This is a genomic window from Microbacterium sp. HJ5 (genome assembly GCF_054824025.1).
Map to the genome: position 1 here is coordinate 115,344 of NZ_JSYE01000004.1, position 112,669 is coordinate 228,012.

Annotated in this window: 113 protein-coding genes, 1 tRNA gene and 2 pseudogenes (2 of these 116 only partly in view); 79 read left to right on the top strand and 37 right to left on the bottom strand. The window is 71.0% G+C overall.

The features are described from left to right. A protein-coding gene (locus OB08_RS01735) for an N-acetylneuraminate synthase family protein (RefSeq protein ID WP_461471478.1) crosses the window boundary here: on the top strand, positions 1–137 show its final stretch. 736 nt of this gene lie to the left of the window's left edge; the window shows 137 of its 873 coding nt (coding positions 737–873); its start codon lies beyond the left edge, outside the window; it ends in the stop codon at positions 135–137. Further along, positions 134–1,402, top strand: a complete 1,269-nt coding sequence (locus tag OB08_RS01740) for a DUF6716 putative glycosyltransferase (RefSeq protein ID WP_461471480.1) — start codon at positions 134–136, stop codon at positions 1,400–1,402. Before OB08_RS01735 ends, OB08_RS01740 begins: the two co-directional genes overlap by 4 nt. An 18-nt stretch (positions 1,403–1,420) precedes the next feature. On the opposite strand, the gene OB08_RS01745 is transcribed toward OB08_RS01740, so the two are convergent. After that, the gene (locus tag OB08_RS01745) at positions 1,421–2,161 is read right to left on the bottom strand and encodes a hypothetical protein (RefSeq protein ID WP_461471482.1); all 741 of its coding nucleotides are present in this window, start codon (positions 2,159–2,161) and stop codon (positions 1,421–1,423) included. A gap of 41 nt (positions 2,162–2,202) precedes the next feature. Beyond that, positions 2,203–2,745, bottom strand: coding sequence for a hypothetical protein (locus OB08_RS01750; RefSeq protein ID WP_461471484.1), 543 nt, complete (start codon positions 2,743–2,745; stop codon positions 2,203–2,205). A 381-nt stretch (positions 2,746–3,126) separates the two neighbouring features. Between OB08_RS01750 and OB08_RS01755 the strand changes: the two genes are divergently transcribed. The 4 genes and pseudogenes from OB08_RS01755 to OB08_RS01770 all read left to right on the top strand — a co-directional run bounded on the left by OB08_RS01755 (position 3,127) and on the right by OB08_RS01770 (position 5,962). Beyond that, positions 3,127–3,528, top strand: coding sequence for a TraR/DksA family transcriptional regulator (locus tag OB08_RS01755; protein ID WP_461471486.1), 402 nt, complete (start codon positions 3,127–3,129; stop codon positions 3,526–3,528). 1 nt (position 3,529) lies between these two features. Then, on the top strand, positions 3,530–3,964 hold the full coding sequence (locus OB08_RS01760) for a YchJ family protein (protein ID WP_461471488.1): 435 nt from the start codon (positions 3,530–3,532) through the stop codon (positions 3,962–3,964). A gap of 52 nt (positions 3,965–4,016) precedes the next feature. Beyond that, positions 4,017–4,793 carry an isocitrate lyase/PEP mutase family protein gene (locus tag OB08_RS01765; RefSeq protein ID WP_461471490.1) on the top strand — a complete coding sequence of 259 codons (777 nt, stop codon included), beginning with the start codon at positions 4,017–4,019 and terminating at the stop codon, positions 4,791–4,793. Positions 4,794–4,867: 74 nt separating this feature from the next. Beyond that, positions 4,868–5,962, top strand: a pseudogene (locus OB08_RS01770) (NAD(P)-binding domain-containing protein). A 33-nt stretch (positions 5,963–5,995) separates the two neighbouring features. Here OB08_RS01770 and OB08_RS01775 read toward each other — a convergent pair. After that, a complete protein-coding gene (locus OB08_RS01775) occupies positions 5,996–7,021 on the bottom strand; it encodes a serine hydrolase domain-containing protein (RefSeq protein WP_461471492.1) in 1,026 nt (341 codons plus the stop codon). 101 nt (positions 7,022–7,122) lie between these two features. Between OB08_RS01775 and OB08_RS01780 the strand changes: the two genes are divergently transcribed. Beyond that, positions 7,123–8,598 carry an APC family permease gene (locus OB08_RS01780; protein WP_461471494.1) on the top strand — a complete coding sequence of 492 codons (1,476 nt, stop codon included), beginning with the start codon at positions 7,123–7,125 and terminating at the stop codon, positions 8,596–8,598. Positions 8,599–8,727: 129 nt separating this feature from the next. Further along, positions 8,728–9,372 (top strand): SDR family oxidoreductase, encoded by a 645-nt coding sequence (locus OB08_RS01785; RefSeq protein WP_461471496.1) that lies wholly within the window; start codon positions 8,728–8,730, stop codon positions 9,370–9,372. 27 nt (positions 9,373–9,399) lie between these two features. Here the strand turns inward: OB08_RS01785 and OB08_RS01790 are convergent, their stop codons facing one another. Further along, the gene (locus OB08_RS01790; RefSeq protein WP_461471498.1) at positions 9,400–9,693 is read right to left on the bottom strand and encodes a DUF503 domain-containing protein; all 294 of its coding nucleotides are present in this window, start codon (positions 9,691–9,693) and stop codon (positions 9,400–9,402) included. A 72-nt stretch (positions 9,694–9,765) separates the two neighbouring features. Here OB08_RS01790 and OB08_RS01795 point away from each other — a divergent pair, with 72 nt between their 5' ends. Further along, positions 9,766–11,031 carry an HNH endonuclease signature motif containing protein gene (locus tag OB08_RS01795; RefSeq protein WP_461471500.1) on the top strand — a complete coding sequence of 422 codons (1,266 nt, stop codon included), beginning with the start codon at positions 9,766–9,768 and terminating at the stop codon, positions 11,029–11,031. A gap of 32 nt (positions 11,032–11,063) precedes the next feature. Here OB08_RS01795 and OB08_RS01800 read toward each other — a convergent pair whose 3' ends face one another. Continuing rightward, positions 11,064–11,273, bottom strand: a complete 210-nt coding sequence (locus OB08_RS01800) for a DUF1653 domain-containing protein (RefSeq protein WP_461471502.1) — start codon at positions 11,271–11,273, stop codon at positions 11,064–11,066. 56 nt (positions 11,274–11,329) lie between these two features. Between OB08_RS01800 and OB08_RS01805 the strand changes: the two genes are divergently transcribed. From OB08_RS01805 to OB08_RS01850, 10 genes are all read left to right on the top strand, one after another. Continuing rightward, positions 11,330–12,379, top strand: coding sequence for a zinc-dependent alcohol dehydrogenase family protein (locus OB08_RS01805; RefSeq protein WP_461471504.1), 1,050 nt, complete (start codon positions 11,330–11,332; stop codon positions 12,377–12,379). Positions 12,380–12,509: 130 nt separating this feature from the next. After that, on the top strand, positions 12,510–13,250 hold the full coding sequence (locus OB08_RS01810; RefSeq protein ID WP_461471505.1) for an SDR family oxidoreductase: 741 nt from the start codon (positions 12,510–12,512) through the stop codon (positions 13,248–13,250). 52 nt (positions 13,251–13,302) lie between these two features. Continuing rightward, a complete protein-coding gene (locus OB08_RS01815; protein ID WP_461471507.1) occupies positions 13,303–13,887 on the top strand; it encodes a TetR/AcrR family transcriptional regulator in 585 nt (194 codons plus the stop codon). A 130-nt stretch (positions 13,888–14,017) separates the two neighbouring features. After that, positions 14,018–14,185: a hypothetical protein gene (locus tag OB08_RS01820; protein WP_191766297.1), complete on the top strand. Its 168-nt coding sequence runs from the start codon at positions 14,018–14,020 to the stop codon at positions 14,183–14,185. Then, entirely contained in the window at positions 14,182–14,991 is an 810-nt protein-coding gene (locus OB08_RS01825) for a PH domain-containing protein (protein ID WP_461471510.1), read from the top strand. Before OB08_RS01820 ends, OB08_RS01825 begins: the two co-directional genes overlap by 4 nt. 252 nt (positions 14,992–15,243) lie before the next feature. Beyond that, entirely contained in the window at positions 15,244–16,692 is a 1,449-nt protein-coding gene (rpsA, locus tag OB08_RS01830; protein ID WP_461471512.1) for a 30S ribosomal protein S1, read from the top strand. Between the two features lie 149 nt (positions 16,693–16,841). After that, a complete protein-coding gene (locus OB08_RS01835; RefSeq protein WP_461471758.1) occupies positions 16,842–17,372 on the top strand; it encodes a GIY-YIG nuclease family protein in 531 nt (176 codons plus the stop codon). Between the two features lie 91 nt (positions 17,373–17,463). Then, entirely contained in the window at positions 17,464–18,183 is a 720-nt protein-coding gene (locus tag OB08_RS01840) for a hypothetical protein (RefSeq protein ID WP_461471514.1), read from the top strand. A gap of 53 nt (positions 18,184–18,236) precedes the next feature. Further along, on the top strand, positions 18,237–19,931 hold the full coding sequence (locus tag OB08_RS01845) for a sensor histidine kinase (protein ID WP_461471516.1): 1,695 nt from the start codon (positions 18,237–18,239) through the stop codon (positions 19,929–19,931). Continuing rightward, on the top strand, positions 19,928–21,094 hold the full coding sequence (locus OB08_RS01850; protein ID WP_461471518.1) for a hypothetical protein: 1,167 nt from the start codon (positions 19,928–19,930) through the stop codon (positions 21,092–21,094). Before OB08_RS01845 ends, OB08_RS01850 begins: the two co-directional genes overlap by 4 nt. A 56-nt stretch (positions 21,095–21,150) precedes the next feature. On the opposite strand, the gene OB08_RS01855 is transcribed toward OB08_RS01850, so the two are convergent. Next, entirely contained in the window at positions 21,151–21,897 is a 747-nt protein-coding gene (locus OB08_RS01855) for a response regulator transcription factor (protein WP_461471520.1), read from the bottom strand. 569 nt (positions 21,898–22,466) lie between these two features. Here OB08_RS01855 and coaE point away from each other — a divergent pair. The 3 genes from coaE to uvrB all read left to right on the top strand — a co-directional run bounded on the left by coaE (position 22,467) and on the right by uvrB (position 25,953). Further along, on the top strand, positions 22,467–23,114 hold the full coding sequence (gene coaE / locus OB08_RS01860) for a dephospho-CoA kinase (RefSeq protein ID WP_461471522.1): 648 nt from the start codon (positions 22,467–22,469) through the stop codon (positions 23,112–23,114). 22 nt (positions 23,115–23,136) lie between these two features. Continuing rightward, a complete protein-coding gene (locus OB08_RS01865) occupies positions 23,137–23,778 on the top strand; it encodes a hypothetical protein (RefSeq protein ID WP_461471524.1) in 642 nt (213 codons plus the stop codon). 93 nt (positions 23,779–23,871) lie between these two features. Continuing rightward, positions 23,872–25,953, top strand: a complete 2,082-nt coding sequence (gene uvrB, locus OB08_RS01870; RefSeq protein ID WP_461471526.1) for an excinuclease ABC subunit UvrB — start codon at positions 23,872–23,874, stop codon at positions 25,951–25,953. A 48-nt stretch (positions 25,954–26,001) separates the two neighbouring features. Here uvrB and OB08_RS01875 read toward each other — a convergent pair whose 3' ends face one another. Next, positions 26,002–26,253 carry a hypothetical protein gene (locus OB08_RS01875; protein WP_461471528.1) on the bottom strand — a complete coding sequence of 84 codons (252 nt, stop codon included), beginning with the start codon at positions 26,251–26,253 and terminating at the stop codon, positions 26,002–26,004. A gap of 41 nt (positions 26,254–26,294) precedes the next feature. On the opposite strand from OB08_RS01875, the gene OB08_RS01880 reads away from it, so the two are divergent. The 6 genes from OB08_RS01880 (at position 26,295) to whiA (ending at position 35,786) form a co-directional block, all read left to right on the top strand. Then, complete coding sequence (locus tag OB08_RS01880) at positions 26,295–26,759, top strand: MarR family winged helix-turn-helix transcriptional regulator (protein ID WP_461471530.1); 465 nt, start codon at positions 26,295–26,297, stop codon at positions 26,757–26,759. 128 nt (positions 26,760–26,887) lie between these two features. After that, on the top strand, positions 26,888–28,888 hold the full coding sequence (locus OB08_RS01885; protein WP_461471532.1) for a bifunctional metallophosphatase/5'-nucleotidase: 2,001 nt from the start codon (positions 26,888–26,890) through the stop codon (positions 28,886–28,888). A gap of 130 nt (positions 28,889–29,018) precedes the next feature. Further along, complete coding sequence (gene uvrA / locus OB08_RS01890) at positions 29,019–31,919, top strand: excinuclease ABC subunit UvrA (protein WP_461471534.1); 2,901 nt, start codon at positions 29,019–29,021, stop codon at positions 31,917–31,919. 4 nt (positions 31,920–31,923) lie between these two features. Continuing rightward, complete coding sequence (gene uvrC / locus OB08_RS01895) at positions 31,924–33,831, top strand: excinuclease ABC subunit UvrC (RefSeq protein WP_461471536.1); 1,908 nt, start codon at positions 31,924–31,926, stop codon at positions 33,829–33,831. A 25-nt stretch (positions 33,832–33,856) separates the two neighbouring features. Next, entirely contained in the window at positions 33,857–34,738 is an 882-nt protein-coding gene (gene rapZ / locus OB08_RS01900; RefSeq protein ID WP_461471538.1) for an RNase adapter RapZ, read from the top strand. Between the two features lie 70 nt (positions 34,739–34,808). Then, the gene (gene whiA / locus OB08_RS01905) at positions 34,809–35,786 is read left to right on the top strand and encodes a DNA-binding protein WhiA (protein ID WP_461471540.1); all 978 of its coding nucleotides are present in this window, start codon (positions 34,809–34,811) and stop codon (positions 35,784–35,786) included. Between the two features lie 6 nt (positions 35,787–35,792). Here whiA and OB08_RS01910 read toward each other — a convergent pair whose 3' ends face one another. Together OB08_RS01910 and OB08_RS01915 are read right to left on the bottom strand one after the other, a co-directional pair. After that, positions 35,793–36,080 carry a PhzF family phenazine biosynthesis protein gene (locus OB08_RS01910; RefSeq protein ID WP_461471542.1) on the bottom strand — a complete coding sequence of 96 codons (288 nt, stop codon included), beginning with the start codon at positions 36,078–36,080 and terminating at the stop codon, positions 35,793–35,795. A 19-nt stretch (positions 36,081–36,099) separates the two neighbouring features. Further along, positions 36,100–36,630: pseudogene (locus OB08_RS01915) on the bottom strand (PhzF family phenazine biosynthesis protein); the annotation flags it as partial. 171 nt (positions 36,631–36,801) lie between these two features. Between OB08_RS01915 and OB08_RS01920 the strand changes: the two are divergent. The 6 genes from OB08_RS01920 (at position 36,802) to OB08_RS01945 (ending at position 41,243) form a co-directional block, all read left to right on the top strand. Then, positions 36,802–37,428: a superoxide dismutase gene (locus OB08_RS01920; protein WP_461471760.1), complete on the top strand. Its 627-nt coding sequence runs from the start codon at positions 36,802–36,804 to the stop codon at positions 37,426–37,428. Positions 37,429–37,532: 104 nt separating this feature from the next. Further along, the gene (gene gap / locus OB08_RS01925) at positions 37,533–38,543 is read left to right on the top strand and encodes a type I glyceraldehyde-3-phosphate dehydrogenase (protein WP_461471544.1); all 1,011 of its coding nucleotides are present in this window, start codon (positions 37,533–37,535) and stop codon (positions 38,541–38,543) included. 9 nt (positions 38,544–38,552) lie between these two features. Then, complete coding sequence (locus OB08_RS01930) at positions 38,553–39,767, top strand: phosphoglycerate kinase (RefSeq protein WP_461471546.1); 1,215 nt, start codon at positions 38,553–38,555, stop codon at positions 39,765–39,767. Further along, positions 39,758–40,579 (top strand): triose-phosphate isomerase, encoded by an 822-nt coding sequence (gene tpiA, locus OB08_RS01935; RefSeq protein WP_461471548.1) that lies wholly within the window; start codon positions 39,758–39,760, stop codon positions 40,577–40,579. Before OB08_RS01930 ends, tpiA begins: the two co-directional genes overlap by 10 nt. A 59-nt stretch (positions 40,580–40,638) precedes the next feature. Next, on the top strand, positions 40,639–40,887 hold the full coding sequence (gene secG, locus OB08_RS01940; protein WP_055964254.1) for a preprotein translocase subunit SecG: 249 nt from the start codon (positions 40,639–40,641) through the stop codon (positions 40,885–40,887). Then, positions 40,887–41,243: an RNA polymerase-binding protein RbpA gene (locus tag OB08_RS01945; protein ID WP_461471551.1), complete on the top strand. Its 357-nt coding sequence runs from the start codon at positions 40,887–40,889 to the stop codon at positions 41,241–41,243. The genes secG and OB08_RS01945 overlap by 1 nt, the downstream gene beginning before the upstream one ends. Before the next feature lie 72 nt (positions 41,244–41,315). Here the strand turns inward: OB08_RS01945 and pgl are convergent, their stop codons facing one another. From pgl to tkt, 6 genes are read right to left on the bottom strand one after another with little or no spacing between them, the layout of a single operon-like run. Beyond that, the gene (gene pgl, locus OB08_RS01950; RefSeq protein WP_461471553.1) at positions 41,316–42,095 is read right to left on the bottom strand and encodes a 6-phosphogluconolactonase; all 780 of its coding nucleotides are present in this window, start codon (positions 42,093–42,095) and stop codon (positions 41,316–41,318) included. A 24-nt stretch (positions 42,096–42,119) separates the two neighbouring features. After that, positions 42,120–43,079, bottom strand: coding sequence for a glucose-6-phosphate dehydrogenase assembly protein OpcA (locus tag OB08_RS01955; protein ID WP_461471555.1), 960 nt, complete (start codon positions 43,077–43,079; stop codon positions 42,120–42,122). After that, positions 43,076–44,671: a glucose-6-phosphate dehydrogenase gene (zwf, locus tag OB08_RS01960; RefSeq protein WP_461471557.1), complete on the bottom strand. Its 1,596-nt coding sequence runs from the start codon at positions 44,669–44,671 to the stop codon at positions 43,076–43,078. The genes OB08_RS01955 and zwf overlap by 4 nt, the downstream gene beginning before the upstream one ends. A gap of 15 nt (positions 44,672–44,686) precedes the next feature. Next, on the bottom strand, positions 44,687–46,309 hold the full coding sequence (locus OB08_RS01965) for a glucose-6-phosphate isomerase (RefSeq protein WP_461471559.1): 1,623 nt from the start codon (positions 46,307–46,309) through the stop codon (positions 44,687–44,689). Beyond that, positions 46,306–47,427, bottom strand: a complete 1,122-nt coding sequence (gene tal / locus OB08_RS01970) for a transaldolase (RefSeq protein WP_461471561.1) — start codon at positions 47,425–47,427, stop codon at positions 46,306–46,308. Before tal ends, OB08_RS01965 begins: the two co-directional genes overlap by 4 nt. Next, a complete protein-coding gene (gene tkt / locus OB08_RS01975) occupies positions 47,424–49,520 on the bottom strand; it encodes a transketolase (protein WP_461471563.1) in 2,097 nt (698 codons plus the stop codon). The genes tal and tkt overlap by 4 nt, the downstream gene beginning before the upstream one ends. A gap of 316 nt (positions 49,521–49,836) precedes the next feature. Between tkt and OB08_RS01980 the strand changes: the two genes are divergently transcribed. Continuing rightward, on the top strand, positions 49,837–50,778 hold the full coding sequence (locus tag OB08_RS01980) for a heme o synthase (RefSeq protein ID WP_461471565.1): 942 nt from the start codon (positions 49,837–49,839) through the stop codon (positions 50,776–50,778). A gap of 67 nt (positions 50,779–50,845) precedes the next feature. Here OB08_RS01980 and OB08_RS01985 read toward each other — a convergent pair whose 3' ends face one another. After that, positions 50,846–51,274, bottom strand: coding sequence for a dinucleotide-utilizing enzyme (locus tag OB08_RS01985; RefSeq protein ID WP_461471567.1), 429 nt, complete (start codon positions 51,272–51,274; stop codon positions 50,846–50,848). Positions 51,275–51,361: 87 nt separating this feature from the next. Further along, positions 51,362–52,354, bottom strand: a complete 993-nt coding sequence (locus OB08_RS01990; protein WP_461471569.1) for a COX15/CtaA family protein — start codon at positions 52,352–52,354, stop codon at positions 51,362–51,364. A 257-nt stretch (positions 52,355–52,611) separates the two neighbouring features. Between OB08_RS01990 and sufB the strand changes: the two genes are divergently transcribed. The 12 genes from sufB (at position 52,612) to OB08_RS02050 (ending at position 64,222) form a co-directional block, all read left to right on the top strand. Then, positions 52,612–54,030 (top strand): Fe-S cluster assembly protein SufB, encoded by a 1,419-nt coding sequence (gene sufB, locus OB08_RS01995; protein ID WP_375991675.1) that lies wholly within the window; start codon positions 52,612–52,614, stop codon positions 54,028–54,030. After that, on the top strand, positions 54,030–55,220 hold the full coding sequence (gene sufD, locus OB08_RS02000) for a Fe-S cluster assembly protein SufD (protein WP_461471572.1): 1,191 nt from the start codon (positions 54,030–54,032) through the stop codon (positions 55,218–55,220). The genes sufB and sufD overlap by 1 nt, the downstream gene beginning before the upstream one ends. Beyond that, a complete protein-coding gene (locus OB08_RS02005; protein WP_461471574.1) occupies positions 55,217–55,546 on the top strand; it encodes a non-heme iron oxygenase ferredoxin subunit in 330 nt (109 codons plus the stop codon). Before sufD ends, OB08_RS02005 begins: the two co-directional genes overlap by 4 nt. 46 nt (positions 55,547–55,592) lie before the next feature. Continuing rightward, complete coding sequence (sufC, locus tag OB08_RS02010) at positions 55,593–56,387, top strand: Fe-S cluster assembly ATPase SufC (RefSeq protein WP_461471576.1); 795 nt, start codon at positions 55,593–55,595, stop codon at positions 56,385–56,387. Between the two features lie 9 nt (positions 56,388–56,396). Continuing rightward, complete coding sequence (locus OB08_RS02015; RefSeq protein WP_127475313.1) at positions 56,397–56,726, top strand: metal-sulfur cluster assembly factor; 330 nt, start codon at positions 56,397–56,399, stop codon at positions 56,724–56,726. A gap of 72 nt (positions 56,727–56,798) precedes the next feature. Continuing rightward, positions 56,799–57,953, top strand: a complete 1,155-nt coding sequence (locus tag OB08_RS02020) for a MalY/PatB family protein (RefSeq protein WP_461471578.1) — start codon at positions 56,799–56,801, stop codon at positions 57,951–57,953. After that, a complete protein-coding gene (locus OB08_RS02025; protein ID WP_461471580.1) occupies positions 57,953–59,332 on the top strand; it encodes an MFS transporter in 1,380 nt (459 codons plus the stop codon). The genes OB08_RS02020 and OB08_RS02025 overlap by 1 nt, the downstream gene beginning before the upstream one ends. Positions 59,333–59,376: 44 nt before the next feature. Further along, a complete protein-coding gene (locus OB08_RS02030; RefSeq protein ID WP_461471582.1) occupies positions 59,377–60,321 on the top strand; it encodes a siderophore-interacting protein in 945 nt (314 codons plus the stop codon). Beyond that, on the top strand, positions 60,318–61,328 hold the full coding sequence (locus OB08_RS02035; RefSeq protein WP_461471584.1) for a FecCD family ABC transporter permease: 1,011 nt from the start codon (positions 60,318–60,320) through the stop codon (positions 61,326–61,328). Before OB08_RS02030 ends, OB08_RS02035 begins: the two co-directional genes overlap by 4 nt. After that, the gene (locus OB08_RS02040; protein ID WP_461471586.1) at positions 61,325–62,344 is read left to right on the top strand and encodes a FecCD family ABC transporter permease; all 1,020 of its coding nucleotides are present in this window, start codon (positions 61,325–61,327) and stop codon (positions 62,342–62,344) included. Before OB08_RS02035 ends, OB08_RS02040 begins: the two co-directional genes overlap by 4 nt. Then, complete coding sequence (locus tag OB08_RS02045; protein ID WP_461471588.1) at positions 62,341–63,162, top strand: ABC transporter ATP-binding protein; 822 nt, start codon at positions 62,341–62,343, stop codon at positions 63,160–63,162. The genes OB08_RS02040 and OB08_RS02045 overlap by 4 nt, the downstream gene beginning before the upstream one ends. A 19-nt stretch (positions 63,163–63,181) precedes the next feature. Beyond that, positions 63,182–64,222: an ABC transporter substrate-binding protein gene (locus OB08_RS02050; protein WP_461471590.1), complete on the top strand. Its 1,041-nt coding sequence runs from the start codon at positions 63,182–63,184 to the stop codon at positions 64,220–64,222. A gap of 84 nt (positions 64,223–64,306) precedes the next feature. Here OB08_RS02050 and OB08_RS02055 read toward each other — a convergent pair whose 3' ends face one another. Beyond that, a complete protein-coding gene (locus OB08_RS02055) occupies positions 64,307–64,942 on the bottom strand; it encodes a biotin transporter BioY (RefSeq protein WP_461471592.1) in 636 nt (211 codons plus the stop codon). Positions 64,943–65,133: 191 nt separating this feature from the next. Here OB08_RS02055 and OB08_RS02060 point away from each other — a divergent pair, with 191 nt between their 5' ends. After that, positions 65,134–66,732: an ABC-F family ATP-binding cassette domain-containing protein gene (locus tag OB08_RS02060; protein ID WP_461471594.1), complete on the top strand. Its 1,599-nt coding sequence runs from the start codon at positions 65,134–65,136 to the stop codon at positions 66,730–66,732. Between the two features lie 27 nt (positions 66,733–66,759). Here the strand turns inward: OB08_RS02060 and OB08_RS02065 are convergent, their stop codons facing one another. From OB08_RS02065 to OB08_RS02080, 4 genes are all read right to left on the bottom strand, one after another. Further along, positions 66,760–67,638, bottom strand: a complete 879-nt coding sequence (locus OB08_RS02065) for an SURF1 family cytochrome oxidase biogenesis protein (RefSeq protein WP_461471596.1) — start codon at positions 67,636–67,638, stop codon at positions 66,760–66,762. Next, complete coding sequence (locus OB08_RS02070; RefSeq protein WP_461471598.1) at positions 67,635–67,865, bottom strand: hypothetical protein; 231 nt, start codon at positions 67,863–67,865, stop codon at positions 67,635–67,637. The genes OB08_RS02065 and OB08_RS02070 overlap by 4 nt, the downstream gene beginning before the upstream one ends. After that, on the bottom strand, positions 67,862–68,245 hold the full coding sequence (locus tag OB08_RS02075; RefSeq protein ID WP_461471600.1) for a DUF3099 domain-containing protein: 384 nt from the start codon (positions 68,243–68,245) through the stop codon (positions 67,862–67,864). Before OB08_RS02075 ends, OB08_RS02070 begins: the two co-directional genes overlap by 4 nt. Positions 68,246–68,327: 82 nt before the next feature. After that, positions 68,328–68,852 carry a DUF4190 domain-containing protein gene (locus OB08_RS02080; RefSeq protein ID WP_461471602.1) on the bottom strand — a complete coding sequence of 175 codons (525 nt, stop codon included), beginning with the start codon at positions 68,850–68,852 and terminating at the stop codon, positions 68,328–68,330. A 113-nt stretch (positions 68,853–68,965) separates the two neighbouring features. Here OB08_RS02080 and fabG point away from each other — a divergent pair, with 113 nt between their 5' ends. Then, positions 68,966–69,676: a 3-oxoacyl-ACP reductase FabG gene (fabG, locus tag OB08_RS02085; RefSeq protein WP_461471604.1), complete on the top strand. Its 711-nt coding sequence runs from the start codon at positions 68,966–68,968 to the stop codon at positions 69,674–69,676. 31 nt (positions 69,677–69,707) lie between these two features. Here fabG and OB08_RS02090 read toward each other — a convergent pair whose 3' ends face one another. Genes OB08_RS02090 through OB08_RS02100 form a run of 3 tightly spaced genes read right to left on the bottom strand, consistent with a single transcriptional unit; the run spans position 69,708 to position 72,370 of the window. Further along, positions 69,708–70,400 (bottom strand): alpha/beta fold hydrolase, encoded by a 693-nt coding sequence (locus OB08_RS02090; protein ID WP_461471606.1) that lies wholly within the window; start codon positions 70,398–70,400, stop codon positions 69,708–69,710. A gap of 40 nt (positions 70,401–70,440) precedes the next feature. Further along, positions 70,441–71,082: a phosphoserine phosphatase SerB gene (gene serB, locus OB08_RS02095; protein WP_461471608.1), complete on the bottom strand. Its 642-nt coding sequence runs from the start codon at positions 71,080–71,082 to the stop codon at positions 70,441–70,443. A gap of 43 nt (positions 71,083–71,125) precedes the next feature. Next, a complete protein-coding gene (locus OB08_RS02100) occupies positions 71,126–72,370 on the bottom strand; it encodes a glucose-1-phosphate adenylyltransferase (RefSeq protein WP_461471610.1) in 1,245 nt (414 codons plus the stop codon). Positions 72,371–72,446: 76 nt separating this feature from the next. Between OB08_RS02100 and glgA the strand changes: the two genes are divergently transcribed. The 3 genes from glgA to OB08_RS02115 all read left to right on the top strand — a co-directional run bounded on the left by glgA (position 72,447) and on the right by OB08_RS02115 (position 74,815). Continuing rightward, positions 72,447–73,640: a glycogen synthase gene (gene glgA, locus OB08_RS02105; protein WP_461471611.1), complete on the top strand. Its 1,194-nt coding sequence runs from the start codon at positions 72,447–72,449 to the stop codon at positions 73,638–73,640. A 10-nt stretch (positions 73,641–73,650) separates the two neighbouring features. Beyond that, positions 73,651–74,436, top strand: coding sequence for an ABC transporter ATP-binding protein (locus tag OB08_RS02110; RefSeq protein ID WP_461471613.1), 786 nt, complete (start codon positions 73,651–73,653; stop codon positions 74,434–74,436). Between the two features lie 124 nt (positions 74,437–74,560). Further along, positions 74,561–74,815 carry a type B 50S ribosomal protein L31 gene (locus OB08_RS02115; protein WP_461471615.1) on the top strand — a complete coding sequence of 85 codons (255 nt, stop codon included), beginning with the start codon at positions 74,561–74,563 and terminating at the stop codon, positions 74,813–74,815. A 66-nt stretch (positions 74,816–74,881) separates the two neighbouring features. Here the strand turns inward: OB08_RS02115 and OB08_RS02120 are convergent, their stop codons facing one another. Beyond that, positions 74,882–75,613 carry an exonuclease domain-containing protein gene (locus tag OB08_RS02120; protein ID WP_461471617.1) on the bottom strand — a complete coding sequence of 244 codons (732 nt, stop codon included), beginning with the start codon at positions 75,611–75,613 and terminating at the stop codon, positions 74,882–74,884. Between the two features lie 74 nt (positions 75,614–75,687). On the opposite strand from OB08_RS02120, the gene OB08_RS02125 reads away from it, so the two are divergent. Further along, entirely contained in the window at positions 75,688–76,587 is a 900-nt protein-coding gene (locus tag OB08_RS02125) for an alpha/beta fold hydrolase (RefSeq protein ID WP_461471619.1), read from the top strand. On the opposite strand, the gene OB08_RS02130 is transcribed toward OB08_RS02125, so the two are convergent. Then, positions 76,547–77,101 (bottom strand): CGNR zinc finger domain-containing protein, encoded by a 555-nt coding sequence (locus tag OB08_RS02130; RefSeq protein ID WP_461471621.1) that lies wholly within the window; start codon positions 77,099–77,101, stop codon positions 76,547–76,549. The two genes, OB08_RS02125 and OB08_RS02130, sit on opposite strands and share 41 nt — an antisense overlap. 74 nt (positions 77,102–77,175) lie before the next feature. Here OB08_RS02130 and OB08_RS02135 point away from each other — a divergent pair, with 74 nt between their 5' ends. Then, entirely contained in the window at positions 77,176–78,171 is a 996-nt protein-coding gene (locus tag OB08_RS02135) for an EamA family transporter (RefSeq protein ID WP_461471623.1), read from the top strand. A 10-nt stretch (positions 78,172–78,181) separates the two neighbouring features. Here the strand turns inward: OB08_RS02135 and OB08_RS02140 are convergent, their stop codons facing one another. Then, positions 78,182–78,655, bottom strand: a complete 474-nt coding sequence (locus OB08_RS02140; RefSeq protein WP_461471625.1) for an Lrp/AsnC family transcriptional regulator — start codon at positions 78,653–78,655, stop codon at positions 78,182–78,184. A gap of 166 nt (positions 78,656–78,821) precedes the next feature. On the opposite strand from OB08_RS02140, the gene pdhA reads away from it, so the two are divergent. From pdhA to OB08_RS02155, 3 genes are read left to right on the top strand one after another with little or no spacing between them, the layout of a single operon-like run. Beyond that, positions 78,822–79,952 (top strand): pyruvate dehydrogenase (acetyl-transferring) E1 component subunit alpha, encoded by a 1,131-nt coding sequence (gene pdhA, locus OB08_RS02145; RefSeq protein ID WP_461471627.1) that lies wholly within the window; start codon positions 78,822–78,824, stop codon positions 79,950–79,952. Continuing rightward, the gene (locus OB08_RS02150) at positions 79,949–80,959 is read left to right on the top strand and encodes an alpha-ketoacid dehydrogenase subunit beta (protein ID WP_461471629.1); all 1,011 of its coding nucleotides are present in this window, start codon (positions 79,949–79,951) and stop codon (positions 80,957–80,959) included. Before pdhA ends, OB08_RS02150 begins: the two co-directional genes overlap by 4 nt. After that, the gene (locus tag OB08_RS02155) at positions 80,956–82,326 is read left to right on the top strand and encodes a dihydrolipoamide acetyltransferase family protein (RefSeq protein ID WP_461471631.1); all 1,371 of its coding nucleotides are present in this window, start codon (positions 80,956–80,958) and stop codon (positions 82,324–82,326) included. The genes OB08_RS02150 and OB08_RS02155 overlap by 4 nt, the downstream gene beginning before the upstream one ends. Before the next feature lie 82 nt (positions 82,327–82,408). Here the strand turns inward: OB08_RS02155 and OB08_RS02160 are convergent, their stop codons facing one another. After that, positions 82,409–83,005: an SACE_7040 family transcriptional regulator gene (locus OB08_RS02160; RefSeq protein ID WP_461471633.1), complete on the bottom strand. Its 597-nt coding sequence runs from the start codon at positions 83,003–83,005 to the stop codon at positions 82,409–82,411. A 104-nt stretch (positions 83,006–83,109) separates the two neighbouring features. Here OB08_RS02160 and OB08_RS02165 point away from each other — a divergent pair, with 104 nt between their 5' ends. From OB08_RS02165 to OB08_RS02185, 5 genes are read left to right on the top strand one after another with little or no spacing between them, the layout of a single operon-like run. Further along, positions 83,110–84,714: a carboxyl transferase domain-containing protein gene (locus OB08_RS02165; RefSeq protein WP_461471635.1), complete on the top strand. Its 1,605-nt coding sequence runs from the start codon at positions 83,110–83,112 to the stop codon at positions 84,712–84,714. A 4-nt stretch (positions 84,715–84,718) separates the two neighbouring features. Next, on the top strand, positions 84,719–86,764 hold the full coding sequence (locus tag OB08_RS02170; protein WP_461471637.1) for an acetyl/propionyl/methylcrotonyl-CoA carboxylase subunit alpha: 2,046 nt from the start codon (positions 84,719–84,721) through the stop codon (positions 86,762–86,764). Between the two features lie 16 nt (positions 86,765–86,780). Then, positions 86,781–87,932, top strand: a complete 1,152-nt coding sequence (locus OB08_RS02175; RefSeq protein ID WP_461471639.1) for an acyl-CoA dehydrogenase family protein — start codon at positions 86,781–86,783, stop codon at positions 87,930–87,932. Then, a complete protein-coding gene (locus OB08_RS02180; RefSeq protein ID WP_461471641.1) occupies positions 87,929–88,462 on the top strand; it encodes a MaoC family dehydratase in 534 nt (177 codons plus the stop codon). The genes OB08_RS02175 and OB08_RS02180 overlap by 4 nt, the downstream gene beginning before the upstream one ends. Continuing rightward, positions 88,459–89,277: an HpcH/HpaI aldolase/citrate lyase family protein gene (locus OB08_RS02185; protein WP_461471643.1), complete on the top strand. Its 819-nt coding sequence runs from the start codon at positions 88,459–88,461 to the stop codon at positions 89,275–89,277. Before OB08_RS02180 ends, OB08_RS02185 begins: the two co-directional genes overlap by 4 nt. A 25-nt stretch (positions 89,278–89,302) precedes the next feature. Here the strand turns inward: OB08_RS02185 and OB08_RS02190 are convergent, their stop codons facing one another. Genes OB08_RS02190 through OB08_RS02200 form a run of 3 tightly spaced genes read right to left on the bottom strand, consistent with a single transcriptional unit; the run spans position 89,303 to position 91,162 of the window. Then, positions 89,303–89,677 carry an iron chaperone gene (locus OB08_RS02190; RefSeq protein WP_461471645.1) on the bottom strand — a complete coding sequence of 125 codons (375 nt, stop codon included), beginning with the start codon at positions 89,675–89,677 and terminating at the stop codon, positions 89,303–89,305. Between the two features lie 10 nt (positions 89,678–89,687). Then, on the bottom strand, positions 89,688–90,293 hold the full coding sequence (locus OB08_RS02195; protein WP_461471647.1) for a histidine phosphatase family protein: 606 nt from the start codon (positions 90,291–90,293) through the stop codon (positions 89,688–89,690). A 26-nt stretch (positions 90,294–90,319) separates the two neighbouring features. Next, positions 90,320–91,162: a Sir2 family NAD-dependent protein deacetylase gene (locus OB08_RS02200; RefSeq protein ID WP_461471762.1), complete on the bottom strand. Its 843-nt coding sequence runs from the start codon at positions 91,160–91,162 to the stop codon at positions 90,320–90,322. 82 nt (positions 91,163–91,244) lie between these two features. On the opposite strand from OB08_RS02200, the gene OB08_RS02205 reads away from it, so the two are divergent. After that, a complete protein-coding gene (locus tag OB08_RS02205; RefSeq protein WP_461471649.1) occupies positions 91,245–92,051 on the top strand; it encodes a TrmH family RNA methyltransferase in 807 nt (268 codons plus the stop codon). A gap of 9 nt (positions 92,052–92,060) precedes the next feature. Here the strand turns inward: OB08_RS02205 and OB08_RS02210 are convergent, their stop codons facing one another. After that, positions 92,061–92,921, bottom strand: coding sequence for an SGNH/GDSL hydrolase family protein (locus tag OB08_RS02210; RefSeq protein WP_461471651.1), 861 nt, complete (start codon positions 92,919–92,921; stop codon positions 92,061–92,063). Between the two features lie 144 nt (positions 92,922–93,065). Between OB08_RS02210 and OB08_RS02215 the strand changes: the two genes are divergently transcribed. The 4 genes from OB08_RS02215 (at position 93,066) to OB08_RS02230 (ending at position 96,779) form a co-directional block, all read left to right on the top strand. Beyond that, positions 93,066–94,916 (top strand): DEAD/DEAH box helicase, encoded by a 1,851-nt coding sequence (locus OB08_RS02215; protein WP_461471653.1) that lies wholly within the window; start codon positions 93,066–93,068, stop codon positions 94,914–94,916. 34 nt (positions 94,917–94,950) lie between these two features. Then, entirely contained in the window at positions 94,951–95,421 is a 471-nt protein-coding gene (locus OB08_RS02220) for an SRPBCC family protein (RefSeq protein WP_461471655.1), read from the top strand. Positions 95,422–95,529: 108 nt separating this feature from the next. Further along, on the top strand, positions 95,530–96,612 hold the full coding sequence (locus OB08_RS02225) for a VIT1/CCC1 transporter family protein (protein WP_461471764.1): 1,083 nt from the start codon (positions 95,530–95,532) through the stop codon (positions 96,610–96,612). 82 nt (positions 96,613–96,694) lie between these two features. Next, a tRNA-Leu gene (locus OB08_RS02230) sits at positions 96,695–96,779 on the top strand. 51 nt (positions 96,780–96,830) lie between these two features. Here the strand turns inward: OB08_RS02230 and OB08_RS02235 are convergent. Further along, a complete protein-coding gene (locus tag OB08_RS02235) occupies positions 96,831–97,433 on the bottom strand; it encodes a response regulator (RefSeq protein ID WP_461471657.1) in 603 nt (200 codons plus the stop codon). Further along, positions 97,430–98,635: a sensor histidine kinase gene (locus OB08_RS02240; RefSeq protein ID WP_461471659.1), complete on the bottom strand. Its 1,206-nt coding sequence runs from the start codon at positions 98,633–98,635 to the stop codon at positions 97,430–97,432. Before OB08_RS02240 ends, OB08_RS02235 begins: the two co-directional genes overlap by 4 nt. Before the next feature lie 158 nt (positions 98,636–98,793). Here OB08_RS02240 and OB08_RS02245 point away from each other — a divergent pair, with 158 nt between their 5' ends. From OB08_RS02245 to OB08_RS02255, 3 genes are all read left to right on the top strand, one after another. Then, positions 98,794–99,351: a small multidrug efflux protein gene (locus OB08_RS02245; RefSeq protein ID WP_461471661.1), complete on the top strand. Its 558-nt coding sequence runs from the start codon at positions 98,794–98,796 to the stop codon at positions 99,349–99,351. A 73-nt stretch (positions 99,352–99,424) separates the two neighbouring features. Beyond that, positions 99,425–100,717: a M20/M25/M40 family metallo-hydrolase gene (locus OB08_RS02250; protein WP_461471663.1), complete on the top strand. Its 1,293-nt coding sequence runs from the start codon at positions 99,425–99,427 to the stop codon at positions 100,715–100,717. 49 nt (positions 100,718–100,766) lie between these two features. Further along, positions 100,767–101,591: an undecaprenyl-diphosphate phosphatase gene (locus OB08_RS02255; RefSeq protein ID WP_461471665.1), complete on the top strand. Its 825-nt coding sequence runs from the start codon at positions 100,767–100,769 to the stop codon at positions 101,589–101,591. Between the two features lie 39 nt (positions 101,592–101,630). On the opposite strand, the gene OB08_RS02260 is transcribed toward OB08_RS02255, so the two are convergent. Then, positions 101,631–102,497 carry a PAC2 family protein gene (locus OB08_RS02260; protein WP_461471667.1) on the bottom strand — a complete coding sequence of 289 codons (867 nt, stop codon included), beginning with the start codon at positions 102,495–102,497 and terminating at the stop codon, positions 101,631–101,633. 134 nt (positions 102,498–102,631) lie between these two features. Here OB08_RS02260 and OB08_RS02265 point away from each other — a divergent pair, with 134 nt between their 5' ends. From OB08_RS02265 to lnt, 9 genes are all read left to right on the top strand, one after another. Then, complete coding sequence (locus OB08_RS02265; protein WP_461471669.1) at positions 102,632–103,315, top strand: HAD family hydrolase; 684 nt, start codon at positions 102,632–102,634, stop codon at positions 103,313–103,315. Further along, on the top strand, positions 103,312–104,340 hold the full coding sequence (locus OB08_RS02270) for a tRNA (adenine-N1)-methyltransferase (RefSeq protein ID WP_461471671.1): 1,029 nt from the start codon (positions 103,312–103,314) through the stop codon (positions 104,338–104,340). Before OB08_RS02265 ends, OB08_RS02270 begins: the two co-directional genes overlap by 4 nt. A gap of 9 nt (positions 104,341–104,349) precedes the next feature. Further along, a complete protein-coding gene (locus OB08_RS02275) occupies positions 104,350–105,285 on the top strand; it encodes an FKBP-type peptidyl-prolyl cis-trans isomerase (RefSeq protein WP_461471673.1) in 936 nt (311 codons plus the stop codon). A 56-nt stretch (positions 105,286–105,341) separates the two neighbouring features. Continuing rightward, a complete protein-coding gene (locus OB08_RS02280) occupies positions 105,342–106,337 on the top strand; it encodes a helix-turn-helix transcriptional regulator (protein WP_461471675.1) in 996 nt (331 codons plus the stop codon). Further along, positions 106,337–107,296, top strand: coding sequence for a helix-turn-helix transcriptional regulator (locus OB08_RS02285; RefSeq protein WP_461471677.1), 960 nt, complete (start codon positions 106,337–106,339; stop codon positions 107,294–107,296). Before OB08_RS02280 ends, OB08_RS02285 begins: the two co-directional genes overlap by 1 nt. An 86-nt stretch (positions 107,297–107,382) precedes the next feature. Next, positions 107,383–107,640, top strand: a complete 258-nt coding sequence (gene tatA / locus OB08_RS02290) for a Sec-independent protein translocase subunit TatA (RefSeq protein ID WP_461471679.1) — start codon at positions 107,383–107,385, stop codon at positions 107,638–107,640. A gap of 66 nt (positions 107,641–107,706) precedes the next feature. Beyond that, positions 107,707–108,468 carry a twin-arginine translocase subunit TatC gene (gene tatC, locus OB08_RS02295; RefSeq protein ID WP_461471681.1) on the top strand — a complete coding sequence of 254 codons (762 nt, stop codon included), beginning with the start codon at positions 107,707–107,709 and terminating at the stop codon, positions 108,466–108,468. Beyond that, a complete protein-coding gene (locus OB08_RS02300; RefSeq protein ID WP_461471683.1) occupies positions 108,465–110,978 on the top strand; it encodes a DEAD/DEAH box helicase in 2,514 nt (837 codons plus the stop codon). Before tatC ends, OB08_RS02300 begins: the two co-directional genes overlap by 4 nt. Positions 110,979–111,015: 37 nt before the next feature. Beyond that, positions 111,016–112,596, top strand: coding sequence for an apolipoprotein N-acyltransferase (gene lnt / locus OB08_RS02305; RefSeq protein ID WP_461471685.1), 1,581 nt, complete (start codon positions 111,016–111,018; stop codon positions 112,594–112,596). A gap of 3 nt (positions 112,597–112,599) precedes the next feature. Here lnt and OB08_RS02310 read toward each other — a convergent pair whose 3' ends face one another. Beyond that, a protein-coding gene (locus tag OB08_RS02310) for an RNA polymerase-binding protein RbpA (RefSeq protein WP_461471687.1) crosses the window boundary here: on the bottom strand, positions 112,600–112,669 show its 3' portion. 314 nt of this gene lie beyond the right edge of the window; 70 of the gene's 384 nt are visible here — the last part of the coding sequence; the start codon falls outside the window, past its right edge; it ends in the stop codon at positions 112,600–112,602.

Below are 112,669 nucleotides of genomic sequence, written 5' to 3' on the forward strand. Positions count from 1 at the left end.
CGTCGCTCGAGCCGACCGGCCTGCAGCACCTCGTGCGCGACATCCGCGTCATCGAGGCGTCGCTCGGCGACGGGGTCAAGCGCGTCTACCCCGGCGAGCTCGCGCCGATGGCGAAGCTGCGCCGCGTCCCGGCGTGAGCCCCGCGCGGCGCATCGTCGCGATCGCCGACACCGACTCCTACGTGAAGTGGGCCGCGGCGCTGCTGGGCGGACTCGACGAGGGGTGGGATGCCTCGCTCCTGCTGCTCGGCACGCCTCTCGTCGTCTCGGACGGTCAGCTCGCCGCTGCGCTCGCCGGGAGCACGCTTCCGCACGCGCGTGTGTCGCGCCTGGACTGGCACGAGCTCGGGCCGCGCCTGGCCGCGCTGCGCGCCGACGCCGTGCTGCTCGCCGGACGGGGACCGCTCGTGCGGATCCTCGCACGCGAGGTCGCTGCCCTCTCGCCGCGGCCGGTGCTCGTGACCGGGCTGCCCGGCATCTCGATCCCCGCGACGCGCAAGGCGATCGCGTATCGCACGCAGTGCGACCTGTTCGTGCTGCACTCGCGCCGGGAGTGCCGCGAGTTCGCGGCGCTGTCGGCGGAGCGCGGGATGCCGCAGCGCTTCGCCCTCGCCACGCTGCCGTTCGCGCGGCCCGGTGCCGCCCCGCCCGGTGCCGCCCGGCCGGCGGCGCACGGCACTGACCTGGTGTTCGCACCCCAGGCGAAGGTGCCGGCCGCGCGCGCGGACCGGCTGCGCATCGCACGGCTGCTCGTCAGAGCGGCGGACGCGGATGCCGCGCGCCGCGTGGTCGTGAAGCTGAGGGCCGCGAGCGGGGAGCAGCAGACCCATGCCGAGCGCGACAGCTATCCGGACCTGCTTGCGACGCTCGGCCCGCTTCCGCCGAACCTGGTGACGTCGACGACGTCGATGGGCAGCGCCCTGCGCGATGCCCAGGGGCTCGTGACGGTCAGCTCCACCGCCGCCATCGAGGCGGTCGCCGTCGGCGTTCCCGTCATCGCGCTCGACACCTTCGGCGTCGCGCCCGAGCTGATCAACGAGGTGCTCGCCGACGCGGGGCTGCTGGGCGGAGAGGACGACGTCGTGGCGCGGAGGTTCCGTCTGCCCGAGCGGGCGTGGCTCGACGACAACTACTTCCACCCCGCGGCGGCGGACGACTGGACGGACCGGCTCGTCGAGCTCGTCGACGCGCGACGCCGGGGCGAGCTCGCACCCCGAGCCCCGCTCGCGCATCGCGGCGGAGCGCTGCGCGACGCGTGGGAGCGGAAGATCGTCCTCGGATCGCGCGACCGCACGATCGCGGGGAACCTGGCGCTGGTCGTCGGCATGCCGCTGCGATTCGCGGTGCGGGCGAGGCAGCGGCTGCGACGAGCGCTCGCCGCAGAGCCGTCGACATCGGGGTGATCCTCCCGCGGCGGGCGGTCAGCAGCCGGGGCCGCCGGGATCCTCGCGGCACGTCTCGTCGACGAGCGCCGTGCGGACCTCCACCACGCGGACCGGATACTGCCCGCTCGTCGCCGTCACGAAGCCGTCGACGGGCTGCCACCAGCCGTTGCCGAAGTCGACGGATGCCGCGTACCGCACGGTGACGGAGACGGGGAACGTGCCGCGGTCGGCGTACGAGTGGCTCGTCGCGGTGGGGGTGAACTGCGCCTGGCCGAGCCGTTCCCAGCTCGCGCCGCCGGTGGTGGTCGTCGCCGTCGTGCCGTCGCCGTGCGCGAACACGTACTGCGCGGGAGTGAAGCGGACGGTCACATCCCAGCCGAGCAGGCTTCCCGGGAGGTGCTGCTCGGATGCCGCGCCCACGAGGTTCGTCGGCATGCCCACGACCCCGAACCCGGCGGGCTCACCGGTCAGCTCCGGCGTCGCGGGACGGAACGAGGCCAGGTCGGCGAGCGTCACGCGGGGGAGCATCGCCACCGCGTAGTCACCGCGGCATCCGAGAGGCCCGCAGTCCTCGGGAGCGGACGCCTCCTCGTCGGGCGCGGGGCGGGAGGGGCCTTCGGGGCGGTTGAGCGCGTCGTCGGTGCGCGGAGGGGCGGAGCCGGGGCGCGAGAGGCCCGCGGAGATGTCGACCTGGCCGCCGGAATTCGACAGCTCGCACTTGTCCTGCCAACCACTGAAGCCGCAGTCCTGGCCCGCGTGCGCCGGGTTGGGAATCACGAGCAGTCCGAGGGCTAACGCACCGACCGGCAAAAGCTGTCTCAATCGCATTGAGGTTCACCGTCCCGCCCGTTGAAGTCGCTCACGATCCAGCCCGTTTCCGTGCTCGAAGACGACTCAAGCGTCACCAACATCTTTTGCACATCTGGTCGATCCGTGCTGACCATCGAATCGCCGGCTGAGTCCAGGAGGACGACGTCGCTGACGTCGAGGCACACGGCGACTTCTGCGCTACTCATTCCGGCTCCGCCGGCTAAGCGCGGCTCCACGACCGTTGGCTCGCTCGCTCCCGCCACTGACCATCCGTCCGCGTGCATCTGCGAAAACATCTCTCGCGCCTCCGCGTTCGCCTCACCCGTCGTCCACGCGTAGACGTCCTCGAACGTCTCGGGGTTGCTCAGGTCGACCCGGTTAAGCGCGTCGACGTACGCCCGGTAGGTCTCCTCGGCGGCGGCGAACGCCTCGGCCTCGTCGGCGAACGCGCTGGTCGCCGTCGGCGTCGGCTCGGGCGTCGGCGCGCAACCGGCCAGCAGGCCGGCGAGCGCGGCGGCGACGAGGATCATCGAGGCCGGTCGCGAAGTCACGTCCCCACGGTAACCAGCATGGCGCGCAGCGCCCGGGACTTATCCACACGCCGCCTGCCGGAGGCGTGCCGAAGAGCATCTCCGCCTCTGTGGGGAGGAGGAGCCGGCGATCGCGTGGGGGGCCGTGACCGCCGGCTCTGGGCGACTCGCAGAGGCCGCCCCTCGTACCCCTGGGGGAGGGCACGAGGCGTGGTCCCGCCGGTCGTCGCCGCTGTCGGGTTCCGCGAGCATCGGCGCGCGTTCGAGGCGGCGATCGACGTCGTGGAGACCCCTCCAGGATCCCACTCCGACCTGTGAATCGACTGTCTCCCGCCGGCCTGCGCGACGCGATTCCGTCGGCTCCGACCGGCCTTGTCGGCGAGGGCGCGTACTCTCGACCCGATGTCGACCACGCCCGATCCGCCCGAGCCCGGCGATCCGCCGGAGCCCGCCCCGCACACCGACCGCGGCGCTCAGCTCACCGCGCTCCGCTCCGAGGCCGTCACCCGGCTGCACGGGTTCGACGAGGCGATCGCGCAGCTCCGTGCCGATCGCAGCGCCGACAACGCCGACGACGAGCACGATCCCGAAGGGGTGACGCTCTCCAGCGAGTGGGCGCGCCTCGAAGGGCTGCGCGGCGCCGCCGAGCGCGATCTCGACGACATCGACGCCGCGCTGGCGCGACACGGGGAGGAAAGCGACGGCGTCTGCGTGGACTGCGGCCGCGGCATCCCTCCCGAACGTCTGCAGGTGCGTCCGACGGCGACGCGCTGCGTGCAGTGCGCGGCACGCGCGGGTGTGTGACGTGTCGTTCGGCGCGGCGGCGGCACGCGGCCGTGATGACCGCTTCGCTCGCATCGCGAACCGCAGCGCGTGCCCGTGCGGCAGCGGCGATCGATTCGACGGATGCTGCGGCCCCCTGCTCGCCGGAGCGCATGCCGACACCGCCGAGCGCCTCATGCGCTCGCGGTACACGGCGTTCGTCGCCGGCGATGCGGCGTATCTGCGTGAGACGTGGCATCCGGGGACCCGCCCCGACGGGCTCGACCTCGACCCGGCGCAGCGCTGGACGGGGCTCGAGATCGTCGACCGCGAGGCCGGCGGGGCGGATGACGCGCGCGGCGTCGTCGAGTTCCGGGCGAGCTGGCGGCACGGCGCCGAGCGCGGAGTCCTCCACGAGCGCAGCCGGTTCGTGCGCCGCAGTGGGCGCTGGTTCTACCTCGACGGGAACGTCTCGTGACGGGTTCGCGCCTGTCGGCCCTCCGCCGGTCCGCCGCCGATAGCGTGGAGGGATGAGCACTCCGGTCGACAAAGCCCAGTCCCTCGCCCGTCTGCACGCCGCTCCGGAGATCCTCCGGCTCGTGAACGTGTGGGACGCGGTGTCCGCCAAGGCGGTCGCCGCCCTTCCCGAGACGCGGGCGATCGCGACCGCGGGCCACTCGATCGCGGCGACCTACGGCTACCCCGACGGCGAGATCCCGCTCGACGTGATGCTCGACATGGTCGGCCGCATCGTCGAGGCCGTCGGAGACCTGCCGGTCACGGCCGACCTCGACGCCGGCCACGGCGACCCCGGCGAGACGGTGCGCCGCGCGATCGGCAAGGGCATCGTCGGCGCGAACGTGGAGGACCGCCTCCAGCCCCTCGCCGACTCGGTCGCCGCGGTGCGCGCCATCGTCGCGGCGGGCGAGGCCGAAGGCGTGCCGTTCGTGCTCAACGCGCGCACCGACGCGTTCGTGCGCGGCGGCGGTCGCCCCGCCGCGGAGTCGGTGGCCGACGCCGTCGAACGCGGGCGGGCCTACCTCGACGCCGGCGCGAACCTCGTCTTCGTGCCGGGCATCCTCGACGCCGACGTCACGCGTGAGCTCGTCGAGGGCATCGGCGAGCGCAAGGTCAGCGTCATCGGCCTTCCCGGCTCGCTCAGCGCCGGCGAGTACGAGGCCCTCGGCGTCGCGCGCATCTCGTACGGCCCGATGCCGCAGCGCGTCGCCCTCACCGCGCTGCAGGACGTCGCCGCCGACCTGTACCGCGACGGCGTCATCCCGGCGTCGACCCGCAGCCTCAACTGACGCCGGCACGGCGGAGCCGGCGCCTGACTCCGGGCCGAGGGAATCCGCGGCCCGCCCCCGCCGTTGGCACACGCGTGGACTTCGAGCGCGTGGACGTCGTGGTGATCGGCGCCGGCCAGGCCGGCCTGTCGGCGGCATACCACCTGCGTCGTCGCGGGTTCGTGCCGGTGGCGACGGCGGAAGCCGGTGCTGAGACCTTCGTGGTGCTCGACCGTGAGAAGGCGCCCGGAGGCGCATGGCAGCACCGCTGGGCGTCGCTGCGCATGGCGACCGTGAACGGCATCCACGAGCTGCCCGGGTTCCCGGTGCCCGCGGCGGATCCGGCAGCGCCGGCGCGCAGCATCCTGCCCCCGTACTTCGCCGCGTATGAGTAGCGCTTCGGCCTCGCCGTGCAGCGCCCGGTGTCCGTGCGTGCGGTGCGGCGCGAGGATGACGACCCGGCCGGCCGCCTGCTCGTCGAGACGGACGCGGGCGGCTGGGCCGCCCGGTACGTCATCAACGCCACGGGAACGTGGACGCGCCCCTTCTGGCCGCACTACCCGGGCCAGGAGCGCCTTCGCGGGCGCCAGCTCCACGTGGCTGACTACGTCTCGCGCGAGGAATTCGCCGGGCAGAAGGTCGTCATCGTGGGGGCCGGCATCTCGGCGGTGCAGCTGCTGGACGAGATCTCGCACGTGGCCGAGACGTTCTGGGTGACGCGCCGGGAGCCGGAGTGGACCGACGAGGACTTCGACGTCCCCGCGCGCGTCGCGGCGATCGCCGGGGTCGAGGAGCGCGTGCGACGAGGCCTCCCGCCCGGCAGCGTCATCTCGGTGACCGGCATGCACTGGACGCCGTGGGCGCGGGCCGCGCGGGCGCGCGGCGTCCTGGTTCGACATCCGATGTTCGCGTCGATCGAGGAGGAGGGGGTCCGGATGCCGGACGGCACGTTCGTCGCCGCCGACGCGATCCTCTGGGCGACCGGCTTCCGCGCGGCGATCGACCACCTGGCGCCGCTCCGGCTGCGGACGCCGGAGGGCGGCATCCGCGTCGCCGACGGCCGGTCGGTCGACGAGCCGCGGCTGTTCCTCATCGGGTACGGGCCGTCGCAGTCGACGGTCGGGGCGAATCGGGCAGGGCGCGACGCGGTGCGGGCCATCGTCGCTGAGCGCGACGCGGTCGCGGCGTAGCGGCTGTCGGGCGCGCAGTCCCGCCGCACGGCTTCAGCCTCGGAGGGCTTCGCGGTACGCCCGGATCACACCCCGCGCGCCTTCGGAGCTGTTGGACACGACGGTCACCGTCGTGCGGCTCGTCGGGTCGAAGCGCGTGCGGATCGAGACGCCGGCGTCGTAGCCGTCGAGGACGATGCCCGGACCGTCGTGGTCGAGCCAGAAGCCGAGCCCGTAGCGGAGCTTCTCGGACTCGACGACGCGTCGCGGGCGCCACATCTCGGCGATCGTCGCGTCGGACAGCACCGCGCCGTCGGCGAGCGCGCGCCAGAACCGGCTGAGGTCCGGCGCGGTCGTGAAGGCGCCGCCGTCACCGTTGCCGCGCACCGGCAGGTGCAGCACGTTCGAGCGCAGCGATGCCGGGTCCTCGTACACGTAGCCGATCGCGGCATCGCCGGGAAGCTCGTCCAGGCGCGGGTAACCCGTCTTCTCCATGCCGGCGGGTGCGAGCACGCGCTGCTCGACGAGGTCGTGGAAGGGCATGCCCGCGGCGCGCTCCGCCACGATGGCGAGCACGATGTAGCCCCCGTTGTTGTAGGTGAAGCGCTCGCCGGGCGCGGACTTCTGCGCGTGCCCGTCGACGGCCCGCACGAAGGCCTCGGTCTGCGCGAGCTCGTGCACCGGGACGGTGAGCACGTAGTCGTCGACCTCCCAGTCCGCCTCCTCATCGAGGTAGTCGCCGATGCCGGACGTGTGCGAGAGCAGGTGCTCGATGGTGACGCCGTCGTCGATCGTCGGCAGATCGCTGTTCAGGATGCCGCGCACGGGGGTATCGAGCCGGATCGCGCCGTCTTCGACGAGAGCCATCGCGGCGAGCGCCGTGAACGCCTTGCTGGCGCTCGCCATGCCGAACCGCGTGTCGACCGCGTTGTCGACGCCGTGGGCGCGATCGGCGAGTCCGTAGGCCTCGGCGAAGACGGTGTCACCGTCGACGTCGAGCGAGACCACACCGCTCATGCGGTCGGCATGGGCGCGTTCGTCGAGGGCGCGGGCGATGGCGGCGGGATCCTGTGGCGGCATGCGTGTCACGCTACGGCGTGGGTGCACAGGTCGCCAGGCGGGTACCGTGGAGGGCGGTTTTCGGACCGCCACCCCCGCCCGCACCACTGGAGGTCGCCCGCATGAGCATCACGAGCGAGCTGTTCCGCCGCAAGCCCGTGACCGAGCCCGACGCTTCGCCCGGCGGCCTCACCCGGCGCATCGGCACCTCCCAGCTGGCGATGCTCGGCGTCGGCGCGACGATCGGCACCGGCGTGTTCTTCGTCATGCACGAGGCGGTCCCGCTCGCCGGTCCCGCCGTCATCCTCGCGTTCGTGGTCGCCGCGCTCGCCGCCGGGCTCTCGGCCGTCTGCTACGCCGAGATGGCGTCCGCGGTGCCGGTGTCGGGATCGACGTACTCCTACGCGTACGCCACCCTCGGCGAGATCGTGGCGATGGGCGTCGCCGCGTGCCTGGTGCTGGAGTACGGGGTGTCGACAGCCGCCGTCGCCTCGGGCTGGAGCGGGTACCTGGACCGGCTCATCGGCGACGTGTTCGGCTGGCACATCCCCGAGGCGCTCACGGTCGGTCCGTTCGAAGGCGGCATCGTCAACCTGCCGTCGGTGGTCCTCGTGGGGCTGTGCGCACTGCTGCTCATCCGCGGCACCCGCGAGTCGGCGACCGTCAACACCATCATGGTCATCATCAAGATCGGCGTGCTCGTGATGTTCGGCGCGATCGCGATCACTGCCTTCCAGGCCGATCACTTCGCCGACTTCGCGCCGCACGGCGCGGCAGGCATCACCGCCGCCGCCGGCACGATCTTCTTCACCTTCATCGGCCTCGACGCCGTCTCCACCGCGGGCGACGAGGTGCGCGACCCGCAGCGCTCGCTCCCGCGCGCCATCCTCATCGCGCTCGCGATCGTCGTGGCGGTGTACCTGTTCGTCGCCGTCGCGGCCGTCGGCGCCCAGCCGTGGCAGGACTTCGAGGACCCCGACCAGCAGAGCGCGGGACTCGCCGTCATCCTCGGCGATGTGCTCGGTGCGGGGTGGCCCGCCACCGTGCTCGCCGCAGGAGCCGTCATCTCGATCTTCTCGGTCACGCTGGTGACGCTCTTCGGTCAAAGCCGCATCCTCTACTCGATCGGCCGGGACGGCCTGCTGCCGCGGCCGTTCGCGCGCGTCGCCCCGCACACGCACACGCCGGTGTTCTCGACCGTCGTCGCGGCGGTGGTCGTCGCTCTGCTCGCCGGTCTCATCCCGCTGTCGAACCTGTGGGACATGGTGTCGATGGGCACGCTCGTCGCCTTCATCGTCGTCTCGATCGCGGTGATCGTGCTGCGCCGCACGCGCCCCGACCTTCCGCGTGCGTTCCGCGTGCCCGGCTACCCCGTGACGCCGATCCTGTCGATCCTCGCGTGCCTGTACCTCATCACGGGCCTCGGCTGGGAGACCTACGCCTGGTTCGCCGCCTGGGTCGTCGTCGTGCTCGCGTTCTACCTGCTCTGGGGTCGCCGTCACAGCCTGCTCGCCACAGGCGGGGGAGCGGATGCCTCGGCCGTATCGGCGGCAGAGCGAGCGGATGCCGGTGCCGACGCCGGCGATCCCGCGCCCTGAGCGCATCGGCCTCGCGCTGGCGTTGGCCGCGGCATCCCTCATTGCGGGAATCGTCACGCTCGCCTCCTGAGGCCGCCCGCGCCGCCGTCGCGGCGGCGTAGCGTGGAACGTCCGACGAGAGGAACCCTCATGGCACGCGTGCTCATCTTCGGCGGCCACGGCAAGGTCGCGCTGCGGCTCGAGCCGCTCCTGGTGGAGCGGGGCCACACGGTCACCGCGGTCGTCCGCAACGCCGACCACGAGGCGGACGTCGTCGCGACCGGAGCGACCCCGCTCGTCGCCGACGTCGAGACCTTCGACCTCGATCAGCTCACGAACCTCGTCGCGGGCAACGACGTCGTCGTGTGGTCGGCGGGCGCGGGCGGCGGGAACCCGGACCGCACCTACGCCGTCGACCGCGATGCGGCGATCCGCTCGATGGACGCCGCGGTGGCGGCGGGCGTGCGCCGCTACGTGATGATCTCGTGGATCGGCTCGCGCAAGGACCACGGCGTCGCTCCCGACAACCCCTTCTTCGCCTACGCCGACGCGAAGTGGGCCGCCGATGAGCACCTCAGCTCCTCGCCGCTCGACTGGACCATCCTCGCCCCCGGTACGCTCACCCTCGACGGACCGACGGGTCGCATCGCGATCGACCCGGACGGGCGCGGAGAGGTGACGAGAGCGGATGTCGCGGCCGTCGCCGCCGCGGTCGTGGACGATCCGGCGACGGCGGGGCGCAGCATCCGCTTCGGAAACGGCGATCGGCCGATCGCCGACGCACTGCAGGGCTGATCCGGGTCGGTCGCCGCGCGTCGCCGTTCAGTCCTCGCTGGAGTGCAGGCCCCGATGCGCGGAGAGCAGGGTGAACTCGGGGTGATCGGCGACAAGACGCTCGGCGTGATCGAGCACATCGCGCACGTGCGACGACCCCGAGGCGACGACCGAGACGCCGATCACAGCGCGGCGGTGCAGGTCGTGCTCGCCGACCTCGGCCACAGCGGCCTCGGTGCGCCGACTCAGCTCGGCCACGAGAGGCCGCAGGATGCCGCGCTTCTCCTTGAGGGAGCGAACATCGCCGAGGAGCAGGTCGAACTCGATCCAGCCGATCCACATGCCTCCATCGTGCCAGGCGCGGGTGCGGAACGGCCGACGCGGATGTCGCAGGTATGTTCTAAAGTCTCGGGTGTGGACATCGCGGCCGCAGACGACGAGTGGGGCTACGCGCCCGACGACGTGTCGCTCGTCACCGAGGTGGTCGACATGATGGCGGTGCTCGCCGCGCAGCGGTACCTGCGCATCGAGTCGCTGCGCCGCAACGCGCTCGCCGATGCGGAGCGCTATGGCGGGGGCGTCGCGGCGGTCGTCGAACGCTCGGTGCGGCTCGAGCTCGCGGCGGCACTGAGGGTCACGGAGCACGCCGCTGCCACGCTGCTCGGCCGGGCCGAGGCGCTGGTGCACCGGTATCCGGCCGTGCTCGACTCGCTCGGCGGCGCGCGGTTGAGCGAGCGCCACGCCGAGATGGTGATCGACGCGCTCGACGTCGTCGAGCCCGACGTGCGTGCCCGGCTGATCCCGCGCGCGGTGACGCTGGCGGAGGAGCTGCCCGTCGGCGCGTTCCGCCGTGCGCTGCGCAGGCTGGTCGAGTCGGAGCGGGTGGCGACGCTCGCGGAGCGCCATGAAGCGGCTCTGCGGCAGCGTCGGGTCGCCGTCGAGCCGGCCGACGACGGCATGGCGTGGCTGCACGCGCTGCTTCCGGCGGTCGAGGCGAGAGCGATCGAGGGTCGACTCACCGAGATCGCGACGGTGCTCGGTTCACACGAAGACGAGACCCGCTCGCTCGATCAGCTCCGCGCCGACGTCCTCGGCGATCTCCTCGTCGACGGCGACACGCAGGCCCTCGCGCCCGAGGCGCGGGGCATCCGCGCGACGGTCGCGGTCACCGTTCCGGCGCTCGCGCTTCTCGACCAGTCGGCCGACGAGGCCGGCGGAAGTGCCGACGTCGAGGGTGTCGGCCCCATCCCGCTGTCCAAGGCTCGCGAACTGTGCGGCGGCGCGGACGGATGGATGCGGGTGCTCACCCACCCCGAGACGGGCGTCGTCCTCTCGGTCGGACGCACGCGATATCGACCGCCACCTGATCTCCGGCGCCTCGTGAGGTGGCGCGCCGACAGGTGCATGGCTCCCGGATGCGGCATCCCGGCCTCACGGTGCGAGATCGACCACAGCATCGACTGGCAGTACGGCGGTCCGACTTCGCTCGACAACCTCGCTCCGCTGTGCACGGGGCACCACACCGTCAAGCATCACGGCGGCTGGATGGTCGAGCAGATTCCCGGGTCCGGCGGGGCGCTCCTGTGGACGTCGCCCTCCGGGCGCAAGTATCGCGTCGAGCCGGAGCGGCGGGTGCCTGTCTTCGGGCCGGCCGGCGATGTGGCGCCCGCGCCGTTCTGATCGGGGGGCCGCGGCGGCTCCCGACGACGGGCTCAGCCGACCTTCGTGAAGCGCGGACCGCGGTGGCCGTCGCGGTCGACCTCTTCGGTCCACATCGAGACCGGGCGCACCCACAGCCCGCGCTCTCCGTAGAGCGCACGGTAGACGACGTGCTCCTCCTCGGTCTCGCTGTGCCGCGCGACGCCGAGCACCTCGTACTCGGCCCCCTTGAAGTGACGGTAGGTACCCGGCTCGATCGACATGCCCTCAGCGTAGGTCGCCCGGCGCCATCGCGAACCCCGTCGCCTAGGCTCGAACCATGCTTGCCACCGTCATCCACGCCCCCCGCGACATCCGCGTCGAAGAGGTCGCCGACCCCGTCCTGTCCACCGGCGCCGACGCCATCGTCCGCGTCGTCGCGGCCTGTGTGTGCGGCTCGGACCTGTGGCCCTACCGCGGTGTCACGCCGACCGACGAGCCGCACCGCATCGGCCACGAGTTCGTCGGCGTCGTCGAGGCTGTCGGCGCCGAGGTGCTCACGGTGAAGCCGGGCGACTTCGTCATCGCCCCGTTCTACGTGTGCGACGGCACGTGTGCGAACTGCGCCAACGGCGTCAGCACCTCCTGCCTCACCGGCGGCTGGTGGGGGAGCGATGACCGCTTCGGCGGTTTCGCCGACGGCGGGCAGGGCGAGTACGTGCGCGTGCCGCTCGCCGACGGCACGCTCGCGGTCGTGCCCGGCCCGGTGTCCCACGACGAGATCCCCGGGCTCCTGACGCTGAGCGACGTGATGGGCACGGGGCACCACGCCGCCGTCTCGGCCGGAGTCGGCCCCGGTGACGCGGTCGCCGTCGTCGGCGACGGCGCGGTCGGGCTCTGCGCGATCATCGCGGCCAAGCGACTCGGTGCGACGACGATCATCGCGATGTCGCGGCACCCGCAGCGTCAGGCGCTCGCGCGCGAGTTCGGCGCGACCCACATCGTCGAGGAGCGCGGCGACGACGGCGTGAAGGCCGTCCGCGACCTCACCGGCGGCATCGGCGCCGACCGCGTGCTCGAGTGCGTCGGCACGAAGGAGTCGATGGACCAGGCGCTCCGCTCCACCCGACCCGGCGGCATGGTCGGCTACGTCGGCGTTCCCAACGGCGGCCCGGAGCTTCCCATCCGCCAGATGTTCGGCCGCAATGTCGGTGTGAACGGCGGCGTCGCTCCGGTCCGCGGCTACATCGACGAGCTGCTTCCCGACGTGCGTTCGGGCGCGATCCGGCCCGGTCGGGTGTTCGACCTCGAGCTGCCGCTGTCGGAGGCCGCCGAGGCGTACGCGGCGATGGACGAGCGCCGGGCGACGAAGGTGCTGCTCCGCCCCTGAGCTCGGGACGCATCGACCGCGAACGGCCCTCCACTTAATCGACACCTGTAGAATAGACACAGGCGTCGACGCCACCTGCCGACGCCTCCGGGCGCACAGCCCGGGACTCTACGAAGAGGAGGGTGCTGTCATGGCACGCGTTGCAGGAAAGGTCGCTCTGATCAGCGGAGGAGCCCGGGGGATGGGCGCGTCGCACGCCCGGCTGCTCGTGGCGGAAGGTGCGAAGGTCGTGATCGGCGACCTGCTCGACGCCGAGGGCGAAGCCCTCGCAGCCGAGCTGGGCGACACTGTGCGCTACGTCCACCTCGACGTGACCAGCTACGACGACTGGCAGAACGCCGTCGACCTCGCCGTCAGCGAGTTCGGCGGTCTGGACGTCCTCGTCAACAACGCCGGCATCGCGAACTTCGGCACGATCGAGGAGTACACGCTCGAGCAGTGGGACACGATGATCGCGATCAACCTCACGGGCGTCTTCTACGGCATCAAGGCCGCGGTCGAGCCGCTCAAGAAGAGCGGCAAGGGTTCGATCATCAACATCTCGTCGACCGCCGGCATCCAGGGGTACGAGGCGCTCCCCGGCTACAACGCGGCGAAATTCGGCGTCCGCGGGCTCTCGAAGAACGCCGCCCTCGACCTCGGGCGCTACAACGTCCGCGTCAACTCGGTGCACCCCGGCGTCATCCGCACGCCGATGACCGACCAGCTCGACACTCCGCAGAACCACGTCGCGCTGCACCGGGTGGGTGAGCCGATCGAGCTGTCGAATCTCGTGCTGTTCCTCGCGAGCGACGAGTCGAGCTTCTCGACCGGTGCCGAATTCATCGCCGACGGCGGAGAGACGGCAGGCCTGGCACACTACGAGTCGTGACGGAATGAGCGGATGCCTCGGACGAGGCATCCGCTCTCCACGACGGAGGCGCATGACCGACGATCCCCGCCAGGCCCGCACGAGAGAAGCCCTCGGCGCCGCCCTGTCGCGCCTGCTGGCGTCCGAGCCGCTCGACGCCGTGAGCGTCGCGCGGCTCTGCCGTGAGGCCGGGGTGCACCGCACGACCTTCTACGGGCATGCCGACAGCGTCGACGCCTTCGCGGTCGCCTGGTTCACCCGCGACCTCGACCGGCTGAGCGCCGTCGAGGTCACCGCCGAGTCCCCGCGCGCCGTCGCGGGGGAGTACCTCGCCGCCCTCCGCAGCCTTCTCGACCACGTCGCCACCCAGCGGGCGGCCTTCGTCGCGATGTTCGGGTCGACGTCGCGGGGAGCCTTCCGCGCTGCGCTCGAGGAGAGCCTCCGCGCGCGCGCCCGCCTCGCGATCGCCGTGCTCGACGAGTACGGTGCGCCGGGCGTCCCCCAGGGTGGGAGAGCCCGCGAAGAGGCCGCGGCGTTCATCGCCGGTGCGCTCGTCGGCATCGTCGAGGTCTGGACCCGCGCCGACGATGACGACGCCGTCGCCGCCAGCCGGCGCGTGCTCGCGCTCATGCCGCCCTGGTGGCCGCTGCACGACTGAGCGCCTTCCGGCAGTCGAATCCGCGACGCGCCCGGCGCGCGCGACCAGGTGCCGCCGGCGCTCGTGTAGAACTGGGGAGTTCGCGCTCCGGGGGGATCGCTGTGTCGTCGACCGAAGGGACCCCTCAGCCGTGAAGCTGGTCAAGCGCATCGTCATCGGGCTCGTCATCGCCTTCGCCGTCTTCTACCTCGTCACGAGGCCGCAGGATGCGGCGAACGCCGTGCAGGGTGCGTTCGGCGCGGTCTGGGGCGCAGGTGTGGCCGTCACCGATTTCTTCGTGGCGCTCGCGAACGGATGAGCTTCCTCGATCCGCGGATCGACAAGCACCTCATCGCCGATCAGGGCGAGGTGGTGATCGATGAGGTGCACAAACACTGGGCGGCCGTGGTGGGCGCGAGCCTCGAGCTCTTCGGCGGCGTGATCCTGATGCTGCTCGTCTTCGTCGTGCCCGCAGCGGCGTGGTGGGTGCCGGTCGTCCTCGGGGGCGCCGTGATCCTGCACGCCGCGTGGCGCATCCTCGAGCGCCGCACCGACGTCTTCGTGATCACCAACATGCGGGTCTTCCGCGTGCACGGCATCCTCGCCCAGAGCATCGCGACGATGCCGCTCGCGCGCATCCTCGACATCTCGGTGCACAAGCCGGTCATCGGGCGCATCCTCGGCTACGGGCACTTCGTGTTCGAGTCGGCGGCGCAGGAGCAGGGACTGCGCGAGATCCGCTACGTCGGCGACCCCGACGGTCGCGGCAGCACGATCCAGCGGGTGATCCAGCAGGCGGGCCTGCGCGGCTTCGCCGGCCACCACCAGGGGATGCCGCGTCCGCTCGTGACCCGTGAAGAGCAGCCCGCGCACCCGGCGCCTCCCGCACCCCCGCTCCCGCCGCAGCCCGACGCGGGCTGGGCCTCGACCGCACGCCTGGGCCGGCACGCCTCCGCCTCCGACGAGGAGGCCGAGAGCGGCGGCGTCGGCTGGGACTGGCTGGCCGTCGCCCAGCGCCGCGAGCAGCGGCGGCTGGCGCACCTGCGCGCTGAACCCGAGCCGGAAGGGCCGGCGCCGTTCGACCCCGACCGCACCAGCACGGCCCCGATCGATCTCACCCGCTGACCCCGCGAGCGTGCCGCCGAGCGCACACCGGGGAACATTGGGGACCACCCCCGCGTTCTGATACCCTGGAGTGTCACTCGTGTGGCTGTTCCGCCACGCCTCGGTTCCGGCTTGCGCCGGCAGCCATGTGACATCGCACCACAACAATCCGCTTCGCCTCGGCCCGAGGCATCCGCTCGCCATTGCGCGGGTCGGAGGCCGCGAATCGTGCCGAGGCCCGATACCCCCAACCCAACAAGGACAACCCACTACATGACTACCGCAACGACCGCCCCGGCCACCAAGCAGGTCGCGATCAACGACATCGGATCTGCCGAGGACTTCCTGGCAGCGGTCGAACTGACCCTCAAGTTCTTCAACGACGGCGACCTCATCGAAGGAACCGTCGTGAAGATCGACCGCGACGAGGTCCTCCTCGACGTCGGCTACAAGACCGAGGGTGTCATCCCCTCGCGCGAGCTCTCGATCAAGCACGACGTCGACCCCAACGAGGTCGTCAAGGTCGGCGACGCGGTCGAGGCCCTCGTTCTCCAGAAGGAGGACAAGGAAGGCCGCCTCATCCTGTCGAAGAAGCGCGCCCAGTACGAGCGCGCGTGGGGCGACGTCGAGAAGATCAAGGAGAACGACGGTGTCGTCACCGGCTCCGTGATCGAGGTCGTCAAGGGTGGCCTCATCGTCGACATCGGCCTCCGCGGCTTCCTTCCGGCTTCGCTGATCGAGCTGCGTCGCGTCCGCGACCTCACGCCGTACCTCGGCCAGGAGATCGAGGCGAAGATCCTCGAGCTCGACAAGAACCGCAACAACGTCGTGCTCTCGCGCCGCGCGCTGCTCGAGCAGACGCAGTCGGAGTCGCGCACCACGTTCCTGAACAACCTGCACAAGGGTCAGGTCCGCAAGGGCGTCGTCTCGTCGATCGTCAACTTCGGTGCGTTCGTCGACCTGGGCGGCGTGGACGGCCTCGTGCACGTCTCCGAGCTCTCGTGGAAGCACATCGAGCACGCGTCCGAGGTCGTCGAGGTCGGCCAGGAGGTCACCGTCGAGATCCTCGAGGTCGACCTGGACCGCGAGCGCGTGTCGCTCTCGCTCAAGGCGACCCAGGAGGACCCGTGGCAGGTCTTCGCCCGCACCCACGCCATCGGCCAGGTCGCACCGGGCAAGGTCACCAAGCTCGTTCCCTTCGGTGCGTTCGTGCGCGTCGCCGACGGCATCGAGGGCCTCGTGCACATCTCGGAGCTGTCGGGCAAGCACGTCGAGCTCGCCGAGCAGGTCGTCTCGGTCGGCGAAGAGGTCTTCGTCAAGATCATCGACATCGACCTCGAGCGTCGCCGCATCTCGCTCTCGCTCAAGCAGGCGAACGAGTCCGTCGACCCCAACGGCACCGAGTTCGACCCGGCGCTCTACGGCATGGTCACGGAGTACGACGAGAACGGCGAGTACAAGTACCCCGAGGGCTTCGACCCCGAGACCAACGCCTGGCTCGAGGGCTTCGACGCTCAGCGCGAGAAGTGGGAGCAGGAGTACGCCGCTGCCCAGGGTCGCTGGGAGGCGCACAAGGCCGCCGTCGCGAAGGCGCTCGAGGCCGAGGCGAACGCCCCGGTCGAGACCGGCGCGTCGAGCTTCTCCTCCGACAGCAGCTCGGGCGGGACGCTGGCCGACGACGAGGCTCTCGCGGCTCTCCGCGAGAAGCTGTCGGGCCGCTGATTCCCGACCGGTGATCGAGTAGCGCGCAGCGCGTATCGAGATCCGGTTCGAGAGGGACCGGGACCTTCGGGTTCCGGTCCCTTTCCCATCGGCGGGGTGGTGTCGTCGCCCCTGCGTACACTCGCGGTGTGCCGCGCCGATGTCTTGTGATGAGCGGATGCCGCGGCCCGGTGCCGGGCGATGCTCCGGTGTCCCTGTGCGAATGGCATCTGGCCGCGGCATCCGAGTGGGAGCAGAGCCGACACGGCGTGACCGACGTCCTGCCGTCGCCCTGCGCGCTGTGCGGATCACGCCTCGGGGTGAGCTATCCGTCAGGCTGGCTGTGCGCGGTGTGCGAGTGGCGACATGGCGACGTGGTCGACGGAGAGCTGCCGCCCCCGCGCATCGACGTCGTCTATTACCTGCGGCAGGATGACCGCATCAAGATCGGCACCACGGCTCACCCTCGGCAGCGCCTGTCTGCGATCTGGCACGAGGAGCTCCTGGCGTTCGAGCGCGGCGACCGCTCGCTCGAGCGCCGCCGGCACGAGCAGTTCGCCGCCGACCGGTTCCCCCGCACGGAGTGGTTCCGTGCCTCGCCCGCGCTGCGGCAGCACGTCGCCGGCATCGCGGCGGGGGCCGACGACCCCTGGTCACTGCACGCCCGGTGGGTGAGCGAGGCGGTCGCGCGTCTCGGCTGATACGCCGACGGCGAACCCGGCGGGGTGCACAGCACGCTCGAAGAAATCCGGCCTAGCGTGAGCAGTCCCCACGCGACACGGAGGACACACCATGGGATTCCTTGATCGACTGTTCGGCAGCGACGACGACCGCCAGGCGCCTCCGGTTCCGCAGGGCGCCGCCGCGCAGGCGTACGGACAGCAGGCGGGCAGGCCCGCCGCGCAGCCGCCGCGCAGCGAGGACGAGATCGCGGTGGAGCGCTACCGCTACCTGCTCCGCACGGCGCCGCCAGAGACCATCGAGCAGGTTCACGCCGAGGCCTTCGCGAAGCTCACGGAGCCGCAGCGCCGGCAGGTCCTCGCCGAGCTCTCGGCCGGACTGCCCGACGCCGAGCGGCCCGCCTCTGCCGACCCGCAGGCGATGGCGCGCGCCGCGACCCGCGCGGAGTACACGAACCCCGGGTTCATGGAGCGCACCCTCGGGCCGCAGCGGCAGGGCGGCGGTCCGTCGTTCGGTTCGATGCTCGGATCGTCGATCCTCGGCACGGTCGTGGGCTACGTCATCGGCTCGGCGCTCGTGAGCTCGTTCCTCGCGCCGAGCATGGCGTACGACCAGGGGTACCAGGACGGGTCGAGCGAGGCCTCGGGCGACGAGGCGTCCGGCGACGACGGCGGCAGCGAGACAGGAGCCGACGCGGGCGGCGGAGCGGGCGACGGCTGGGGCGACTCCGGGTCGGGATGGGGCGGCGACACCGGCGGCGCGGACGCCGCGGGCGACGTAGGCGGGTTCGGCGACTTCGGAGGGGACTTCGGCGGCGACTTCGGGTTCTGATCCGCCTCGCGAGCCCTTTCGCGCCGGAGTGCGGCATCCGTTAGCGTCACCGTATGGACACCGCGACCGGTGACGACGCACTCGGCGCGCCCCGTCCGTCGCGCGCGTCCACCGGCCGCGCCAGGACGGCGTGGCTGCGCGAGGACTTCGCCGACCGCACGAGGGATCGCACCGCGACCCTGAACCAGCTCCTGCTGGCCTCCGTCGTCTTCGTGCTGGGCGTTCTCATCGCTCTCGAACCCGCCGACGTCGACCCCGTGCTCTTCTTCGTCGGGGTCGTGATCGTCGTCGCGATGACCGGGGCGACGCTCATGGTCCCGTGGAACAGCCTCCCGTTCGGATGGGTGGCGGTGGTCCCCGCCGTCGACATCGTGGGCATCACCCTCATGGTGCTCGCCGCGCCCGAGACGGCGATGGGCCTGCTGTGGATCTTCCCGACGACGTGGCTCGCCGCGGGGTTCGGCATGCTCGGGCTCTTCGCCGTGATCGTGGCGATCGCGGTGATCATCGGCGTGCTGACCGTCTTCAGCGAGCGCGAGCTGACCTACACGACACTGCTCCTGCCTCTGGTGCTGTTCGCCGTGGCGGCCACGAGCCATCTCACGGCGCGCCGCTCCGACGCGCAGCGGACGCTCCTGGCGAAGCAGTCCCAGCTGCTGCGACGCGTGCTCGAGCAGACCCGCCGGCAGGAGCAGGTCGTCACCGAGGTGCTCGACGCGGTCGACTTCGGGGTGATCCGCGTCGACGTCGACGGTCGCGTGGCCGTCACGAACGAGGCGCACGGCAGGCTGCAGACCGCCATCCGCACCGACGGGACGGACGACGACGCCCCCGCGTTCCGCGACGACGGCGTGACGCGGCTCCCCGCCGACGAGCTGCCCGTCGAGCGCGCGCTGCGAGGCGAGGCGTTCGACGGCCAGGTGGTGTGGTTCGGAGAGGAGCCCGGGCCGCGGCAGGCCCTCAGCATCAGCGCGCGCCGGCTCATCGACCCCGACGGCGAGGACGCGGGAGCCGTCGTCATCTCGCGCGACGTCACGGCCGAGCTGGAGGCGCTCCGGGCGCGCGACGAGCTGGTGGCATCGGTCTCGCATGAGCTGCGCACACCGCTCACGTCGATCCTCGGCTACCTCGACCTCGCGATCGAGGAGCCCGGGATCCCCGACCACGTCCGTGCCAACCTCGACATCGCCGAGCGCAACGCCGAGCGCCTGCTGCGGATCGTGGCCGACATCCTGGCCGCCTCGAGCTCGTCGTCGTCGGCCGTGGAGGCGTCCCTGTCGCCGCAGCTCCTCGAGGCGCGGGACGTCGTGCGCGCGGCGGGCGAGGCGCTCCTGCCGCGGGCGGCCACACGTGCGGTGAGCATCGACACGACCGGACTGGAGCCCGCTCAGGTGTGGGCGGATCCGGTGCGCCTGCGGCAGGTCGTCGACAACCTGGTGTCGAACGCGATCGCCTACAACAAGGACGGCGGCACGGTCTTCCTGGGCACGACGACGGACGGCGACTCGACGTGGATCCTGGTGCGCGACACCGGCGTCGGCATCAGCGAGGCCGACCGGTCGCGTCTCTTCCAGCGCTTCTACAAAGCCGGCGCCGGGCGGCGCACCGGCACGGGACTGGGCCTCGCCATCACGCGCGACATCGTGCGGGCCCACGGCGGCGAGATCGGCCTGCACAGCTCGCCGGGCATCGGCTCCACCTTCATCGTCAAGCTTCCCGCCACTGCACCGGAAGGGGAATCGGCATGACCCTGCAACTCGCGAGCGTGGTCATCATGACCGCCCTCGTCGTCAACGTCAGCGGCATCCTGTTCATCGTCGAGACCCTCCTCCGCCGCGACGAGGGCGCCGGTCGCGTCTGGGCTGTGGGCTTTCTGGCCGCGATGCTCACGACGCTCGCCTACATGGTGTGGTCGCAGAGCCCGGATGCCTGGTGGGCGGTCGCGGTCGGCAACGCCGCGTTCGTCGCCGGGACCGGGTGCATGTGGCTCGGCTGCCGGCGGTTCAACGGGCGTCGCATGGCCTGGACGTCGTGGCTGGTCGGCGGGGCTGTCGTGCTCGCCGCGATCGCCGTAGCGGTCGAGGGCCCGGAGGGAGGGGACTGGGCGGGCGCGATCTGGATGTTCGTCGCGCTGCTGGTGTTCGCCGGCGCCGGCGCCGTGGAATGCGTGCGCGGTGCTCTCCGGGAGTCGCGCACCGCATGGGTGCTGGCCGCGGTCCTCGGATTCCAGTCGCTGTACTACGTCTCCCGCACGACGGCGTTCATCATCGCCGGGCCCGAGAGCGCGCTCTTCGAGAACGCCTTCGGCACCATCCCGACGAGCTTCCTCACGATCGTGCTCACGATCGTCGCCGTCGTCGTGACGTCGGTGCTGCGGGCGACCCGGGCACCCATGCGCGGGTACATGCGTCTCGCGGGGATCGGCACCGCGCAGGGCGGCATCCTGTCGCGCGACATGTTCGACTTCGCGCTGTCGGGTCTGTGCGAGCGCGCCTCGTGGCGCGGCGAGCTCGTCGCCGTCATCGCGGTCCGCATCGACGATCTCGACCAGATCTCGACTGCGTTCGGCAGCGAGGTGGCCCGCGCTGTGACCGAGACGTGGCGCACGGGCGTGCGGAGGCACGCGCCCTCCAATGCCCTCGTCGGCGAGGACGGCACCTCCGGAATCGTCGTGGGAGCGCTCGTCGACAGCGCCAACGAGGCGCGACGACAGGCGGGCGCGATCTACCGCGGGCTCTTCGACGACCTGGGCAAGGTGGGCGGCGGCGTCATCCCCGTCGTGGGCGTCGGCGTCGGACTGAGCGACGACGCGGGCCCGGATGCCGCATCCCTGCAGCGCGTCGCACGAGAGGCGGCCATGCGCGCGGCGGCGAGCGTCGAATCGTCGGTTCTCGTGGGCGAGGCCGACTAGCGGCATCCGGTCGACGAACCCGACGACAGCCGTCGCCGGTGGAGCGGCCTGCGTCGTCAGGAAGCGGTCAGCCGGTAGCCGACGCCGCGGACGGTCTCGATCCAGCGAGGGTTCGTCGGCGACTCGCCGAGCTTGCGCCGCAGGTTCGCGACGTGGACCTCGATCGCCCGGGCATCGCTGTCGCTGACGAACTCCGAGCCGGTGAACTGCTCGCCGCGCAGCATGAGCGCGAGGTCGGACTTGCCGCGCACGCGCCGGCCCGCGGCCAGCAGGTCGGCGAGGATGTCGAACTCGCTGCGCGTGAGCTCGAGGTCGTCTCCGTCGATCGTGACGATCCGCATGTCGGGATTGAGGCGGAGGCCCTGATGCTCGAGCCAGGTGTCACTCGCGGGATCGGATGCCTCGACGGCGGCGGGCGCAGCGGTGACGTTGTGGCGCGGCCGGCGCAGCATGGCGTCGATCCGCGCGCGCAGCTCGCGAGGGCGGAAGGGCTTGGCGACGTAGTCGTCGGCGCCCGCTTCGAGACCCTGCAGCGCGTCGATCTCCTCGGTGCGGGCGCTCAGCATCACGATGTAGGTCGTGCTCACCGCGCGGATGCGCTTGGCCGTCTCGAATCCGTCCATGCCGGGCATGTTGACGTCGAGCGTCGTCACGAGCGGCTGGTGCTCGACCACGAGGTCGAGTCCGTCCTGCCCGTTGCCCGCGCCGTGCACCTCGAAGCCCGCTTGCGCCAGCACCGCCGACAGGAGCGAGCGGATGTCTTCCTCATCCTCGATCACGACAGCTACGCGCGGTTCTTCCACCGATTCACCCTCCGGCGCCGGTGAGACGGACGCCGTCTCCCGAACGTCGGTCATGATATCCCAGAACACGTTCTGGAACAGGCGCGCCGAGCCGGTCATCGGCCGACGCACCCTTCGTGTCGGAGGGCCGGGGAGCGGTGCGCGCGGCGGGCGCCGGAGAGGGCGCGGCGGGAATCGTGACGATTCCCGCCGCGCACCCCGCCGGAACGCGAGGCCGCGCAAGCCGCGACGAGAACCCCCTCGCATCGCGATCCACGCGCCCTCGCGGTGCGGGGAAGGGTGGCGATCGCCCCCACGATCGCCACCCCACCGCACCGAAGGCGGCTCACGTCCCGGCTCGTCGCCGAGCCGGCCAGGAGGGTGGATGGGCATGTGGCCGACGTCGCTTCGCCACGTCGGTCGCCCACGTCCCATCCTCCCCAGAAACCCTGTGAAGTCCGCCTTCTTTCGGGTTGTCACGAACGTACCGGGAGGCCCTCAGGCATGGCTCAGTTCGACCTCAGGAGCGCCCAAGGTTCACTGCGGGCTCCTGCGCAGCACTCTGCGCGTCCGCGTGGCATCCTCGATGCATGCCCCTGATTGCCCTCACCGGCGGAATCGCCTCCGGCAAATCCACCATCGCCGCTCGGCTGGCCGAGCACGGGGCCGTGATCGTGGACGCCGATCAGATCGTGCGCGACGTGCAGCGTGCGGGCTCACCCGTGCTCGACGCCCTCGCCGAGGAGTTCGGCCCGGGCGTCATCCTTCCGGACGGCGCGCTGGACCGTGCGGCGCTCGGAGCCCTCGCGTTCGGCGACCCGGCCGCGGTGGCGCGGCTGAACGCGATCGTCCATCCGGCCGTGCGCGCCGAGTCCGCCCGCCGGTTCGCCGAGGCCTTCGCCGCAGACCCGGGCGCCGTGGTGGTGTACGACGTGCCGCTGCTCGTCGAGGCGCGCGTGGACGACCCGTGGGAGCTCGTCGTCGTCGCCCACGCGCCGGCCGCGGTGCGGGAGCGGCGCCTCGTCGAGCTGCGCGGAATGAGCGAAGCGGATGCCGGTGCCCGCCTCGCCTCGCAGGTCACCGACGACGCGCGCCTGGCCATCGCCGACGCGGTGATCGACACGACCGGCACGATGGACGAGACCCTCCGCCAGGTCGACGAGCTGTGGTCGACACTGCCCGAGCGCCTCGCCGCCCGGTCGGGTCCTGGTCGCGATCCCGGCGCAGGGGTAGCCTGAGCGCCGAAGCGGAGGTTCACCCATGGGCATGTTCGCGAGATTCCGGCGTCGGCGTCGCTTCGAGGCGCTGAGCGACGAGGAGCGCCTCGGCCGGTACGTCTACCTCCTCAACACGCTGCCGGCATCCGTCATCGAGAGCGCGCATGCGACCGCCTTCAAGGACGTCCCCGCCGAGCGGCGCCGCGAGATGTTCGAGCAGCTGCGGCCGTTCCTCGCCGAGAGCGAGCGGGACGCGGCATCCGACGACCCGACCGTGCTGGCGAAGCTCGTGCGTCGCGCCGAGGAGCGGAGGGCGCAGCGGGCTGCGGCCGGCGGTGCGGGCACCGCGGACTCCGGCGCGACGGCCACCGGCACGCTGCCTCGCGATCCGGGCGACCCGCGGGACGCCGTCGATTCGCGCGACCTGCTCACCGGCTCGGGGATGGCAGTGCTCGTCTCGCAGAACTTCCTCCTCTCCGCGGCGGTGGTGACCTACTTCTCATACGGCGGCGGCTCGGTCGGAATCGCGTCCGAGCCCGCGTGGGTGGGAGAAACCTACGACCCCGGCTCTTCGGGCGGCGGGTTCGACGCAGGCGGAGCCGGCGGATTCGACGGCGGCGGCTTCGGGGGCGGGTTCGACGGGGGCGGGTTCGGCGGCGATGCCGGAGGCGGCTTCGGGGGCTGAGTCCCGCCGGCACGCGACGGCTGACGGCGTCTCGCGGATCCGCCCGGCGCGAACGACGGCCCGCGTGTCGGAGGCCGCGCCTACGCTGGACAGGTGCAAGCCACCCGATCCGTGCGCCCCTTCGAGGTCATCAGCGAATACGAGCCCTCGGGCGATCAGCCGCAGGCGATCGCCGACCTGGCCGCCCGCATCAACGCCGGTGAGACCGACGTCGTGCTCCTCGGCGCGACGGGCACCGGCAAGTCGGCGACAACCGCATGGCTCGTCGAGGCCGTGCAACGGCCCACCCTCGTGCTCGCCCACAACAAGACGCTCGCGGCGCAGCTCGCCAACGAGTTCCGCGAGCTCATGCCCAACAACGCCGTCGAGTACTTCGTCAGCTACTACGACTACTACCAGCCCGAGGCGTACGTCCCGCAGACCGACACCTTCATCGAGAAGGACTCGTCGATCAACGCCGAGGTCGAGCGGCTGCGGCACTCCACGACCAACTCGCTCCTGAGCCGCCGCGACGTCGTGGTGGTGAGCACCGTCTCCTGCATCTACGGCCTCGGCTCTCCCGAGGAGTACATGCGCGCGATGGTCGCCCTTCAGGTGGGGGAGCGCTACGACCGCGACGCCCTCATCCGCAAGTTCATCGCGATGCAGTACAACCGCAACGACGTCGACTTCTCACGCGGCAACTTCCGCGTCCGCGGCGACACGATCGAGATCATCCCGGTGTACGAGGAGTACGCCGTGCGCATCGAGCTCTTCGGCGACGAGATCGAGGCCATCTACATGCTGCATCCGCTCACCGGCGACGTCGTGCAACGCATGGAGGCCGTGCCGATCTTCCCGGCCACCCACTACGCCGCGGGCACCGAGACGGTGCAGCGGGCGATCGGCACGATCGAGCACGAGCTCGAGGAGCGGCTCAAGGAGCTCGAGTCGCAGAACAAGCTGCTCGAGGCGCAGCGACTCCGCATGCGCACGACGTTCGACCTCGAGATGCTGCAGCAGCTCGGCTTCTGCTCGGGCATCGAGAACTACTCCCGCCATCTCGACGGCCGCCTGCCGGGCGAGCCGCCGCACACGCTTCTCGATTTCTTCCCCGACGACTTCCTCATGGTCATCGACGAGTCGCACGTCACGGTGCCGCAGATCGGCGCGATGTACGAGGGCGACGCTTCGCGCAAGCGCACGCTCGTCGAGCACGGGTTCCGGCTGCCCAGCGCGCTCGACAACCGGCCGCTCCGCTTCGACGAGTTCAAGGAGCGCATCGGGCAGACCGTCTACCTTTCGGCGACGCCAGGTCGCTACGAGATGGGCATCGCCGACGGCGTCGTCGAGCAGATCATCCGCCCGACGGGCCTCGTCGATCCGCAGATCATCGTCAAGCCGTCGAAGGGGCAGATCGACGATCTGCTCGAAGAGATCCGCGTGCGCGCCTCGCGCGACGAGCGCGTGCTCGTGACGACGCTGACGAAGAAGATGGCCGAGGAGCTGACCGACTTCCTCGGCGAGCACGGCGTGCGGGTGCGGTACCTCCACTCCGACGTCGACACGCTGCGGCGCGTCGAGCTGCTGAGCGAGCTGCGCGCCGGGGTCTACGACGTGCTCGTCGGCATCAACCTGCTGCGCGAAGGGCTCGACCTTCCCGAGGTGTCGCTGGTGTCCATCCTCGACGCCGACAAGGAGGGGTTCCTCCGCAGCGGCACGTCCCTCATCCAGACGATCGGCCGCGCGGCGCGCAACGTGTCGGGCGAGGTGCACATGTACGCCGACACGGTGACCGACTCGATGGCGAAGGCGATCGAAGAGACCGACCGGCGCCGCGACAAGCAGATCGCCTACAACACGGCCAACGGCATCGAGCCGCAGGCGCTGCGCAAACGGATCGCCGACATCACCGACGCCCTGGCCCGCGAGGCGTCCGACACCGACGCGCTGCTGTCGCGCAAGACGTCGGCGAAGCTCAAGTCGGGCAAGGGCAAGGCGCCGACACCCCAGCTGCGTCGCGAAGGGATCGCCGCAGAGGGTGCCGATCAGCTCGAGGCGACCATCGCCGATCTGAGCAGCCAGATGCTGGCGGCGGCCGGCGAGCTGAAGTTCGAGCTCGCAGCGCGGCTGCGCGACGAGGTGCAGGACCTCAAGAAGGAGCTGCGGGCGATGGAGCGGGCCGGGCACGCCTAGGGTGCGCTGCGGCCCCCGGCTCCGGGGCAGTGCGTCAGGGGCAGTGCGTCAGGGGCAGTGCATGAGAGGCTTCGGGCCGCTCCGGTCGAAGCTGTGCTGGGCGATCGGCGCGCCGCACAGCGGGCACGCCCGCTCGGCGCGCTCCGCCGCCGACGGCGGGGGAGTCGTCTCGTACGGACCGACGGCCGCCGGGCCGGCGGCGCGGATGAGATTCGCGTTGGCCCACTGGTACCAACCGCCCGCTTCGCGCACGCGCTCTCGCAGAGGACGGCGCGGGGACGGGGCATCCGATTCGTTCATATGATTAGTGTACTAATGATTAGTGGGAATAGGATCACCCCATGACCGCCGCCGACGTCACCCCCGACGACCTGCTCAAACTGGACAACCAGGTGTGCTTCGCGCTCGTCACCGCCGCGCGCAACGTGGTGGCGATCTACCGCCCCATCCTCGACCCGCTCGGCCTGACGCACCCGCAGTACCTCGTGATGCTGGCGCTGTGGGAGCGGTCGCCCCGGTCCCTGCGCGACCTGGCCCACGAGCTGGCGCTCGAGCCGGCCACCCTCTCGCCGCTCATCAAGCGCCTCGAGGCGCAGGGGCTCGTCACGAAAGGACGCCGTGAGACCGACGAGCGCGTCCTCGACGTGCGGCTGACCGACACCGGTGTCGCCCTGCGCGAGGAGGCGCTGAACGTGCCCAGGCGCGTCATGGAGAGCGTCGGGACGGACCCCGCGTCCCTGCTGGCCCTCCGCGACGCCCTGACGCCCTTCGCCGGTGCCCGTGAGACGCACATCACAGCTGGGTGAACTTCCTCTCATTCCTCTGGTGGAGGAGCCATTCCGAACCTAGGCTCGGAACGGCGTCCCGACCGCGGTGAACCTGCGTGCCGCGATGTCGGTACAGCACATCCCACCCTGCACAGAGGAAGCCATCCATGCGCAACAGGTCACACCCCGACCAGACCATCCCTCGGCACCGCCGGCTCGTCGCCGCGGCAGCCGCAGCGACGTCTCTCGCCCTCGCTCTCGGCGGCGTCGCATCGGCCTCGGCGGCTCCGGCCGACGAGCCGGGATCCAAGGGCAACGCCCACGGCCGCACGGTCGACATCAATCTCGTCACCGTGAACGACTTCCACGGGCGCATCGAGCAGTCCGGCACCGCCGCCGGCATCGCCCGTCTGTCCACCGCCGTGAAGCAGCTGCGCGCCGAGAATCCCAATACGCTCTTCGCGGCCGCCGGCGACATGGTCGGCGCATCGACGTTCACGTCGTTCATCCAGGAGGACGTCCCGACGATCGAGGCCCTCAACGCCGCCGGACTGGACGTGAGCTCGGTGGGCAACCACGAGTTCGACAAGGGATTCGCGGACCTGACCGACCGGATCATGCCCCTCGCCGACTGGGAGTACCTCGGCGCGAACGTCTACGACAAGGAGACGGGCGACCCCGCGCTGCCCGAGTACTGGATCGCGAAGATGGACGGGGTGCGCATCGGCTTCGTCGGCGCCGTCACGGACGAACTGCCTTCGCTCGTGGCACCGACCGGCATCGAGGACATCACCGTCGGAAGCCCGGTCGACGCGGCGAACCGCGTGGCCGACCAGCTCAGCGACGGGCGGTCCAGCAACGGCGAGGCCGACATCGTCATCATGCTCGTCCACGAAGGGGCGGCGGGCACGTCGATCGAGTCCGCGACCGACCCCGCCTCCCGCTTCGGTCACATCGTGCTGAACGCGAACGACAACATCGACGCGATCGTCTCGGGCCACACGCACCTGCCGTACAACCACGTGATCGACGGCCGTCCCGTCATCTCGAGCGGCCAGTACGGCGAGCGGTTCTCCAACATGGAGATCACCTACGACCGCAGGTCGAAGACGATCACCTCGATGGAGAACACGCTGTACACCATGGCGACCGCGGTGAACTCCTCCGGTGTCGTGACCGCGTGGCTGACCGAGCCCGACCCCGAGATCGTCCCGATCGTCACCGAGGCGACGGAGGTCGCGAACGAGCTCGGGAGCGTCGTCATCGGTCAGGCATCCGGTGCCCTGAACCGGGCGCAGCGGCCCGGCGTCGTCAACGGCGTGCCCGCGCTCGTGGAGAACCGCGGCGGGGAGTCCACGCTCGGCAACTTCGTGGCCGACGTGCAGCTCTGGGCGCTCAACGAGGACGGCACCCGCAGTGTCGACATCACCTTCATGAACCCGGGCGGTCTGCGCGCCGACATCAACGCCGGCGAGACGACTTACCGCGAGGCCGCCGACGTGCAGTCGTTCGCGAACACCCTGGTCACGCTCGACATGACGGGGGCGGAGATCAAGGCGGTCCTCGAGGAGCAGTGGCAGCCCGCGGGCGCGAGCCGTCCGTTCCTCAAGCTCGGCGTGAACGAGGCGTTCTCGTACACCTACGACCCGACCGCGGCGCAGGGCTCGCGCATCGTGGACATCTTCCTCGACGGCGCGCCGCTGGACCTCGGTGCGACCTACTCGGTCGGCGCGAACTCGTTCCTCGCCTCGGGAGGCGACAACTTCGTCAGCTTCCGGCTCGGCGAGAACAAGGCCGACAGCGGCAAGATCGACCTCGAGGCGATGGTCGACTACTTCACCGTGTTCGGCAGCGCTGCCCCCGACTACTCCCAGCGCGCGGTCGGCGTCGACGTCGTGAGCGTGGCCGGCGGCCAGGCGACGGTCAAGCTCTCGTCGCTCGACTTCAGCACGACCGAGCCCAAGGCGGGAACGGTCACCGTGTCGTTCGACGGCGCCACGCTCGCGACGGCCACGGTCGACCCGTCGTTCCCCGACCCGGCGACCTACGATGAGATCGGCCGCGCGACGGTGACGTTCACCCTCCCGGCAGGAGCGACGGCGGACTCCGAGTTCGTCATCACGACCCCGACCGGAACCGAGAGCACGTTCACGCTGGGCGCACTCTGACGCCCGAGAAGCCATGAGCGGATGCCGCGGGGCCACGTCGCCCCGCGGCATCCGTCGTCTTCATCTGGCAGGAAGCAGGGAACAGAGGCCCTCCGGCGCCGATGTCGGAGGCCCCGCCTAAACTTGTCTGGTGCCCATCGTCCCTGTCGCCGTGCCCGGAAACACCAGCGGAAAGCTCAGTGTCCGCGGTGCCCGCGTCCACAATCTCAAGAACGTCGACCTCGACATCCCGCGCGACTCCCTCGTCGTGTTCACGGGTCTCTCGGGCTCCGGCAAGTCCAGCCTCGCGTTCGACACGATCTTCGCCGAGGGCCAGCGCCGCTACGTCGAGTCGCTGAGCGCCTACGCCCGCCAGTTCCTCGGCCAGGTCGACCGTCCCGACGTCGACTTCATCGAAGGACTGAGCCCGGCGGTCTCGATCGACCAGAAGTCCACCAACCGCAACCCGCGGTCGACGGTCGGCACGATCACCGAGATCCACGACTACATGCGCCTGCTGTGGGCGCGCATCGGCGTCCCGCACTGCCCCGAGTGCGGTGAGACCATCCAGCGGCAGACCGTGCAGCAGATCGCCGATCAGCTCATGGAGCTCCCCGAGCGCACGCGGTACCAGATCGTCGCGCCCGTTGTGACGCAGAAGAAGGGGGAGTTCGTCGACCTCTTCAAGGAGCTCTCGGCCAAGGGCTACGCGCGCGCCGTCGTCGACGGCGAGCTGATCCAGCTCTCCGAGCCGCCGACGCTGAAGAAGAGCTACAAGCACGACATCGCCGTGGTCGTCGACCGCCTCGTGGCGAGCGATGACATCCTCGGCCGCGTCACCGACTCGGTCGAGACCGCGCTCGGCCTCGCCGGTGGCGTCATGCAGGTCAACTTCGTCGACGCCGAGGGCGACGAGGCGTGGCAGTCCTTCTCCGAGAAGCTCGCGTGCCCGAACGGGCATCCGCTCCAGCTCACCGAGATCGAGCCGCGCACCTTCTCGTTCAATGCGCCCTTCGGCGCGTGCCCGGCGTGCTCGGGCCTGGGCACCCGCATGTCGGTCGACGTCGACCTCATGGTGGGCGACGACGAGCTTTCGATCCGCGAGGGCGTGCTGATCCCCTGGACCACGCAGGGCAAGGGGCTCTTCCAGTACTACGAGCGGCTGCTCGAAGGACTCGCCAACGACCTCGACTTCTCGCTCGACACCCCGTGGCGCATGCTGCGCTCCGAGGTCCGCGAAGCGGTGCTGCGCGGCGAGAACTACAAGGTCACCGTCAAGTGGAAGAACCGCTACGGCCGCGAGATGCGCTACTCGTCGGGCTTCGAGGGCGTCGTGCCCTACATCGAGCGGCAGTACCTGCAGGCCGAGACCGACACGCAGCGGCAGCGCTGGGCGGAGTTCCTCCGAGAGGTGCCCTGCCCGGTGTGCGACGGCGCGCGGCTCAAGCCCGAGGTGCTCGCGGTGCTCGTGCACGGGCACTCGATCGCGGACGCCTCCCGCCTGAGCCTCGCCGACGCGCAGAAGTACTTCGCGGCGCTCGAGCTCACCGACCGCGAGGCGAAGATCGCCGCCCAGGTGCTGCGCGAGATCCGCCTGCGGCTCGACTTCCTGATCCAGGTCGGCCTCACCTACCTCAATCTGAGCCGCTCCGCGGGGTCGCTGTCGGGCGGCGAGGCGCAGCGCATCCGGCTCGCGACGCAGATCGGCTCGGGCCTCACCGGCGTGCTCTACGTGCTGGACGAGCCGTCGATCGGCCTCCACCAGCGCGACAACCGCCGCCTCATCGAGACCCTCATCACGCTGCGCGACCTGGGCAACACGCTCATCGTCGTCGAGCACGACGAGGAGACGATCCACGCGGCCGACTGGATCGTCGACATCGGGCCGCGCGCAGGCATCGACGGCGGCGCGGTCGTGCACTCCGGACCCCTCGAGCAGCTGCTGAAAGAGGGCGACTCGATCACCGGCGACTACCTCGCCGGCCGCCGCGAGATCCCGACTCCGAAGAAGCGTCGCAAGATCGACAAGAGCCGCAAGGTGACCGTCGTCGGCGCGCGCGAGAACAACCTCCAGAGCGTGACCGTCGACTTCCCGCTCGGCGTGCTCACCGCGGTCACCGGCGTGAGCGGCTCGGGCAAGTCGTCGCTCGTCAACGACATCCTCTACGAGGTGCTCGCGACGCGTCTCAACGGCGCCCGCCGGGTGGCCGGCAAGCACACGCGCGTCACCGGCACCGAGGAGCTCGACAAGGTCGTCCACGTCGACCAGGGGCCGATCGGTCGCACGCCGCGCTCGAACCCGGCCACGTACACGGGCGTCTTCGATCGCATCCGCACGCTCTTCAGCGAGACGACCGAGGCGAAGGTGCGCGGCTATCAGCCCGGCCGCTTCAGCTTCAACGTCAAGGGCGGCCGGTGCGAGGCGTGCTCGGGCGACGGCACGATCAAGATCGAGATGAACTTCCTCCCCGACGTGTACGTCGACTGCGAGGTCTGCCACGGCAAGCGGTACAACCGCGACACCCTGGCGGTCCACTACAAGGGCAAGAACATCGCCGAGGTCCTCGAGATGCCGATCTCCGAGGCTGCCGAGTTCTTCGAGCCGATCCAGGCGATCCACCGCTACCTGCGCACGCTCGTCGACGTCGGGCTCGGCTACGTGCGCCTGGGGCAGTCGGCCACGACGCTGTCGGGTGGCGAGGCCCAGCGCGTGAAGCTCGCCACCGAGCTGCAGCGACGGTCCAACGGCCGGTCGATCTACGTGCTCGACGAGCCGACCACCGGCCTGCACTTCGAAGACGTCCGCCGTCTGCTCGAGGTGCTCGGCGGACTGGTCGACAAGGGCAACACCGTCATCGTGATCGAGCACAACCTCGACGTCATCAAGAGCGCCGACTGGATCATCGACCTCGGCCCCGAGGGCGGTTCCGGCGGCGGCCAGGTCATCGCCACGGGCACACCCGAGCAGGTGTCCCGGGTGGAGGGCAGTCACACCGGTGCGTTCCTCGCCGAGCTGCTGGGCGGATCGCAGGCGGTCCGCAAGGCCGGCTGACGCGATGGCACGAACCGCACCCACCGTCGCCTACAAGCCGAAGCCGGGGGAGATACCCACCAACCCGGGCGTGTACCGGTTCCGTGACGCCGACGGGCGCGTGCTGTACGTCGGCAAGGCCAAGAACCTCCGCGCCCGGCTGTCGAACTACTTCGCACCGCTGCGCACGCTCCACGAGCGCACGCGACGGATGGTGACGACGGCCGCCTCGGTCGAGTGGACGGTCGTCGCGAGCGATGTCGACTCGCTGCAGCTCGAGTACATGTGGATCAAGGAGTTCGATCCGCCGTTCAACGTGCGCTACCGCGACGACAAGTCGTACCCGTTCATGGCGATCACGCTGGGCGACGAGGCGCCGCGGGTCATCGTGACCCGCAACCGCCGCATCCCGGGCGCGAAGTACTTCGGGCCGTACCCCAAGGTGTGGGCCGTCCACGACACGATCGACCTGATGATCAAGGTCTTCCCGATCCGCACGTGCAGCGACTCGTCGTACAAGAAGGCGATGGCGTCGGGCCGCCCGTGCTTCCCGGGGCAGATCGGGCGCTGCGGCGGACCGTGCTCGATGAAGGTGACCATCGAGGAGCACCGGTCGATCGTCGAGGACTTCGTGGCCTTCATGTCGGGTGGCGACCAGCGGTTCACGAAGGAGCTCACCGCGCGCATGCGCGAAGCCTCCGCGGCGATGGACTACGAGGCCGCGGCGACCTACCGCGACCGGCTCCAGGCGATCGACGCCGTGCTGAACAAGAGTGCGCTCGTGCTGGCATCCGACACCGACGCCGACCTCTTCGGCATCGCCGAGGACGAGCTCGCCGCGACGGTCCAGCACTTCGTGATCCGCGGCGGCCGCGTGCGCGGCGTGCGGGCGACGACGATCGAGAAGGAGCTCGACATCTCGGGCGGCGATCTCGTCGACCAGGTGCTCCAGCGCACCTACGGCAACGCCTCCGGCCCCGACATCCCTCGTCAGGTGCTGGTGCCGTCGATGCCCGAGGACGCCGCCGATCTCGAGGAGTGGCTTCGCGAGCGGCGCGGCAAGTCCGTGACCATCCAGATCGCGCAGCGGGGCCGCAAGGCGGAGCTGATGAAGACCGCCTCGCTCAACGCGCAGCAGGCGCTCATGCTGCACAAGACGCGTCGCACGAGCGACTACGTCGCGCGCAGCCAGGCGCTCACCGACCTGCAGGAGGCGCTCGATCTCGCGGAGGCCCCGCTGCGCATCGAGTGCTTCGACGTCTCGCACCTCGGCGGCACGAATGTCGTGGCGTCGATGGTCGTGTTCGAAGACGGTCTGCCGCGCAAGGACCAGTACCGCTCGTTCAAGGTCGAGGAGACGACCGACGACACCGATTCGATCTACCAGGTGCTGCGGCGTCGACTCGCGTATCTCGACCGCCCGGAAGAGAACGCCGAGCCTCAGCCCGAGCCGACCGCCGACGGCGAGGTCGTGACCGAGCGGCGCCGGGCGCGCTTCGCGTACCGTCCGCAGCTTCTCGTCGTCGACGGCGGCAAGCCCCAGGTCGAGGCTGCGGCGCGCGCTCTGCGCGACGCCGGGCACCAGGAGATCGCTCTGTGCGGCATCGCGAAGCGCCTCGAGGAGGTCTGGATGCCGGGTGAGGAGTTCCCGGTCATCCTGCCGCGCACGTCCGAGTCGCTCTACCTCCTGCAGCGCCTGCGCGACGAGGCGCACCGGTTCGCCATCACCCACCAGCGCAAGCGCCGGCGCCGCGACATCCAGAGCGTCCTGGCCGAGGTGCCGGGCCTGGGCGACGCGCGCATAAAGGCGCTGCTGCGCCACTTCGGATCCGTCGCGGCGCTGAAGGAGGCCAGCCCCGAGCAGATCTCCGAGCTTCCCGGAGTCGGGCCGAAGCTGGCGAGTGCGATCCACGCGCACCTCACCGGTGGATAGGCTGGACACGACGACGGGGGTGGTCATGTCCGAGGAAGCGCGCCGCGAGGCCGGCGAGGTCCTGATCGTCACGGGCATGTCGGGGGCCGGACGATCGACGGCGGCCAATGCACTCGAAGACCTCGGGTGGTATGTCGTCGACAACCTGCCTCCGCAGATGCTCAAGCCGCTGCTCGACCTCACCGAGCTCGCCGCCGGCGTGCTCCCGCGGGTCGCCGTCGTCGTCGACGTGCGCGGCCGCGACCTCTTCTCGGACCTTCCCGATGCGATGCGCGCGCTGCGGGAGCGGCGGCAGATCCGCCTCATGTTCCTGGATGCGTCGGACGACGTGCTCGTGCGCCGGTTCGAGGCCGTGCGCCGACCCCATCCGCTGCAGGGCGACGGCACGATCCTCGACGGCATCCGGCTGGAGCGCGAGCGTCTGACCGCGGTGCGCGAGAGCGCCGACGTCATCATCGACACGTCGGCGTACAACATCCATCAGCTCGCGACGCAGGTCAGCGACCTGTTCACCGAGGCGGACGCCGCCCGGCACACGCTCACGATCCTGAGCTTCGGGTTCAAATACGGCCTGCCGCCCGACGCCGACCTCGTCGCCGACATGCGATTCCTGCCCAACCCATTCTGGAACGAGGCGCTGCGCCCGCTGACGGGGGAGTCCGCCGAGGTGCGCGAGTTCGTGCTCGCCCAGCCCGGTGCCGAGGACTTCATCGACGCGTACGCGACCGCGCTGCGGCCCGTGCTCGAGGGGTATCAGCGCGAGAACAAGCGCCACTCGGTGGTGGCGGTCGGCTGCACGGGCGGCAAGCACCGCTCGGTCGTCATGGCCCGCGAGCTCGCCGAGCGGCTCTCGACGACCCCCGGTGTGGCGGTGCGCGTGAAGCACCGCGATCTCGGACGCGAGTGACACGCTCCACCAACCGCCCGGCCCCCGGGTAGGCTGGACCGTCGTTCCCCACGATCCGAGAAGGAGTCCCGTGTCGCTGACCGCTGACGTGAAGGCCGAGCTGATCACCGTGCGCGACCCGCGCCCCACGGCCCGGGTCGCCGAGCTCACCTCTCTCCTGCGGTTCTCCGGCGGGCTGCACTCGATCGCGAACCGGGTCGCGGTCGAAGCCGAGCTGGACTCCGACATCCTCGCGCGCCGCACCGCGCGCGACCTTCTCGAGCTGTACGGCGTGCGCCCCGAGCTCGTGCACGTGCAGGGCTCCGGCGCGCGCGGCGGCAGCCACTACGCGGTCCGCGTGATCGACGGAGGCGAGACGCTTGCCCGCCAGACGGGGCTGCTCGATCAGCGCCGTCGTCCCGTGCGGGGCCTCCCGAACAAGCTGACGACCGGTTCCCGCGGCGACCTCGCCGCAGTGTGGCGCGGAGCGTTCCTCGCGGCCGGATCGCTGTCCGAGCCGGGCCGTTCGGCCGCGCTGGAGATCACCTGCCCGTCGCCCGAGGCCGCGATGGCGCTCGTCGGCGCCGCGCACCGGCTCGGCATCCCCGGCAAGGCCCGCGAGGTACGCGGCGTGCCGCGCGTCGTCGTCCGCGAAGGAGAGGCCATCCGCGCCGCTCTGGCCGCCATGGGCGCCGAGCGTGCCGCGGCGGAGTGGGATCAGCTCCGACAGCGCCGCGAGGTGCGCGCCGGCGTCAACCGCCTGGTGAACTTCGACGACGCCAACCTGCGCCGCTCCGCCCAGGCCGCCGTCGCCGCGTGCGCGCGCGTGGAGCGCGCCCTCGAGATCCTCGGCGACGAGGTGCCCGAGCATCTCCGCGAGGCCGGCGCGCTGCGCCTGGCGCACCGCGATGCGAGCCTCGACGAGCTCGGTCACCACGCCGACCCTCCGCTGACGAAGGATGCCGTCGCCGGTCGCATCCGGCGCCTGCTGGCCATGGCCGACAAGAAGGCCGAGGCCGAGGGGCTGCCGGGCACCGAGTCGGCGGTGCCGGCCGGCATGGAGGACTGACGGGCGTCAGCCGATCGCCGTCGCCGCCCCGGAGACGGTGATGCCGCCTGTTTCGGGGATGTCGACGATGAGCACCCCGGGCCGCCCCACGTGGCGCCCCTGCGCGATCTCGATGCGCGCCGGCGGGCTGACCGCTCCGGTGGCACGGAGGTAGCCGCCGGTCGCCGCGGCCGCCGCCCCGGTCGCCGGGTCCTCGCTGATCGTGCCCACGGGGAAGATGTTCCGCGCTTCCCAGCGGCCTTCTCCTGTCTCGCGCAGGACGATGACGGTGGCCGGCCACCCCTCGGCGTCCATGAGCGCGCGCGCGCGCCGGGTCGAAGGAGAACGCGTCGAAGGCGATGGCGTCCGTCAGCACGAGGAGCGGATGCCGGTTGCCGGCGAACGCGAGACGAGGCGGATGCCGCGGGTCGAGGTCGTCGCGGTGCAGGCCGATCAGCTCCAGCAGGGCATCGAGGGTGGCGTCGGGAAGATCCTCGACGTACGGCTCGACGCTCGTGAACGACGCCGTCCGTCCGCCGCGGTCCGACCGCGTGACGATGTCGACCCGCCCGACCGGACTGTCGAACGCGAACTCGCCGTCGCCCAGGTCGGCCGCCAGCGCAACCGCGGATGCGACGGTGGCGTGACCGCAGAAGGGCACTTCGGCGACGGGGGAGAAGAAGCGGATGCCTCGCCGCCGGCCCGTGCCGGTCACGAAGGCGGTCTCGGCGTAGCCGACCTCGGCCGCGATCGTCTGCATGGCCGCGTCGTCGAGGTCGTCGGCGCCGATCACGACCCCCGCGGGATTGCCGCCGTCGGGCCGGTCGGAGAACGCCGCCCATCGCTGGATCACCGGTGCTGTCATCCCGCGATCGTAGTCCGCAGGCCCGCAGCGGGCCGAGCACGCCCGGACATCCGGCTACTCCGCGTCATGGAGGGAAGCAACCCCCTCACCGCGTTGTTGGCCCTCAGTAGGATGAACCCGTCACCCTCGCTGCGCCGGGGCTTCGGCGCGCGCCGACAGGAAGAAGAGAACATGGCGAAGTACACCTTGCCCGACCTCCCCTACGACTACGCCGCGCTGGAGCCGCACATCAGCGGCAAGATCATGGAGCTGCACCACAGCAAGCACCATCAGGCGTACGTGACCGGGGCCAACACCGCGCTCGAGCAGCTCGCGGAGGCCCGTGAGTCGGGCAACCTCGCGAACGTCAACAAGCTCGAGAAGGACCTCGCGTTCAACCTCGGCGGCCACGTCAACCACTCGATCTTCTGGACGAACCTGTCGCCCGAAGGCGGCGGCGAGCCCGAGGGCGAGCTGCGCGCGGCGATCGACGAGTTCTTCGGCGGGTTCGACAAGTTCCAGGCGCACTTCACCGCCGCCGCCACGGGCATCCAGGGCTCCGGCTGGGCCGTCCTCAGCTGGGATCCCATCGGTGAGCAGCTGATCATCCAGCAGCTCTTCGACCAGCAGAGCAACACCGCGCAGGGCACGATCCCCGTCTTCCAGCTCGACATGTGGGAGCACGCTTTCTACCTCGACTACCTCAACGTCAAGGCCGACTACGTCAAGGCAGCGTGGAACATCGTCAACTGGCAGAACGTCGCTCAGCGCCTCGACGCGGCCCGTCAGAAGACCTCGGGCCTGCTGGTACTGTCATAGCAGGCGAGGCGTCCCGGCGGGACAGCCCGCCGGGACGCCGTTGTCCATTGTCTGAATCGCACCAAACCGCGCACTCGCGCACGACACATCTCAGGAGAAACTCCGTGGCTGTCAAGATCGGCATCAACGGCTTCGGCCGCATCGGACGCAACTACCTTCGCGCGGCTCTCGCGCAGGGTGCGGACCTCGAAATCGTGGCGGTGAACGACCTCACCGACAACAAGACCCTCGCACACCTGCTCAAGTACGACTCCGTCGGCGGGGTGCTGTCCGAGGACGTCTCGTACACGGCCGATTCGATCACCGTGGGCGACAAGACCATCAAGGTCTTCGAAGAGCGCGACCCGGCGAACCTGCCCTGGGGCGAGCTCGGCGTCGACATCGTCATCGAGTCGACGGGCCGCTTCACCAAGGCGGAGGACGCCAAGAAGCACGTCGCCGGCGGCGCGAAGAAGGTCCTCATCTCCGCTCCTGCGACCGGTGACGACGTCACGATCGTCATGGGCGTCAACGAGGGCGACTACGACCCCGCCAACCACACGATCATCTCGAACGCGTCGTGCACCACGAACTGCCTCGCGCCCCTCGCGAAGGTCTTCAACGACGCGTTCGGCATCGAGCGCGGCTTCATGATGACGGCGCACGCCTACACCGCCGACCAGAACCTCCAGGACGGACCGCACAGCGACCTCCGCCGCGCGCGCGGCGCCGCGATCAACATCGTGCCCGCCTCGACCGGCGCCGCCAAGGCCATCGGTCACGTGCTGCCCGAGCTCAACGGCAAGCTGAGCGGCTCCTCGTACCGCGTGCCCGTCCCCACCGGCTCGATCGTCGACCTGACGCTCGTCACCCCGACCGACGGCCTCACGGCCGAGCAGGTCAACGAGGCGTACAAGGCCGCTGCGGCCGACGGTCGCCTCGCGGGCTACCTGCAGTACACCGAGGACCCGATCGTCTCGAGCGACATCCAGGGCAACCCGCACTCGTCGATCTTCGACGCCGAGCTGACGAACGTCAGCGGCAACCTCGTCAAGGTCTCGGCCTGGTACGACAACGAGTGGGGCTACTCGAACCGCCTCGTCGACCTCACCGAGTACGTCGCCGAGAGCCTGTAACCAGCGATCATGGCCCTGCGCACCCTCGACACCCTGGGTTCGCTGGCCGGCAAGCGCGTCATCGTCCGTGCTGATCTCAACGTTCCTCTCAAGGACGGGATCATCACGGACGATGGCCGTGTGCGGGCCACGCTTCCCACGCTGAACGCCCTCATCAACGACGGCGCCCGCGTCGTCGTCTGCTCCCACCTCGGCCGCCCCGAGGGAGCGCCCGACGACAAGTACAGCCTGGCGCCCGTCGCCCAGCGACTGTCCGAACTGCTCGGCAAGCCCGTCGCGTTCGCGCGCGACACGGTCGGCGAGTCGGCGCACGAGGCCGTCGCGGCGCTCGAGGACGGCGACGTCGCGGTGATCGAGAACCTGCGCTTCAACCCCGGCGAGACGTCCAAGGACGACGCCGAGCGCCGTGCGTTCGCAGAGCGGCTCGCCGACCTCGGCGACGCGCTCGTGTCGGACGGCTTCGGCGTCGTGCACCGCAAGCAGGCCTCGGTGTTCGAGCTCGCCGAGCTGCTGCCGTCGGCCGCCGGCCTGCTCATCGCCGCGGAGCTCGACGTGCTCGACCGCCTGACCGAGAACCCCGAGCGTCCGTACACGGTCGTGCTGGGCGGCTCCAAGGTCAGCGACAAGCTGGGCGTCATCTCGCACCTGCTGCCCCGCGTCGACCGCCTCCTCATCGGCGGTGGCATGCTCTTCACGTTCCTCGCCGCACAGGGTCACAAGGTCGGTTCGAGCCTGCTCGAGGCGGACCAGCTCGACACCGTGCGCGACTACATGCGGCGTGCCGAGGAGTCGGGGGTCGAGCTCGTGCTCCCGACCGACGTGGTCGTCGCCTCGAAGTTCGGCGCCGACGCGGAGCATGTGGTCACCGCGGCCGACGGCATCGAGGACACCGCGTTCGGGGCATCCGGTCTCGGTCTCGACATCGGCCCCGAGACGGCCGCCCGCTTCGCGGAGCTCGTCCGCGGATCGAAGACCGTGTTCTGGAACGGCCCCATGGGCGTGTTCGAGCTCGTGCCCTTCGCCGCCGGCACGAAGGCCGTGGCGCAGGCGCTGACCGAGGTCGACGGCCTGTCGGTCGTCGGCGGAGGCGACTCGGCAGCCGCCGTGCGCCAGCTCGGCTTCGCCGACGACGCATTCGGACACATCTCGACGGGCGGGGGCGCGAGCCTCGAGTTCCTCGAAGGCAAGAAGCTCCCCGGACTGGAGGTCCTCGGATGGCAGTAGATGCTGGTTTCGATTCGTCGGCTGCGCCGAACAGGCGCACACCCCTCATCGCCGGCAACTGGAAGATGAACCTCGACCACCTGCAGGCGGTCGCGTTCGTCCAGAAGCTGCACTGGACGCTGAAGGACGCCAAGCACGAGAACGGCTCGGTCGAGGTGGCGGTGTTCCCGCCGTTCACCGACCTGCGCACCGTTCAGACGCTGCTCGATGCCGACAAGATCCCGTTCGCCCTCGGCGCGCAGGACATCTCGTCGCACGACTCGGGTGCGTACACCGGCGAGGTGTCGGGCGCGTTCCTCGCCAAGCTCGACAATCGGTACGTCATCATCGGGCACTCGGAGCGCCGCGAGTACCACCACGAGTCCGACGAGATCGTCGCGTCCAAGGTGCAGGCTGCGTTGAAGCACGGGCTCGTCCCCGTGATCTGCGTGGGCGAGACGCTCGAGCAGCGCGACGAGTCCGGTCCGACCGCGGTCTCGGTCGGGCAGCTCGAGGTGGCCCTCGAGGGTGTTGCGGCGGATGCCGACATCGTCGTGGCCTACGAGCCCGTCTGGGCGATCGGCACCGGCCAGGTCGCCTCGCCGGAGCAGGCGCAGGAGGTCTGCGCCGCGTTGCGCGAGGTCGTGAAGGCGAAGCTCGGCGACGATGCGGCGGCGCGCACGCGCGTGCTGTACGGCGGCTCGGTGAAGGCGGCGAACATCGCGAGCTTCATGCGCGAGCCCGATGTCGACGGCGCGCTGGTCGGCGGTGCGAGCCTGGTCGTCGACGAATTCGCGGCGATCATCCGGTACCAGAAGCACGTCGGCGTCTGACCGGTATACTCGACCCTTGTGCGATCAGCGAATGATCGCGGCGAAAGGCTTCAACGACTGTGCAGATCCTCGAGTTCGTCCTGCAGGTGCTCCTCGGAATCACGAGCCTCCTGCTGACTCTCCTCATCCTGCTCCACAAGGGGCGCGGCGGCGGCCTGTCCGACATGTTCGGCGGCGGCATGACGTCGGCGCTCGGCTCGTCGGGCCTGGCTGAGCGCAACCTCAACCGCTTCACGGTGATCCTCGCCCTGACGTGGTTCGTCGCGATCGTGGCTCTCGGTCTCATCACGAAGTTCCAGGCCCTCTGATGGCCACCGGAGGCAACGCGATCCGCGGCACCCGCGTGGGTGCCGGCCCGATGGGCGAACAGGACCACGGCTTCCACGCCGAGCGCGTGGCCGTGTCGTACTGGGACGCCCTCGGCAACGAGACCGTCCGCTACTTCGCGGCGGGAATCCCCGACGAGGAGATCCCCGACACGATCGACTCGCCGCACTCCGGGCTTCCGGCCGGGCGCGACAAGGAGAACCCGCCGGCACTGGCGAAGACCGAGCCGTACAAGACGCACCTCGCCTACGTGAAGGAGCGTCGCACCGAAGAAGAGGCCGATGCGCTTCTCGACGACGCCCTCAAGCAGCTGCGCGAGCGGCGCGGTCAGGACTGACGACTCGCATATGCGACAGAAGAGCGGATGCTGCGGCATCCGCTCTTCTCGTTCGTCCGGGCTGTCCGCGCGTCAGTATTCGCGGTCGATGAGCTCGGGCGGCACCTGTGCGGCGGCCGCCTGATCGACGAAGAACACGGTGCGCTTGCGCCCCTTCGCGCCCGCTGCGGGCACGCTCGCGTAGCTGGCGCCGGCGAGGGCGAGACCGAGCGCGGAGGCCTTATCGGATCCCGACAGGACCATCCACACGCGCTTGGAGCCGTTGATCACCGGGCGCGTCATCGTCACGCGTGACGGCGGGGGCTTGGGTGAATCCTGCACGCCGACGACGGTGCGGTCGGTGATGAGGATCTCGGGCCGGTCGGGGAACAGCGAGGCGATGTGGCCGTCCGGACCGACCCCGAGGAAGCAGACGTCGAAAGAGGGCCATGGGCCCTCGGACCCGGCGAACAGGGCGAGCTCGTCGGCGTAGGCCGCGGCCGCCGCATCGAGATCGAGAGCTTCGTCGCTCGCGGCGGCGGCGTGGATGTTCTCGGCCGGGATGTCGAGGGCGTCGAGGAGCGCGGCACGCGCCTGCTTCTCGTTGCGGTCGTCGTCGCCGCGGGGCACGAAGCGCTCGTCGCTCCACCAGAAGTGCACGCGTGACCAGTCGATCTGCGCGACGCGGGGACTCCGGGCGGCTGCGGCGAGGACGGCCGAGCCCATCGACCCGCCGGTGAGTGAGACGTGCGCCGGCTTGCCCTCATCGACGCGCTTGGCGACGCGACTCAGGAAGCGTGCGGCGACCGACTCGGCGAGCGTCGACGGATCGGCGGCGATGACCACTCGTTTCTCGGCCCAAGCCTCAACCATCGGTCTCACTCGCCACACGTCGACTCATGCGTCCTGCGTCTCCTTCGTCGCCGGAGGGTCCAGCAGAGCCCAGCCCTCGGTGATCACTCGACCATACAGGACGTCGGGATCCAGGCGACGAAGCTCCTCGGCCAGGCATTCCCGCAGTGTGCGGCGCGGGAAGGCGAGCTCGTGGCTGGGCTGCCCGGGCTGCGTGAGGATGGCCGACAGCTCGTTCGGACGCTCGAGCAGCACCTCGCCGCTCTCGCGCACGAGGGTCACCGACTTGATGCCGTGCGGCCACTCCTCGGGTTCCAGGTACGCCCAGTCGACGGGCACGTCGAGCGCGAGCCGGAGCCAGGCGGCGAGCAGGGCCGTGGAGGGGGAGTCCGACGCGCCGCGCACGCGGACCGAGGTCACGGGCTCGTACGGCGGCTGGTCGAGGATGGCGGCGAGCTGCTCGCGCCAGCGCGTGAGGCGGGTCCACGCGAGGTCGGTGTCGCCCGGCGCATACTGCTCGCCGAGCCCGGCGACGAAGCCCGACGGGTCGGACTTGGTCGCGGCATCCGTGATCCGTCGCTGCGCGATGCGGCCGATCGACGTCTTCGAGATGTTCTCGGGGGTGCGGTTCGGCCACCACACGACGACGGGCGCGTCGGGCAGGAGCAGGCCGGTCACGAGCGACTCGAGGTTCGAGCGACCGGCCTCGCCGGCGACGCGGAGGGTCACGACCTCGCTAGCGCCGGCGTCGCCGCCGACGCGGATCTGCGCGTCCAGGCGCGAGTCCGAGTCGTCGGCGTTGCCGATGAGCAGCACGATGACGCGCATCGGGTGCTCGCGCGATGCGTCGTTGGCGGCCTCGATGACCTCTTCCATCGCACCCTCGCGGGTCAGGATGATGAGCGTCAGGACCCGGCCGAGCGCGACCGCGCCGCCCTCCTCGCGCACGCTCACGAGAGCGCGCGAGATCTTGCTGACAGTGGTGTCGGGCAGGTCGACGATCACGGGCGCCTCCAGGTACGGCCGTCGCGGGCGAGCATCTCATCCGCGGATGCCGGGCCCCACGACCCGGGTGAATACTGTTCGAGGGGTCCGCCCTGCTCGGTCCAGAACTTCTCGATCGGGTCGAGGATCTTCCAGGAGAGCTCGACCTCCTCGTGCCGGGGGAAGAGCGGCGGGTCGCCGAGCAGCACGTCGAGGATGAGCCGCTCGTACGCCTCGGGGCTGGCCTCGGTGAAGGCGTGCCCGTAGCCGAAGTCCATCGTCACGTCGCGCACCTGGGCGCCCGCGCCGGGCACCTTCGAGCCGAAGCGGATGGTGACGCCCTCATCGGGCTGCACGCGGATGACGAGGGCGTTCTGCCCCTGACCGGACGTCTGGCTGCGCGAGAACAGGAGTTCCGGCGCCCGCTTGAACACCACGGCGATCTCGGTGACGCGTCGCCCCAGGCGCTTGCCCGTGCGGAGGTAGAACGGAACCCCCGCCCACCGGCGGGTGTTGACCTCGAGCGTGATCGCGGCGTAGGTCTCGGTCGTGGACTGCGGGTTCATGCCGTCCTCTTCGAGGAACCCGAGGACCTTCTCGCCACCCTGCCATCCGCCGGCGTACTGGCCGCGGGCGGTCGAGCGCGAGAGGTCGTCCGGCAGGGTCACCGCCGCGAGAACCTTCTCCTTCTCGGCCCGGAGCTCCTTCGCGTCGAATGAGATGGGCTCCTCCATCGCGGTGAGCGCCATGAGCTGCAGGAGGTGGTTCTGGATGACGTCGCGCGCCGCCCCGATGCCGTCGTAGTAGCCGGCGCGGCCACCCACGCCGATGTCCTCGGCCATCGTGATCTGCACGTGATCGACGTAGTTGCGGTTCCAGATCGGCTCGTACAGCTCGTTCGCGAAGCGCAGGGCCAGGATGTTCTGGACCGTCTCCTTGCCGAGGTAGTGGTCGATGCGGAAGATCGAGTCCGTCGGGAACGTGGACCGCAGCGCGTCGTTCAGCGCCTGTGCCGACTCGAGGTCGTGACCGAACGGCTTCTCGATGACCACGCGGCGCCAGCGATCGGGCTGATCGGCGGTGTCGTCGACGAGGCCCGAGGCGCGCAGCTGCTCCGCCACCAGCGCGAAGTCCTTCGGCGGGATCGACAGGTAGTAGGCGTGGTTGCCCATCGTCCCGCGCTCGACGTCGAGCTTCTCGACGGTCTCGCGGAGACGGCGGAACGCGTCAGGGTCGCCGAATTCGCCCGAGACGAAGCGGATGCCCTGCAGCAGCTGCTGCCAGGTCTCGTCGCGGAACTCGGTGCGCGCGTGCTGACGCACGGCGTCGTACACGACCTCTGCGAAGTCCTGGTCCTCCCAGTCGCGGCGGGCGAAGCCGACCAGGGCGAACCCCGGAGGCAGCAGACCGCGATTGGCGAGGTCGTAGACGGCGGGCATGAGCTTCTTGCGCGAGAGATCGCCGGTGACCCCGAAGATCACGAGCGCACTCGGACCGGCGATGCGGTTGAGGCGGCGGTCTTCGGGGTCGCGCAGGGGATTGCGTCCGCGCGCGATCTCGACACCGTGCCCCTCCGGGGCGTGACTCGATCCCAGGACGTCGTGAACTGTCATCGGGGAGTGGTTCTCCTACTGGGCCGCCTCGAAGAGCGAGAGCACTTCGATCCGCGGGTCGGTGAGGATGAGCGTGACGACCGGGCGGCCGTGTCCGTCCGCGAGGACGCTCGCGTCGCCGGCGGCCTGCGCCTGGATGAGCTGCCCGAATGTGAAGGGACGCTCCGGGATCTCGAGGTCGACGTCGGTCTGCTCGAGGATCTGGAGGAACACGCCGTTCGCGGGGCCGCCCTTGTGGAACTGGCCGGTCGAGTGCAGGAAGCGCGGGCCCCAGCCGAACGTCGTCGGACGACCCGAGTCGGCGGCGACGAGCTCGCGCAGGCCCTGCAGCTGGTCGAGCTCGAGGCGGTTGACGTATGCCTGGATCGAGACGTAGCCGTCTTCGGGGAGGCGCGCCCACAGCGCGTCGAGGACACCCGCGACCGTGCCCGACACGGCGAGCTCGGGGTCGGAGACGCGGACCTCGACGCCGTCGACGGAGAACGCCGGCTCGGTCGGCTCGGGTCGCGCGTCGAGAAGGCCGCGCGCGGCGATCTTCGCGGACTCCACGTCGGGCTGGTCGAACGGGTTGATGCCGAGCATGCGTCCGGCGATCGCGGTCGCGTACTCCCACACCACGAACTGCGCGCCCAGCGAGCCGCTGACGAGGATCTCGCCGTTGTGATGCTCGAACAGGTGGAACTTCTTCGCCTCGTCGACGAGCCGCAGGATCTGCAGGTCGGCCGGCGCGTTCTCGACCTCGGGCGAGACCGGAAGGAGCACGACGGGCAGGATGCCGGTGCCCTCCTTGCCCGTGGACTCCGCGACGAGCTGCTCGATCCAGTCCGGGAGGCCGACGATGTGCGTGCCGTCGGTGACGAGACCGAGCTTGTCGCGACGCGGCTCACCGCCCGCGATGGCCGCGGCCAGCACGAGGGCGGGGTTGTCGGGGGAGTCGATCGCGACCTCGAGGAGCGTCGCCTCGGCCTCGTCGAGGAGCTCGGCGATGTCGACGCCGGCAAGACCCGCGGGCACGAGGCCGAAGGCCGTGAGCGCCGAGTAGCGGCCGCCGACGCTCGGGTCGGCGTTGAAGACGGTGTAGCCGTCGGCGCGGGCCGCCTGGTCGAGCGGCGAGCCCGGGTCGGTCACGACGACGATGCGCTCGAGCGGGTCGATGCCCAGGTCGCGGAAGGCCGCCTCGAACGCACGCTTGGCCGAGTCGGTCTCGACGGTGGATCCGGACTTGGACGAGACGACGAGCACCGTCTGGGAGAGGCCGCCCTGCTGCGTGTCGCCGTCGATCGCGGCGAGCACCTGGCCGGGGGCGGTCGAGTCGAGGATCACGAGCGGAACCCCGGCGGTCTGCGCGATGACCTCGGGGGCGAGCGATGAGCCGCCCATGCCGGCGAGCACCACGCGGGTGACGCCCTTCGCGGCGAGCTGCTGGCGCAGCGCCTCGATCTGGGGGACGAGCGGGCGCGAGACCGAGACGGCCTCCACCCAGCCGAGTCGCTTGGACGCCTCCTCTTCGGCCTCCGGGCCCCACAGCGAGCCGTCGCCCGCGGTGATGCCCGAGGCGACGAGGCTCGAGACGAGGGCGGGCAGCGTCTCGTCGACGACCGACTTGACGTGACCGCTGAGGTGGATGTCGAAGCTCATCGTGCGGCCTCGGGCGCGCTCTCGAGGGCGGTCTTGACCGTGCCCTGAAGGTCGTGCCAGGAGGCGATGAACTTCTCGACGCCCTCGTCCTCGAGCACCTGGGTGGCGTCGGCGAAGTCGACGCCGACAGCGGCGAGGTCGGCGAAGACCTTGTGTGCGGCCTCGTAGGTGCCGGTGACGGTGTCGCCGGCGACCTGGCCGTGGTCGAACGTCGCCTCGAGGGTCTTCTCGGGCATCGTGTTGACGGTGCCCGGGGCGACGAGCTCGGTCACGTACAGCGTGTCGGGCAGCGAGGGGTCCTTGACGCCCGTCGAAGCCCACAGCGGACGCTGCGCGTTCGCGCCGGCGTCGAGGAGCGCCTTCGCGCGGTCGGCGGCGAACTCCTTCTCGTACAGCTCGTACGCGAGGCGGGCGTTCGCGACGCCGGCGAGGGAGACGAGCCCGGCCGCCTCGTCGGTGCCGACGGCCTTCAGCCGCTTGTCGACCTCGGTGTCGACGCGCGACACGAAGAACGAGGCGACGGAGTGGATCTGCGAGACGTCGTGCCCGTTCGCCTGCGCCTGCTCGATGCCCGCCAGGTAGGCCTCGATGACCTCCGCGTAGCGCTCGAGGCTGAAGATGAGCGTGACGTTCACCGAGATGCCCTCGGCGAGCACCGCGGTGATCGCCGGGAGGCCCGCCTTCGTCGCGGGGATCTTGATGTGGACGTTCGGGCGGCCGACTGTGGCCCACAGCTCCTTGGCCTGGGCGATCGTCGCCTCGGTGTCGTGGGCGAGGTCGGGCGAGACCTCGATCGACACGCGGCCGTCGACGCCCTTCGTGGCGTCGTAGACAGGACGGAAGATGTCGGCGGCGTCGCGCACGTCGTCGGTCGTCGCGGCGAAGATCGCCTCGTCGACGCTCGCGCCCTTGGCGGCGAGCTCGGCGATCTGCGCTGCGTAGGCGTGGCCGCCGCCGCCGATCGCGCCCTGGAAGATCGTCGGGTTCGTGGTGACGCCGCTGACGTTGCGCGTCGAGATCAGCTCGGTGAGGTTGCCCGAGGTGATGCGGTCGCGCGACAGGTCGTCGAGCCAGATGCTGACTCCCGCGGCGGAGAGCTGTTCGGTGGGGGTGCTCATGCGTTGTCCTTCAGGGTGTCGCGTGCCGCCTCGACGACGGCCTCGGCGGTGATGCCGAACTTCTGGAACAGGGTCTTGTAGTCGGCGGAGGCGCCGAAGTGGTCGATGGCGACGGAGCGGCCCCTGTCGCCGACGATGCCGCGCCACGTGAGGGCGGAGCCGGCCTCGACGGACACGCGGGCGGTGACGGACGCCGGGAGGACCGACTCGCGGTACGCCTCGTCCTGCTCGGCGAACCACTCGAGCGACGGCGCCGACACCACGCGGGCGTTGACGCCCTCGGCGGCGAGCGTCTCGCGGGCGGTGACGGCGAGCTGCACCTCGGAGCCGGTGGCGATGAGGATGACGTCGGGGGTGCCGTTCGGCGCCTCCGCGAGGACGTACGCGCCCTTGGCGGCGAGATCGGCCGAGGCGAACGTGTCGCCGGATGCGTCGCCCTCACCGCGCGGGAACACCGGGATGTTCTGGCGGGTGAGCGCGATGCCGGCGGGTCCCGCGTTGCGGCGCAGCAGCTCGAGCCACGCGACCGAGGTCTCGTTCGCGTCGGCCGGGCGCACCACGGCGAAGTTCGGGATCGCGCGGAGCGTCGCCAGCTGCTCGACCGGCTGGTGGGTCGGGCCGTCCTCGCCGAGCGCGACGGAGTCGTGCGTCCAGACGAAGATCGACGGGATGTCCATCAGCGCGGCCAGACGCACCGACGGGCGCATGTAGTCGCTGAAGATGAGGAACGTGCCGCCGAACGCGCGCGTCGGACCGTGCAGCACGATGCCGTTGACGATCGCGCCCATGGCGTGCTCGCGAATGCCGAAGTGCAGCACGCGACCGTACTGGTCGCCCGACCACTCGTGCGTGGACCACTCCGACGGGATGAAGGACTTCGCGTCCTTGATCGTGGTGAGGTTCGACTCGGCCAGGTCGGCCGAACCGCCCCACAGCTCGGGGAGCTCGGCGGCGAGGGCGTTGATGACGACGCCTGACGCGGCGCGGGTCGAGACGTCCTTGCCGGCCTCGAACGAGGGGAGGGCGTCGGCGATGCCCTCGGGCAGCTGACGCGCCTGCACGCGGTCGAACAGCGCCTTGCGCTCGGGGTTCGCGGCGGCCCATGCGTCGAAGGACTCCTGCCATACGGCGCGGTCCTCTGCGGCACGGTCCTTCAGCGACCGGGTGTGGGCGATGACGTCGTCGGCGACCGCAAACGTCTGCTCGGGGTCGAATCCGAGCACCTTCTTGGTCGCGGCGAGCTCGTCGCCGCCGAGGGCCGAGCCGTGGATCTTGCCGGTGTTCTGCTTGCCGGGGGAGGGCCAGCCGATGATGGTGCGCAGGACGATGAGCGAGGGCTTGGCCGTCTCGCCCTTGGCCGCCTCGATCGCGGCGTAGAGCTCGGCGACGTCCTCGACGTACTCGCCGCTCTTCTTCCAGTCGACGGTCTGGACGTGCCAGCCGTACGACTCGTAGCGCTTCGCGACGTCCTCGGTGAACGCGACGTTGGTGTCGTCCTCGATCGAGATCTGGTTCGAGTCGTAGATCGCGATGAGGTTGCCCAGCTGCTGGTGGCCCGCGAGGCTGGATGCCTCGGACGTGACGCCCTCCTGCAGGTCGCCGTCGCCGGCGATGACGTACACGTGGTGGTCGAAGGGCGACTCGCCCGCGGGCGACTCCGGGTCGAACAGTCCGCGCTCGTACCGCGCCGCATACGCGAACCCGACCGACGAGGCGAGCCCCTGCCCGAGCGGGCCGGTCGTGATCTCCACACCGTCGGTGTGACCGAACTCGGGGTGCCCCGGCGTCTTGGAGCCCCACGTGCGCAGCGACTTCAGGTCGTCGAGCTCGAGGCCGAAGCCGCCGAGGTAGAGCTGCACGTACTGCGTCAGCGACGAGTGGCCGGCGGACAGGATGAACCGGTCGCGACCCACCCAGTGCGTGTCCGCAGGGTCGTGGCGCAGCACCCGCTGGTACAGCAGGTAGGCCGCCGGCGCCAGGCTCATCGCGGTGCCGGGGTGGCCGTTGCCGACCTTCTCCACCGCATCCGCTGCCAGCACACGAGCGGTGTCCACCGCGCGCCGATCGATCTCATCCCAACGCAGTTCCGACACGGGACCGCCTCTCTAATGAAGGTGCGCCCGACGAGGGCCGTGCCGCAGCCTCGTCCGGATCGGAGAAGGGGGATCGGCGCGGGGCGCGCGTGTGGTCTCAGCATAGCGAAGGGGCATACCGCCCCGGCCATGTGAGCCGCTGTGTGACAGAGTCTTGCGAACCGTCCCGCGCGTTCCGTGTCGCCACGGTGTCGCGGCGGTGACGTTCTCCTCACCGGCAGGTTGACCGCGTTGTGAGCGCGCACGGCGCCGCCCGGGCGCGCCGGGGCGATGCCATAGACTTAAGCGATTTCTGCAGGCGGCGATGGCGGGGGCGATGGACACCACGACGACGGCACGGGCCGAGACGGCATCTCGGGCACCGCGCGAGTCACGCCAGACGTTCAGCCGCACTGTCCGCGCCTACATCGCACTGATGAAGCCGCGTGTGCTCGAGCTCCTCCTCGTCACGACGGTGCCGGTCATGATCCTCGCCCAAGGCGGGCTTCCCGATCTGTGGCTGGTGCTCGCGACCGTGATCGGCGGAACGGCGAGCGCCGGATCGGCTGCGGCGTTCAACATGTACCTCGACCGCGACATCGACGCCCACATGCAGCGCACGGTCAACCGTCCGCTGGTGACGGGCGAGGTCTCGCCGCGGGGCGCGCTCGTGTTCGCGTGGACCCTCGCAGTCTTCTCCACCGTGTGGCTCTGGCTCACGACGAACTGGCTCGCGGCGACGCTCTCGGCGGCGGCGATCTTCTTCTACGTCGTCATCTACACGATGATCCTCAAGCGCCGCACCGAGCAGAACATCGTGTGGGGCGGCATCGCCGGCTGCTTCCCGGTGCTGATCGGCTGGACCGCGGTCACGGGCTCGCTGGCCTGGCCGCCGGTCATCCTGTTCGCCCTCGTCTTCCTCTGGACCCCGCCGCACTACTGGCCGCTGTCGATGAAGTACAAGGAGCAGTACGAAGAGGTCGACGTGCCCATGCTCGGCGCGACCCGCAACGGCTCGCAGGTCGGCCTGCAGGTGATCCTCTACGCGTGGGCGACCGTCGCGTGCTCGCTGCTCCTCATCCCCGTCGCCGACATGGGGATCGTCTACATCGCGTCGGCGCTCGTGTTCGGCGGCTGGTTCATCTACGAGTCGCACCGCCTCTACAACCGCGCCGTGCGCGGCACCGAGCCCCGACCCATGCGCGTCTTCCACGCCTCGATCACGTACCTGACGCTCATCTTCGTCGCGATCGCTGTCGATCCGCTGCTGCCCTTCTGATCTCCGCGGTGCACGAAGCCCCACGACCCGCAGGGGGTCGTGGGGCTTCGTCGTGGGATCCGCGTGTTCAGCGGGAGGGCGCGGCGGCGACCTCCGTCTGCTCATCCGAGGCGCGCGGAGCGGTCGCGATCTCGGAGGTGTAGCCGAGACCCCGCTCGTAGCCGTGGTCGGCGGGGGCGTCGGCGACCTCGTCGGACGACCAGTCGATCGGCTCGACGACCTCGACCGGCGGGTGGGGGCGGAGCGTGGCGGCGGCGGCGACGGCGAGCGTGATGAGAACCCCGACGATGCCCGCGCCGAGCAGGACGGCGCCGAGACCGGCGACCGACTGGCCGACGTAGACCTCGACTCCGGTCGCGGTGCCGTCCGTGAGGGTCGTGGTCATCACGCCGAGCTTGTCGACGAGGATCACGGCTCCGGCGGCGGCGGTCGCGACCGAGGCGGCTGCGAGGAGCCAGAACGGGATGCTGCGGCTGAGGCGGGGGCGGGTGGGCATGGTGATCACTCCTCGGGAAGCGCGACCCGGGTCGGCCGCGGCATCCGTCACGCTTTCAGCCCCGACGGTGCGAAACCTCTGCGCCGCCTATGAGTCGGCTGTGCGCTCGACCTCTGCGACGGGCGCTGTGAGGTTCATCACCACCGCTGTCATCGCGGCGATGAGCATGACGGCGAGCACCATGTGGATGTTCACGAGGACGATCGGCAGCCCGGCACGCGCCTGCCACAGACCCACCACGATCTGCGCGAGCTCGACCGCGAGGAGAAGGCTCGTCCACAGCCGCAGCCGGAGAGCAGGGGGAGTGCGCCACGCGCCTGCGAGGAGGACGACCGTCAGCGCGAGCGTGAGGTAGGCGGGCCACGAGTGGACGTGCTGCATGAATTCGGCGTCGAGTCCGTTGCGCGCAGCGCCCCCGTCGCCCGCGTGCGGACCCGAGCCGGTGACGAGGATGCCGACGATCACCGTGATGAGCACGAAGAAGCTCGTCGCGTACGCCGTGAGGGCGTACCAGCGCGGCACTGCGAGCGCCCGCGGACCTGGCGCCGCGTAGACGCGGACGACGAGGGCGGCGGACAGTCCGACGAGGACCACCGACGCGAAGTAGTGCAGGCCCACGACGTACGGGTTCAGGTTGGTGAGGACCGTGATGCCGCCGATCACCGCCTGGAGCGGCACATACAGACCGATCACGAGCGACAGCCAGAACAGGTCGCCCCGCTCGCGCCGCATCCGCACGACGAAGAGGAACATGAGGATCGCCACGACGACGAGCACGAACGTGAGAAGGCGGTTGCCGAACTCGATCACACCGTGGATGCCCATCTCGGGCGTCGCCACGAACGAATCGTCCGTGCAGCGGGGCCACGTGGGGCATCCGAGTCCCGAACCGGTGAGGCGGACGAGCCCGCCGGTGCCGACGATGCCGATCTGGACGACGAGGGTCGCCCAGGCGAGCGCGAACACGCGTCGATCGACGCTGGTCGGCAGCCAGGTCCAGAAACGGCGCCAGAGCGCCGCCAGCGCGTTCGAGGACGGCAGTCCCGTCCCTGTCGGTGCCGTCTCCTGGTCAACGGACATGCTTGCGATCGCCTCCTGAGGCCGGTTCCGCACGTCGGGCATGCAGGACATGCGGAGCCCGGTGCCGGGGTGGAACCTGTAGAATCGAGGGGTCGGCCGCGCGCGCCATCCAGCGCTGCGTACCACTGACAGTCTAGGCGCGATGGTCAGCGCCGATTGAGAGGGCCCACGAGCGGCATCCCCCTCCGGTAACTCCACCGGAGGAGCCGGAATGCCGGGGCGGATGACACCGCCAGAGCCCGGAGGAGAACGTGACGATGTCTGATGTGCTGATCGACCGCCCTGAGCTGGAAGGCCTGGGTGTCTACGAGTTCGGCTGGCACGACCCCGACGCCGCCGGCGCGAGCGCCAAGCGCGGCCTGAGCGAGGCCGTCGTGCGCGACATCTCGGCCCTCAAGGCCGAGCCCGAGTGGATGCTCAAGACCCGCCTGAAGGGTCACCAGCTGTTCGGCCGCAAGCCCATGCCCACATGGGGCGCCGACCTGTCGGAGATCGACTTCGACAACATCAAGTACTTCGTGCGCTCGACCGAGAAGCAGGCGGGATCGTGGGAGGAGCTCCCCGAGGACATCCGCAACACGTACGAGCGCCTGGGCATCCCCGAGGCCGAGCGTCAGCGCCTCGTCGCCGGCGTCGCCGCGCAGTACGAGTCCGAGGTGGTCTACCACCAGATCAACGAGCAGCTCGAGGCGCAGGGTGTCATCTTCATGGACACCGACACCGCGCTGCGCGAGCACCCCGAGTTCTTCGAAGAGTACTTCGGCACGGTCATCCCGGCCGGCGACAACAAGTTCGCCGCGCTCAACACCGCCGTGTGGTCGGGCGGCTCGTTCGTCTACGTGCCGCCGGGCGTGCACGTCGAGATCCCGCTGCAGGCCTACTTCCGCATCAACACCGAGAACATGGGCCAGTTCGAGCGGACGCTGATCATCGCCGACGAGGGCTCGTACGTGCACTACATCGAGGGCTGCACGGCGCCGATCTACAAGAGCGACTCCCTGCACTCGGCCGTCGTCGAGATCATCGTGAAGAAGAACGCGCGCGTGCGCTACACGACGATCCAGAACTGGTCGAACAACGTCTACAACCTCGTGACCAAGCGCGCCGTCGCCCACGAGGGCGCCACCATGGAGTGGATCGACGGCAACATCGGGTCGAAGGTCACGATGAAGTACCCGTCGATCTTCCTCATGGGCGAGCACGCCAAGGGCGAGACGCTGTCGGTCGCCTTCGCCGGTCCGGGCCAGCACCAGGATGCCGGCGCGAAGATGATCCACATGGCGCCGTACACGCAGTCGTCGATCGTCTCCAAGTCGATCGCGCGCGGAGGCGGCCGGGCCGGCTACCGCGGCGAGGTGCGGGTCGACGCGAACGCGCATCACTCGGCGAACACCGTGCGGTGCGACGCCCTGCTGGTCGACACCATCTCGCGCTCCGACACCTACCCGGCGATCGACATCCGCGTCGACGACGTGCAGCTCGGCCACGAGGCGACGGTCTCGAAGGTCAGCGAGGAGCAGCTCTTCTATCTGATGAGCCGCGGCATGCCCGAGGACGAGGCCATGGCCATGATCGTGCGCGGCTTCATCGAGCCCATCGCGCGCGAGCTGCCCATGGAGTACGCACTCGAACTGAACAAGCTCATCGAGATGGGCATGGAAGGATCCGTCGGCTAGTGAGTTCCGTGACCCAGGCCCCCGTCACCGTCCCCGGTGCGAAGGGCCACACCGATGGTGCCGGCGCCTTCGTGCCCGTGCAGACCCGCGATGAGCGCCTCCGCTCGTACGACCCCTCCGATTTCGAGGTCCCCACGGGCCGCGAGGTGAACTGGAAGCACACGCCCGTCGACAAGCTCGGCGCGCTCTTCACCGACGAGGCCGGGCCCCACGGCGTCATCGAGGTCGACGTGCAGGCGCCCCAGGGCCTCGTCCAGCAGCGGCTCACCACGGGCACCGCCCCGCGCGGCGAGGTCTTCCAGCCCGACGACCTCATCAGCGCCATCGCGTGGAAGCAGGAGACCGAGGCCCCGCTGCTGCGCATCCCCGCCGGCGCGGAGTACCGCGAGCCGATCGTCGTGAACCTCACGGGGACCGGCGGCGTCGCGCATGCCCATGTGGTGGTCGAGGCGCAGGCGAACTCGCACGCGACCGTCCTGCTGCGTCACGCCGGCACGGCCCACCACGCGCAGAACGTCGAGATCATCGTCCGTGAGGGCGCGCACCTCGAGCTCATCACGGTGCAGCAGTGGGACGACGAGGCCGTGCATGCGGCATCCCATCAGGCGCGCGTCGATCGCGACGCGACGCTGCGGCACGTGGTCGTCAGCTTCGGCGGCGGCGTCGTGCGCGTCAACCCGAGCGTCGAGCTCGCCGGCACCGGCTCGCGCGCCGAGCTCTACGGCCTGAGCTACTCCGACGCCGGGCAGCACCTCGAGAGCCAGGTGTACCTGCACCACAAGGGCGCCGAGACCTCCGGCGATGTCCTCTACAAGGGTGCCCTCCAGGGCGCGGCCGCGCGCAGCGTGTGGATCGGCGACGTCCTGATCGGCCCCGACGCCGTCGGCACCGACTCGTATGAGGCGAACCGCAACCTGGTGCTGACCGACGGCGCGCGCGCCGAGTCGATCCCGAACCTCGAGATCGAGACTGGTGACATCCGCGGCGCAGGTCACGCCAGCGCGACCGGCCGCTTCGACGACGAGCAGCTCTTCTACCTCCAGGCCCGGGGCATCGACGAAGAGGAGGCACGCCGCCTCGTCGTGCTCGGCTTCCTCGCCGAGATCGTGCAGAAGATCGGCGTGCCGGCGCTCGAGGCCGAGCTGTTCGCCGCCATCGAGGAGGAGCTCGCTCTGGAGGTGGCCCGATGACCGCTCAGCGCGTCTGCGCCCTCAGCGAGCTCGAGCAGGACGCGGCCATCCGCGTCGAGGTCGACGGCGTCGCGATGGCGGTCGTCCTCGACTCGGCCGGCGAGGTGCACGCGATCGGCGACACCTGCACCCACGGCGACATCTCGCTCGCCGAGGGCTTCGTCGACGGCGACACGCTCGAGTGCTGGGCTCACGGCTCGGCGTTCTCGCTGCGCAGCGGCAAGCCCCTCAACCTCCCCGCTTACGAGCCCGTCCCGGTGTTCGCCGTCACGATCGACGGCGACGACGTGCTCATCGATCCTGCTGTGAAGAAGCCGGTCGGATAGGTCCTGACGGACACGACCGCCCCCCACGACGAGAAGAGAAGTCTGAATGTCTGTCCTCGAGATCCGCGACCTCCACGTGACGGTCGAGACGGATGCCGGAACCACGCCCATCCTCAACGGCGTGACGCTCACCATCCGCACCGGCGAGACGCACGCCATCATGGGCCCCAACGGCTCGGGCAAGTCCACCCTGGCGTACACGATCGCCGGTCACCCGAAGTACACCGTCACGAGCGGCTCGATCTCGCTCGACGGCGAGGACGTGCTGGAGATGTCTGTCGACGAGCGCGCCCGCGCGGGCCTGTTCCTCGCCATGCAGTACCCGGTCGAGATCCCCGGCGTCACGGTGACGAACTTCCTCCGCACCGCCAAGACGGCGATCGACGGCGAGGCGCCCTCGATCCGCACGTGGACGAAGGACGTCAAGGCGTCGATGAAGAACCTGCGGATGGACCCGAAGTTCGCCCAGCGCAACGTCAACGAAGGCTTCTCCGGCGGTGAGAAGAAGCGCCACGAGATCCTCCAGCTCGAGCTGCTCAAGCCGCAGATCGCGATCCTCGACGAAACCGACTCGGGTCTCGACGTCGACGCGCTCAAGATCGTCTCCGAGGGCGTGAACCGCGCCAAGGAGGAGACGAACCTGGGCGTCCTGCTGATCACGCACTACACCCGCATCCTGCGCTACATCCGTCCCGACTACGTCCACGTGATGGTGGGCGGCCGCATCGCCGAGGAGGGCGGCCCTGAGCTGGCCGACCGTCTCGAGGACGAGGGCTACGACCGCTACCTCCCCGCGGGCGAGGAAGAGCCGGCCGACGCCCCCGTGGGCAGCGAAGCATAGAATCGTTACATGACCGCAACGCTCACACCCGAGAAGTACGACGAGGTCACCGAGGCTCTCAAGGACGTCATGGATCCCGAGCTGGGGATCAACGTCGTCGACCTCGGCCTCATCTACGACCTCGGGTGGGATGACGAGAACGACGCGCTGGTCATCCACATGACCCTCACCTCGGCGGGATGCCCGCTCACCGATGTTCTCGAGGAGCAGACGGCTCAGGCTCTCGACGAGGTGGTGGACCGCTTCCGCATCAACTGGGTGTGGATGCCGCCGTGGGGCCCCGAGCGGATCACCGACGACGGCCGTGACATGATGCGGGCGCTCGGCTTCGCCATCTGAGCCCGACGGCGCCGCGTTTCGTTCGGTGACGGACGACGCGGCGCGTCGGCGGCCCGTCGATACGCTCGTCGGATGAGCGTCGTCCCCCTTCAGGCCCTTCCGATCGAGCAGCTCCGGCAGCGCTCCAGCACGAAGTGGCGCAAGTACGGAGACGATGTGCTGCCGTTCTTCGTGGCCGAGACGGACTACCCGGCGGCTCCGGCGATCACCGCCGTGCTGACGCGCGCCGTGAGCCTCGGCGACACCGGCTACACGCCGCCGGACCCCGGGGTGGCGACCGCCTACGCAGGCTTCGCCGCCCGCCGCTTCGGATGGCAGATCGACCCCGCGCGGGTGCGCACCACGTGTGACGTGATGATGGCGATCGTCGAGGTCCTCCGCCATGCGATCCGGCCGGGGGACCGGGTCGTGGTGACGCCCCCCGTGTATCCGCCCTTCTTCGAGTGCGTCCCCGAGGCGGGTGGCGTGGTCGAGCGCGTGCCGCTGGTCGACCTCGGCACGAGCTGGGAGCTCGACCTCGCCGGCATCGAGGCTGCGCTCGCGGGCGGCGCCCGCGCAGTGCTGCTCTGCAACCCGCACAACCCCACGGGCACCGTGCACTCCCGCGAGACGCTGGCCGCTCTGGCCGACATCGCCGCACGATTCGACGCCGTCGTCATCAGCGACGAGATCCACGCGCCCCTCACCAACAGGGGCGCGACGTTCACTCCTTTCCTCGACGCCTCTCCCGTCGCGGCCCGTGTCGGCTACGCGGTCGTGAGCGCGAGCAAGGCGTTCAACCTCGCGGGTCTGAAGTGCGCGCTGATCGTCACGGCGGACGACGCCACGTCGAAGATCGTCCGTTCGCTCCCTGACGAGGTGGAATGGCGGACCGGCCACTTCGGCGCCCTCGCCGCCGTCGCGGCATTCTCGGAGGAGAGCGACCCCTGGCTCGATGCGCAGCTCGCCGCGCTGGATGAGAACCGCGTGCTGCTGGCGGACCTCCTGGCCGAGCATGTGCCCGCTGCGCGCTATCGCATCCCGGATGCCGGCTTCCTGGCGTGGGTGGACCTGTCCGCGCTCGGCTGGGGGGACAACCCAGCGGTGAAGATCCGGCGCGAGGCCGCCGTCGCGTTCCACCTCGGCCCGTATTTCGGCGACGAGGGCAAGGGGCACGTCCGGATCAACTTCGGATGCTCGCCCGACCTGCTGGCCGAGGCGGTCAGACGGGTGGGTAGCCTGGTCTGATGAGCGCCGCACCCGTCGAGTCCGAGACGGGTGTCTGGCAGTCGAAGTACGTGTGGGTCACGGTCGGCGCCGTCGCCCTCATCTTCCTCGCGGCGATGCAGTCGCTGGCGGTCACCACCGTCATGCCGGTCGTCAGCGCCGACCTCGACGGCGACGCCCTGTACGCGGTCGCCTTCGCGGGAACCCTCGCGACGAGCGTCATCGGGATGGTCGCCGTCGGCGCATGGTGCGACCGCGGGGGAGTGCTGGCACCGCTGACCACGGCGGTGGTGCTCTTCATCGTCGGCCTCGTCATCGCAGGCCTCGCGACGTCGATGCCCGTCCTCGTCGCGGGGCGGCTGGTGCAGGGCCTCGGCACCGGCGGCCAGACGGTCGCACTGTACGTCGTGGTGGCGCGCGTGTACCCGCCGGTGCTCCACGGCAGGGTGTTCGCCGCGTTCTCGGCGGCCTGGGTGGTGCCGTCGCTGATCGGCCCGTTCCTCGCCGGTGCGGTGACGGAGTTCCTGCATTGGCGGTGGGTGTTCCTCGGCGTCGCGGCGCTCACCGTCGTCGCGTTCGCGATGGTCGTCCTGCGGCTGTACCGTCTTCCCCTCCACACCGACGAGCCGGCGACCGGGCGCATCGGCCCGCGCATGGCGTGCGCGATCGCCGTGGCCGTCGGGGCGCTCGCGCTCAGCCTGGCGGGTGAGGTCGGTGTCTTCGCCTGGGCGGCGGTCGCGGCATCCGCTCTCGTCATCGGCCTCGCCGCCCGCCCGCTGCTGCCGCGAGGCACGCTCCTGGCGCGGCCCGGCCTGCCCAGCGTCGTGCTGATGCGCGGGCTGATCGCGGGGGCGCTGTTCGGCGCCGAGATCTACGTGCCGTACCTGCTCATCGACCATTACGGCTTCTCGCCGACGTGGGCCGGACTCGGCCTCACGGCCGCCGCCCTCGCATGGGCGGCCGCTGCCGACGTGCAGGGCCGGTTCGGCGACCGCCTGGGGAACGCCCGCATCACGCTGCTCGGCACGTCGCTGCTCGTGACCTCGACGCTGATCGCCGTCGCGACCGCGCTGCTGGGGCTGCACGCGGCGATCCTCATCGCGGGGTGGGCGTTCGCAGGCGCGGGCATGGGGCTCATGTACCCGCGCCTCACCGTGCTCACCCTCGCCTACTCGACCCCGCAGAACCAGGGCTTCAACTCGTCGGCGCTGTCGATCTCGGACTCGATCGGCGCAGCGACGTCGATCGCGGTGATGGGCATCGTGTTCACGGCGCTGGCGGGGACGGATGCCGCGTTCCCCGCGGTGTTCGCGATCGCGACGGGGCTCGCGCTGCTCGCGCTCGTCCCCGGTCTGCGACTCGGTCACGCGCACGAGGAGTCCGGCACGGCCCGTTCGTGACATTCCGATTTGGGCTCCAGGCGAGGTAAGGCTAGCCTTACTGCGTGAGTTCTTCGACCGCCGTCCGCACCCGCCCCGCGTACCGTCCGTACGCCGCGACCGTGACCGACGTGCACCGGCTGTCGCCGCACTTCGTGCGGGTCGCCTTCACCGGACCGGACTTCGACGTCTTCGGCACGGCCGGGCTCGACCAGCGGATCAAGCTCATCCTTCCTCTCGCCGACGGCACGCTCAGCGACATCGGGCAGCACGATGAGGACGTCATCGACGCCGGCGACTGGTACACCGCGTGGCGCGATATCCCGCTCGAGAGGCGCAGCCCGCTGCGCACCTACACCGTGCGCCGCATCGACCCCGACGCCCGGCGCCTGCTCGTCGACTTCGTGGTGCATCATGACGCGGGACCCGCCGGGAGCTGGGCCGAGAACGCCGCCGTCGGCCAGGAGATCGTCATCGTCGGCCCCGACCAGCGCAGCGAGGGCTTCCGGCTCGGCCTCGACTGGCATCCGGGCACCGCCCGCCGCGTCCTGCTCGCCGGAGACGAGACCGCCGCGCCCGCCATCGGCTCGATCCTCGAGTCCCTCGACCCGTCCTTCGAGGTGGACGCGTTCATCGAGGTGCCGACCGCGGCCGACCGGCTGACCCTCGACGTTCCCGAGAACTTCCGCGTCACCTGGCTCGCCCGCGAGGACCGCGACCACGGCGCGGCGCTCACCGACGCCGTCACGGCGTGGTCCGGCGGCGCGCGCGAGGTGCTCGCGCGCGCCGCCGCGCCGCGCCCGCAGGAGATCGCCGACGTCGACGTCGACCTCGAGATGCTCTGGGACAGCCCGGACGACTCCGAGGGCGAGTTCTACGCGTGGATCGCGGGCGAGGCCGCCACCATCAAGGGCCTGCGGCGCCACCTGGTGCAGGGGTGCGGCGTCGACCGCAAGCGCGTGGCCTTCATGGGGTACTGGAGGCTCGGCCAGTCCGAGCGCCAGGAATGACCACCGCTCGCGACCGGCGCGGGCGTCTGCTCCTGCTCATCGCGATCGCACTGCTCCTGATCATGATCGTCGTGAGCCTGATGATCGGGGCGCGCGCGGTCGCGCCATGGGTGGTGGTCGACGCGCTCCTGCGCCCCGACATGTCCATCGCCGACCACAGCGTCATCCTGACGCAGCGGGTGCCCCGCACCGTCATCGGCATCCTCGCAGGCGCCGCCCTCGCCCTCGCCGGGACACTCATGCAGGGCCTCACGCGCAATCCGCTCGCGGATCCGGGACTCCTCGGGGTCAATGCCGGGGCATCGGTCGCCGTGCTCGCGGCGATCACGGTGTGGGGGATCACCGCGCCGTCGGGCTTCGTCTGGTTCGCCTTCGCCGGTGCGGCGCTGGCCTCGGTGGTCGTGGCGTTCATCGGCACCCGCGGACCCGACGGCTCGAGTCCTGCGAAGCTGGCGCTCACGGGCGCCGCCGTCACGGCCGGTCTCACAGCCGTCACGACCCTCATCCTCACGACCTCGATCACGGCGTTCGACGTGTTCCGCTACTGGCAGGTCGGCGGCCTCACAGCGCGCGGGCTCGACACCGTCGCCGTCGTGGTGCTCCCGATCCTCGTCGGAGCGGTCATCGCATTCAGCTCGGCGCGCGGGCTCGATCTCATGGCGCTCGGCGACGACACGGCGACCGGGCTCGGCCACAGCGTCGCCCGCACGCGGACTCTCGGCATCGTCGCGACCGTCCTGCTCTGCGGCAGCGCGACGGCGATCGCCGGACCGATCGTCTTCCTCGGTCTGCTGGTCCCGCACGCGCTGCGCGCCCTCGTCGGCGGCGACTACCGGTGGCTGCTCGCGATCGGCGCCCCCCTCGGTGCGATCGTCCTCCTCGCGGCCGACGTGCTCGGGCGGGTCATCGCACCGCCCGGCGAGGTACAGGCGGGCCTCGTCGTGGCGTTCGTCGGCGCCCCGGTGCTGATCTCCCTCGTCCTCCGACCCGGGCGGGTGACCCTGTGACCGCCTCCGTCGTCGAGATCCGAGCGCGGGTGCGGCGCCGCCGCGCGCTCGTCGTCGCCGCGGCGCTCCTCGCGGTCGTCGTCCTCGCGATCGTCACGCTGTCGGTCGGCGACTACCCGATCGCGCCGGCCGACGTGTGGGCCACGCTGTGGGGTGCGGGCGACCGTGCGCAGTCGTATGTCGTCTTCCAGGTGCGTGCGCCGCGGCTGGTCATGGCGCTCCTCGTCGGAGCGGCGCTCGGCGCGGCCGGCGGTCTGCTGCAGGGGCTCCTGGGCAACCCCCTCGCGAGCCCGGACCTGCTCGGCATCAGCGGCGGGGCCGGCGCGGCGGCGGTGTTCGGCATCCTCATCCTCGGTCTCGGCGGACCGCTTCTGGCGGTGGCGGCGTTCGCGGGCGGCCTTGCCGTGGCCGCCTTCCTGCTCCTCGCCGGCCGCCACCGCGCGGACGGCGGCTACCGCCTCATCCTCGCGGGGGTCGGCGTGGCGTTCCTCAGCGTCGCGATCACGAACTACCTCATGGTGCGCGCGCAGGTGGAGCTCGCGCAGGCGGCGCTCATCTGGCTCACCGGAAGCCTCGCCTCGACGCCGTGGTGGAACGTCGTGATCGTCCTCGCGACGGTCGTGCTCGCCACCCCCGCCGTGATCCTCTGCGCACGCTGGCTCCCCATCACCCAGATGGGGGCTCCGACGGCCGCCTCCCTCGGCGTGCGCTCCAGCACCGTGCGGCTCGTGACCGTGCTCACCGCGGTGCTGCTCACTGCGGTGACGTGCGCGTTCGTCGGGCCGATCGCCTTCGTCGCGCTGTGCGCCCCCGCGATCGCGCGGCCCCTGCTCGGGCACGGCGCGGTCGGCATCGGCACCAGCGCCGCCGCCGGGGCGGCGCTCCTCGCCGCCGCCGATCTGGTCGCCCAGTTCGCCATCCCCGGCCTGTCGGTGCCGGTCGGCGTGGTGACCGGCGCCATCGGCGCGGTCTTCCTGCTGTGGCTCCTCGCGACGTCGAAAGGACGACACCTGTGATCACCGCACCCGCACCGCGGCTGAGCGCACGCGGGCTCGCCGCCGGCTATCCCGGCCGCCGAGTCATCGAGGATCTTGACCTCGACCTCGCCCCCGGGCGCATCACCATGATCATCGGCGCGAACGCGTGCGGCAAGTCGACGCTTCTGAGCGTCCTCGCCCGCGTGAACCCGCCCCTCGGCGGCACCGTCGAGCTCGACGGCGTCGACGTCGCGTCGATCCCGCGCCGCCAGTTCGCCCGCAGCGTGGGTCTGCTGCCGCAGCATCCCACCGCTCCGGACGGGCTGACCGTGGCGGAGCTCGTCTCGCGCGGGCGGCACCCGCACCGCAGCGTCTTCCAGCGGTGGAGCGCGGCCGACACGGCCCGTGTCGACGACGCGATGGCCAAGACCGGCGTCGCCGCGCTTGCGGAGCGCCCCGTCGGCGACCTCTCGGGAGGACAGCGGCAGCGCGTGTGGATCGCGATGGCGCTCGCCCAGGAACCTCGCGTCCTGCTGCTCGACGAGCCGACCACGTTCCTCGACCTCAGCCACCAGATCGAGGTCCTCGACCTGCTGCGCACCCTCAACCGCACGGACGGCACGACGATCGTGGTCGTCCTGCACGAGCTGAACCTCGCCGCGCGCTACGCGGACGAGCTCGTCGTCATGAGCGGCGGGCGCGTCGTCGCGCACGGCGCGCCGGCCGACGTCCTCACGCGCGAGGTCGTGTCGCAGGCGTTCGATCTCGACGCGCTCGTCATGCCCGACCCCCTCACCTCCACCCCCCTCGTCATCCCCGTTCCCGGCGGCGCGCACGCCGCCGCGGACGAGGCCTGACGCGACTGAAAGGAAGACCATGACCGTTCTCAACCCCCGCCTGGGAGCGCTCGTCGCGCTCACCGTGGCCGGTGGCCTCGTGCTCTCCGGCTGCGCCGGCGCGGCCGAGCCCGACACCTCTGCGCCCGCCGATGCGGGCAGCGAGCCCGGCGAGGCGTTCCCCGTCACGTTCGAGCACATCTACGGCGAGACCACGATCGAGGCGGCGCCCGAGCGTGTCGCCACGTGGGGCTGGGGTGCGACCGACGCCGTCCTGGCGCTGGGCATCGTTCCCGTCGCCATGGCCTCGATGGACTATGGCGGGGGCGACAACCGCATCACGCCGTGGGTGGAGGACGCGATCGCCGACCTCGGTGGCGAAGAGCCCGTGATCCTCGACAACGCCGCCTTCGAGCTGTCGGTCGAAGAGCTCCTCGCCACCGACCCCGACGTGCTCATCGCCTCGTACTCGGGCCTGACGCAGGAGGAGTACGACGCGGTGACGGCCGCCGGCATCCCGGTCCTCGCCCCTGAGGAGGCCATCTGGTCGACGCCGTGGCGCGACGTCATCACCGACACAGGCAAGGCACTGGGCCTCGACGCCGAGACGGAGCAGCTGCTCGCCGACCTCGACCAGCAGGTGGCGGATGCCGCGGCCGAGCACCCGGAGTTCGAGGGCACCTCGATCGCCTACGCCGCGGACGACGTCGACACCTTCTACCTCTACCTGCCGGCCGATCCCCGGGTCGAGATCCTCGAGGACCTCGGCTTCGTCAGCGCCGACGCCGTCACGGCGCTCGACACGGGAGAGTCGACGTTCTACACCACGGTGAGCAGCGAGAACCTCGACCAGATCGACGCCGAGGTGATCTTCACCCAGGTCGACAGCGAGGAGGCGCTCGACACGTTCCTCACGTCCGACCGCACCCAGCTGATCCCGGGCGTCGCCGCCGGCGCCGTCGGCGCGATCGTGGGCGAGGAGAACGTCGCCGCCATCTCGCCGACCGCGCTGACGCTGCCGTGGATCCTGCCCGACATCGTCGACCAGCTCGCGACGGCGACCGCTGCAGCGCAGGGCTGATCAGCTCGTTCCGCTCACGCGAAAGCCCCGGCCGCGAGGCCGGGGCTTTCGTCTGTTCCGGATGCCTCGGGGCGAGGCATCCGCTCACTTCTTGGAGGCGTCCGCCTTGCGCACGATGGCCCACGCGCCCGGGATGATGAGGGCCGCGAGGGCGGCCTTGATCAGCCCGCCGACGATGAAGGGGAACAGACCGAACTCGAGCAGCTGCCAGAACGTGAAGTCGGCGCCGCCGACCACGTTGAGGATGAACGCCATGTAGGGGATGCCGAACACGAAGGGCACCGCGCTGGCCGCGGCGAAACCGACGAAGGCGAGGGCGGGACGGCGGTCCCAGTTGCGCTCGGCGAACCAGCCGGCGACGAAGGCGGCGAAGACGAAGCCGATGACGTAGCCGAAGCTGGGCTTCGCGACGGCGGCGATCGTGCCGGTGAAGTCGGCGAACACGGGGAGTCCGGCGAGACCCACGAGCATGTAGGTGGCGAGAGCGGCGGCTCCGCGGCGGGATCCGAGGGCTGCGCCGACGACGATCACGCCCAGCGTCTGGCCGGTGATCGGCACCGGCTGGAGGGGGATCGAGACCTGCGCGAGGATCGCGACGACGGCGGCACCGGCGACCACGAGGCCGGCGTCGAGCGCGAACGCACGGGCGCGTGACGAGGGGCGGGCGATGACGTCGGCGAGGACGCGGCGGGACGAGGGGACGGCTGCGATGGCTGACATGCGTCTCAGCCTAGGGGGCGGAGTGTGCGGCATCTTGGACGGAGTCCACGAATGATCGGCGGTTCGTCTGTCCGCCACCTCCAGGCCTCGCGTGAAACCGCGTCGAGCCAGGTCCGCACGAGCACGATCTATACTGGGAGGCTGGCCGTTCGGCCGCTTCTCCCATCCACCGACGGAACGGACGTTTCGCTGTGCTCGCCGTGCACGATCTCGAGATCCGCGTGGGCGCCCGCGTGCTCATGTCCGATGTGTCGTTCCGCGTGTCCGCGGGTGACAAGGTCGGCCTCGTCGGGCGCAACGGCGCCGGCAAGACGACGCTGACGAAGGTGCTCGCGGGCGACCTGCTGCCCTCCGACGGCAAGGTCGACCGCATCGGCGAGCTCGGCTACCTGCCGCAGGATCCCCGCTCCGGCGACCCCGACATGCTCGCCCGCACCCGCATCCTCGATGCGCGGGGTCTCGGCACCATCGCGCTGGGAATGCACGAGGCATCCCTCGCCATGGGAGATGAGAATGCGGATGCCGCGGCCCGCGCCATGCGGAAGTACGCGAACCTCACCGAGCGCTTCGAAGCTCTCGGCGGCTACGCGGCCGAAGCGGAGGCCGCCTCCATCGCGCACAACCTGTCGCTGCCCGACCGCATCCTCGACCAGCCGCTGCGCACGCTGTCGGGCGGCCAGCGCCGACGCATCGAGCTCGCCCGCATCCTGTTCTCCGACGCCGAGTCGATGATCCTCGACGAGCCGACCAACCACCTCGACGCCGACAGCGTCGTCTGGCTGCGCGAGTTCCTCAAGGGCTACAAGGGCGGGCTGATCGTGATCAGCCACGACGTCGAGCTCGTGGGCGAGACGGTCAACCGCGTGTTCTACCTCGACGCGAACCGTCAGGTCATCGACGTCTACAACATGAACTGGAAGAACTACCTGCGTCAGCGGGTGGCCGACGAGGAACGCCGCAAGAAGGAGCGCGTCAACGTCGAGAAGAAGGCCACCGCGCTGCAGCTGCAGGCTGCCCGCTTCGGTGCGAAGGCGTCGAAGGCCGCCGCGGCCCACCAGATGGTCGCGCGCGCCGAGAAGATGCTCTCCGGGCTCGACGACGTCCGTCAGGAGGATCGCGTCGCGAAGCTGCGCTTCCCCAAGCCCGCTCCGTGCGGGAAGACCCCGCTCATGGCGTCGGGACTGTCGAAGTCGTACGGATCGCTCGAGATCTTCACCGACGTCGACCTCGCGATCGACCGCGGCTCGAAGGTCGTCGTGCTCGGCCTCAACGGCGCGGGCAAGACGACCCTTCTGAGGATCCTCGCGGGCGTCGACCAGCCCGACACCGGCCAGATCGAGCCGGGCCACGGCCTGAAGGTCGGCTACTACGCCCAGGAGCACGAGAACCTCGACGTGTCGCGGTCGGTGCTCGAGAACATGATGTCGGCGGCGCCCGACATCAGCGCGACCGACGCCCGCAAGGTGCTCGGCTCGTTCCTGTTCACGGGCGACGACGTGCTCAAGCCGGCCGGTGTGCTGTCGGGCGGCGAGAAGACGCGCCTGTCTCTGGCCACGCTCGTCGTCTCGAGCGCCAACATGCTGCTGCTCGACGAGCCGACGAACAACCTCGACCCCGCGTCGCGCGAGGAGATCCTCGGCGCGCTGGCGCACTACGAGGGCGCCGTCGTGCTCGTCTCGCACGACGAGGGCGCGGTCGAGGCGCTCAACCCCGAGCGCGTGCTCATCCTTCCCGACGGCGTCGAAGATATCTGGGGTCGCGACTACGCCGACCTCATCTCGCTCGCCTGAGTCGCCCTTCGCGACGCGGTGTCGCGGTCAGCGGCCGGCGGCGTCGAGCAGCGCGTCCTCGTCGTCGGCGTCGCGATCCCGGCGCCGTGATGCCGGTGCCGGCGCAGGCCGGACCGCCGCCGCGGCGTCGTCTTCGGCGTCCTCGCGACGGTGGCGCCGCTCGGTGCGGATGACGTAGCCGATGAACACGAACCCCATGACGGCGAACAGGATCCACTGGATCGCGTACGACAGGTGGGGCCCCGGGTCTTCGGACGGGGACTCAAGGGCCTGCGGCGTCGACGCGGGCGCGGCATCCTCCGAGACGAGGATCCCGTAGGCGCTCCGCTCGAGGCCGGCCGCGCCCGCGGAGACCGTCTCGGCGATCAGTGGAAGATGGATGGTGGGCACCTGTCCGTCGGGTGCCGAGCGGCCCGACGAGGGCAGCGGCTCACCGGGCTTGAGGCGCGCGATCACGGTGACCTGGCCTTCCGGCGGAGCGGGGACGGCGTCCGGTTCGGGCCGATCCTCGCCCGGCGCGACCCAGCCGCGATCGATGAGGAGCACGCGTCCGTCGTCGAGCCGGAACGGCACCAGGACCTCGAAGGCCGACGTCCCGCCGTGCGGACGATTGCGCACGAGCAGCTGGTCGTCGGCGAGGTACTCGCCGGTCAGGCGCACCGGGTGCCACTGATCGCCCGGGTCGAGCTCGCCGCCGGCCGGGATGAGCTCCCCGAGGGGCACCGGCTCGGCGTCGTAGTTCGCCTCGACGAGGGCGAGCTGCGCCGAGCGCTCCTCGTTGCGGGTGAACTGCCAGTTCGACAGGAAGGCGCAGGCGATCGCGAACACGACCGCGAGCGAGATGTAGATCGCCCAGCGGCCCGCCCGGGGGAGAGTCTGCATGCTGACCTCGCGGCGCGGGCTCATCCGGCGACCCCATCCCGCTCGAGCGGGACCACGGCGACCGGGAAGTCGCGCGCGGCCAGGAACTCGCGCAGGTAGTCGCGGTGCTCGTCGCACGCCACCCACGTCTTCGTGCGGTCCGACGAGTGGATGCGCGGGTTGCGCCAGTCGATCCGCCAGTGCGCGGGGGCGCGGCATCCGGCCCGTGAACAGGTCGCGTCAGCGGCCTGCTCGTCGTGAGGAGGGATCATGCGGTTCCGTCCGTCGGCGGGTCGTCGCGGCGTTCGTCGAGCGCGCGGGCCTCGTCGATGCGGATCACGTCGGGGGAGCGGTGCGCCGTCGCGCTGGGTGCGCTCGGTGCGGCGGGCAGAGCGCGCTCGGGGTCTTCGCGGCGGTTGCGCCGGGCCTCCTGGCCGACGTTCGCGAACACGACGGCGATGTAGGGCAGGAAGATCGCGGCGGCCCCGAATACCCACGTGTACCAGCCGTACGGCGTGATGACGACCATGAGGATGAAGCACGCCACGCGCGCCGCCATCGTGAGGAGGTACCGCGTGGAACGCGCGTCGACATCGTCACGTGGCGCCCTCGGCAGCGACGTGGCGGACTGGGGCCGATTCGCGTTCTTCACCGTCCTTCAAGGGTACGCCGTGCGGCCGGTGCCGGCGCCCTCCGGGCGGCGCGCACCGGCCGTGCGACGTGCGGGACGCGCGTCAGTACGAATAGCTCGTCGGCAGCGAGACGACGAAGGCGAAGAAGGCGAAGAAGGCGATGATGCCGAGGATCGCGAGTCCGAGCCCCACCCAGCCGACGATCGTGCCCGCGAGTGCGAGACCGCGGCCCTCCTCACCGCTCGTCTTCAGCTGGCTGAGCGCCATGTGCCCGGTGATCACGCCGACGACGGAGCCGATGAGGGGAAGGATGATGAAGCTCGCGAGCGAGGCGATGAGCGAGACGATCGCGAGGGTGTTCGTCTTGGCCGGAGCTCCATAGCCGTACTGGGGAGCGCCGCTGTACTGCGCCGGGGCGCCGTACTGCGGAGTCGAGCCGTACTGCGGAGCTGCGCCGTACTGCGGGGCGGCGCCGTACGGTGAGGTGTCCTGCGGCGCGCCGTACTGCGGAGCGGCGCCGTACGCCGGGGGAGCCGGCTCGGCGGGCGGCGGGTACGCGCCGGGAGCCGGCGGCGGGTAGGCGCCGGCCGGATCGGGAGTGGGCGCGGCGGGGGTGTTGTCGCTCACGGGCGAACCTTTCGTCAGACGTTGACCCCAGCGTTCCAGCGCACGGCGCGGGGTGTCAAACGCCGCGCCGGTAGGCTGGTGCGGATTCGTCACAGACCTTCGGGAGCCCCACCATGTCCAGCGATCGCGTCGTCCTCGTCACCGGCGGAAACCGCGGCATCGGCCGCGCCATCGCCGAGCGCTTCGTGGCGCAGGGCTACAAGGTGGCCGTGACCGCGCGGTCGGGCGAAGGGCCGGAGGGGACCCTGACAGTGCGGGCCGATGTGACGGATGCCGCAGCCGTCGACGCCGCGTTCACCGAGGTGGAGAAGACGCTCGGTCCGGTCGAGATCGTCGTGGCGAACGCCGGCGTGACGAAGGACACGCTCCTTCTGCGCATGACGGAAGAGGACTTCGACAGCGTCGTCGCCACCAACCTCGGCGGCGCCTTCCGCGTCGTCAAGCGCGCGTCGAAGGGCATGCTCCGCGCGAAGTGGGGCCGGGTGATCCTCATCTCGAGCGTCGTCGGCCTGTACGGGTCGGCCGGCCAGATCAACTACGCGGCCTCCAAGAGCGCGCTCGTCGGATTCGCGCGTTCGCTGACGCGCGAGCTCGGCGGTCGTGGGATCACCGCCAACGTCGTCGCGCCGGGCTTCATCGAGACCGACATGACCGCCGCCCTCGCCGACGACACCCAGGCCGAGTACAAGAAGAACATCCCCGCCGGCCGCTTCGCCACGGCCGACGAGGTCGCCGGCGTCGTCGCGTGGATGGCGTCTGACGACGCGGCCTACATCTCGGGCGCCGTCATCCCCGTCGACGGCGGCCTCGGGATGGGGCACTGACGACACTGACGACCGGTCAGCGGGGCTCCCCTCAGCGGATAGCGGCGACGAGCGCGTGAGACAGGCCCTCGGGCTGCGAGAACTGCGGCCAGTGGCCGGAGTCGAGGTGCACGACCTCGACATCGTCGATCGCCTCGAACTCGGCTGCGTACGGACCCCACTGCGCGATCGCCTCTCGGAAGGCGGCCTCGTCCATGCCGCCCGAGAGGATCGTCACGGGCACCGAGTGCCGTGCCGTGCCGTCGAGCGGGATCGGATCTGTGGGCACCTTCGCCGGTACGGAACGTGCGCGCGCGGCCCATTCCTCGCGCGTCGACGCGCCGAGGTCGCCCACGTCGGGGTCGTCGAACGAGTCCCACCCGGGGAACGGCACCACGCCGTCGACGATCTCGAACTCCGAGATGCTCCCGCCGTCGAAGGGCGGCACCGTGTCGACGAGCACGACGCGCGCGACGCGATCGGGCCGGGCCTCGGCAGCGCCCCACACGACGTTTCCGCCGCCGCTGTGGCCCACGAGCACCACGCGGTCGGTCGAGCCGTCGATCTCGGCGACGACGGCGTCGACCCAGTCCTGCATGCCGATGTCGGCCGATTCGGACGCCGGAGCGCCCACGCCCGGCATCGTGAGCGGGCGCGCACGGTGACCTGCGGCCTCGAGAGCGGGGATGACCGGCTGCCACGACGATGCGTCGAGCCACAGCCCGGGAACGAGGATGATGTCCATGTCCCCGACGCTATCGAGTGCCGGTGACATCCGCCCCGGGTCAGGGCAGGAGAGCGATGACCTCGGCCAGATCGACCGGCGCGACGACCACGTCGGCCTGGGCACGGACGGCCGGCTTGGCGTTGAACGCCACACCCAGCCCCGCGACGGCCATCATGCGCAGGTCGTTCGCGCCGTCGCCGATCGCGATCGTCCGCGACATCGCCACGCCGGCCTCGCCCGCCCACTCCTGCAGGGCCGACGCCTTCCCCTCGGCGTCCACGATGTCGCCGTCGACGACGCCGGTGAGCACGCCCTCCGAGATCGCCAGACGGTTCGCGCGCCACACGTCGACGCCCAGCTGCGGCGCGACGGTGTCGAGGATCTCGTGGAATCCGCCGGAGACGACGCCCACCGCACCGCCGCGCGCGTGCACTGCGTCGATGAGCTCCCGCACGCCGGGTGTGGGCTCGACCCGCGCGAGCACGCGCGCGAACGCCTCCACCGGCACGCCCGCGAGCGTCTGCACCCGCGAGCGGAGGCTCGTCGCGAAGTCCACCTCGCCGCGCATCGCGGCCTCGGTCGCCGCTGCCACCTCGGCGCCTCTGCCGGCCTCGTCGGCGATGAGCTCGATGACCTCGTTGCGGATCAGCGTCGAATCGGCGTCGAGCACGACGAGGAAGCGGGCGGCGGGTGCGGGCATCCCTCCACGCTAGCGGCGGGGACGCGGCATCCCGAACCGGCGGTCACCGTTCGACGCGGATGCCCTTGCCGACGACCGTGATGCCGCTGTCGGTGACGGTGAAGCCCCGGGCGAGGTCCTTGTCGCGGTCGACGCCCACCGTCGCCCCGTCCGCGAGGACGACCTGCTTGTCGAGGATGGCGCGGTGGATGCGCGCCCCGGCGCCGACCTGCACGTGATCGAAGAGCACCGAATCGGTGATGGTCGATCCGCCGCCCGCCAGCGTCCACGGCCCGACGACGCTGCGCTCGAGGTGCGTGCCCGAGAGGACCGACCCGAGCGACACGATGGAGTCGATCGAGTTGCCGATGCGGCCGACCGAGTCGCGCACGAACTTCGCCGGCGGAGAGTTGACCGCCTGCGAGTGGATCGGCCAGTCGGTGTTGTACAGGTTGAACACCGGCAGCGTCGAGATGAGGTCGCGGTGCGCGTCGAAGAACGACTCGATCGTCCCGACGTCGCGCCAGTAGTAGCGATCGCGGTCTGTGGACCCCGGCACGTCGTTGCGGTTCATGTCGTAGACGCCCGCCTCGGCGCGGCCGACGAAGTAGGGCACGATGTCGCCGCCCATGTCGTGGTTCGACGTCGGCAGCTCGCCGTCGGACTCGACCGCCTCGATGAGCGCGTCGGTGTCGAAGATGTAGTTGCCCATCGACGCGAGCACCTCACCGGGCGAGTCCGCCAGACCGGTCGGGTTCTGCGGCTTCTCGAGGAACTCGTTGATGCGCGTCGGGTCGGCCTTGTCGACGTCGATCACGCCGAACTGGTTGGCGAGCGAGATCGGCTGGCGGATGCCGGCGACCGTGGCTCGGGCACCGGAATCGATGTGCGCTGCGAGCATCTGGCGGAAGTCCATGCGGTAGACGTGGTCGGCGCCGATCACCACGACGATGTCGGGCTGCTCGTCGTTGATGAGGTTCAGGCTCTGGAGGATGGCGTCGGCCGAACCGGAGAACCACCGCTTGCCGAGACGCTGCTGGGCGGGCACCGACGTCACGTACGAGTCGAGCAGGGCCGACATGCGCCACGTCTGCGAGATGTGCCTGTCGAGGCTGTGCGACTTGTACTGCGTCAGCACGACGACCTGGCGCAGTCCCGAATTGATGAGATTCGAGATGGCGAAGTCGATCAGCCGGTACTGCCCGCCGAACGGCACCGCGGGCTTCGCCCGATCGGCCGTCAGGGGCATCAGGCGCTTGCCCTCGCCGCCGGCGAGGATGATTCCGAAGACCTTCGGCGCTGCAGGCATGGCACCACCCTAGGCCCGCACGCCGATCGGATGTAACGGCTACACGCGGGAGGCCTCGTGTACTAAGTTGCGTGCCATGCGCGTCGACATCGTCACCAAGGAGTACCCGCCGGAGATCTACGGCGGAGCGGGGGTGCATGTCACCGAACTGGTGAAGGCGCTGCGCCGGAGCATCGACGTGCGGGTCCGCGCGTTCGGCGCGGAGCGCGACGAGGAGGGCACGACCGCGTACGGCGTGCCGACGGAACTTGCCGCGGCGAACGCTGCCGTACAGACGCTCGGGACCGATCTCGAGATCGTCTCCGACGTCGCGGGCGCCGACGTCGTGCACAGTCACACCTGGTACGCGAACTTCGCCGGTCACCTGGCCTCGCTCCTGCACGGCATCCCCCACATCGTCACCGCCCACAGCCTCGAGCCGCTGCGTCCGTGGAAGGCCGAGCAGCTGGGCGGCGGCTACGCGGTGTCGAGCTGGATCGAGAAGACCGCCTACGAGGGGGCCGCGGCGATCGTCGCCGTGAGCGAGGGCATGCGCCAGGACATCCTGCGCAGCTACCCGTCGCTCGACCCCGCCAAAGTCCGGGTGGTCTACAACGGCATCGACGTCGAGGCGTGGCATCCGGTCGACGATCCCGAGCTGCTGGCGCAGCTGGGCGTCGACGCCACGAAGCCGTCGGTGGTCTTCGTCGGGCGCATCACACGCCAGAAGGGGCTGCCGTACTTCCTCCGGGCCGCCGAGCGGCTGCCCGCCGACGTGCAGGTCGTGCTGTGCGCGGGCGCGCCCGACACGCCGCAGATCATGGCCGAGGTCGAGGGGCTCGTCCGCGGGCTGCAGGAGACCCGCGAGGGTGTCGTCTGGATCGATCGGATGCTGTCGCGCCACGAGCTCTGCACGGTGCTGAGCGCCGCGACGACGTTCGTCTGCCCCTCGGTGTACGAGCCCCTGGGGATCGTCAACCTCGAGGCGATGGCGTGCGGCGCGGCCGTCGTGGGCACGGCGACCGGCGGGATCCCCGAGGTGGTCGTCGACGGCGTCACGGGTCGTCTGGTGCCGATCGAGCAGGTGCAGGACGGTACCGGCACCCCGACGGATCCGGAGCGCTTCGTCGCCGACCTCGCGCGCGTGCTCACCGAGGTGGTGAGCGACCCCGGCCGCGCGCGGGAGTACGGCGCGGCGGGGCGGGCGCGGGCGACCGACGACTTCAGCTGGCAGAGCATCGCCGACCAGACGGCGGCGCTGTACGCGGAGGTCACCGCCGACGGCCGATAGGCTGGACGACATGCCGCAGGTGCTCGAGTTCTCCGACGTCGTCGTCCGCAGAAACGCCAGGGACATCGTCGATCACCTCGACTGGACCGTGAGCGACGACGAGCGCTGGGTGATCCTCGGACCGAACGGAGCGGGCAAGACCACCGTCCTGCAGCTCGCCGACACGCTGATGCATCCCACGTCGGGCGTCGTCTCGATCCTGGGGGAGCGGCTGGGTCGCACCGACGTCTTCGAGCTGCGTCCGCGCATCGGGTTCGCCTCCTCGGCGATGGCCCGTCGCGTGCCGCCGGAGGAGACCGTGCTCAACGTCGTGCTGACGGCGGCGTACTCGGTGCTCGGCCGCTGGCGCGAGGACTACGAAGACATCGACGAGCGCCGCGCGCTGCGCGTGCTCGCCGAGTGGAAGCTCGACCACCTCGCCGACCGCACATTCGGCACACTGAGCGACGGCGAGCAGAAGCGCGTCCAGATCGCGCGCGCCGTCATGACCGACCCCGAGCTGCTCCTGCTGGACGAGCCGACCGCGAGCCTCGACCTCGGTGCGCGCGAAGAGCTCCTGTCGCTCCTCGGCGGCTACGCCCAGGCGCCCACGACGCCCGCGATGATCATGGTCACGCACCACGTCGAGGAGATCCCGATCGGCTTCACTCACGTGCTGCTCCTGGCCGACGGCCGTGCCGTCGCCGCCGGGCCGCTCGCACAGACCCTCACCGCCGAGGCGCTGACCGAGACGTTCGGCGCGCCGATCGAGCTCACCGAGCACGACGGCCGCTACGCCGCCCGCGCCGCACACTGAGGCATCGCGACGCCCGATTCCGTTTCCGGGCCCCGAGCCTGATAGAATCGCTCTTTGGTGCACTCGCACCTCAGACTTTGTCCGTCCTGGCAAAATCCAGGGCACCACTTTCAAAGGACTTCCCATGAAGACTGACATCCACCCCGAGTACAAGGCGGTCGTTTTCCGCGACCTCGGCTCCGGCGAGACCTTCCTCACCCGTTCGACGGTGACCAGCGACAAGACGGTCGAGCTCGACGGCGTCGAGTACCCCGTCATCGACGTCGAGATCTCGTCCGCGTCGCACCCGTTCTACACGGGCAAGCAGCGCATCATGGACTCGGCCGGTCGCGTCGAGAAGTTCAACCAGCGCTTCAAGAACTTCGGCGGCTCCAAGTAAGCAGTCGCACGCGAGGGCCCCGCTTCGGCGGGGCCTTCGTCATTCCGCGGGCCTTTCCGGATGCCGTCAGCGGATGGGCCAGCTGCCGTCGAGGCGATCGTCGGGATCGAGGCGGCCGATCTGGATGAAGTAGTCCGTCAAGCCGGCCGCCTGCGCGCGGGCCCACGCGATCTGGCGCGTGTGCAGCTCGTGCGCCGTCGCGGGGAGCCACGGGGCGAAACGCTCTGCGAGAGCCTGCGCGACGCGCCCCGCGGCCACGGCATCGGCCGACGCCTCGTGCGCACCGTCGAGGCGGATGGCGTAGTGCGCCGCGACCACCGAGAGCGTGCGCTTGCCGCGGCGCCAGCGGTCGTACGCCTTGTCGACCACGAGCGGGTCGATGACCGGCGCGGGGTCGACGATCGGATCGATGCCGTGGCGCACGGCCTCGTTCTTGAGCAGCGAGAAGTCGTACGGGGCGTTGTACGCGACGATCGGGATGCCGGCGTCCAGCAGCCCGCGCAGCGAGCCGACCACCTCGGCCACCACCTCCGGGGCGGGGCGCCCGTGCGCGCGGGCGTGAGCCGTCGTGATGCCGTGCACCGCCGTCGCGCCGTCGGGGATGTCGACGCCCGGATCGGCGAGCCAGTCCCGCGCGCTGATCACCGCCCCCGACGCGTCGAGCACCCCCACGTGCGCCGTCACGATGCGGTCGGCCGCGACATCGACGCCCGTCGTCTCCAGGTCGAACACGCCGACCACGCGCAGCCACTCGGGCGTGTCGAACAGCGCGAGCATCTCGGGCGTCGGGCGATCCATGCCGCTCACGGTATGCGACGCATCCGACACCGGGTCCGAGGCGCTCCGCGCGATGAGCCTCGTAGACTCGGGGGGTGGCATCGCCGAACCCGTACGCGCCGCTCCTCGACACGATCCCGGTGGAGCGCCACGAGGTGTCGGTCCTGGGCGGCACGACCGCCTACTGGACGTATGGGCCCACGACCGCGTCGACGACCGTCGTCGCCGTGCACGGCTTCCGCGGCGAGCACCACGGACTCGAGCCCGTCGTCGCCCACCTGCCCGACGTGCGGATCATCTCGCCCGACATCCCGGGCTTCGGAGAGACGTCGCCGCTCCCCGGCATCCGTCACGATCTCGGCGCCTATGCGCGCTGGCTGCGCGCCTTCGTCGCCTCCGTCGCGCCAGGCGCGGTCATCCTCGGCCACTCGTTCGGCTCGATCGTGGTGTCGGCCGCCGTCGCCGACGGTCTGGAGACGCCGCAGGTGGTCCTGGTGAACCCCATCGGCGCGCCGGCCCTCGAAGGACCGCGAGGCATCCTCACACGGCTCGCGGTCTTCTATTACTGGGCGGGCGCACGCCTTCCGAAGAGGCTCGGCGAGGCGCTCCTGCGCAACGGGCTCATCGTGCGGGTGATGAGCGAGTCGATGGCCAAGACGAAGGACGCCGAGCTGCGCCGCTTCATCCACGACCAGCACGACACGTACTTCTCGCGGTTCGCGGACCGCGATGTGCTGCACGACGCCTTCGTCGCGTCCGTGTCGCACGACGTGAGCGAGTTCGCGCCGCGGATCGCCCAGCCCACGCTCCTCGTCGCCGCCGTGCGCGACGACATCACGCCGATCGAGGCCGAGCGGCGGCTGGCGACGCTCTTCGCCGACGCCGAGCTCGTCGAGATCCCCGACGTCGGGCATCTGATCCACTACGAGACGCCCGCCGCCGCGGCGGACGCGATCAGGCGGTTTCTCGTGCCTTCCGCGCCCGGTACGCGATGACGTTCATGCGGTTGCCGCAGTTGCCGGTGTCGCAGTAGCGCTTGGAGCCGTTCTTCGAGTAGTCGATGTAGACGGAGTCGCAGTCGTCGGCGGCGCACACGCGGATGCGGCCGTACTCGTCGGAGCGGATCACATCGACGAAGGCCATCGCGGCCTCGACCATCATGCGCGTCGCCAGCGGCGAGTCGTCGGACGTGGCGTGGATGTGCCAGTCGTACTCGTCGTGGATCACCAGCCGGGGGAGCGCCTCGCCGTCGGCGAGCATCGCGTTGACGAGCGGCACGGCACCGACGCGGTCGACCTGCCACAGCTCGTGGAGCCGGCCGCGCACCTCGCGCACCGCTGCGACCTCGGCGGCATCGTGCCGGATCGTGCCCGTGTAGGGGTTGTCGACGAGGAACTCGCGCAGGTCGTCGGGCGTCTGGAGGGTGTCGTCGCCGTCATAGCCGGGCAACGTGTTGACGAGGTCGACGACCATCATGAGCGTGCGTTTCGTGTCATGGATGAAAACCATGTTGACTCCTGACATCCGCTTCGATACTGTCACCAGTGTAAACACAGTTCGCTCCTGACAGTCGGATGCCGCCCATGACCGTTTCGACCGCGTCCCTTCCGGTGATCGCCCCGATCGCGGCATCCGCTCGCCTGCGCAGCACCGGGCTGGTCATGGCCGTCGCCTCCGCGCTCGCGTTCTCGTCGAGCGGGCCGTTCATCAAGCCGCTGCTCGAGGGCGGCTGGTCGCTCGGCGCGGCGCTGCTCGTGCGCATGGGCGTAGCGGGGCTCATCCTGTCGCCCGCGGTGCTCCTCGCGATCCGCCGGCAGCCGGGCTTCCTCCGCCGGCACTGGCGGCTCATCCTCGGGTTCGGCCTCATGCCCGTGCTCGGCTGCCAGCTCTTCTTCTTCTCCGCGATGCAGCGGATGCCGGTGGCCGTCGCGCTGCTGATCCAGTACCTCGCGCCCGTCATGCTCGTCGGCTTCGTGTGGCTCCGCACGCGCAAGGCGCCGTCCGCGCTCGTGCTGTGGGGATCCGTGATCGCCGTCGCCGGCCTCGTGCTGGTCGTCGACATCTCCGGCGCGTCGTTCGACCTCGTCGGCACCCTGCTGGCCCTCGCTGCGGCCGTGTGCGTATGCGCTTACTTCGTGATCTCCGAGCGCGCGGGCGACGACCTTCCGCCGCTGGCGCTGGCGGCGAGCGGACTGCTCGTGGGTGCGGGGATCATGGCGCTGCTGTGCCTCTTCGGCATCATGCCGTTCCAGGCGCCCGCGATCTCGGTGGAGCTCGCCGGGGTTGAGGTCCCGTGGTTCGTGCCGCTCCTGTGGGTCGCCGGCATCGCGACAACCCTCGGCTACGCGCTCGGTGTGATGGCCGTTCCGCGGATCGGTTCGCGCGTCGCGTCCTTCGTCGGTCTCTCCGAGGTGCTGTTCGCGCTGGGCTTCGCGTGGATCTTCCTGGCAGAGGTGCCCGCGCCGATCCAGTTCGCCGGCGGGGCGCTGATCCTGGCGGGCGTGATCCTGGTGAAGGTCGACGACCTGCGGCGGACGGCCGCCGTGGCGGTGCCGGCCCCGGCGGTGCCCCTGCCCTGACGGCGGGCAGCTAGGACTCGCGCCGCGCGAGCTCCATGAGGGGCATGACGCGGTGAGGGATGACCTCGCCCATCACCAGCGACGTCTCGGTGCGCTCGACGCCTTCGATCGCGAGGATGCGCGCGTCGGTGTCGAAGAGGTGCTGCGTGTCGCGGCAGGCGACCCGCACCAGCAGATCGACCTGGCCCGAGAGCCCGTGCGCCTGCACGATCTCGGGCACGCGCGCGAGCTCGGCGGTGATGCGGGGGAGGTCGGCCTGCCGGACGATGACGCTGATGAAGGCTTCGATCGGGTAGCCGAGCGACGTCGACGAGATGGCGCGCTCGTACGAGAGGAAGACGCCGGATCGCTCGAGCCGCGCCATGCGCGCCTGGACCGTGTTGCGCGACAGGCCGAGCCGTTCGGCGAGCGCGACGACGGTCGCGCGGGGGTCGGCGGAAAGCGCGGCCAGAAGCTCCAGGTCGACGTGATCGAGGGCACTCATAGTGCGAAACGTTAGCACGGTTCTGCCGGGGGTTAGTTGTCAACATGCTCAAGCAAGCCGCGGTTGCTTGAGCGAGGTGCGATGCGGACGTAACCTCGAAGGTGCCGGCGAAGCAGCCGGCGAACCACGACGCCCCTCCTCACGAGGGAGGTTGCACCGAGGAGTGATGGCGATGACGCACACCCTGACCCCGACCGCCGAGCTAGCGACAGACACCGACGACGTCGCCCGGCTGGTGACCCCCGACGGCGAGCGCATCGCCGATCCCGAGCTGGACCGCTGGGTGGCCGACATCGACGCCGCCGCACTCCGCTCGCTCTACCGCGACATGGTGCTGCTGCGCCGGATCGACACCGAGGGTGTCGCGCTCCAGCGCCAGGGTCAGCTCGCCCTGTGGCCGCCGTGCCAGGGGCAGGAGGCGTCGCAGATCGGCACCGCCCGCGGCCTCCGCCAGGACGACTTCGCCTTCCCCAGCTACCGCGAGGTGGGCGTCGCCTTCGTGCGCGGCGCGCAGCCCGCCGACTACGTGCTGGCGTGGCGGGGCGAGGAGCACTCGACCTACAACCCGTACGACATCAACACGGCCACGCCGCAGATCATCATCGGCGCGCAGTCGCTGCACGCCGTCGGCTATGCGATGGGCATCCAGCGCGACGGCACCGACCAGGTGGCGGCCGCGTACTTCGGCGACGGTGCCTCGAGCCAGGGCGATGTGAACGAGGCGATGGTCTTCGCCTCGTCGTACGGCGCTCCGGTGGTCTTCGTGTGCACCAACAACCAGTGGGCGATCTCGGAGCCCGTCACGGTCCAGGCGAAGTTCCCGATCGCCGGGCGCGCTCCCGGCTTCGGAATCCCGAGCATGCGCGTCGACGGCAACGACGTCCTGGCGTGTCTCGCCGCGATGCGCTGGGCCGTCGACAACGCACGCAAGGGCAACGGCCCCGCCTTCATCGAGGCCGTGACGTACCGGATGGGCCCCCACACCACGTCCGACGACCCCACCCGCTACCGCGACAAGGAGGAGGTCGAGCGCTGGAAGGGCCGCGACCCCCTCGCGCGCATCGAGGCGCTCCTGCGCGCACAGGGCGAGTTCGACGACGAGTTCGCCCAGGGCGTCGCCGCCGACGCCGACGCGCTGGCCGCCGAGGTGCGCGCGGCGGCACAGGGCGCGGTGACGCGCGAGCCCATCACGGTGCTCGACAACGTCTACGCCGAGCCGCACTCCGGTCTCGACGAGCAGCGCGCCTGGTTCGGCGCCTACCTCGACGGCTTCGCCGCAGAGGAGGCGGCACGATGACGCAGCTCACGATGGCGAAGGCCATCAACGAAGGTCTCCGTCGCGCGATGGCCGATGACGACAAGGTCCTCATCATGGGGGAGGACATCGGCAAGCTCGGCGGCGTGTTCCGCATCACCGACGGCCTGCAGGCCGAGTTCGGGGCGCAGCGCGTCGTCGACACCCCCCTGGCCGAGGCCGGCATCATGGGCACCGCCGTGGGGCTCGCGATGCGCGGCTACCGCCCGGTCGTCGAGATCCAGTTCGACGGGTTCGTCTATCCGGCCTTCGACCAGATCGTCTGCCAGGTGGCGAAGCTCCACTACCGCACGCGCGGCAACGTCACGATGCCGATCACGATCCGCATCCCGTGGGCCGGTGGCGTGGGCGCCGCCGAGCACCACTCCGAGTCGCCCGAGGCGTACTTCGTCCACACGTCGGGCCTGCGGGTCATCGCAGTGTCCAACCCCCAGGACGCCTACGTGATGCTGCGCCAGGCCATCGCGTCGAACGACCCGGTGGTCTACTTCGAGCCGAAGCGGCTGTACCACACCAAGGGCGCGGTCGACCTCGACGTCGACCTCGCGGATGCGCCGCCGATGGGCCTCGCCCGCGTCGCCCGCGAGGGCAGCGACGTCACGCTCCTCACCTACGGCTCGCAGGTGGCCACGGCGATGGACGCCGCGACCGCCGCCGAAGACGACGGCGTCTCGATCGAGGTCATCGACCTGCGCTCGATCTCGCCCGTCGACTACCGCACCGTCACCGCGTCGGTCCGCAAGACGGGCCGCGTCGTCGTCACCCACGAGGCGGCGCGCGAGGCCGGCGTCGGCGCCGAGCTCGTCGCGAGCGTGACCGAACGGTGCTTCAACTACCTCGAGGCCGCGCCGCAGCGCGTGACGGGGCACGACATCCCGTACCCGCCCGCCAAGCTCGAGAAGCACCACATCCCCGACCTCGACCGCATCCTCGACGCGGTCGACCGGGTGATGGACCGCCCCAACAGCCTCACGGGGGTCGAACTGTGATCCAGGACTTCATGCTCCCCGACCTCGGCGAAGGTCTTCCCGAGGCGGAGATCGTCGCGTGGCTGGTCGCCGAGGGCGACACGGTCGCGCTGAACCAGACGATCGCCGAGGTCGAGACGGCCAAGGCCGTCGTCGAGCTCCCCTCGCCGCACGCCGGCACGGTCACGAAGCTGCACGCCGCCGCGGGCGATGTCGTCGCCGTCGGGTCGGTGCTCATCTCCTATGATCTGGGCGGCGACGCCGCCCCCGAGCCGGCACCGGCGGCCGAGATGCAGGCCGAAGAGCCGGCGAAGGCCGAGCCGAACCTCGTCGGCTACGGTGCCGCCCCGCGGGGCACCGCCCGGCCGCAGCGCCGCACGCGTGCGGCAGGCGGCCGGCCCGCGGCATCCGACACCGCCGTTCTCGAGGCCGCGCCGCACGACGCGATCCCGACGCCGGAGATCACCGAGCGGCCGCTCGAGCGCCCCCGGTCGACCCCGCCCGTGCGCCTCTTCGCGAAGCAGCTCGGCATCGACCTCGCGCTCGTCGAGGCGACCGGCGCGACGGGCATCATCTCGCGCGCGGACGTCGAGGCGTACGCCGCACGGGTCGGGGCGACGCTCACGACCTCGGCCCCGGTCGAGCCCGCCTTCGTGCCTGAGCCGAACCCGTCCGTCGCGGCGGGCGACCGCACGACGCGCACACCGATCCGGGGGGTGCGCAAGCACACGGCCGAGGCGATGGTGCGCAGTGCCTTCACCGCACCGCACGTGACCACCTTCCTCACGGTCGACGTCACCGCGACCACCGAGCTGATCGCCTCGCTCAAGGCGGACCGTTCGCTCCAGGAGCACAAGATCGGCGTGATGGCGGTCGCAGCGAAGGCCGTGTGCCTCGCGCTCGCGCGTCACCCGGGACTGAACTCGCGCTGGGACGACGCGGCCGGCGAGATCGTCGAGCACCACTACGTGAACCTCGGCATCGCGGCCGCCACCGGCCGCGGGCTCGTCGTGCCGAACATCCGCGACGCGCAGGACCTCACTCTCGTCGAGCTCGCCGACGCCATCCGCGGGCTGGCCGAGACGGCACGCGCGGGCAAGACCGCGCCGGCCGACATGATGGGCGGCACGTTCTCGATCACCAACGTCGGCGTCTTCGGCGTCGACGCGGGAACACCGATCCTGAACCCCGGCGAGGCCGGCATCCTCGCGCTGGGCGCTGTGCGTCGTCAGCCGTGGGAGCACCGCGGCGAGATCGCCCTGCGCGACGTGATGACGCTCGCCCTGTCGTTCGACCATCGTCTGGTCGACGGCGAGCAGGGCTCGCGCTTCATGGTCGAGGTCGCGGACGTGCTCCGCGAGCCGGGCCGCGCGATGCTGCTGCGCTGATCACACGAACGCGACGAGGCCGGGCGGAGGAATCCGCCCGGCCTCTCGTCACGCTCGGCCGGTGTGCACTCCGGCGCGGCGTTCAGTCGGTGAGCGCCGCGAGGGCCATCGACTCGAGGATGCCCCGCACGGCGCCGTCGGACGGGTGCGAGCGCAGCGCCCGCACGCTGTGCGGCGTCGAGTTGATGAGGCCGAAGCACGCGTGCGCGCGTACGCGGAGTTCGGCGTCGGACCGGCCGGGGTGGAGCGCCGACAGGATCTCGATCCACACTTCGACGTACTCGCGCTGCAGACGGCGCACGGTGTGCCGGTCCTCGTCGGACAGACTCGCCAGATCCCTGTCCTGCACGCGGATGACGTCGGCATCGCTCAGCGCGAAGTCGACGTGAAAGGCGATGATGGCCTCGAGTTGGGCGAGGGGGGTGCCTCCGTAGGCGGTGACACGCCGGCCGCCGGCGAGCAGACGCTCGCTGACGCCGATGAGGATGGCGCCCAGGAGCGCCTGCTTGTTGGCGAAGTGACGGTAGAGCGCGGGCCCGCTGACGCCGACGGCGCCGCCCAGATCCTCCAGGCTCACCCCGCTGAAGCCGCGCTCGGCGAACAGCCTGGCGGCCTCGTGCAGGATCGCGGCCTGACGATCGGCCTTGGCGCGGTCGCGTTCGGTGACTCCGCTTGTCATCTCAGTTAATCCTCGCTAACCTGGACTCCAGTTAGTGAACACTAACCAATACGGTCGCGTCCGCTCAATGAACGTGACCCGATCGTGACGTCGACGGAGATGACATGACTGCGCTGACGACGGCGGCCGTTCCCGACGAGGCGTTCGCCCGAACCCAGGAGGCTCAGGCCGCTCTCGCCGCCGACCTGCGCGAGCGGCTGGCCGCCGCGGCGCTCGGCGGTCCCGAGGCATCCCGCACCCGCCATGTGGCGCGCGGCAAGCTGCTCCCGCGCGACCGTGTGGCCCGCCTGCTCGACGAGGGGAGCCCCTTCGTCGAGGTCGCCCCGCTCGCCGCGGAGGGTCTCTACGGCGGGGACGCGCCCGCCGCGGGCGTCATCGCCGGCATCGGCCTCGTGCACGGGCGGCACGTGATGGTCGTGTGCAACGACGCCACCGTCAAGGGCGGCACCTATTATCCGATGACCGTCAAGAAGCACCTCCGCGCCCAGGAGATCGCGTTCGAGAACCGCCTTCCCTGCGTGTACCTCGTCGATTCGGGCGGCGCGTTCCTGCCCAAGCAGGACGAGGTCTTCCCCGACCGCGACCACTTCGGCCGCATCTTCTACAATCAGGCGCGGCTCTCGGCCGCCGGCATCCCGCAGATCGCCGCCGTGCTGGGATCCTGCACGGCCGGCGGGGCGTACGTTCCGGCGATGAGCGACGAGACCGTCATCGTGCGCAACCAGGGGACGATCTTCCTCGGCGGCCCGCCGCTCGTGAAGGCGGCGATCGGCGAAGTCGTCACGGCGGAGGAGCTCGGCGGGGGAGAGCTGCACGCCAAGCGCTCGGGCGTCGTGGACCACCTCGCCGAAGACGACGAGCACGCCCTCGAGATCGTGCGCGACATCGTCGCGACGCTCCCCCTCCCCGCGGAGCCCGCGTGGGACGTGTCTCCGGTGCGCGCGCCGGCAGTCGACCCGTCCGACCTGTACGGCGTCGTCCCGGTGGACGTGAACCAGCCGTACGACGTGCGCGAGGTCATCGCGCGACTCGTCGACGGCAGCGATTTCCACGAGTTCAAGCGCGAGTACGGCGACACCCTCGTCACGGGCTTCGCTCGCATCCACGGCCACCCGGTGGGCATCGTCGCGAACAACGGCGTCCTGTTCAGCGAGTCCGCCCAGAAGGGCGCCCACTTCATCGAGCTGTGCGACCAGCGCGGCACGCCGCTGCTCTTCCTGCAGAACATCTCCGGCTTCATGGTCGGCCGCGACGCCGAGGCCGGGGGCATCGCCAAGGATGGCGCCAAGATGGTGACGGCCGTCGCCACGACGCGCGTGCCGAAGCTGACCGTCGTGATCGGCGGCTCATTCGGCGCCGGCAACTACTCGATGTGCGGCCGCGCCTACTCGCCCCGCTTCCTGTGGACCTGGCCCGCGAGCCGCATCTCGGTGATGGGCGGTCCGCAGGCGGCATCCGTCCTCTCCACCGTCAAGCGCGACCAGCTCGAGGCGCGCGGCGAAGAGTGGTCGGCCGAGGAGCAGGCCGAGTTCGAGGCTCCCATCCGCGCGCAGTACGAGGAGCAGGGGAGTCCGTACTACGCCACGGCACGCCTGTGGGACGACGGCGTCGTCGACCCGATGGACACCCGCGACCTCCTCGGCCTCGCGCTCGACGTCGTCTCGCGCACCCCGCTGCCCGAACCGCGCTTCGGCGTCTTCCGGATGTGATCCCGTGACCCACACCGCCCTCTTCTCCACCGTTCTCGTCGCCAACCGCGGCGAGATCGCGCGCCGCGTGATCCGCACTCTGCGCCGGCTCGGCATCCGCTCGGTGGCCGTCTACAGCGACGCCGACGCCGACGCGCCGCACGTGCGCGAGGCGGACATCGCCGTGCGCATCGGGCCGGCCGCGGCATCCGCCTCGTATCTCGACATCGCCGCGGTGATCGCCGCGGCGCGCGAGACGGGCGCCGAGGCCGTGCACCCCGGCTACGGATTCCTCTCCGAGAACGTCGAGTTCGCGCGCGCGTGCATCGACGCCGGGATCGTCTTCATCGGTCCGGGCGAGCGGGCGCTCGAGGTCATGGGAGACAAGATCCGGGCGAAGGAGCACGTGATCGGGCACGGCGTGCCGACGGTGCCCGGCTTCAGCGCGGCGGGCATGACGGTTGCCGCGATCGCGGCGGCCGCGGAGGAGACCGGCTTCCCGCTGCTGGTCAAGCCCTCCGCGGGCGGAGGGGGCAAGGGCATGCAGGTCGTGCGCTCCGCCGCCGAGCTGCCGGACGCGCTGACGACGGCCCGTCGCGTGGCGGCCGCCGCCTTCGGCGACGACACGCTGCTGCTGGAGCGGCTGATCGAGCGTCCTCGGCACATCGAGGTCCAGGTGCTGGCCGACGCCCACGGCGGGGTCATCCACCTCGGCGAGCGCGAGTGCACGCTGCAGCGCCGGCATCAGAAGGTCATCGAAGAGGCGCCGTCGCCCGTGGTCGACGACGCCACCCGCGCGCGCCTGGGCGCCGCGGCCTGCGCGGCCGCTGCGAGCGTGGACTACGTCGGCGCGGGCACGGTCGAGTTCCTCGTCGCGGGCGACCGGCCCGACGAGTTCTTCTTCATCGAGATGAACACCCGCCTGCAGGTCGAGCACCCGGTCACCGAGCTGGTCACCGGCGTCGACCTCGTCGAGCAGCAGCTGCTCGCCGCCGCGGGGCAGCCGCTCGCGGTGACCCAGGACGCCATCCGCCTCGAAGGCCACGCGATCGAGGCCCGCGTGTACGCGGAGAGCCCCGAGCGCGGCTTCCTCCCGGCGACCGGCGAGGTCCTCGCATGGCGCCCCGCCGAGGGAACGAGGACGGATGCCGCGGTCGAGACCGGCAGCGTCGTGACCGCCGACTACGACCCGATGATCGCCAAGGTCATCGCGCACGGCGCAGACCGCGCCGAGGCGCTCGAGCGACTCGACGCGGCCCTCGCCGAGACGATCCTCCTCGGACTCGACACGAACATCGGCTTCCTCCGGGCCCTGCTCGCCGACGAGGGCGTGCAGTCCGGCGCCATGGACACCGGCCTCATCGACCGGATGCCGGCCTACACCGCGCCGCACCCGAGCGCGGCGGCGCTGGCCGCAGCCGCCACCCTCGCTTCATCTCCGTCGAACCGACGGGACGCGGCCGCGGGCCGTGCGTTCGACGGAGATGAACACCCCGGTTCGGGTCGGCACGCATCCGCGCTGTGGTCGCGCGGCTCGGGGTGGCGAGCGGGCAGCGAGGCGCAGCATCCGCTCATCTCCTTCCTCACGCCGGAGGGCGAGATCGTCTCATCCCCGTCAAACCGAGCAGCGGCCGACGTTTCCCGTCGGTTCGACGGAGACGAACTGGGGGCGACGGATGCCACGACCCCCGGCGCGGCCGACGCGGACGGCTGGCTGTGGGTGCACGCCGACGGCGCGACCCACCGCCTGCGCCCCCTGACCCGGCGGCAGGCGATGGAGCAGCGTCTCGCGGCCCGCGAGCGCGGGGCTGCGGCATCCGATCCCGAACTCCGCGCCCCCATGCCGGGTGCCGTGGTCGCGCTGCACGTCGAGAACGGCGCCGCCGTCGCCGAGGGCGACCGCATCGTCACGATCGAGGCCATGAAGATGGAGCACCCCGTCGTCGCGCCTCACGCCGGCGTCGTGCGCCTCGACGTCGCCACCGGAGACCAGGTCCGCCGCGACCAGGTCCTCGCCCACGTCACCCTGACCGACGGACCCGCCCACGAGGCGTCCGACACCCCCTCCTGAACCCCGAGGAGTCCCCATGGACCACTTCCACCTTTCCGACGAGGAGCGCGAGCTCGCACGTCTCGTGCGCGAGTTCGCCGACGAGGTCGTCGCGCCGCAGGCGTACGAGGCCGACCGCACCAAGACGCTGCCGATGGACGTCGTCGCCCAGATGGGCGAGCTGGGCCTGTTCGGCCTGCCGTTCCCCGAGGAGTACGGCGGCCAGGGCGGCGACTACTTCGCGCTGTGCCTCGCGATCGAGGCACTCGGCCGCGTCGACCAGTCCATCGCGATCACCCTGGAGGCCGGTGTCAGCCTGGGTGCGATGCCCGTGTTCCGCTTCGGCACCGAGGAGCAGAAGCAGGACCTGCTGCCCGACCTGCTCGCCGGGAAGGCGCTCGCGGGCTTCGGCCTGACCGAGCCCGAAGCCGGCTCCGACGCGGGGGCCACGCGCACCACGGCACGCCTCGACGGCGACGAGTGGGTCATCAACGGCTCGAAGCAGTTCATCACCAACTCCGGCACCGACATCACGCGCTTCGTGACGGTCACGGCGGTCACCGGCGAGCAGGACGGCCGCAAGGAGATCTCGACGATCGTCGTGCCGTCGGGCACCCCCGGGTTCACGGTCGAGCCCGGCTACGACAAGGTCGGCTGGCACGCGTCGGACACGCATCCCCTCACCTTCCAGGACGTCCGCGTGCCCGCGGGCAACCTGCTCGGCGAGCGAGGGCGCGGCTTCGCGAACTTCCTGCACATCCTCGACGAGGGGCGCATCGCGATCGCGGCGCTCTCGACCGGAGCGGCCGAGGGATGCCTCGAGGCGGCGGTCGACTACGCGAAGAAGCGCACCGTGTTCGGCGATGCGCTCTCGACGCGCCAGGGCATCCAGTTCCTCCTCGCCCGCATGCAGCTGCGCGTGCACAACGCGCGTCTCGCGTGGCACCATGCGGCGCGGCTGCGCGACGCCGGCAAGCCGTTCAAGACCGAGGCCGCCATCGCGAAGCTCACGGCGAGCGACGCCGCGATGGACAACGCCCGCGACGCCACGCAGGTGTTCGGGGGCAACGGGTTCATGAACGAGTACCCGGTGGCGCGCCACTACCGCGACTCCAAGATCCTCGAGATCGGGGAGGGCACGAACGAGGTGCAGCTGCTCGTCATCGCGCGGGCGCTCGGGGTAGCGTGACAGACGTGGACGGTGGCGGGCAGGCACGCGAGATCGTGCAGCGCGGGCTCTACTATGACGAGCTCGAAGTCGGCGCCCGCTATGTCCATCGTCCGGGGCGCACTGCCACCGAGGCCGACAACGTGCTGTTCTCCTCGCTCACGATGAACACGCAGGCGCTGCACCTCGACGCGGCGTTCTCCGAGACGCAGCCGTTCGGGCAGCGGCTCATGAACTCGATGTGGACGCTGGCGACCATGGTGGGCGCGTCCGTGACGCAGATCACCCAGGGCACGCTGGTGGCCCAGCTCGGCCTGAGCGACATCGCCTTCCCGGCCCCGGTGTTCCACGGCGACACGCTGTACACCGACACCGAGATCGTCGAGAAGCGCCCGTCCTCGTCCCGTCCGGGTCAGGGCATCGTGACGATGCGGCACACCGGCCGCAATCAGCACGGCGACGTGGTCGCGACGGCGACGAGGGTCGCGCTGATGTGGCTGGCGCCGACAGAGGGGCCGGATGCCGCATCCGCCGCCCGAGGAGGATCATGACCACCGCCCGCTTCGCCCTCGGCCCCGCGCTCCTGTTCTGCCCGGCCGACCGTCCGGAGCGCTATGCCAAGGCGCTCGAGCGCTCCGATGCGGTGATCCTCGACCTCGAGGACGCGGTCGCGGCTCCCGCCAAGGCCGCGGCCCGCGGTGCCCTCATCGAATCGGAGCTCGACCCCGATCGGGTCATCGTCCGCGTCAACCCGCCGGAAACGGACGACTTCGTCTCCGACCTCGCGACGCTGTCGCAGACCGACTACCGGCGCATCATGGTCGCCAAGGCCGAGTCGCCCAAGCGGCTCGCGAAGCTCGACCAGCGCTTCGAGGTCGTGGCGCTGTGCGAGACCGCGAAGGGCGTCGCCCAGGCCGACAAGATCGCTGCGCTTCCGAACGTCAGCGCCCTCATGTGGGGCGCGGAAGACCTGGTCGCGAGCATCGGAGGGACCTCGAGCCGCAAGCCGAACGGCCGCTACCGCGACATCGCCCGGTACGCCCGCGCCCGTGTGCTGCTGGCGGCCGGCGCACGCGGCAAGGCGGCGATCGACGCCGTGCACCTCGACATCGACGACACCAAGCGCCTGGCCATCGAGGCGGCGGATGCCGCGGCATCCGGCTTCACTGCGACCGCGTGCATCCACCCGAGCCAGGTCGCGATCATCCGCGACGCGTACCGGCCGGACGAGCGCACGGTCGCCTGGGCGAAGGCCGTGCTCGCCGCGGCCGAAGGGGAGCGGGGCGTGTTCGCCTACGACGGGCGCATGGTGGACGAGCCCGTGCTCCGCCACGCGCGGGCGGTGCTGCGCCGGGCCGAGCGGTGACCGAGCGGGCTCTCGCGCGTGTCGGTCAGTCGTTCGCCGCGACGCGCTGAGAGGCGATCTCGCGCGCCACGCGGCCGATGAGCTCGTACGGCACCTCCTGCGCGTGCGGGAAGACGACCGAGTCCTTCTCGACGCGGTACGGTGCGATCTCCGCCTCAAGCGGTTCGGGCAGCGACGGCACGGGGTACAGTCCGATGTGCTTCTTCCAGCCGGCGAAGTGCAGGGCGTAGCGACCGCCGAGCATGACGGCGGCGATGCCATAGCGGATCTTCTCCTCGGGCTGCGAGCCCGACTCGGCGGTGACCGCCTCGACGATGATCGCGCGGATGCGGCGCAGCCGCTCCGCGACCTCCGGCGGGAAACCCGCGATGTACTCGTCGACGGTCGCGGGGTTCGGCATGGCGCTGAGCCTAGGCCACAGCCCCCGCATAGGACAGAAGACGCACGTGATCGCGTTCGTAGAGCAGTTCGTGGGCGGAGCCGTTGGCGAGCCGCTCGCCCGCCGGAGGCAGGACGCCACCCGTCGCATGGCGCAGGATCTCCCGGATGAGAGCGCCGTGGGTGACGACGATGAGCGATGCGTCGGCCGGAGCGGTGATTTTGCGGTGGTCGCGCACCACTTCAGCCAGGGCGCTCAGCCCGCGCGCCCGCAGTGCGGGCCACGGTTCGGCGCCGGGCACCTCCGCCGTATGCCAGTCGCCCCAGCGGCTCAGGAACTCCGCCGAGTCGATCCCCTCCGCCTCGCCGTAGGACCGCTCGCGAAGCCCGGGATAGAGGCGGGGTGCCGCGACGCCGAGCTCGTCGGCGATGATCTCGGCGGTCTCACGGGCGCGCGAGAGGTCGCTCGCGACGACGGTCACGGGGGTGCCGGCATCCCGTGCCTCGCGCAGCGCGATCCCCGCGGCACGCGCCTGCCTGCGGCCCGTCTCGTTCAGGGGGATGTCGGTCGCACCCTGGATGCGGCGCGCGAGGTTCCAATCGGTCTCGCCGTGGCGGATGAGGGTGAGGACGGTCACCCCTCGAGCCTAGGGGCCGCCTACTGTCAGCCCGCTGTGGGCAGGGCGTCGGCGAGGGCACGGAGCACCTCGCTCGTGCCCGCGTCGATCTTCACGGTGGCGCGCGCGTCCGCGCGCGTCTCGCCGCGGTTCACGATGACCACCGGCAGCCGGCGCCGGCGCGCGCGCTCGAGGAGACGGATGCCGGAGTTGACCACGAGCGACGATCCGGCGATGACCAGGCCCTCGCTCGCATGCACGAGCTGCTCTGCCTCGCGGAACTTCTCGGCGGGGATGAACTCGCCGAAGAACACGACGTCGGGCTTCAGCATCCCGCCGCACACGGTGCACTCGGGGATCACGAACCCGTCCGAGCTCTCGGGCAGCACGTCGCCGTCCGGCCCGAGCGGGACGTTCTCGGGCACGGTGATCCACGGGTTTTCGGCCTCGACGCGCAGCGCGAGATCGCGGCGATCGAAGACCTGGCCGCAGTGGGTGCAGAAGACCCGGCGCATCGTGCCATGAAGCTCGACCACCCGCTTGCTGCCCGCGCGCACGTGGAGGCCGTCGACGTTCTGCGTGATGACGCCGGTCGCGACGCCGCTGTGCTCGAGATCCGCCAGCGCCCGGTGCCCGGCGTTCGGCTCGGCGGCGGCGAAGGCACGCCATCCGAGGTGGCTTCCGACCCAGTACCGGCGGCGCGCGACGTCGCTCGAGAGGAACTGATCGACCGTCATCGGCGTGCGCACCGGTGCGCCCTTGCCGCGGTAGTCGGGGATGCCCGAGTCCGTCGACACTCCGGCGCCGGTGAGCACCGCGATGCGGCGTCCGGCCAGTGCAGTCACGGCGCGGGCGACGGCCTCGGCGGTGACGGCGTCGGGCTCGGTCACGGTGGTCACAGATCACCCCCTCCGGTCAGAGTGTAAGGGCCGCGGTTTACCGGGATGTTACGCGCCGTGCGAGAGTGGAGCCGTGCGGATCGAGCGGATCACGTCGGCGGACGACGAGCGGCTGACGGACTACCGCGACCTGACCGATGTGGCGCTGCGCCGCGTGCTCGAACCCGCGGGAGGGCTGTACATCGCCGAGTCGTCGAAGGTGATCGGCCGGGCGATCGCGGCGGGTCACGTACCGCGGTCGGTGCTCGTGCAGGAGAAGTGGCTCGACGAGGCGGAGCGCATGCTCGCCGCGCACCCGGTGGTGCCGGTGTACGTCGCCGACGCCGAGGTCGCGGAGCGGCTGACGGGCTACGCGGTACATCGCGGGGCCCTCGCGGCGATGCACCGGCCGGCGCTCCCGCCCGTCGCCGAGGTCATCGAGGGCGCCCGCCTGGTCGTCGTCCTCGAGGACATCGTCGACCACACCAACGTCGGGGCGATCTTCCGCGCCGCGGCGGGGCTCGGCGCCGAGGCGGTCCTCGTCAGCGCACGGTGCGCGGATCCGCTCTACCGGCGCAGCGTACGCGTGAGCATGGGCACGGTCTTCCAGGTGCCGTGGACCCGGCTGCCCGAATGGCCGATCGCGCGGGGGATGCTGCACGATGCCGGCTTCCACCTGGCGGCCCTCGCTCTCGCCGACGACGCGGTGGCCCTCGACGTCTTCCGCGAGCAGGTTCCCGGACCGGTCGCGCTGATGCTCGGCGCGGAGGGCGACGGGCTCAGCAGGGCGGCCCTCGCCGCCGCGGACACGGCTGTGATCATCCCGATGGCAGGCGGCGTGGATTCGCTCAACGTCGCCGCCGCCAGCGCCGTCGCGCTGTGGGAGCTGCGCTCGCGCTGACGCCTCCGGTCAGGCGGGATCGCCGGGACGGCCGGCCGGGTCGTGCCCCGGCGCCAGGGTCGTGATCGGCAGCACGTCCGGCCGCTTCGCGGTGACGTTGTCGCCCGAGGACTGGTGGCGCAGGCGCCGCAGCACCCAGGGCACGAGGAACTCGCGCGCCCATACCAGGTCGACGGCGCGCGCCTCGCGCCACGTGCGCGTGGGGAACGGGTCCGGCTGCATCGGCTGCAGGTCGTTGGGCACGTTGAGGGCGCGCAGCACCATTCGGGCGACCTCGTGGTGGCCGAGCCGGTTGTAGTGGAGGCGGTCGTCGTCGAAGAAGCGCATGTCCTGCACCTCTTTGAGCGCCCACTGGTCGGCGACGATGCAGTCGTACTTGTCGGCGATCGCCCGGATGTTCTCGTTGTAGATCGCGACCTTGCCCCGGATCCCGCGGAACACCGGCGTGAAGTTCGTGTCGATGCCCGTGAACACCACGACGGTGGCGCCGCCGCTGCCGAGCCGCACCACCGCGTCTTCGAACCGCTCGGCGACCGCGTCGGGGTCGGAGCCGGGACGGATGACGTCGTTCCCGCCGGCGGAGAAGGTCACGAGATCGGGCTTGAGCGCGATGGCGGGCTCGACCTGGTCGTCGACGATCTGGCCGATGAGGCGCCCGCGGATCGCGAGATTCGCGTACGCGAAGTCGTCGACCTGCTGCGACAGCACCTCGGCGACGCGGTCGGCCCAGCCCCGGTACCCGTTCGGGGCCGACGGCTCGGGGTCGCCGACCCCCTCGGTGAACGAGTCGCCGATCGCCACGTAGCGCCGCCACGGGTGCGGCTGCGGGTTCGGGACGTACGGACTGCGGTTGTCGTCGCTGGGTGTCATGTTTCCTCGGTTCGTGGCCGAAGACAGGCTATCGCGGGCATCGGACGGCGTCGGATGCCGCGACCGGGGGTGCTGCGTCGCGGCGATGTCGCGCGGCTCGTTTAGGGTGGTGACTCGTTGTTCGCGGCGGGTCGGGGAGGTGTGATGGACGACGAAGCGGTCCTCGAGGCACCTCGCGACGAGGCGCATTTCGGAAGCTTCGCCGCCGAGCACCTCTCACCCACGTACCCCCAGCGCGCTCCGTGGGGCACCGCCCAGCGACTGCGCGCCTGGCAGGCCGAGGCGCTCGACCTGTACTTCGAGCTCGACGGCCCCGACGGCCCGGGCGGCGGCCCGCGCGACTTCCTCGCTGCGGCGACGCCGGGCGCCGGAAAGACGACCTTCGCGCTGCGCCTCGCGAGCGAGCTCCTGCGCCGGCGGATCATCGACCGCATCGTCGTCGTCGCCCCCACCGAGCATCTGAAGACGCAGTGGGCCGACGCGGCGGCGCGGGTGTCGATCCGGCTCGACCCGGCCTTCAGCAATCGGCATGTCGCGCCGGCCCGGCACTATCACGGGGTGGCGGTCACCTACGCGCAGGTCGCCGTGAAGGCATCCGTCCATCAGCGCCTGATCATGGACGCGCGCACGCTCGTGATCCTCGACGAGGTGCACCACGGCGGCGACGCGCTCAGCTGGGGCGACGCCCTGCGCGAGGCCTACAGCCGCGCCACGCGGCGGCTCCTCCTCTCGGGCACGCCCTTCCGCAGCGACACCGCGCCGATCCCGTTCGTCGAGTACCACCCCGACGAGAACGGCATCCGCCTCTCGCGCACCGATTATGCCTACGGGTACCGGCGCGCGCTCGAGGACGGCGTCGTGCGCCCAGTCATGTTCATGGTCTACGCCGGGCAGATGCGCTGGCGCACCAAGACCGGTGACGAGATGGAGGCCCAGCTCGGCCAGGACAACACGAAGGACATCACGTCGCAGGCGTGGCGCACCGCTCTCGACCCCGCCGGCGAGTGGATCCCGGCGGTGCTGCGTTCTGCCGACCGCCGGCTGACGGAGGTTCGCGAGCAGGTGCCGGACGCCGGCGGCCTCGTCATCGCGACCGATCAGACGGCGGCCCGCGCGTACGCCGAGATCCTCCGCGAGATCACCGGCGAGGCGGTGACGATCGTGCTCTCCGACGAGGCCGAGGCGTCATCGCGCATCGAGGAGTTCTCGAAGGACGACAGCCGCTGGATGGTCGCCGTCCGCATGGTGTCCGAAGGGGTCGACGTCCCGCGCCTCGCCGTCGGCGTCTACGCGACCTCGGCGTCCACCCCGCTGTTCTTCGCGCAGGCCATCGGGCGATTCGTGCGAGCGCGCCGCCGCGGCGAGACGGCGAGCGTGTTCCTGCCGAACGTGCCGCAGCTGCTGGCGCTGGCGAACGAGATGGAGCGTCAGCGCGACCACGCGCTCGACCGCGACGGCGACGGCGACGAGTGGAACGCCGAGGAAGACCTCATGGACGCGGCCGAGCGCGAGGACAAGGCGTCCGACGCGCTCACCGAGGAGTTCGAGTACCAGGCGCTCGGCTCTCTCGCGCATTTCGACCGCGTGCTGTTCGACGGCAAGGAGTTCGGCCAGCTCGCCGTGCCCGGCACGCCCGAGGAGGAGGAGTTCCTCGGCCTCCCGGGACTCCTCGAGCCCGAGCACGTCCACGAGCTCCTCATGCAGCGCCAGGCCCGGCAGGGGCGTCACCGTCGCGTCCGCGAGGCGCGCGAATCGGAGAACCCGACCGGAGACGCCTCCGAGCCCGCCCTGCCCCAGGCCCTGCACCGCTCGCTCAAAGAGCAGCGGCAGCTCCTCAACAGCCTCGTGGGCCTGTACGCCCGGCAGTCCGGCGAGCCGCACGGCCTCGTGCACGCCGAGCTGCGTCGCATCTGCGGCGGTCCCGCGGTGTCGCATGCGACCGTGGCGCAGCTGCAGGCGCGCATCGACGTCCTCCGCAAGCGCGTCCATTCCTGACGTGCCGCGCCGCGGCGCGGCCTAGACTCCGGGCATGCCCGCCGAGTACTCGTTCGTCTCGCGCTGGCACGTGCCGGTCCCCGCCGAACGGGCATGGCAGGAGATCGAGCGGATGCTGCGCCCCGGCGCCGGCCCGACGTGGTGGCCTGGTGTGCGCCTGATCGAGCCGCCCGCGACGCTCGCACCCGGAGAGCGGCTGCGTCTCGGCGTGCGCAGCCCGCTCGGCTACCGGCTCGAGATCGGGCTGACACTCGACGAGGTCGACATCGGGCGTTCGATCGCGGCGTCGAGCAGAGGAGACCTGCGCGGTCGCGGGCGTGTCACGGTCACCGCAGACGGGGACGCGGCATCCGCTGTCGTCTTCGACTGGGATGTCGTCACCGAGCGCCGCTGGATGAACGCCACGGCGTGGGTGCTCCGGCCCGCGTTCGAGCGCGCTCACGCGCACGTCATGCGCAGCGGCGAGCGCGGACTCCGGCGAGAGATCGAGCGCCGCGGACGTTGACCGTTCGGATCCCCGAAATGCTGTCAATCCGCGGGTTCGCGGGGCTGCGGCATCCGCTCGGTGACTAGCGTGGGGGAGTCCCGACCCGGCCAGGAGGCCTCTGTGAGCATGCCCGCGACACCCACGCACCGCGATCGACGTCGCTGGGCGCGGTACCTCGTCAACGAGCGTGCCGAGGCGCGCGTGTATCGGGAGCTGGCGGCGCGGCGCGAGGGCGAGGAGCGCGGCATCCTGCTGGCCCTCGCCGAAGCCGAGGGGCGGCACGAGGCGCATTGGCTCGCGCTGCTCGGAGGCGAGCCCGAGCGCCTGCCGCGCCCGGACGCGCGGACGGTCCTGATCGGCTCCATGGCCAAGAGGTTCGGATCGATCTTCGTGCTGGCGCTCGCCCAGAACGCCGAGGCGCGGTCGCCGTACGACGACGAGCCGTTCGCGACGCCCGCGATGGCGGCCGACGAGAAGGTCCACCACGAGGTGGTCCGCGGGCTCGCCGCCCGCGGCCGTCGACGCCTGTCGGGAACCTTCCGCGCGGCCGTCTTCGGGGCCAACGACGGGCTGGTGTCCAACCTCGCGCTCGTGTTGGGCATCGGCGCGACGGGGGTGCCGGCGCAGTTCGTGCTGTTCAGCGGCATTGCGGGCCTCCTCGCCGGGGCGCTGTCGATGGGCGCGGGGGAGTTCGTCTCCGTGCGCTCGCAGCGCGAGCTGCTCGCCGCGACGGCGCCGAGCGACTTCGCCGACGGTGCGATCCCGCATCTCGACATCGACGCCAATGAACTCGCGCTCGTGTACCGCACGCGCGGCATGCCCGAGGGTGAGGCGACGGCGCGTGCCCGTCGCGCGGTCGAGGCGGCACGCGCCCTCGGCGAGGGCCGCGCCGACTCGTCGCCGATCGATGTCGTCGACCATCGAGAGGTCGTGGGCAGCGACTGGGGCGCAGCGCTGTCGAGCTTCCTGTTCTTCGCGTCCGGTGCGATCATCCCCGTGCTCCCGTGGATCTTCGGCCTGTCGGGCGTCGCGGCGGTCGTCACCGCGCTGGTGCTCGTCGGCATCGCCCTGCTGTGCACCGGTGCCGCCGTGGGCCTGCTGTCGGGGGCGCCGCCGCTGCGTCGCGCGCTGCGGCAGCTCGCCATCGGCTACGGCGCGGCGGCGGTCACGTACGCGCTCGGGCTGCTGTTCGGGGTGGGTCTCGGATGACGCGCGCGGGGGCCCCGCCGATTCGTTGAACGTTCGGCGACGTGGTAGTGTCATTCCTCGGTTGCGAAACCGGAAACCACCTGCGCGGGTGGCGGAATAGGTAGACGCGCTAGCTTGAGGTGCTAGTGCCCGTATAGGGCGTGGGGGTTCAAGTCCCCCCTCGCGCACAGTGAAGAAGGCCCCCGGAAGGGGGCCTTCTTTCGTCGTTCTGCGGCCCGTCAGATCCAGCCGCGCTCCTCGGCCAGCAGCACGGCCTGCTGTCGCGTCGAGACGTGCAGTTTGGTGAGGATCGCCGAGACGTGGTTGCGCACGGTGCCCGGCGCGAGAGACAGGGTGCGGGCGATCTGGCCCGTCGTCTCGCCGCGGCGACCCGCGCGCAGCACGTCCAGCTCGCGGCCGCTCAGCGGGGGGCGCTCGTCGCTGAGCGCGTCCGCCGCGACCTCGGGGTCGACGTAGCGCGCGCCGCCGGCGACGCGACGGATGACGCCCGCCACCTCGTCGGCGCCGCGCGACTTCGGCAGGAAGCCGGAGACCCCCGCCGCGAGCGCACGACGCAGCACGCCCGGACGCGCGTGCCTCGTCACGACGATGCAGCGGGTGGAGATCGAGCGCGTGAGGCGCGCGGCGACCTCGACGCCGTCGAGGCCGGGCATCTCGAGGTCGAGCAGACACACGTCCGGCTTGATCCGCAGCGCCTCCGCGATCGCCTCCTCGCCGTCGGCGCATTCCGCCACGACGTCGATATCGGGCTCGAGGCGGAGAAGCGCGGACAGCGCGGAACGGATCATCGCCTCGTCGTCGGCGAGCAGCACCCGGATCATCGCGCGGCGTCCGCGCCCGGCGGCAGCCGCACCTCGACGGCGAACTCGCCGCCCTCGTGCGAGACGGTGAGGGTGCCGCCGGCGTCGTCGACACGGCGGACGATGCCGGCGAGGCCCGCGCCGTCGGGATCGCGCACGGCCTCGGGCGCATCGTTCGCGATGCGGTACGTCCACCCGCCCGGGTACCCGTCCAGGCCGAGGCGCGCCCACCCGCCGCCCCCGTGGCGCAGCACGTTGGTGGTCGTCTCGCGGATGATCGGCCCGAGCACCGCGGCCGGCGCGTCCGCGGCCCCCTCGCCGACCGAGGCCGTCACCGCCAGCCCCGCGGCGCTCAGCAGGTCGGCGGCGTTCGCGATCTCGTCCGCGAGCGGGACGGAGCGGAAGCGCGTGGCCAGGTCGCGCGTGCCCTGCCGCGCCTGGTCCACGCTGCCCCGGGCCGCGCGCAGCTGCTCGAGCGCGGCATTCGGATCCGTCGCCATCAGGCGCTCGGCGAGCTCGAGCTGCAGGGCGATCACCTGCAGGTGGTGACCCTGCAGATCGTGCACGTCCGTGGCCACCCGCAGCCGCTCCTGGGTCGCGGCGAGCCGCGCCTCGGAGGCGCGGGCGCGATCGATCCGGATCAGCACGTCCCACCACCACAGCGAGACCACGCTCATGGCCGGCAGCGAGACGCTGAAGAAGCCGACGAGCCACCAGTTGACCCCGGGCGCCGCCGCGAACGCCGACCGGGTGTCGATGAAGCAGAACGCGCCCAGCAGCAGGGTGGCGACGACGACCATGCGCAGCCGCACGCCGGCGGGCCAGTTGAGGAGCATCGCCGACTGGATGAGCGGGAGGACGCCCATGAGCCAGACCCCCGTGACCGATCCGGCCACGAGGCCGTATGCCGCTGCCACGACGAGGGGAGCGAGCAGGCGCGGCCACCGGGCCCACAGTGGCTCGACGGCGCGGTGCCGGTAGAAGAGCAGCAGCGGGACCGTCGACGCGATCCACACGAGTCCGCCGCCGAAGACGACCGCGAGCGTCGCGGGGGACCTCTCCGCCTCGACGAGCGCCGCGACCCACGTCAGCACGAGCACGAGCTCGAGGAAGACCACGGCGGTCGCGGTGTACCACCACGTCGCCGTGACGCCGCGGGTGAGGCGGTGCGGGGCCGGATCCGCTGTCATCGGGCGCTCCGCGCGCACGTCGGGGCGGCTCATGGGTCCCACGATAGGCCCATGACAAATGTCATGGCCGGAGCGTGACGGACGCCCGGAGATCGGTGACACCGCGGCACTTCCGCCGTGCCCGGGCATCGGCTGGACTGGGATCGCGTCGAGATCCGACGTCGGCGACGCCGCTTCGCGAAAGCCCCCTCATGAACCTCATCGACACCTTCCAGGACCTCGTCGCCCGGGTACCCGAGTTCCTCCAGCCCCTCATCGTCGCCCTCGCGGGCGCGATCCCCTTCGTCGAGGGAGAGGGGGCGGCCGCGATCGGCATCATCGGCGGTCTCAACCCCGTGCTCGCGGCGGCCGCCGGCATCGTCGGCAACTTCGTGTGCGTCCTCGTCCTCGTGCTGCTGACCGCGCGGACGCGCTCCGCGGTCGTGACCCGCCACCGCTCGCGCCGCGCCGGCGCTGTGGGAGGCGGCGACGACGTCGGCGCCGCCGCCGCCGCCGCGCCGACCGCCGTGGCCGACGGCGACCGGGGCGCGGCACGTCGCGCGAAGTTCCAGCGCGCGTTCGAGCGCTACGGCGTTCCGGGCGTCAGCCTGCTGGGGCCCCTCCTGCTGCCGACCCAGTTCACGGCGACCATGCTCGCCGGCGCGGGAGTCGGCGTGGGCCGCATCCTCGTGTGGCAGGCCGCGGCGATCGTCGGCTGGACCACCCTCGTCACCCTCGTGATCACCGGCGTCCTCTCCGTCGCCCACTGAGCACTCCCGCCTCCGCCGGCCCTCCCGGCTCCCGCGCAGGCGGCGAGCGGGAGGGCCGGGTAGGTTGGAGCGCATGCTCGAAGCCGATCTGCCCGAAGTCGCCGCCGTCGCGCGGGACCTCATCCGCTTCGACACCACGAATCACGGCGGCGGCCTCGCCGCCGGCGAGCGCGAGGCGGCGGAGTACGTCGGCGCCTATCTCGAGAGCCTCGGGCTGGCGCCCGAGTTCTACGAGCCCATCCCGCGCCGCACGAATGTGATGGCGCGCGTGCCCGGCCGCGATCGATCCAAGCCCGCGCTCGTGCTCCACGGCCACCTCGACGTCGTGCCGGCCATCGCCGAGGACTGGAGCGTCGACCCCTTCGAGGGCGTCGTGCGCGACGGGATGCTGTGGGGCCGCGGCGCCGTCGACATGAAGGACATGGACGCCATGATCCTCACGTCGGTCGGTGACATCCTCCGCTCGGGCGAGCAGCCTGAGCGCGACCTCGTCCTGGCGTTCTTCGCCGACGAGGAGAACGGCGGCGTCGAGGGGTCCGCGCTCGTCGTGCACAACAGGCCCGCGTGGTTCGACGGCGCGACCGAGGCGATCAGCGAGGTCGGCGGCTATTCGATCGCCGTCGGCGACCGGCGCGCCTACCTGCTCCAGGTGGGGGAGAAGGCGCTCGTCTGGATCAAGCTCGTCGCGCGCGGGCGCGCGGCGCACGGCTCGAGCTTCCACGGCGACAATGCGGTGACGAAGCTGGCGGCCGCCGTCGCCGCTCTCGGGCGCACCGAGTGGCCCGTGGTGCTCACCGACACGACCCGCGAGATGGCGGAGCGGCTCGGGGCGCTGACCGGTGGTGAGGGCGACCCCGACACGATCGCCGCGGCGACGGGCGCGGCATCCGGATTCCTGCGCTCGACACTGCGCACGACCACCAACCCGACCGGCCTCACCGCGGGGTACAAGCACAACGTCATCCCCGACCGCGCCGAGGCCCTGATCGACGTGCGCGTCCTGCCGGGCACCGAGGACGCCGCCCTCTCCGACATCCGCCGCATCGTCGGCGAAGACGTGACCGTCGAGGTCGTCCATCAGGACATCGGCCTCGAAGTGCCGTTCTCCGGCGACCTGGTCGACGCGATGGTGTCGGCGCTGGGCCGCCACGACCCGGGCGTGCCGGTCATCCCGTACCTCATGGGAGGCGGCACCGACAACAAGGCGCTCGCCTCCCTCGGCATCGCCGGCTACGGCTTCGCACCGCTGCGACTGCCCGCCGGCCTCGACTTCACCGGCATGTTTCACGGCGTGGACGAGCGCGTGCCGATCGACGCCCTGGTGTTCGGCCAGCGCGTCCTCACCGACCTTCTCCGCACGTACTGAACAGACCAGCGGATGCCTCGCCCCCGGGTATCCGCAGTGAAAGGCGCCCATGCTCCTCGAGGCGATCATCCTGGGCTTCGTCCAGGGACTGACCGAGTTCCTCCCCGTGTCCTCCAGCGCCCATCTGCGCATCCTGGGCGAGTTCCTGCCGTCCGCCGAAGACCCCGGCGCCGCCTTCACCGCGATCACCCAGATCGGCACCGAGGCCGCGGTGGTCCTGTTCTTCTGGCGCGACATCGTGCGGATCATCGGGCACTGGTTCCGCTCGCTCGTCGGCAAGCTGCCGAGGAACGACCCCGACGCCAAGATGGGCTGGCTGATCATCGTGGGCAGCATCCCGATCGTGGTGCTGGGCCTGCTCTTCCAGGACCAGATCGAGACGACCTTCCGCTCGCTGTGGCTCGTCGCGGGCATGCTCATCTTCTTCGGCGTCCTGCTCGGCATCGCCGATCACGTCGGGGCGAAGAAGCGCAAGCTGCAGGATCTCACCGTCGGCCACGGCGTGATCTACGGGTTCGCGCAGTCGCTCGCCCTCATCCCCGGCGTCTCGCGCTCGGGCGGCACGATCACCGCGGGCCTGTTCATGGGCTACGAGCGCGCCGCCGCCGCGCGCTACGCCTTCCTGCTCGCGATCCCCGCGGTCTTCGGCAGCGGCTTCTACCAGCTCTTCAAGAGCTGGAACGAGCCGGGCGTGTTCACCCTCGGTGAGACGGCGGTCGCCACGGTGGTCGCGTTCTTCGTCGCGCTCGGCGTGATCGCGTTCTTCATGAACTGGATCTCCAAGCACAGCTTCCTGCCGTTCGTCGTCTACCGCGTCGCGGTGGGCTCCGTGCTGCTCGTGCTGCTGAGCATGGGCGTCATCCAGGCGTACTGAGCGCGACCCGCTGCTGCGACGGGCCGCTGCTGCGATGAGTCAGCGGCGCGGGTCGTCGCGGCCGGGCTTCGTCGGCCCGTCGCCGCCGCGGCGCAGGTAGCGCTCGAACTCCTGGGCGATCGCGTCGCCGGAAGCCTCGGGGGAGTCCCACGTGTCACGCGTCCGCTCGAGCTGCCGGATGTACTCCGTCATCTCCTCGTCGTCGGCCGCCGCCGCGTCGATCGACGCCTCCCATGCCGCCGCCTCGGTGGCGAGGTCGCCCCGCGGAACGGTCGCGCCGGTGAGGTCCTCGAGCCGGTCGAGCAGGGCCAGCGTCGCCTTCGGAGACGGCGTGTGCCCGGCGACGTAGTGCGGCACGCTCGCCCACAGGCTCGCCGACGGGATGCCTGCGGCATCGGCGGCGTGGCTCAGCACGCTCAGGATCCCGACCGGTCCTTCGTAGGTGCTGCGCTCGAGCTCGAGGGCCGTGCGCAGCGCGTCATTGTCGCTGCCCGCGAAGACGGAGATCGGACGCGTGTGCGGGACATCCGACATCATCGAGCCGATCGACAGGAAGCCGGTGATGTCCTCCCGCAGGGCGATGTCGATGAACTCCGACGCGAACGCCTGCCACGCGCGCGCCGGTTCGACTCCCGTGAGAAGCCACAGCTGAGTACCGCCCCGCGTCGTGCGCGTGGGGCGCAGGAGGGATGCCTCGGGCCACCGGAGCACGCGCTTGCCGTCGCCGTCGGTCGCGATCTGCGGACGGGTGTACTGGTAGTCGAAGTACAGCTCGGGGTCGACCGAGAACACCGTCTCGTACGTCCCGCCCTCGCGCAGCTGCGTGACGGCGGACGACGCGGCCTCGCCGGCGTCGTTCCACCCGTCGAACGCGGCGACGAGCACTCGGCGTCCCAGTCCGTCCACGAGACCTCCTCCACCCGCCGTGCGGGTTCCCTCCAGGATAGGCCCGGCGCGCCCGCTCGGGTCGAGGCCGCCGCGCGCGCCATCGAGGCCGTCGTCCGGCGGGGGACGCCCGGGCCGGTCGGTAACATGGAGCGGTGAGCGCCCCACCCTTGTCCGCGGTCCTGTGGGACATGGACGGCACCCTCGTCGACACCGAGCCGTACTGGATGGCGGCCGAGACGCCGCTCGTCGAGAGCTTCGGCGGCACCTGGTCGCATGAGCAGGCCCTCGGTCTCGTGGGCCTCGGGCTGGAGGACTCGGCCCGCATCTTCCAGCACGCGGGCGTCCGCATGGGCGTCCATGACATCATCGACCACCTCACCGACGACGTGATGCGCCGGCTGTCCGAGACCGGGGTGCCCTTCCGTCCCGGCGCGCGCGAGCTGCTGGCGAGCCTCCGCGCCGCCGGCATCAAGACCGGACTCGTGACGATGTCGATGCGGCGCATGGCGCAGACCGTCGTCGACCTCATCGACTTCGAGGCGTTCGACGTCGTGATCGCCGGCGACGACTCGACGCGCCCCAAGCCCTTCCCCGATCCGTACCTGCAGGCCTGCGCGGCCCTCGGCGTGACGCCCGCCGAGGTCGTCGCGATCGAGGATTCGCCCAACGGCCTGCGGTCGGCTGTCGCGTCCGGCGCCGCGACCATCGGTGTGCCGCTCATGGTGTCGATCGACGGGGCAGGCGCTCACGCCGTGTGGCGCACGCTCGAAGGTCGCACCGCCGAAGACGTCGCGTCGTTCCACGCCGAGCATCGCGCCAAGGAGGCCGCCAAGTGACCGAACGACCCAGCGGGCCCTTCCGGATCGGCGACCGCGTGCAGCTCACCGGCCCCAAGGGCCGCCTGCACACCACGACGCTCCGCGAGGGAGGCGAGCTCCACACCCATCACGGCGTGCTCAAGCACTCGCAGCTCGTCGGTCAGCCCGACGGCTCGGTCGTCGCGAACAGCGGGGGCCACGAGTACCTCGCCCTCCGGCCGCTCCTGCGCGACTTCGTGATGTCCATGCCGCGCGGCGCGGCGATCGTCTACCCCAAGGACGCCGCCCAGATCATCGCCGAGGCCGACATCTTCCCCGGTGCGGTGGTCGTCGAGGCGGGCGTCGGCTCCGGCGCGCTCTCGCTGTGGCTGCTGCGCGCCATGGGACCGGAGGGCCGGCTCGTGTCGTTCGAGCGCCGGCCCGAGTTCGCCGACGTCGCGAAGGCGAACGTCGAGACCTACCTCGGTGAGGCGCCCGCCAACTGGGATGTGGTCGTCGGGGACCTGGTCGAGTCGCTTCCCGACGCGGTGGCTCCGGCATCCGTCGACCGTGTCGTGCTCGACATGCTGGCGCCCTGGGAGTGCATCGACGTCGTCGCCGACGCGTTGACGCCCGGCGGCGTCGTGCTCTGCTACATCGCCACGGCGACCCAGCTCAGCCGTGTCGCCGAGTTCATCCGCAACACAGGTCTGTTCACCGACCCCGAGGCGAGCGAGACGATGGTGCGCGGATGGCACGTCGAGGGTCTCGCCGTGCGCCCCGACCACCGCATGGTCGCTCATACCGGCTTCCTGCTGTGGGCGCGCCGCCTCGCGCCGGGCGCGATCCCGCCCGAGGTCAAGCGTCGCGCCTCCAAGTCGAGCTACGGCGACGAGGATGTCGAGCTGTGGACGCCAGGCGCCGTGGGCGACCGTCAGATCACCGACAAGAACCTCCGCAAGCGCGTGCGCGAGGCGCAGCGCGCGGCCGAGGGCGCGCGTCTGGCGGCGGGCGCCGCGGCCGATCCCGCCGACGGGACGGGCGACGACTCGCCTTCCGCCTAGACTGTTCCGGTGCGCAAGATCCCCGCTGCCCTCGCGATCCTCGGACTCGCGACCGTCGGCCTGGCCGGCTGCTCGCTCCCCGGTTCCTCCGACTGCACCCCGCCCGCGTCCGACGCCGAGCTGCTCGACGTCGCGGCGGTGTCCGGACCCGTCGAGGAGGCGCCCGAGGTCGAGCTCTACACCCCGTATCACGCGACCGAGGGCTCGTCCGCGACCGTCGAGCAGGGCGACGAGGGCACCGCGATCACGCGGGACGACCAGCAGGTGGTGATCGACTTCACGCTCCTCTCGGGCGAGACCGGTGAGACCCTCGTCGCGACGCCGTACTCGGGCGATCTGACGAACGTCCTCGGCATGGAGCAGATCACCCAGACCTTCCCGACGTGGAGCGATGCGCTCCAGTGCGCCTCCGCCGGCTCACGTGTCGTGGTGTCCATGGCCCCCGGCGACATCGAGGCCGAGGCGGCCGCGAGCATCGGGCTGGCCGAGGACGAGTCCGCCGTGGCCGTCGTCGACGTGCGCAAGGTGTACCTCGGGGCGGCCGACGGCGCCAACCAGTTCAACAGCGGCACCGGCCTGCCCACCGTCGTCCGCACGCCCGACGGGCAGCCCGGACTCATCATCCCGTCCGGCACCGCCCCGACCGACGTGGTCGTCCAGACCCTCAAGAAGGGCGACGGCGAGGTCGTGACGGGCGACGTGCCCGTCCGCGTGCACGTGCTCGGCGTCTCGTGGGACGACCAGGAGATCGTCAAGAACACGTGGGACGCGCAGCCCGAGCCGATCGCGATCGCCGGCGATCCCGTCCTCAGCGAGGCGCTCGTCGGGCAGACGGTCGGCTCGCAGGTCATGGTCGTCGTGCCCGCCGAAGCCGGCGGAACCGAGCAGGCGACCGTGTTCGTCTTCGACATCCTGGGTCTCGACCCGGCGTCGCCGCAGCAGTAGGAATCCCGTCGCCCCCGGCCGCCGCGCGGCCAGGGGCGCGACCCTAGGATGAGGGGGTGCCCGTGAACGTCCCCGCGAAGTCCCCACCCGAGGAGAGGCTCGTCAACCTCGTCGTCGCGCTGATGGCGACCGATCAGGGCCTCACCAAGGACACGATCCTGACGTCGGTGGCCGGCTACCGCGAGCAGAGCGAGTCGGGCGCGTCGAAGGATGCGCTCGAGAAGATGTTCGAGCGCGACAAGGAGAGCCTGCGCGGGCTCGGCGTGCCGATCGAGACCATCGGCGACTGGGCCGATCCGGACGACCTCCGCGAGGCGCGCTACCGCGTGCCGACGGCCGAGTACGCGCTCCCCGAAGACATCGAGTTCACGCCGGCCGAGCTGGCGCTGCTGAACCTCGCCGGCGGCGTCTGGAGCGAGAGCTCGATGTCCGACGATGCGCGCAGCGGCCTGCGAAAGATCCGTGCGCTGGGAATCCCGGTCGATGAGCCGATCATCGGCTACTCGCCGCGCATCAGCATGCGAGACCCCTCGTTCCCCGCCTTCCAGCAGGCCATCGAGCAGAGCCGCGTCGTGACGTTCCCCTACCTCAAGCCCGGAGAGTCGGCTCCTCGCCAGCGCCGGGTCCAGCCTCTCGCGCTCGTCGAGTACGAGGCGCGGTGGCACGTGTTCGGCTACGACCTCGACATGGAGGCCGACCGGACCTTTCTCCTCGTGCGCATCGTGGGCCCGGTCACGCCGACGCGTGCGACGTTCGATCCCGCGCTGCGCGAGGGCGCAGGGGAGCGGGCGCTCCGCGGCCTCGAAGAGCTCGCCGCGCGAAGCTCGGCCCTGCTCGAGGTCAACCCGGGTACCGAGGCCGCGCTGCGCCTGGCTCGCCGCGCGAAGCCCGCCGAGCAGGGCATCCGCGTGCCGTACGTCGACGTCCGCATCTTCGCCGAGGAGCTCGCCTCCTATGGGCCCGAGGTGCGCGTGGTCGAGCCGGCGGAGCTCCGAGATCAGGTGATCGAGCGGCTCGTCGCGGCCCGCGATGCGAACGGAGCGGCCACGTGATGGTGCACCGGCCCCTCGTGGCGACGGACCGCGCCGCGCTCATGCTGCAGCTCGTGCCGTATCTCATCGGCAAGGGCGAGGTCTCGGTGGCCGAGGCCGCCGACGAGTTCGACGTCAGTCCCGAGCAGATGCGCTCGATGGTCGAGAAGCTCACCGTGATCGGGCTGCCCGGCGACGGGGGCTACTGGCAGATGGCGAACGACCTGTTCGACATCGACTGGGACCTGCTGGACCAGCGCGACCTCATCGTCATCACCAACTCGGTCGGGCTCGAGCGCTCCCCGAAGCTGACCGCGCGCGAGGCGGCCGCCCTCCTCGCGGGGCTGCAGCTCGCCCGCACGATCCCCGGGGTCGGCGACACCGACCTCTTCGCCGGACTCCTCGCCAAGCTCGCGCGCGGCGCGTCCAGCACCCCGGCCGAGGTGATCGTCGCCCCCGGTCCGGTCGACACCGTCCGCGACGCGGTGGCCGGCGCACTGCGCGAGGGTGTCGCGGTCTCCTTCACCTACAAGGCTCCGGACGCCGCGCCCACGACCCGCACGGTCGACCCCGTCAAGGTGCACATCGCCGACGGGCAGTGGTACCTCCAGGGCTGGTGCCACCTGCGGGAGGCGATGCGCACCTTCCACCTCGACCGCGTGAGCGACCTCGAGGCGACCGACATCCCGATCACCCATGCCGGCGAGCCGGCCGGAGGCTGGTTCGAGTCGGGCGAAGGGGAGGTCGTCGCGCGCATCCGCTTCGCCGAGCCCGTCGGGCGGCTCCTCGGCGACTACCTGGATCGGGCCACCCTCGAGACCACCGACGGCGTCACCGTCGCGACCATGCGCGTCGCCGACGAGTTCAGCCTGCGCCGCCTCGCGGCGCGCCGGGGAGGCGCGGTCGAGATCCTCGAGCCCAGCAGCGCGCGGCGGGCGGCCGCCGAGTGGGCCGAGGCCGGGCTCAGCCAGTATCGATGACGACTCGGCGAACACTTTGCCCTCGCGACACCTGCGCGTCGCCCACCGGGTTACACTGAATCCGGACCCGCCGAAAGGAATTCGACATGCTGCAAGGCCTCACGGGGTGGCACTTCCTGATCATCCTCGCTGTGATCCTGCTGCTGTTCGGCGCGGCGAAGCTGCCGGCGCTGGCCAAGAGCATGGGTCAGTCCGCACGCGTCTTCAAGGGTGAGATGAAGGCCATGAAGGACGACGACACCTCCAAGACCGACGGGGCGCCCGCCGGAACGGCCGCGTCGGTGGAGGCGCCGACGACAGAGGTGCGCTCGGACGCCGGCGGAACCGCCGAATCCAAGCCCTGACCCGCTGTGGCAACAGCGGGACCACCGCGCGTCGGAGGATCCGAGCCCGCGCGGCGTGAGAAGCGCATGTCGCTCGGCCAGCACCTGGTCGAGCTTCGCAAGCGGCTGATGTGGGCGGCCCTCGCCCTGGTCGTGGGCATGATCGTGGCCTTCTTCATCACCGATCCGGTGATCCACCTCATCACCGAGCCCATCCGCGTCGTCGCGGAGCAGCAGGGTGAAGAGGGCAAGGTCGAGTTCATGTACCAGACCATCACCGGCCCCTTCGACATGCGCCTGCGCATCTCGTTCGCGATCGGCATCCTCATCTCGGCGCCGATCTGGATCTGGCAGATCTGGGCGTTCATCATGCCGGGGCTCACGCGCAAGGAGATCCGCTACACCGTGGGCTTCATGACCGCGGCGATCCCGCTGTTCTTCGCCGGCTGCTACGTCGGCCTGCTGATCATGCCGCACGTCGTCGAGCTGATGGCGACCTTCGTGCCCGAGGGTGGGGCGCAGTTCTACGACGCGCTGTTCTACTACGACTTCGTGTTCAAGCTGCTCGTCGTGGTGGGCGTCTCGTTCATCCTCCCGGTGTTCCTCGTCGCGATGAACCTCGCCGGCGTCATGTCGGGCCGCGCCATCCTGCGCGGCTGGCGTGTCGCGGTGCTCATCTCGGTGATCTTCGCGGCCCTCGCCACGCCGGCGGCCGACGTGGTGAGCATGCTGATGCTTGCGGGAATCCTCGTCGTCCTGTTCTTCGCCGCCGCCGGGCTGTCGATGCTCTTCGACCGCCGCAAGGCGAAGCGCCAGGCGCAGTACCTCCCGCCCGAGGCCGCGGTATGACCGACCCCGGTCCGTCCGAGCGGTTCGCCCGAGCGCAGGCGTCCGCCGCACTCGACCGGAGTCATCCGATCACGGCAGCGTTCGCGGCATCCCAGCGGTTCACTCTCGACGATTTCCAGATCGCCGGCTGCCGCGCTCTGGAAGAGGGCCGGAGCGTCCTGGTGGCCGCTCCGACCGGCGCGGGCAAGACGATCGTGGGCGAGTTCGCCGTCCATCTCGCGATGCGCGAGCCCGCCGTGGGCGGGCATGGTGACAAGGCGTTCTACACCACGCCGATCAAGGCGCTCTCGAATCAGAAGTTCCGCGAGCTGCAGGACGTCTACGGGCCGGACGAGGTGGGACTGCTCACCGGCGACACCAACATCAACGGCAGCGCGCGCATCGTCGTCATGACGACCGAGGTGCTCCGCAACATGCTCTACGCCGACTCGCCGGCGCTCCGGGGCCTGCGCTACGTGGTCATGGACGAGGTGCACTACCTGGCAGACCGGTTCCGCGGGGCGGTGTGGGAGGAGATCATCATCCACCTGCCGCCGAGCGTGAAGCTCGTGTCGCTGTCGGCCACGGTCTCCAACGCCGAGGAGTTCGGCGACTGGCTCGACACGGTCCGCGGCGACACCGAGGTGATCGTCTCCGAGACCCGCCCGGTGCCGCTCGAGCAGCACGTCCTCGTGCGCGGCGACCTCCTCCCGCTCTTCGACGACCGCGCCGGTATCGCGACCGCTCAGGTGAACCAGGAGCTCATGCGCATCCGGTCGTTCAAGGGGCAGAACTACGAGAGCAACCGCCGCGTGCAGTCGGCGAACAGCGCCCGGCACGCCGGGTACGAGGCATCCCGTCGCCGTCCGAACCGCGGGGGCAAGCGCCCGGTGAGGTCCGCGAACGTGCAGCGCATCGAGCGCCTCGACCGCCCGGACGTCGTCGAGCTGCTCGCTCGCGCGAATCTGCTCCCGGCGATCTTCTTCATCTTCAGCCGCGTGGGCTGCGACGCCGCCGTGCAGCAGGTGCGACGCTCCGGGGTGCGCCTCACCTCGCAGGAGGAGCGGGCCGAAATCCGCGCGGTGGTCGAGGAGCGCACGCGCAGCCTGCACGACGAAGACCTCGCGGTGCTCGGCTACTGGGAGTGGCTCGACAACCTCGAGCGCGGTGTCGCCTCCCATCACGCGGGCCTCCTGCCGGCCTTCAAGGAGGTCGTGGAGGAGCTCTTCCAGCGCAAGCTCGTGAAGGTGGTCTTCGCCACCGAGACGCTCGCCCTCGGCATCAACATGCCCGCTCGCACGGTCGTGCTCGAGAAGCTCGAGAAGTTCAACGGCGAGGCGCGCGTCGCCATCACGTCGGGCGAGTACACCCAGCTCACCGGCCGGGCGGGCCGGCGCGGCATCGACGTCGAAGGCCACGCGGTGATCCAGTGGACCGAGGGGCTCGATCCGCAGGCGGTCGCCGCTCTCGCCTCACGCCGCACATATCCGCTCAACTCCAGCTTCCGCCCGACATACAACATGGCGGTCAACCTCATCGACCAGTTCGGTCGCGCCCGGGCCCGCGAGATCCTCGAGTCGTCCTTCGCGCAGTTCCAGGCCGACCGCGCCGTCGTCGGCCTCGCGCGCCAGGTGCGCGAGCAGGAGCAGTCGCTCACCGGGTACGAGAAGGCGATGACGTGCCACCTCGGCGACTTCGCCGAGTACTCCGAGATCCGTCGCGATCTCAGCGACCTCGAGAAGCTGAACCGGAAGGATGCCGGAGCCTCCCGCTCGACGCGCGACAAGCGTCAGCGCGAGATCGGCGGGCTGCGACGCCGGATGCAGCGGCACCCGTGCCACCAGTGCCCGGACCGCGAGAACCACGCGCGCTGGGCGGAGCGTTACTGGAAGCTCAAGCGCACGATCGACAAGATGCGCCAGCAGATCCAGACCCGCACGGGCACAGTGGCGCGCATCTTCGACCGCGTCGTCGACGTGCTGGGCGAGCTCGAGTACGTGCGGGTCGAAGACGACGGCACGACTGCGCTGACCCCGTCAGGCCGGACCATGCGGCGCATCTACGGCGAGCGCGACCTGCTCGTCGCCGAGTCGCTGCGTCGCGGCCTGTGGAAGGACCTCGACGCCCCGGCTCTCGCGGCGCTCGCATGCTGCCTGGTCTACGAGCCCCGGCGCGAGGAGAGCGGACCGGGGGAGCGCGGGCTGCCGCGGGGCGCCTTCCGCACCGCATTCGCCGACACCCTCGATCTGTGGCAGCGACTGGACGACCTCGAACGCGAGCATCACCTGCCCGGCTCCGAGCCGGTCGCGGCGGGTCTCGCGCAGGCAATGCACTCGTGGGCGCGCGGAGCCATGCTCGATCGCGTGCTCGGTGAGGCCGACATGGCGGCCGGTGACTTCGTGCGCTGGTCGAAGCAGACCATCGACCTGCTCGACCAGCTGTCGATCGTCGCTGATGCCCCGCTCGCGTCGACGGCGCGCAAGGCGCTCGAGTCGGTGCGCCGCGGGATCGTCGCCTACTCCGGCGTCTGACAGCGCCCGCTCAGTTCCCGCCGCTTAGGGTGAACTCGTGCCTCTCGCCGCCGCGCCGCGTCCGCTCCTGCCCCTCTGGGCCGCCGTGCTCGCCTCGATCGCGGGCGGCGTCGTGCTCGACCTCGCCTACCCGTCCGTCGGCTGGTGGCCGCTGGCGTTCGTCGGCGTCGGCCTGTCGCTGGTGGCGCTCATCGGGCGCTCCGTATGGGGCGCGCTCCTCGTCGGCTTCGTGTTCGGGGCCACCTTCTACCTCATCCACATCATGTGGATCACGCGCTACCTCGGGCTCGTGCCGTGGTTCGCCCTCGCCGGCATCGAGACCGTGTTCATGGCGGTCGGCTCGATCCCGATCGCGCTGGCCTATCGATGGCTGCCGCGACGCTTCCCCTCGCTCTGGGCCTCGCTCGTCGCCCTGCCCCTCTTGGTCGCCGGCGTGTGGACGGCGCGCGAGCTGTTCATGGGCTCGTGGCCGTACACCGGCTTCCCGTGGGCGCGCATCGGCATGAGCCAGTCCGAGAGCCCGCTCGCCCACGTCGCCTCGTGGGTGGGCGTCGCGGGGCTCTCGTTCCTCATCGTGGCCTTCACCGCCGCGGCCATCGAGTGGGGTCGCGTCGCGCGCTTCCGCGACGTGCGCACCGCGATCCCCGCGCTCGGGCTCGCGGCGCTGCTGCTGCTCGTCCCCGCGTTCCCGACGACACCCGCCGGCAGCCTGCGCGTCGGCAGCGCGCAGGGCAACGGTCCCTCGGGCTACTTCGACCCACGCCAGCGCAACGAGGTGCTGGACGCGCAGCTCGAGGCATCCGCTCCGCTCTTCGACGAGGATCTCGACGTGCTGCTCTGGCCGGAGGGCGGGATCGACTCCGATCCGCTCGCGAACGAGGACACCGCGCGCACCCTGGACGCGCTGTCACGGCGCATCGACGCGCCGCTCATCGTCAACGCCGCCACGACGCGCGGCGAGGACACCTTCAACACCTCGATGCTGTGGGTGGCGGGTGAGGGCGCCGTGCAGATCCACGACAAGACCAACCCGGTGCCGATGGGGGAGTACGTCCCCGATCGCTGGTTCTACGAGGCGCTCGCCCCTGATCTCATCGGCCTCATCCAGCGCGAGTACACGCCGGGGACGAACGCCCCCTTCTTCGACCTGGACGGCATCGGCGTCGGCCTCGCGATCTGCTTCGACGTCATCTACGACGAGGTCATCTGGAGCGGCGCGCGCGACGGCGCGCAGGTGTACATGTTCCAGACGAACAACGCCGACTTCCGCGACACCGACGAGAACCTCCAGCAGCTCGCGTTCGCACGCATGCGCGCCGTCGAGACCGGGCGCTCGGTCGTCAACCTCTCCACTGTCGGCACGAGCCAGGTGATCGCACCCGACGGCACGACGATCGACGGACTGCCCGCGGGCGAGGCCGGGCATATGCTCACCGAGGTCCCCCTGCGTGCGGGCCTGACCCCTGCCGTGCTCATCGGCTCGTGGGTGCAGCTCCTGCTCGGGTGGGGAAGCCTGGCGGCGCTCGTCGCCCTCGGTGTCGCTGTCGCCGTCAGCGGCCGCAGAGACGCGAAGACGCCGGCCCCCGAAGGGACCGGCGTCGCGCAGGCTGCTGACTGAGCGTCAGGCGCTGATCTTGTCGAGGGTGACGTCCTCGCCGGCGCCGCGGCGGGCGCGGACGTAGGCGAGACGC

Bases quoted from the DNA above. Each gene is read 5' to 3' on its own strand.
- OB08_RS01755 (WP_461471486.1), top strand. From the start codon at position 3,127: ATGTCGACCACGCCCGATCCGCCCGAGCCCGGCGATCCGCCGGAGCCC.
- OB08_RS01765 (WP_461471490.1), top strand. From the start codon at position 4,017: ATGAGCACTCCGGTCGACAAAGCCCAGTCCCTCGCCCGTCTGCACGCC.
- OB08_RS01775 (WP_461471492.1), bottom strand. From the start codon at position 7,021: ATGCCGCCACAGGATCCCGCCGCCATCGCCCGCGCCCTCGACGAACGC.
- OB08_RS01780 (WP_461471494.1), top strand. From the start codon at position 7,123: ATGAGCATCACGAGCGAGCTGTTCCGCCGCAAGCCCGTGACCGAGCCC.
- OB08_RS01785 (WP_461471496.1), top strand. From the start codon at position 8,728: ATGGCACGCGTGCTCATCTTCGGCGGCCACGGCAAGGTCGCGCTGCGG.
- OB08_RS01790 (WP_461471498.1), bottom strand. From the start codon at position 9,693: ATGTGGATCGGCTGGATCGAGTTCGACCTGCTCCTCGGCGATGTTCGC.
- OB08_RS01800 (WP_461471502.1), bottom strand. From the start codon at position 11,273: ATGTCGATCGAGCCGGGTACCTACCGTCACTTCAAGGGGGCCGAGTAC.
- OB08_RS01805 (WP_461471504.1), top strand. From the start codon at position 11,330: ATGCTTGCCACCGTCATCCACGCCCCCCGCGACATCCGCGTCGAAGAG.
- OB08_RS01810 (WP_461471505.1), top strand. From the start codon at position 12,510: ATGGCACGCGTTGCAGGAAAGGTCGCTCTGATCAGCGGAGGAGCCCGG.
- OB08_RS01815 (WP_461471507.1), top strand. From the start codon at position 13,303: ATGACCGACGATCCCCGCCAGGCCCGCACGAGAGAAGCCCTCGGCGCC.
- OB08_RS01825 (WP_461471510.1), top strand. From the start codon at position 14,182: ATGAGCTTCCTCGATCCGCGGATCGACAAGCACCTCATCGCCGATCAG.
- rpsA (WP_461471512.1), top strand. From the start codon at position 15,244: ATGACTACCGCAACGACCGCCCCGGCCACCAAGCAGGTCGCGATCAAC.
- OB08_RS01835 (WP_461471758.1), top strand. From the start codon at position 16,842: ATGAGCGGATGCCGCGGCCCGGTGCCGGGCGATGCTCCGGTGTCCCTG.
- OB08_RS01840 (WP_461471514.1), top strand. From the start codon at position 17,464: ATGGGATTCCTTGATCGACTGTTCGGCAGCGACGACGACCGCCAGGCG.
- OB08_RS01845 (WP_461471516.1), top strand. From the start codon at position 18,237: ATGGACACCGCGACCGGTGACGACGCACTCGGCGCGCCCCGTCCGTCG.
- OB08_RS01850 (WP_461471518.1), top strand. From the start codon at position 19,928: ATGACCCTGCAACTCGCGAGCGTGGTCATCATGACCGCCCTCGTCGTC.
- coaE (WP_461471522.1), top strand. From the start codon at position 22,467: ATGCCCCTGATTGCCCTCACCGGCGGAATCGCCTCCGGCAAATCCACC.
- OB08_RS01865 (WP_461471524.1), top strand. From the start codon at position 23,137: ATGGGCATGTTCGCGAGATTCCGGCGTCGGCGTCGCTTCGAGGCGCTG.
- OB08_RS01875 (WP_461471528.1), bottom strand. From the start codon at position 26,253: ATGAACGAATCGGATGCCCCGTCCCCGCGCCGTCCTCTGCGAGAGCGC.
- OB08_RS01880 (WP_461471530.1), top strand. From the start codon at position 26,295: ATGACCGCCGCCGACGTCACCCCCGACGACCTGCTCAAACTGGACAAC.
- OB08_RS01885 (WP_461471532.1), top strand. From the start codon at position 26,888: ATGCGCAACAGGTCACACCCCGACCAGACCATCCCTCGGCACCGCCGG.
- uvrC (WP_461471536.1), top strand. From the start codon at position 31,924: ATGGCACGAACCGCACCCACCGTCGCCTACAAGCCGAAGCCGGGGGAG.
- rapZ (WP_461471538.1), top strand. From the start codon at position 33,857: ATGTCCGAGGAAGCGCGCCGCGAGGCCGGCGAGGTCCTGATCGTCACG.
- OB08_RS01910 (WP_461471542.1), bottom strand. From the start codon at position 36,080: ATGGACGCCGAGGGGTGGCCGGCCACCGTCATCGTCCTGCGCGAGACA.
- OB08_RS01920 (WP_461471760.1), top strand. From the start codon at position 36,802: ATGGCGAAGTACACCTTGCCCGACCTCCCCTACGACTACGCCGCGCTG.
- OB08_RS01930 (WP_461471546.1), top strand. From the start codon at position 38,553: ATGGCCCTGCGCACCCTCGACACCCTGGGTTCGCTGGCCGGCAAGCGC.
- tpiA (WP_461471548.1), top strand. From the start codon at position 39,758: ATGGCAGTAGATGCTGGTTTCGATTCGTCGGCTGCGCCGAACAGGCGC.
- OB08_RS01945 (WP_461471551.1), top strand. From the start codon at position 40,887: ATGGCCACCGGAGGCAACGCGATCCGCGGCACCCGCGTGGGTGCCGGC.
- pgl (WP_461471553.1), bottom strand. From the start codon at position 42,095: ATGGTTGAGGCTTGGGCCGAGAAACGAGTGGTCATCGCCGCCGATCCG.
- zwf (WP_461471557.1), bottom strand. From the start codon at position 44,671: ATGACAGTTCACGACGTCCTGGGATCGAGTCACGCCCCGGAGGGGCAC.
- OB08_RS01965 (WP_461471559.1), bottom strand. From the start codon at position 46,309: ATGAGCTTCGACATCCACCTCAGCGGTCACGTCAAGTCGGTCGTCGAC.
- tal (WP_461471561.1), bottom strand. From the start codon at position 47,427: ATGAGCACCCCCACCGAACAGCTCTCCGCCGCGGGAGTCAGCATCTGG.
- OB08_RS01980 (WP_461471565.1), top strand. From the start codon at position 49,837: ATGGACACCACGACGACGGCACGGGCCGAGACGGCATCTCGGGCACCG.
- OB08_RS01985 (WP_461471567.1), bottom strand. From the start codon at position 51,274: ATGCCCACCCGCCCCCGCCTCAGCCGCAGCATCCCGTTCTGGCTCCTC.
- OB08_RS01990 (WP_461471569.1), bottom strand. From the start codon at position 52,354: ATGTCCGTTGACCAGGAGACGGCACCGACAGGGACGGGACTGCCGTCC.
- sufB (WP_375991675.1), top strand. From the start codon at position 52,612: ATGTCTGATGTGCTGATCGACCGCCCTGAGCTGGAAGGCCTGGGTGTC.
- OB08_RS02005 (WP_461471574.1), top strand. From the start codon at position 55,217: ATGACCGCTCAGCGCGTCTGCGCCCTCAGCGAGCTCGAGCAGGACGCG.
- sufC (WP_461471576.1), top strand. From the start codon at position 55,593: ATGTCTGTCCTCGAGATCCGCGACCTCCACGTGACGGTCGAGACGGAT.
- OB08_RS02015 (WP_127475313.1), top strand. From the start codon at position 56,397: ATGACCGCAACGCTCACACCCGAGAAGTACGACGAGGTCACCGAGGCT.
- OB08_RS02020 (WP_461471578.1), top strand. From the start codon at position 56,799: ATGAGCGTCGTCCCCCTTCAGGCCCTTCCGATCGAGCAGCTCCGGCAG.
- OB08_RS02025 (WP_461471580.1), top strand. From the start codon at position 57,953: ATGAGCGCCGCACCCGTCGAGTCCGAGACGGGTGTCTGGCAGTCGAAG.
- OB08_RS02035 (WP_461471584.1), top strand. From the start codon at position 60,318: ATGACCACCGCTCGCGACCGGCGCGGGCGTCTGCTCCTGCTCATCGCG.
- OB08_RS02050 (WP_461471590.1), top strand. From the start codon at position 63,182: ATGACCGTTCTCAACCCCCGCCTGGGAGCGCTCGTCGCGCTCACCGTG.
- OB08_RS02055 (WP_461471592.1), bottom strand. From the start codon at position 64,942: ATGTCAGCCATCGCAGCCGTCCCCTCGTCCCGCCGCGTCCTCGCCGAC.
- OB08_RS02065 (WP_461471596.1), bottom strand. From the start codon at position 67,638: ATGAGCCCGCGCCGCGAGGTCAGCATGCAGACTCTCCCCCGGGCGGGC.
- OB08_RS02070 (WP_461471598.1), bottom strand. From the start codon at position 67,865: ATGATCCCTCCTCACGACGAGCAGGCCGCTGACGCGACCTGTTCACGG.
- fabG (WP_461471604.1), top strand. From the start codon at position 68,966: ATGTCCAGCGATCGCGTCGTCCTCGTCACCGGCGGAAACCGCGGCATC.
- OB08_RS02090 (WP_461471606.1), bottom strand. From the start codon at position 70,400: ATGGACATCATCCTCGTTCCCGGGCTGTGGCTCGACGCATCGTCGTGG.
- serB (WP_461471608.1), bottom strand. From the start codon at position 71,082: ATGCCCGCACCCGCCGCCCGCTTCCTCGTCGTGCTCGACGCCGATTCG.
- OB08_RS02100 (WP_461471610.1), bottom strand. From the start codon at position 72,370: ATGCCTGCAGCGCCGAAGGTCTTCGGAATCATCCTCGCCGGCGGCGAG.
- glgA (WP_461471611.1), top strand. From the start codon at position 72,447: ATGCGCGTCGACATCGTCACCAAGGAGTACCCGCCGGAGATCTACGGC.
- OB08_RS02110 (WP_461471613.1), top strand. From the start codon at position 73,651: ATGCCGCAGGTGCTCGAGTTCTCCGACGTCGTCGTCCGCAGAAACGCC.
- OB08_RS02115 (WP_461471615.1), top strand. From the start codon at position 74,561: ATGAAGACTGACATCCACCCCGAGTACAAGGCGGTCGTTTTCCGCGAC.
- OB08_RS02120 (WP_461471617.1), bottom strand. From the start codon at position 75,613: ATGGATCGCCCGACGCCCGAGATGCTCGCGCTGTTCGACACGCCCGAG.
- OB08_RS02130 (WP_461471621.1), bottom strand. From the start codon at position 77,101: ATGGTTTTCATCCATGACACGAAACGCACGCTCATGATGGTCGTCGAC.
- OB08_RS02135 (WP_461471623.1), top strand. From the start codon at position 77,176: ATGACCGTTTCGACCGCGTCCCTTCCGGTGATCGCCCCGATCGCGGCA.
- OB08_RS02140 (WP_461471625.1), bottom strand. From the start codon at position 78,655: ATGAGTGCCCTCGATCACGTCGACCTGGAGCTTCTGGCCGCGCTTTCC.
- pdhA (WP_461471627.1), top strand. From the start codon at position 78,822: ATGGCGATGACGCACACCCTGACCCCGACCGCCGAGCTAGCGACAGAC.
- OB08_RS02150 (WP_461471629.1), top strand. From the start codon at position 79,949: ATGACGCAGCTCACGATGGCGAAGGCCATCAACGAAGGTCTCCGTCGC.
- OB08_RS02160 (WP_461471633.1), bottom strand. From the start codon at position 83,005: ATGACAAGCGGAGTCACCGAACGCGACCGCGCCAAGGCCGATCGTCAG.
- OB08_RS02165 (WP_461471635.1), top strand. From the start codon at position 83,110: ATGACTGCGCTGACGACGGCGGCCGTTCCCGACGAGGCGTTCGCCCGA.
- OB08_RS02175 (WP_461471639.1), top strand. From the start codon at position 86,781: ATGGACCACTTCCACCTTTCCGACGAGGAGCGCGAGCTCGCACGTCTC.
- OB08_RS02185 (WP_461471643.1), top strand. From the start codon at position 88,459: ATGACCACCGCCCGCTTCGCCCTCGGCCCCGCGCTCCTGTTCTGCCCG.
- OB08_RS02190 (WP_461471645.1), bottom strand. From the start codon at position 89,677: ATGCCGAACCCCGCGACCGTCGACGAGTACATCGCGGGTTTCCCGCCG.
- OB08_RS02210 (WP_461471651.1), bottom strand. From the start codon at position 92,921: ATGACACCCAGCGACGACAACCGCAGTCCGTACGTCCCGAACCCGCAG.
- OB08_RS02215 (WP_461471653.1), top strand. From the start codon at position 93,066: ATGGACGACGAAGCGGTCCTCGAGGCACCTCGCGACGAGGCGCATTTC.
- OB08_RS02220 (WP_461471655.1), top strand. From the start codon at position 94,951: ATGCCCGCCGAGTACTCGTTCGTCTCGCGCTGGCACGTGCCGGTCCCC.
- OB08_RS02225 (WP_461471764.1), top strand. From the start codon at position 95,530: ATGCCCGCGACACCCACGCACCGCGATCGACGTCGCTGGGCGCGGTAC.
- OB08_RS02235 (WP_461471657.1), bottom strand. From the start codon at position 97,433: ATGATCCGGGTGCTGCTCGCCGACGACGAGGCGATGATCCGTTCCGCG.
- OB08_RS02240 (WP_461471659.1), bottom strand. From the start codon at position 98,635: ATGAGCCGCCCCGACGTGCGCGCGGAGCGCCCGATGACAGCGGATCCG.
- OB08_RS02245 (WP_461471661.1), top strand. From the start codon at position 98,794: ATGAACCTCATCGACACCTTCCAGGACCTCGTCGCCCGGGTACCCGAG.
- OB08_RS02250 (WP_461471663.1), top strand. From the start codon at position 99,425: ATGCTCGAAGCCGATCTGCCCGAAGTCGCCGCCGTCGCGCGGGACCTC.
- OB08_RS02255 (WP_461471665.1), top strand. From the start codon at position 100,767: ATGCTCCTCGAGGCGATCATCCTGGGCTTCGTCCAGGGACTGACCGAG.
- OB08_RS02285 (WP_461471677.1), top strand. From the start codon at position 106,337: ATGGTGCACCGGCCCCTCGTGGCGACGGACCGCGCCGCGCTCATGCTG.
- tatA (WP_461471679.1), top strand. From the start codon at position 107,383: ATGCTGCAAGGCCTCACGGGGTGGCACTTCCTGATCATCCTCGCTGTG.
- tatC (WP_461471681.1), top strand. From the start codon at position 107,707: ATGTCGCTCGGCCAGCACCTGGTCGAGCTTCGCAAGCGGCTGATGTGG.
- OB08_RS02300 (WP_461471683.1), top strand. From the start codon at position 108,465: ATGACCGACCCCGGTCCGTCCGAGCGGTTCGCCCGAGCGCAGGCGTCC.